Genomic DNA, 115,343 nt, shown 5'->3' on the forward strand with positions numbered 1-115,343 from the left:
CCAGAGATTATGTCTTGGGACGAGTATGCCTTTACCAAGGGAAAGATGAGTTTTATCGCACAAGATTTTGATCAGCTCAATATCATTACTGTTCTTGAGGGAAGAACACAAGCTATCATCCGCAATCACTTTCTTCGCTACGATAGAGCAGTCCGATGTCGAGTGAAAATCATTACTATGGATATGTTTAGTCCTTACTATGCCTTAGCTAAACAGCTTTTTCCATGTGCTAAAATCGTTCTAGATCGTTTTCACATTGTTCAACATCTTAGCCGAGCTATGAGTCGGGTTCGTGTCCAAATCATGAATCAATTTGATCGAAAATCTCATAAATACAAGGCCATCAAGCGCTATTGGAAACTCATCCAACAAGATAGTCGTAAACTCAGCGATAAACGATTTTATCGCCCTACTTTTCGCATGCACTTAACGAATAAAGAAATTCTAGACAAGCTTTTGAGCTATTCCGAAGACTTGAAACACCACTATAATCTCTATCAGCTCTTGCTTTTTCACTTTCAGAATAAAGAGCCTGACAAATTTTTCGGACTTATTGAGGAAAATCTAAAGCAGGTTCATCCTCTTTTTCAGACTGTCTTGAAAACCTTCCTCAAGGTTAAAGAAAAGATTGTCAACGCCCTTCAATTACCTTATTCCAACGCCAAATTGGAAGCAACCAATAATCTCATTAAACTCATCAAACGAAATGCTTTTGGTTTTAGGAACTTTGATAACTTTAAGAAACGAATTTTCATCGCTCTGAATATAAAAATGGAGAGGACAATCGTTGTCCTCTCCAGATGTTAGCTTTTTATTCAACCCACTACAGTTGACAAAGAGCCATAAAAAGAGGCTGATGTTCAATTCAGCCTCTTTTGTCTTACCTAGAAAGTAAATATTTCTGCTGCTTTCTTGAGAAGCAAGTCCGTATATTCAGGATCTTCCTGAGCGGTCTCAAGCTCTTTTTTAATTCTTTCTAGATCATCTGTTATCATACCATCAACTCCCAAGCGTAGGGACTTATCAAAGGATTCCGAACTATTGATTGTCCATACATAGAGTTTTTGTTTTGTATTCCAAAGCTTGGTTACAAAATATTCATCTAAGGTAGAATATTCCATGGTATAGCCTGTTGCATTCGTTCTTGGAAAAACGGAATTGTAGGGCAGAATGAAATAGACCGGAATTTCCTTATCATACTGAGTTACTTTTTCAATAACATGATAATCCAAAGATTGCATCTGATGCCCATAGACTTTGATCTTTGCCCCATATTGATCTAGAAAATGATCCATCATTTGAGCACTATCTTTTCGACTTGTTTTTATTTCGATCAGCAATTTCTGATGAAGGTCATTGGCACGATTTATATAATCATCAAAGCTAGATATTTTGGTCTGATAACCATTTTCATAAATATCTAATTGCTTCAACTCATCTAAAGTTAAGTCTTGCGGTGTTACATTTAATCCTGCTAAACTTTTTAGGTTAGCATCATGCATCATGACAAACTGACCATCCTTGGTTTCCTGCACATCCATCTCAACTAAATCTGGTTTTAACTGAGCTGTTTTTTCTAAGGATTCAACTGTATTTTGGACACCATTCCCATTAGAAACTCCTCTGTGAGAGATAACAAGTGGAGGATTGACTACAGGTGCTTCTAAATAAACATAACCCTCAATCGCAAAGAAGACACTGGCGCACCCCATTACACCCCATCTCATGATATGATCTTTCTTTCGTCTTGGCATAATATCCAACTCCTCACCAGTTAAAAAGGAGGTAAACTTAACCAAGAAGTAAGTCAAAGCCATATAGTGGATATTTTTAATCAATATATAGTTCGAAATAGCAAGAATTAAAGATTCTCGATGTGTAAGACCATCCACTAAAGACTGTATCAACAATAGAGGGATTAAAAGCAAATAGAAGAATAGATTCGTTTTAACAAGAATTAGAAAAAGATGCCAAGCGTAAAACCAAAAATGATTCCTGGTTTTTTCTAGACTGTAGACCACAGCATCCTTAACTGTCATCTTGTCATAAAAAATTTTCGGAAGGGCAAACATCACTCTTACAGAGATGTAGAGAAATAGGATGGTTATGATAAAAATAGATAACCACCACATCCAGTACTTGTCTTCCATATAAGTTTGAATAAACTCAGGTATCACTATTTTATTAAAATAATAAATTTTAAAAATCTTCCTGATAAACGGAAAAATCATAGCAATATATACGAAGATAAACAAGGCCTTGGAAAGAGTCAGACGTTTCATGAAGGCTATACTTTCACGAAAGACCTTGCGACTATACTCAATCAAGGTTCGTTTTTCATGATAGAGAAGATGTCGAGCCCCAATGAAGAGGAGACTAATTTGAAAATAAGCCACTAAAAGGTTAATGGCTATTAAGATTAAAAAACCAAAGCTTACTAAAGGCGCATGTTTTAAAATTTCAAAAATATTGTTATAGGAAATAAACAAATAGCCCGTCTGATTTAGTAAAAAACCAGCTATCAATGAGTTCAGTGGCAACCAAATATAATCTACCAGCATGAAGATTAGAAAAAATAGAAAGAGGATTTTATCCAGATTCAGGTAAATCTTTTTAAATCCCAATTTTTTAGGTTTTTCAGGTTTCATAAAACCTCCTAATCAAACAGCTGTGATAAATCTAAACCACCGAAAGGATTAGAGTTTAGACTACTCTTGGAGTCCAGTAAGATTCTACTTTCATCAGATTCTAGGAAAGCTTCATAAACACGCGCAGTCATTCGCGCATCCTCTAAACTGTTATGAGATTGGCCCTTGAATCCTAGAAATTCAGCCACAGTCTGTAACTTGAGATTGGCAATACCATGAAGATCAGAACTACGTCGCTCAAAAGCTTCATCATAGAGATCGACTAGATATTGGCTACTATAATCCAAACCATGTTCCAACAAAATCGGTAAATCACTCTTGGCTGCATTATAACCAACAAGGGGTAACTCACCCACAAAGTCTTGAAAATTCTTAAGAACTTCCTCCACCATCGGAGCATCTTTCAAGGTTTCAGAAGTGATACCCGTTAAACCATTGATAAAACTTTTCAATGGTACATCTGTATGAACATAAGAGTCAAAAGCTCCAATTTCTTCACCATCTTTAAAACGGACAGCAGATACCTGAATCAAGTGAGTTTTATCTTGGTGTTCATTAAATTCCAAATCAAATGAAATGTAATCTCTTAATTTTTCCATCTTATCCATTCCTTACTGTATGTGTAAAAAGAAACTACTTGGTTATACCTAGAAACCAAGCAGTTTTTTCTTATCCTCCAAATAAGCGAGCAAAGAAGCCTTTCTTCGTTGCTTGTACTTCTTGCTTAGCCTGATCCAACTCCAACTGAAGGTTTTCTTGGTCCTTCATGGCTTGTAGGGTTAACTGTTGTTGTTGATCCAATTGCTTATCTTTTTCTGCGATTTGACGGTCTTTGACACGCATCTGTTCATCTTTTTCAGCTAACTGTTTGTCTTTGGCTTTTAATTGCTCATAAAGACGGATGATTTCAGCGTTCTTTTCATCAACAAGAATCTCCATCAACTCACGTTGCTTCACATCATCACTAACAGGTTCATCTTCAAAAATAGTTTTTTTGTAGATTTCTTCAAGCTTAATCAAGCCACTGCGAGTTACCACAGTGACTCCTTTATCATTTTTAGTCGTATCTTCTTCAGGTAATTCCTTGACACGGTTATTGATTGCTTGGCGGGACAAGCCCAAGACCTCAGCAATCTCACTAACAGTCATCTCAATACTCATAATATCCTCTGAAAGTTTTCTAGCTTTTCTTTATTTAAATATTATCATAAGCAAGCAAAACTGTCAAATATCACCGTGTTTTCAACCCTTTTTCAAAACAATTTTTCTTCAAAACTAGACTGTCTATCAGCTTTTTTAAACTAAACATCAGTTTGCAATTTTTCCACCAGCTCTAATCAATAGAAAACCTTTCTTGGTTTATAAAGATGATCTCGTTTCTCTAAAATGGCTAATAATTTATCACCTTCAAAGCCAGCAAATTCCTTCTCAGTTTGTTCCAATTCAATAAAGCGACCAAAACGCACTTCTTCTGCCTGTTCTGGGGTCAAATACACCTTAACTAAGTCACCTGTACCAATCTCTAAGGGATGAAGAAAGTCTAACTCACCAGCTTGAACCTTTTCCTCAATTTCATTCAAGGTCAAAGCATCATCTAACTGCAAGCCTGCAGCGCTTGTTCGTGTTAAATGAGACATATGAGCTGCATAGCCAAGTTTTTCTCCCAAGTCAACTGACAAGGTACGGATATAAGTCCCCTTGCTGCATTTTACACGAAAAGTAAATCTCGCAAGTTTATCCTCATAAGAAATCGGGCTGGTTCTTTCGAACTTATAAATCGTCACCTGACGTTCTGGACGCTCCACTTCCTGACTAGCACGCGCATATTCATAGAGTTTGCGACCATTGACCTTGACAGCAGAGTACATAGGTGGAATCTGAGTGATAGGACCTGTCAGACTAGCGATTGCTTGATCAACAATCTTTTCATCTAAGGGAGACAATACTGGTGTCTCTGCAACAACTTCACCGCTAGCGTCTTCAGTTGTTGTAGAATATCCAAGAGTTATTTCTCCTTCATAGACTTTACCCTCGTCCTGCATAAACTCGACCATGCGGGTTGCCTTACCGACGGCAATCGGCAAAACACCGACAACATCAGGGTCTAAAGTCCCTCCATGACCAATCTTCTTAGTTCCTAAAATCCTACGCAGCTTGAAAACTGCATCATGCGAGGTCATCCCCGCCTCTTTTTTTAAGTTGATAATACCGTTCATTTATTAACTTTCTAAAAATACTAAAACTCTTTTTTGGAAATCCTTATTCTGTTCATAGAGTGCATGTCCACACCCTGGTAATATAATCAGTTGACTACCTCTGATATGATGATGCAATCCAAACGAACCATCTACGCCAAGAACATCATCTTTTTCTGCTCCAATGATTAACGTAGGGCAGTTGATTTTTTCCAAAAAATCTAGACTATCATGTTTCAAACAAGATACAGACTGAATATCAATACGTTGTTTATCTTTAATATGACCAAAAATTCCCATTATTCGATAAAGGTATTTAAATTTTCCAAAGGATTTAGTCGTGTAAGAATGACGAGCGATATCAATCATCAGATCTTTATAATTTCCTATTTGACTCAGGTTCAGCCAGCGACTAATTCTCTCCCTGCCTAGATTACTTAGTTTTGCAGTGGTCACGGCTAAAATGAGCTTTTGAACCTTTTCAGGGAAATTCGCCACCAACCATTGGGCAATCATTCCACCTTGCGAAATCCCCATAACATAGGCACTGGTAATATTCAATACCACCATTGCTTCTGCAACATCTGCTGCCATATCCCGGGTGGTATAACCCTGCCTCAACTCATTGATTCGAGAAAAAACATAAATTTTGTAACGTTCGGCAAGTATACGGTATGTGATTGAAAAAGACATAGCCATACCTTTAACCGTTTGTAGTCCATCGCCCAATCCTGGTATAATTACCAGAGGTTGATTCCCTTTTCCAAAGGTCACATAATCCATGCTCTTATCGTTAAAATATAATGTTTTCCCTTTTGTTGAAGACATTACTTCGTTCCCTCTACTATTTTTTCATGATTTATTTATGTTGAGTTTTTAAATGCAAGGCAAAGCCGGCAGTCACTTTTTCAAATCCAACTGCCTGATAAAACTGATGTGCAGCATTTCGTTCAGCGGTTAATCCACTATTTAGAGCCAGTGCCTTAACTCCTTCTTTTACTGCTTGTTTTTTCAATTCATCAATTAGCCTACTAGCAATTCCTTGTCGTCTTGTTTCTTTTGCAACTGACAAAGCTAAAATACGATAATAAGATCCATCTGTTTCAAAAAAGAAGAGCTTTGCATAACCTAAGAAACCTAAAATTTCTCCGTTTCTTTCAGCTAGAAGACAGCCATAATGTGGTTGAGAAAGAATCATTTCTAAACGTCGAGACAGATTAGAAGCGGTCGTTGGATAGCCCAAGTCTTCGTATAAAGACAGTAGGGCTTCAGCATCTTTCATGGTTGCTTTTCGTATCTGCATAGGATCCTCCTAGTCTTCCTTCAAGGCTTCAAATTTTGCTTTCATAGTCGGATTCTTCCGAGTCAATTTTTTAACGGAAACATCATCCAATTTGTTGTTAGCAAGGCGGAGTTGGTTTTCTGATGTTGTTAGGAATTTCTTGACTTCTTCCATGCGTTTGATAGCCTTGTCAATTTCGTCAATGGCCTTACCAAAGTTAACAGAAGCTGAATTATAGTTCTTTGCAAAGGCTACCTTAAAGGCATCCAAATCTTCCTCGAAATGCGTAATGTCAATATTTTGCTCGCGAACCAAAGCCAATTCCTGTTTGTATTTGAGAGAATTCAGTGCAGCATTGCGCAAGAGTCCAATCAAATGGATAAAGAACTGGGGACGAATGACATACATCTTCTCATATTCGTGACTAACATCGACAATCCCAGTATTGAAGTAGTCGTTATCAGCCTCAAGCATACTTACCAAAACTGCATACTCACAGTTTTTCTCACGACGATCCTTATCCAACTCTTTATAGAAGTCTGCATTTTTATGTTTCTTCTCTGTCCCGTCTGCTTCATTTTTCATCTCAAACATGATGGAAATGAATTCTAGTCCATTTTCATCAAAATCACGGAAGATAAAATCGCCCTTAGAACCACGTGCTGAAACCTTGTTGTCCTTCTCAAAGTAGGCATTTGGAAAGGCAAAGCTACGAACCTTGTTGAACTCACTATCTGCATATTGTTCCAAACTTTCACCGATTGCCTTGGTTGATTGTTGCGCCTTGAAATTCTTGTAGAACTCAACCTGCTCACTGGCTGCCTTTAGCTGGGCTTCATAATTTTGTTTTACAGAGGCTAGAGACAACTCATTTTCTTTTTCTTGTAAAAGGAGCTGGTTTTTTACCTGATCACGTTCTTTCTCTAAATCAGATAGTGTTTTTTGTAGTTGATTTTCATGCTCTAAGCGCAAGGTAGCCAATTGATTTTCGAGAGCTTGGACTTCTTTTTCTTTCTCTAGCAAGCTTTGACTTGCACTTTGCTCCACTTCTTTCTTAGCCAATTCTTTTTCTGTATCAAAGTTGTTAATTTGACTTTGAAGCTGGGCAATTTCTTGATCTTTTTGAGCCAATTTTGCCTGTTGTTCATTTAAGGCTTTTTGTTCCACCAATGTCAATTCTTGTTTGATTCGTTCATGCAATTCCTTATCAAACTCTGCAGTGCGAACTTGAGAAAGTAGTTCTGCATATTGACTTTCATTGACTGTAAATACTTCGCCACAGTTTGGACATTTAATCTCGTTCATGTTATTCCTCTAAATTTATCTATTCTACTTTCATTATAGCATGGATAAACAAAAAGAAAAAGTTGGAATGAATCCAACTTTTAATCTACGTATGTATCTTCGTTTTTATTTAAGAAGGCGTAAGGTAATCCCATGAGTAGACCACCACCGATAAAGTTACCGATGAAGGTTACACCCCAGTGACGAAGAATATTTCCAATACCGAAGTTTGCGATTGAATCAGCAGCAACACTGAATTTCACAATAGCAAATGATGCAAAGTTTGCGGCGATGTGTTCATTTGTTAAGAATACAAACATGTAAATAGCTGAAAGAACTAACCAAAGTTTAGCTCCCCCATCTTTGACTAAAACAAATGAAAGAATTGCGATATTTACAAAGACATTAGCCAAGATAGCTTCAAGCAAGACTAGTTCATTTGAACGGCCCAACTTCATTTCCACAACTCCAGAAATAAAGCTATCATGTGTTAGGTTTGCATAAGCCGCTGAATGGGCAAAGCCCCATCCTGCTATAAGAGCACCGATCAAATTAAAGAGTGTACAATATAGAAGGATTTCAGCTGTTTTTCTCCAGCTAATCTTTTTCAAAAAGCTACCAGCTGTCAAGAACATCATGTTAGATGTTACCAATTCAGCATTTAAGAAGACAATGTAAGCCAATCCCCAAGCGAAAACAAATGGGAAGAGGAAACGTCCACTACCTGGAGCAATCTTATTAATCAAGTCAGCTCCAACTGCACCAGCTGCTGTACTAAATGTTAAGAATGCACCAGCAAACATTGAACGAATAGCATACTTGAATTTACTTTGACTGTAAAGACTTTCCTTTTTCTTACAAGCAAACTCAATTTTTGAGATAAATTCTGAAGAAACCATATAAACTCCTAAAACTTTTATTTGTGAATATTATAACATAAAATCGAAATTATGGGAAGGCTTTCTTAATTCTATTTACAATATTTTTATAACTTTTAGCAATCGTTTCCATTTGCTTTGTATCAGCATCTTTAATGTTTTCAACTCTTTATTTTTAAATCTATTATTCCATATATTCAATATATATTTTATTTTTGTTCTATATTGAATTTACAAAAAAGTTTCTTTATTTTTCAGCAAAAGTCCATGCACTAATAATTTGTTTGAATTTATAGACAGAGAAAATAACGTTTTGATCAAAAAGTTCTTTGGAAAAAAATCGAGGTCTGGAATTTTAGTCCCGACCTCCTCTATTATTGATTTTCATTTTATTTAGCAAGAGCTAAGTGCTAATCAACATAAGTCTCTTCATTTTTATTAAGATAAGCGTATGGTAAACCTATCAAGAATCCTCCACCAATCAAGTTAGCAATGAAGGTAACACTCCAATGACGGAGGATATTTGGAATATCAAAGTTAGCAATTTGGTCAGAAACAATGCTGAATTTAATAATACTAAAAGACGAAAAATTGGCTGCAATATGCTCGTTAGATAAGAAGACAAACATAGAAATAGCTGACAAGATAATCCAGAGTTTGGCATTGCTATCCTTAACCAAAATTGAAGACAGAATGGCAATATTTACGAACATATTTGCCAAAATCCCTTCCAACAAGACCAACTCACTAGGTCGTGCCAACTTCTTGGCTACAATCTTTGGAAGATAACTGTCGTGTGTCAGGTGTGAAAAAGCCGATGAATTAGCAAAACACCAACCTGCTAACAGAGCACCAACTAAGTTGAAAATGGCACAATAAAGTAAAATGATAAAGGCTTTTTTCCAATCAATCTTCTTCAAAAATGTTCCAGCTGTCAAGTACATCATATTTGAGGTAACCAATTCGGCATTTAAGAAAACGATATAGGCAAGTCCCCATGCAAATACAAAGGGAAATAGGAAATAACCAGCACTTGGAACGATGCTATTGAGTAGATCAGCACCTATGGCCCCAGCGGCTGTACTAAAGGTTAAGAAAGCACCTGCAAACATTGAGCGAATGGCATATTTAAACTTACTTTTGTCAAATAGACTTTCTTTCTTATGACAATAATAATCAATCTTTGAAATAAATTCTGACGAACTCATATAAACTCCTTAAAAAATCATTGTTAATATTATAACATAAAATATTTTAAGTGGAAATAAATTTTTGTCCTTTACATTTGATTGTTTTTAGTGCTAGCAAAAGCTTCAATTTCTTCTGCAGTCAACCCTACCAGCTCTGAAACCCACAAGCCGACAATATCTGACAAAACAGAATCGCAGACATATTCATTCTCACCATGACCATATTTACAAGTAAATAGTGGAGTTCTTATCGCTGATTGATAAAAATTGAAGGCTAACTCTTGCAGTTTTTCTGGCTGAAATTCAAGTCCCAACTCTTGTGCAAGTAGAGTTCTCACTTTGTCCCACTTTTCGCCTTTTGACTGGTAATTTTGTCGTGCTTTGTTGATAAATCCCTGACAGAATTTTGCCAACAAATCCTTGTTTTGGTAGAGTAACCGACAAGAAAAGTCTGAGATAGAACCAGCATGAATTAAGAAAGTAAGCAAGTCATCAAGGCTTTCTGCTACCCGACCAACTTGGCCTTCACTCCCTATAAAGCCGATACTCTGATCTTCAAGAATTACATATTCTCCCCCGCTGCCGTCTTTAGCAAAGGCTATGGGCGAAAAAGAATAAACTTCATTGTTCTGAGAAAATTCAACCTCTTTCAACTGGTCATAAAAGAGAATATCGCATTCTTGCATCAATAAAATTCTTAGTTGTTTATCTTCTCTTATTACTTGTAGTTGAAGCATATTAGCTACTCTCCTGGCTTTGACAATTGTCACAAGTGACAACAATTCAATTTTAGCAATCGACTCTTAATAATAATAATAGATTTTAATATGGCACTTCTTGGCCACATTGGCAAGATTTTTCACTAACTCCTCGTTTCTTTTGCTTTTCCCAAAATGAAAAGTAAAAGATTTTCCATCTTTCCTTGTAAAATACAGATGATACCTGTCCCCATTCATTCTTCTCCCTCGAATGTAATCAATATCAATCTGTCTAATTTCAGCTAGAGGAACAATCCTTTTTCTAAAAAGAATAATCGTGTGAATGTATAATCTTCCCTTTGCAATATGAAAAGGATCCAACATACTCCCACCACTTTTTAAGGATGTCTTAACTCTTTGGAAAAAAAGATAGAAATAAAATAGTGCTAAAAAAATTAACAAAAATCTAATGACCTGATTTTTCCAAAGGACTTCAAAAACTGAAATACGATAACCATACATATTAAAATAATCCCTTTTTTCTTTATTATACCACTTTTGTTGAGCTTCTAGGTTCATGGATAAAGAAAAAGACTGAACAATGTTCAGCCATTTTCAATAATATTTCATGTGATATCTTTATCTGGTCAAATCAAGACGTTTACCGATTTTACCGATAAGAATAGCACCAACAATGAGTGAAGCGAATTCCCCGATAGCAGTTGTAAACCAAGTTAAGAAGAAAGGTGCTTCTGCTACGATGTTCAATTCAGCAGCAATGGTGATCATTGAAATCGAAAAAAGAATTGAAAAGAAGAAATGATCTTTTCGAATCAATCCATTAAAAAGATAGTCTTTTTTATATTTGCTAAACAACCATACACCTAAACTTAGGAAGACAAGAGTTGATCCTCCACCAACTGCGACATCGATGATTCCAAAACTGAAGAAATTTGCTATCATACAGCCAAGAGTAACACCGATAATGTACTTAGGATTGTAAAAGGCAAGAAAATTCATCATTTCAGAAATACGGAACTGATAAGCACCGTAACTGATAGCATTAAGGGGTGGTGTGATTGTCAAAACCACATAAATTGCTGCGACAATGGCAATATCTGCCAAATCACGGACAGTAAGTTTTTTCATCTATTATTCTCCTTTAGCGATTAACCCGCGTATAATATGCTTGGTGAAAGAAGCTAAGCACCAAGGGTTGAACAAGTCAACCTTTCAAGTATAGCACATTTATGTCCTTTATGCTATACTATTTTTATGAAAACATGCATAAAAAATTTTTTCGATAATGAAATCCTCTCCTACTTATTTTTTGGAGTTGCAACGACACTTGTTTCTATCATTGTTCGTATCACTATTTTTTACTTTTTCCAACAAGAATTATGGGCGACTGCGCTGGGAAATATAGCTGGAATTCTGTTTGCTTTTTTCACCAATGATACCATTGTTTTTAAACAAAAACGAAAACATTGGTTCAAGCGCCTGATAAAGTTTACGACTGCAAGATTCATAACCTTCCTATTAGACCTACTTCTGACCTTTATTTTTGTGACTAGTTTCCCCCATATTATAGGTCAATTCGTAGGTGATAATTTCAATACTATCAATTCAATTGAGACTATTTTTGCACAGGTCACCATCATAGTCCTCAATTACATCTTCAGTAAAGTTTTTGTTTTTAAAAAACAATAAGCATACTTCTTGCATTCTAATAACTATTATACTATAATTAAGACTGTTAAATTACGAAAGGAAAAAGAAAATGTTAAAAGATCTTAAAGAATTTTTGCTCCGCGGTAACGTTGTAGACCTTGCTGTCGGTGTGATCATTGCATCTGCTTTTGGTGCTATCGTAACTTCATTTGTTAATGATATCATCACTCCACTTCTATTGAACCCTGCTTTGAAAGCAGCGAAAATCGAACGTATTGCTGAACTTTCATGGAATGGGGTTGCTTACGGTAACTTCTTGAGTGCTGTTATCAACTTCCTTGTAGTTGGTACTGTTCTATTCTTTGTGATTAAAGCAATGGAAAAAGCTCAAAACCTTCGCAAAAAAGAAGAGGTTGCTGAAGAAGCACCTGCTGGTCCAACTGAGTTGGAAGTTCTTCAAGAAATCAAAGCTCTTCTTGAGAAAAAATAATCATCTAGAGGATTCGGTTCAATACTGAATCCTTTTTTACTTCCCCTTTTGCTGAGTTTAGAAAAAACTTGAGTTCAGCTCTCTTTTTTGATATAATAATTAAAGTTTCCACCCTTAGTGTAATGGATATCACGTAAGATTCCGGTTCTTGAGATGGGGGTTCGATTCCCTCAGGGTGGATAGATGTAAACAAAAAAGCAACGGCGCCGTTGCTTTTTTTCTGTGTTACCCTTGTCTTTGAATATAGAACATTGATACTAAAGAAAGAAAAATAACTCCAAGACCGATAATTAAAAAGGAAGCTAAATGAACACTTGGTAGAAAGGTCATTAACCCCTTCGCAATCGGCATAAAGAGAATGGCCAGTGTAAAAATGGTACTCAATACCCTCCCCAGATAGTCTCCGTCAACCTTGGTCTGTACTTGTGTAAAGAAGTGAATATTAAAAATTGTCATAAAGAGTTCACAAACTAGATTTCCTGAAAAAGTGAGAAAATTAGGTAGTGGCAATCCCATCATGAAAACTCCTACTCCTGTGAGGATTATTAAGAACAAAAGTGTATTCATACTGGATTTAAATTTATTTGCAATCAATGCTCCGATGATTGAGCCAATTGCACCCATGGTTAAGATAGTTGCATAGGCTCCTTCTACACCATAGAGTTTATTTGAAAAAGGGAGCAAAAACTCAAAAGCTGCAAAAAAGAAATTCACACTGGAAGCCACTAACAAGAGAAAGAAAATTTCTTTTTGATGCCAGATATAGTGCAAGCCATCTTTGATGTCCGCAAAAATATCTTTCCCTGTAAAACTCTTCTGCTCTTGAACCTTTGGTTCTTCTTTGGGAAGTAAAGCCACTAGGGCAAAAGCGATGAAAAAGGTCAAAGCATCTAGTAAGAGCGTCAGATGAAGACTTGCAAATTGTAAAACAAGGAAAGAAAGCACCGGAGAACTGACTCCTACAACCTGTAAAACTAACTCCAAGCGAGAGTTATAGGTCACTATCTCGTCCTTTGCTACCACCTCTGTGATAATAGCTTTATTGGCAGGCCGAGAAAAAGCAAAGGCAATGGCCTGGACAATATTAGCAAAGATCAAAGCTCCAATCATCCAGTTATCATTTCTGATAAAAGAAATGACCAGACAGAGAATCCCACAAACCAAGTCTGTTGTCATCAAAATCTTGCGACGCGAAAAACGGTCTGAAATCACACCTCCAAAGGGATTAGCTAGTATAGCTGTCACCAACTCAGAAATTTGATAAATCCCTAATACCGTCTTTCCTATATTGCCCATTGAGGCCAGCCAAACACTATTCCCATAATCATAGAGCATATTTCCTAGTTTGTTAATAGCTCCACGACTAATCAACTGTACTGCATATCGATTCATAAAAACTCCTCTCAAATTTTGAAACTATTGTATCAAAACTTGAAGGAGTTTCTCATTTTTCCCTTATTTGGGAAATTAATCTTTTACAAATTTATCGTAATGTTCCTGATAGTAAGCTACTTGCTCCGGAAGACCTAGCACTTCAAAAATATGCATGGCTTCCTGCATTTGTTTACAACCTTCTTCTTTTTGCCCCTTCTGATAAAGAGCAAATCCTTTAAGAAAGTGGAAAACATTACGCTCATAGAGTTTGATGCTCTTACCTATGATCTTCTCTATATAAGCTTCAAAGTAGCTGGCATTTTCAAAAGCAAGATGTTCTAAACAATGCTGGTAACAGTTAAGAGCTAAAATCAAGACCAGTTTTCGATGGCGACCAATTTCTTTATAGAAATCTTCACGCTCCATCACTTCTCTACCAAGGCGAGCAACATAGTCCACATCATAAAAGCTATAGAGATTGCCAAAGAGAATCAACTCATACATGGTCCATTCATCTGTTTGGAAAAGATAATCTGCCACCTTATCCAGATCACCTTGCTTCATAGTGAAGCTAGCATCTCTTTGACAAATCAGACCTTGTAACAAAATCCAGTTCAGCTCAAAATAGAGGGGATTTGTTGAACTCTTAGCTTTTTCAAGTTGTTCTTCTTGAAGCTTTTGAAAACCTGCAATATCATTTGAGTAGTAAAGCGGAATAATCTGAGCCATCAAGCTCACATGCTCATGATGTTGAAAATTTCTAGTCTTATCCATAAAATTCTCAATCGTCACATGAATATTATCTAATATTTCAAAGAAACGAGATGCAGCTAGATCCGACTCCCCCAATTCAAAGCGGGATAATTGAGAGGTCGAACAGGCCTCTCCTGCAGCTTCTTTTAGAGAGTAATTTTTACTGATTCGAAATTCACGAAAGACTTTTCCAAGATTTTCCATCTTACACCTGCTCCGACAATTCTTCCCACTCCAGCATAGCTTCTTCCTGACGATGGCTAATTTTATCCAGTTCTGCTTGTAATTGCATGAGTTCATCTGCATCATTGGTGGTATGCATTTGTTCAGAGATAGCTTGGGCTTGAGTTTCCAGTTCTTCGATTTCTGTCTCAAGACTTTCAATTTGTCTCATCAATTTACGAAGTTCTTTTTGACTTTCCTTTTGAGCTTGGTAGTCATTAACTGGAGAAAATTCTTTTTCTTGGTTAACAGCTGCCGCTTCTTCCGCTTGACTAGCTACTAGCTCTGCTTTTTTATCAACATAATAGTCATAATCACCTAGATAAAGAGTTGAGCCATTTTCAGATAATTCTAGAACATGAGTGGCTACACGATTAATAAAGTAACGGTCATGGCTGACAAATAGAAGAGTCCCATCAAAGTCAATCAGGGCATTTTCCAAGACTTCCTTGCTATCGATGTCTAAGTGGTTAGTCGGCTCATCGAGAATCAAGAAGTTGTTGTTTTCCATGGAAAGTTTTGCCAGAAGCAAACGAGCTCGCTCACCACCTGACAGCATTCCAACAGATTTCTTAACATCGTCACCAGAGAAAAGGAAGGCACCTAAGCGATTACGGATTTCTACTTCTGGCGTCAATTTAAAATCATTCCAGAGTTCGTCTAAGACCGTATTGCTCGGTGTCAGTTTGCTCTGAGTCTGGTCATAGTAACCAACCTCAACATTAGCACCAAAGCGCTTTTCACCCTTGATAAAGGGAATCTGGTCCACAATAGACTTAATAAAGGTTGACTTACCAATGCCATTTGGACCAACAATGGCAATAGCGTCCATCTTACGAAGATCAAGGTTGATTGGTTCTGATAAGATTTCACCATCATAGCCAATGGCAGCATTTTCAACTGTCAAAACGACATTACCAGATACTCTATCAGAATGGAAGGTCATATTAGCTGATTTCTTGCCAGCTTCAGGCTTGTCCAAGCGCTCCATTTTCTCCAGTTGCTTGCGTCGGGATTGCGCTCGTTTGGTTGTCGATGCTCGAACAAGATTTCGATTGACAAAGTCTTCTAAGGCAGCAATTTCCTTCTGTTGTTTTTCATAGTTCTTAGCTTCAGTTGCGAGCTTCTGCTCCTTCTGCTCCACAAAGCTCGAGTAGTTTCCTACATATCTGTCCAAAGAATGTTTGGTTAAGTCGAGTGTTATGGTCGCAACCTTATCGAGGAAATAACGGTCATGACTGACGATAATCAAGGCACCACTATAATTAACTAAATAGTTTTCTAACCAGGCAATGGTTTCAATATCTAGGTGGTTAGTCGGCTCATCCAAAACCAAGAGATTAGGCTTTTCAAGGAGCATTTTGGCAAGGGCTAAACGGGTATTTTGCCCACCAGAAAGCTCAGCAATTCGCATCTGCCACATAGACTCATCAAACTTAAAACCATTTAAGATAGCACGGATATCAGCTTCATAAGTAAAGCCTCCAGCCTGACGGAAATTTTCTGATAGGCGATCATAGTCAGACATGAGTTTATCTAGTTCTTCACCAGTCTTTTCCCCCATCTCCAACTCCATCTGGCGAAGTTGTCTTTCAGTACGACGCAAGTCATCAAATACATGTAGCATTTCATCGTAAATGGTGTTCTCAGACTCAAAGCGACTATCCTGTGCTAGATATGAGAGGGAAATATCTTTTTTCTTATTGATTTCACCAGTGGTTGGCTCCTCTTCTCCAACCAATATCTTGAGCAAAGTAGACTTCCCAGCACCATTTTTTCCAACGAGGGCAATACGGTCTCTTTCATCTACTTGTAGGTTTATATTATCAAAAAGAACCTCTCCTGCAAAAGAACGTTCAATTTTATTAGCTTGTAAAATAATCATACAGTTAGTATAGCATGTTTCGGTAAGCCGTTCAAGACTTGTGGTTTAGCTCTATTCATAACTTTTCAGAAACTCATGCTAACGTTTTACTAAAACTTCAAATCGTGGTATAATGTAAGCGATTAGATTATATATTAAAGGAGATTTCCTATGGCTTACCAAGAAAACTACCAAAAATGGGTTGATTTCGCAGAACTTCCAGATTACCTTCGTCAAGATTTGGAAAACATGGACGAGAAAACTAAAGAAGACGCATTCTATACCAATCTTGAGTTTGGTACTGCAGGTATGCGTGGACTGATTGGTGCTGGTACTAACCGCATTAACATCTACGTTGTTCGTCAAGCAACTGAAGGTTTGGCTCGTTTGATTGAGTCAAAAGGTGGAAACGAAAAAGAACGTGGTGTAGCCATTGCTTACGATAGCCGTCACTTCTCTCCAGAATTTGCCTTTGAATCTGCAGCAGTTCTTGCTAAACACGGTATTAAATCCTATGTCTTTGAAAGTCTCCGTCCCACTCCAGAACTTTCATTTGCTGTTCGTCACCTCAACTGCTTCGCAGGTATCATGATTACTGCTAGCCACAACCCTGCTCCATTCAATGGTTACAAGGTTTACGGAGAAGATGGTGGTCAAATGCCTCCACACGATGCTGATGCTTTGACAACTTACATCCGTGCTATTGAAAATCCATTTGCTGTTGAAGTTGCTGATGTAGAAGCTGAAAAAGCTTCTGGTTTGATTGAAGTTATTGGCGAAGCAGTCGATACCGAATACCTCAAAGAAGTTAAAGATGTGAACATCAACCCAGCTTTGATTGAAGAGTTTGGTAAGGACATGAAGATTGTCTACACTCCACTTCATGGTACAGGTGAAATGTTGGCTCGTCGTGCTCTTGCGCAAGCAGGATTCGACTCAGTTCAAGTCGTAGAAGCTCAAGCAACTCCAGACCCTGACTTCTCAACTGTTAAATCTCCAAACCCAGAAAGTCAAGCAGCCTTTGCTCTTGCAGAAGAACTTGGTCGCCAAGTAGGAGCTGATGTTCTTGTTGCAACTGACCCTGACGCTGACCGTGTCGGTGTTGAAGTCCTTCAAAAAGACGGTAGCTACCTCAACCTTTCAGGAAACCAAATCGGTGCCATCATGGCTAAGTACATCTTGGAAGCTCACAAAAATGCTGGGACACTTCCAGAGAATGCAGCTCTTTGCAAATCTATCGTATCAACTGACTTGGTAACTAAGATTGCTGAAAGCTACGGCGCAACTATGTTCAACGTCTTGACCGGTTTCAAATTTATCGCTGAAAAAATCCAAGAATTCGAAGAAAAACACAATCACACTTACATGATGGGATTTGAAGAAAGCTTCGGTTACTTGATTAAACCATTCGTGCGTGATAAAGACGCTATCCAAGCTGTTCTTGTTGTTGCTGAACTTGCTGCCTATTACCGCTCTCGTGGTTTGACTCTTGCAGATGGTATCGAAGAAATCTACAAAGAGTACGGCTACTATGCTGAAAAGACAATCTCTGTTACCCTCTCTGGTGTTGACGGTGCTGAGCAAATCAAAGCAATTATGGCTAAATTCCGTGAAAATGGTCCAAAAGAATTTAACGCAACAGCAGTTTCAATTACTGAAGACTTTAAAGCACAAACATCTACTGCCGCTGATGGCACTGTAACAGCCTTAACTACTCCTCCAAGTGATGTATTGAAATACACACTTGCTGATGGATCATGGATTGCAGTTCGCCCTTCAGGTACTGAACCAAAAATCAAGTTCTACATTGCAGTTGTTGGTGAAAGTAACGAAGATTCACAAGCTAAGATTGCTAACATCGAAGCTGAAATCAATGCCTTTGTAAAATAAAAAACTATTTAAAGGTCGGGAAAAATCCTGACCTTTATTTTTGATTTTAAAGTAAAAACTGACTGTAATTTATGTCTTCTTCTATCTCTTTTAACCTGAACTATAGTTTCTATATCTTTAAGGATACAAGAATAAAGGACTAGAAAATCAGACTTAGTCTACTGCTTTCTGCACCACCATCTATTCTCGTATCAAAACTGAGCAATTTTAGAAACTTTATGGCATACTAGACATATCAATGAAAGCGAGGTAATCTCATGGAACAATTTTTAGAAAACATCAAAGATCTTGAAGTTACAACTGTAGCGCGTGCTCAAGAAGCACTTGACAAGCAAGAAACAGCAACTTTCTTCATCGGACGCAAAACTTGTCCTTATTGCCGTAAATTTGCTGGTACATTGGCTGGTGTAGTAGCTGAAACCAAAGCGCACATCTACTTCATCAATAGTGAAGAACCAAGTCAACTTGAAGCTTTACAAGACTTCCGCTCACGCTATGAAATCCCTACTGTACCAGGATTCGTCCATGTTGCAAATGGACAAATCAAGGTCCGTTGCGACTCTTCAATGTCAGCTCAAGAAATCAAAGAATTTGCTGGGTTGTAAGAAACTTAGTTTAAATTGAATTTTAGGAGATAATCCAATAATTTTTTTCATGTTAAAACGCATAATATCAAGGTTTATGAACACCTGATATTATGCGTTTTTTGATTTTATAGACTGTTGAAGAACTATTTGTTTGCTAACTTTTTTTCAGCAATTCTTTAACCATCTGATTCAGCTCCTCAAGCTTTTTATCTTGTGATTCTATTAATTGTCTTTGATTCTCAATTTCCTTATAAAGTTTATCAAGATTTATTTGAGTTTTAGATTCATCCTTAACAAAAAAATTAGTTAAAGAACTTGTTAGCATTCCTATTGTTCCAATTCCAACTAGCATCAATAATACAGCTAGCCATTTTCCAAATAGGCTACTCGGTACAATATCTCCATATCCAACAGTTGTAACTGTAACAAGTGACCACCATACACTATCAGAAAATGACTTCTCTTCAACAACCGATAAGATTGAACTACCAACTAGAACGATAAAAAAATTGACATACAGAATGTAAATTAATCCATTTGTTCTTAGAAAAATTTTTTAGCTTTTTCTCTAATTTGCCAGTAAGACCTATAATTCTTAATAACCGACTTAGTTTTACTAACTTTGTTAAGCGTGCAAGACGGAAGATCCTCCCCAAACGAAAAACTGTAAAAATAGCATTCAAAGGCAGAATTGCAAGCAAGTCAAAAATGTTGTTTATAATAAATGACCATTTACTTTTGGAAATACTAAATCTCCAAATATAATCGACAAGAAAAACAAACCATATGACTAAGTCTATAATACTGTATGGAGGTTTCTCAAGATCAATTAAATCTGTAAAACCAAGTATTACTAAAACAACTGATATTAAAGCTAATATTATAATACTAGTATCGTAATAGGCTTTTATCTTCCACTTGTTCTGCAATCTGTAAACTCCTCTTGTTATAAAAAGTAAATAAAATAGTTTAATGGGAATTCTAATAAATATCTCTACGATGACCAACTTCCAGAGTAGAGACTATCAGTTCATCATCTACAATTTGCACAATAACTCGATAATTACCAATCCGGTACCTCCATTGACCACCTCGATTCCCCACCAAAGCTTTCCCATGACGTCTTGGATCCTCTAAAACGTTATTTTCTAGATACTTTGTAATTAATATTTGTGTATAACGATCTAATTTCCTTAGTTGTTTAATAAATCGTCTTGTTGGAACTAGCTTATACAAGTTAATCTTCCTCCAGACCTAGATCATGCATCATTTCTTCCCAAGTAATGGGTTTAAGCCCTTTTTCCAAATCTTCTAAATACTCTTGATAAGCTAAATCTGCTACACGAGCATCATATTCATCCTCTAAAGCTTCTAAAGTTTTTGTCCGTATCAACTCTGATAGAGAAACTCCTTCAAACTTAGCCATGGCTTTCATAAATGTTTTATCTGCTTCGGAAACTTTTAATGTAATAGTCGGCATGTTTATTCTCCTAGAATTATTGGTAATACCATTGTATTACTTTTTAAGAACCCAGTCAAAATAAAAAGAACACCTCTCGGCGTTCCTTTCTATATCTCCGTCAATGGTGTTGCGGTGTCTGGTGAAGTATCGTAAACTTGAAAGTCTACTCCCACTCCCAGATCTGCTTGAGCTAACTGATTGACCATGGTCATGTGGGCCAGTTCCTTGATATTATTCTCCTTAGACAAATGGCCTAGGTAAATCTTCTTGGTACGATTACCTAGTGTACGAATCATGGCGTCTGCTCCATCCTCGTTTGAGAGGTGACCAAGGTCGGACAGGATGCGTTGTTTGAGTCGCCATGCGTAAGATCCTGCTCGCAGGATTTCAACATCATGATTTGACTCGATCAGATAGCCATCTGCGTTCTCGACAATGCCAGCCATACGGTCACTAACATAGCCCGTATCCGTCAGCATAACAAAGCTCTTATCATCCTTCATAAAACGATAAAACTGGGGCGCCACTGCATCATGACTCACACCGAAACTCTCGATATCGATGTCGCCAAAGGTTTTAGTTTTTCCCATCTCGAATATATGCTTTTGAGATGAGTCAACCTTACCAAGATACTTACTATTTTCCATAGCCTGCCAAGTTTTCTCATTGGCATAAAGATCCATACCGTACTTGCGAGCCAGAACGCCCACACCGTGGATATGGTCTGAATGTTCATGCGTAATCAAGATAGCGTCTAAATCCTCTGGTTTACGATTGATTTCACTCAAGAGGCTTGTAATTTTTTTGCCTGATAGTCCCGCATCTACTAAAATTTTCTTTTTTGGTGTTTCCAAGTAAAATGAATTTCCACTGGAACCCGATGCTAAAATACTATATTTAAAACCGATATCACTCATTCTAGTCTTCTAGTTCATCCTCCCAAATCTCTTCTTTCACGGCATCCTTATCGTATGGAAGTACGATAGTAAAGGTAGATCCCTTGCCATATTCACTCTTAGCCCAGATAAAGCCCTTATGTTGCTTGATGATTTCCTTGGCGATAGCCAATCCTAGTCCTGTTCCCCCTTGGGCACGACTTCTTGCTCTATCAACTCGATAGAAGCGGTCAAAAATCTTCGGTAAATCTTGCTTTGGAATCCCTAGACCTTGGTCGGAGATGGACAAAATCATCTGATCATCTGTAGTCTTCATGCTTACAGTGATTTTTCCACCATCTGGTGAATACTTGATAGCGTTATTCAGGATATTGTCAATCACCTGGGTCATCTTATCTGTATCAATCTCAATCCAAACAGAGTTAATCGGATAATCTCTCACCAACTCGTACTTCTTCTCCTCATCCTGACTTTTCATTTTATCAAAACGATTGAGAATAAAGGTGATAAAGGCAGTAAAGTTAATCAATTCAACATCCAAGTGACTGGTCTCATTGTCGATCCGTGAGAGGTGCAAGAGGTCCGTCACCATCCGCATCATACGATTGGTTTCATCCAGAGAAACCTTGATAAAATATGGAGCAACTGGTTCTGTTAGGGCTCCTTCGTCCAAGGCCTCAAGATAGGATTTTACACTGGTCAAAGGTGTACGCAACTCATGACTAACGTTCGAAACGAAAAGCCTTCTCTCACGTTCTTCCTTCTCTTGTTCAGTCGTATCATGTAGAACTGCTACTAAACCAGAGATAAAGCCAGACTCTCTACGAATCAAGGCAAAACGCACACGCAAGCTGATATACTCCCCATTCACATTTTGCGAATAAATCATCAATTCAGGACTTTGGGTAATGAGATCTCTCAGCTCATACTCTTCTTCAATCTTGAGTAACTCTAAGATATTTTGATTAAGAGCATCATCCCTTTCAACTCCAAGTTGTCTCTTAGCCATGTCATTAATCATGATAATCTGACCACGACGATTGGTCGCAAGTACTCCGTCTGTCATGTAGGACAAGATACTATTCAACCTTTTACTCTCTTGTTCCAGATTTTCTTGAGTCAAACGGATTACTTCTGACAAATCATTAAGATTGTTAGTGATATTAGTTATCTCTGAGCTTCCCTGCATATCCAAAACCTGAGAATAATCACCAGCAATCAAATCCTTAACCTTCTGGTTTAGCTGTCTAAGGCGAATATTATCACGACGGCTCTCAAGCAAAAGAAAAGTCACCAGCATAATAAAGCCAATTAGGATGAGGATAAAGATAAAGTCACTCGTCAAAATTGTTTGTTTAATTACTTCAATCATTATTTCTCATATAATATCCTACTCCACGACGAGTTAGGATGTATTCAGGTCTACTTGGTGTGTCTTCAATCTTCTCGCGCAAACGTCTAATTGTTACATCAACTGTACGGACATCTCCAAAATAGTCATATCCCCAAACAGTTTCAAGAAGATGTTCTCGGGTAATAACTTGACCAAGATGAGAAGCTAAATGATGTAAGAGTTCGAATTCTCGGTGGGTTAGGTCTAACTCTTCACCATATTTCTTAGCCACGTAAGCATCGGGTAAAATCTCCAAATCGCCAATCTGCAGACTTTGTAATTTCGTTTCAGGTTCTTGGTTATCAACTGAGACAATATCTGTACGACGGAGAAGAGCTTTAACACGGGCCTGTAGTTCACGATTTGAAAATGGCTTGGTTACATAGTCATCCGCTCCAAGTTCAAGCCCAATAACCTTATCAAACTCGCTGTCCTTTGCTGAAAGCATGATAATAGGAACACTACTTGTCTTACGAATAATTTTTGCAACTTCAAGTCCATCAATCTCTGGAAGCATCAAATCCAAGATAATAATATCTGGTTGCTCAGCTTCAAATTGTTCAAGAGCTTCACGACCATTAAAAGCAGTTACAACTTCATAACCTTCCTTGGTCATATTAAATTTTATAATATCTGAGATGGGTTTTTCATCATCTACAATTAGTATTTTTTTCATTTAGTCACCTTTTTCCTTATCTCATTATACCAAAAAAATGTAAAGAAGACACGAAAGACCGATACTAGCAGCTTCTTTTCAAGTAGGCTTGCCAAATCTTTTGCTGAGGTTTAGCTAGGGGATAATTGATAAATTCTTCCGGACTTAACCAAAGGACTTCTCTATCTGCATATTCCTGTGTTTCAGTAACTCGGCCTGCAATTATCTGGATATGCCATTTACGATGGCTAAAAATGTGCTTGACCTCTTCAAATCGTAGATCTTGCCAATCAACTTCAAGATCATAGTCCTGTTCAAAACTCTCCTGTGGAGATGGTCCCAGTTCTAGAATTGGCTCCGCTACTTGACTAAAAAGGTCCAAGTCCTGAGTCTGGTCTGAGAATTCATCAACTTCAATCAAGGGAAAATGCCAAAATCCAGCCAAGAGTTTTTCACTCTCATTCTTCTCTAATAGAAACTGCCCCTGATTATTTTGCACTACAAGAGCCTTTAGATAAATAGGGATTGGCTTTTTCTTGGGAGCCTTAATGGGATAGCGATCCATGGTCCCATGTTGGTAAGCAGCACTGAACTCCTTAACAGGACTCTCCTCCGGTCTTGGATTAACAGGAGCCTCAATATCTGAACCTAAATCCATCAAAGCCTGATTGAAATCACCTGGACGATCAGGATCTATCAGAACTTCCATCATCGCTTGAAATATTTTTCGATTGCTAGGATTTCCAATATCATGATTGACTTCAAACAAACGTGCCAAAACACGCATGACATTGCCATCTACTGCAGGCTGCGGAAGGTTAAAGGCAATACTAGAAATAGCGCCAGCAGTATAAGGACCTATCCCTTTCAAGCTTGAAATACCTTCATAAGTAGACGGGAACTTGCCTTCAAATTCGCTCATAATCTGTTGAGCGGCTGTTTGCATATTGCGGACACGAGAATAATAGCCAAGTCCTTCCCAGGCTTTTAATAAGCGCTCCTCAGGAGCATTTGCTAAGCTTTCTACGGTCGGAAACCAGTCTAAAAAACGTTCATAATAGGGAATGACGGTATCAACTCGAGTCTGCTGCAACATAATTTCAGATACCCAGATATGATAAGGATTCTTACTCCGTCTCCATGGTAAATCCCGCTTGTTTTCGTCATACCAGGCTAATAATTTTTGACGGAAAGAGAGAATTTTCTCCTCTTCCCACATGGTCACACCATATTTCTCCAAATCTAACATATTTCTAGTATAGCATAACCTTTTAGGATACTCAAAAAATCAAGATAGGGCTTGTTAAAACACTCTCTTAAACTCTGTTAGAATAATAGCAATTTAACCTTTACAAACCAGCTGATTCTATCATTTTCCCTACTTTTTTGATATAATAAATTTAATGATTCTTCAAAGGAGGCATCTATGCGTTTTAATCAATTCAGTTACTATCCTATAAGCCAGCAAGAAGCTTTACAGGAATTATCCAACCTTGGATTCAAGCTTGACCAATCAAATTCTGCGAAAGAACTGTTTGAAGCTTTTGTTAGAACTTGCTTTTTCAATTACAAAAATACGGATTATCCCCTCTCAACTTTAGCGGTTGATAAAGAAACTGATCTGCTCACTTTCTTCAATTCTGATCGTGAATTAACTGCAGAAATTTTCTATACTGTTGCCTTTCAGTTGCTTGGTTTCAGTTACTTGACAGACTTTGAAGATTGTCTTGCTTTTCATAAAGAAACGGCATTCCCTATTGTATACGGAAATTTGATTGACAATCTCTATCAACTCCTTAACACGCGCACTAAAAAGGGAAATACCTTGATCGATCAATTGGTTAGCGATGGTCTTATCCCTGAGGACAATGATTACCACTACTTCAATGGCAAGAGCTTGGCAACCTTCTCTGCAAACAATGTTATTCGTGAAGTTGTTTATGTAGAGAGTCGTATTGATTCTGATAATGATGGCCTACCTGACCTCGTCAAAGTCAACATCATCCGTCCGTCTTACCATGGCAAAATTCCAGCTGTTATGACGGCAAGTCCATACCACCAGGGAACTAATGACAAGGCTAGTGATAAGGCCCTCTACAAAATGGAAGGTGAATTAGCAGTCAAAGAACCTCACGAGATTAGCTTAGAAGAACCAAGTATTAGTTTTGTTGAACCAGTTGGCCAAGCAGAACTCGTTCCAGAAGCTGAAGAAAAACTGACTCATATCAATAGCAGCTACACACTTAACGACTACTTCCTTCCAAGAGGATTTGCCAATATCTACGTATCTGGTCTTGGTACCAAGGATTCTCAAGGTCAGATGACTAATGGTGACTACCGACAAGTTGAAGCCTATAAAAATGTCATTGATTGGCTCAATGGTCGTTGTCGTGCCTTCACAGACCATAGTCGTGAACGTCAGGTCAAGGCTGACTGGTCAAATGGTAAAGTAGCAACTACTGGTCTTTCTTACCTAGGAACAATGTCTAATGGTCTGGCTACTACAGGAGTTGATGGTTTAGAAGTCATTATTGCTGAAGCAGGTATTTCTTCTTGGTACAACTATTATCGTGAAAATGGTCTGGTAACAAGCCCTGGTGGCTATCCAGGGGAGGACTTCGATTCATTAGATGAATTAACTTATTCTCGTAATCTCTTAGCTGGTGACTATATTCGTGGAAATGACGCTCATAAAGCTTCCATAGAAGAACTCAAGAAAAATCTAGACCGTAAAACTGGGGATTATAACCAATTCTGGCATGACAGAAACTACCTACTTAATGCCCACAAGGTCAAAGCTGAGGTTGTTTTTACACACGGTTCACAAGACTGGAATGTAAAACCACTTCATGTCTATCAAATGTTCAATGCTCTTCCAAGCAATATTAAGAAACATCTCTTTTATCATAACGGTGCCCATGTTTATATGAACAACTGGCAGTCTATTGATTTCCGTGAATCCATGAATGCTCTTTTGACGCAGAAATTATTGGGGCATGAAACTGATTACAAACTTCCAAGAGTCGTTTGGCAAGACAATACTGCTCCTCAAACCTGGATGACTCTTGAAGATTTTGGAAATCAAACCAACCACAAAACTTTCACATTAGGTACTGAAGAAGCTGTCATTCAAAACCACTATCAAGGCTCAGACTTTGAACGATTTGGAAAAACTTACCAAACCTTTAACAATGAACTCTATCAAAGGAAAGTCAATCAAGTTACGATTGACCTGCCAGTGATAGAAGAACTTCATCTTAATGGGCGTGTTAAACTAAATCTTCGTCTCAAGTCAAGCACTAATAAAGGACTACTTTCTGTCCAACTTCTCGAACTTGGTCAAAAGAAATACCTTCAACCGTATCCAGGAGTCTTGTCTGCTCGTACTATTGATAATGGCCGTTACCATATGCTAGAAAACCTTTGCGAGCTACCATTTAGCCCAAATGCTCAACGTGTTATCACCAAAGGCTATCTCAATCTTCAAAACCGTTATGATTTATTGAAAATTGAAGAAGTTAAGCCAGATGAATGGTTGGAATTCCAATTTGAACTCCAACCAACTATTTACAAACTAAAAGAAGGCGATACAGTACGTCTCGTTCTTTACACAACAGACTTTGAGATTACTGTACGTGACAATACAGACTATCACTTGACTGTCGACCTTGCACAGTCTAGTCTTGAGATACCTTTTCAAAGGGAGGTAACTGTAGATGAACAAAGCCGAACAAAGACACCAGCTCATCCGAGCCCTAATCACTAAACAAAAAATTCATACCCAAACTGAATTACAAGAACTACTGATTGAAAACGGAGTACAGGTCACACAAGCAACACTTTCAAGAGACATTAACCTGATGAATCTTTCTAAGATTCGTGAAGGTGAACACTCCTATTATTCAATCAACACTGGCTCTACATCCAAGTGGGAAAAACGGCTAGAAGTTTATATGGAGGAAGCCCTCTACATGATGCAACCCGTCCAACACCAAGTTGTTATCAAAACCTATCCAGGTTTGGCACAATCATTCGGATCTATCTTGGACGCCCTAAACTTCCCTGAAATAGTCGCTACTATCTGTGGAAATGATGTCTGTTTGGTTATCTGCGAGGATAAAGAACAAGCTCAATCTTGCTTTGAACGCCTCAAACAATTTGCACCACCTCTATTTTTTGATCGGTAACAAAAACCCGTGATGATAGTCATCACGGGTTAATTTTATGATTTGCTATTTTCAGCTTGCTTTTTAATTCTTGCAAGTCTCAAAGCTCTATTTGGATTGAGGCGATTAAACAGTTCTTCTAACTTCTTCTCATTCCAGACATCTGCTGCAGAAACAAAATTTCCATCAGCATCTCGGAAAGATATCGGTTTATCTCCCATAGCTATCTCCTAGTCTACAAACTCAAACTCAAACTTACCGATACGAACCAGATCTCCATCCTTGGCACCACGGGCACGGAGAGCTTCATCAACTCCCATACCTCGCAACTGACGAGCAAATTTCATGACAGACTCATCACGGTCAAAGTTAGTCATGTTAAAGAGTTTGATGAGTTTTTCACCTGAAAGTACCCAAGTTGCATCATCATCACGACTAATTTCAAATGGTTTTTCTTCTTCATCAAAGCCATAATAAACTTCTTCTTCCATTTCTGACTCATCATAAAGAAGGAATTCTGGGGTCTTATCAAGAAGTTCAGCCGTTGCATCTAGTAAAGGTGCTAAACCTTGTTTGGTCAAACCTGATATTGGGAAGATTGCTGGTAATTCCTCGAACTCATCAAAGTTAGTTGCCAATTTTTTCTTGAATTCTTCGAGATTTTCTTGACTCTCTGGCATATCCATCTTATTAGCAACAATGATTTGGGGACGTTCCATGAGACGAAGGTTGTAAGATTCCAACTCTTTGTTAATAGCTAGATAATCTTCGTAAGGATCGCGACCTTCACTGGCTGACATATCGATGATGTGAAGGATAACGCGAGTACGCTCAATATGGCGAAGGAACTGAGTTCCCAAGCCCACGCCTTGACTAGCACCTTCAATCAATCCAGGTAGGTCTGCCACTGCAAAGGACTCCCCTGATTGGGTACGGACCATACCAAGATTTGGTACAATCGTGGTAAAGTGGTAGGCACCAATTTTAGGTTTTGCAGAGGTAATTACGCTGAGCAGAGTTGATTTTCCAACTGAAGGGAATCCAACCAAACCAACATCAGCAAGAATTTTAAGTTCTAACTGTAATTCACGTTCCTGACCTGGTTCTCCATTTTCTGAGATTTCTGGCGCAGGATTTTTTGGTGTCGCAAAACGGATATTTCCACGGCCACCTCGACCACCGTGAGCAACGATAAACTCTTGGCCGTGCTCAATCAAGTCAGTGATGACTTTTCCAGTCTCAGCATCACGCACAGTTGTCCCTTGAGGTACACGGACAATTAAGTCTTCTGCCCCTCTACCATGCATTCCTTTGGTCATCCCTTTTTCACCCGATTGGGCTTTGAAATGACGATTGTAACGGAAGTCCATCAGGGTACGTAAACCTTCATCTACAACAAAGACAACGTTACCACCACGGCCTCCATCACCTCCCCATGGACCGCCATTAGGGACGTATTTTTCACGGCGAAAGGCAACCATCCCATCGCCACCATTTCCAGCCTTGACCTTGATCTTGGCTGTATCTAAAAACATACTCATATTCTTTTCTCACTCTAAAAAGGGCTGGGAAATCCCAGTCACCAACTATTACTACTTGCTAGAAAATCTAGCATTTTAAAATCTGCTAAATACACCGATGGCTGTAGCAAAGATACCTGCTAGGGTTACAAATAACATAATCAAAACGACAAACATTGTTAGTTTTTCAAAGAAAGTTTTTTTACGTTTCCCATTATCACCAAATGCCATTTTTTCTCCTTTACTATAATAGTCTAATCTTAAAATTCATCTGATACAGGAGCAATTGCCCACAAGATCAAGTAAGCAATAAGTCCAGCACCATAACAGAAAGCTAGAACTCCCCAAATCACACGTACAATTGTAGGGTCAATATCAAAATAATTAGCTAAACCAGCGCAGACACCACCGATTTTTTGATCTCTACCACTTCTCATAAATTTCTTTTTCATTTCTTCATTTCCTTTCTTTGATTCGATTAATCGTTCAAATATTTTCTTAAATGACTCAACTGTTTTCTAGAAGCTTTCAACATACGTCTTGAACCCTTGACCGGCATGGAAACTGCTTGTTGCGGTATATAAAATACCGTCTTTAAAATACGTTTCGTAACAGGTTCATCTGCAGTCAATTCTTTTTCAAAATTATTTGAAATAATAACATCTAGATAGAATTCATGCACTCTCTTAGCAAAATTCTCAGCTGAAATTTCATACAATTTTTCAGCCAAAAGTTTCTCATCCATCTTTGGAGTTGCAATTAAAGCTTCTAAAATAGCCCCTGCTAGATCTCTCTCTTCATAATAAAGCGTTCCAAACATTTTATGATTGATGAGGTTATCAAGATAGGGATTTCCATGAGCTATTACCGGAGTCTTACTTGCAAGACTTTCAAGATAGGTCAAGCCTTGAGTTTCACTAGTTGAAGCTGAGATAAAGAAGTCAGCCGCCTTATAATAGAGCGCTGTCTCACTTGGTGCAATCATACCAGTAAAGATAACAGAATCTTGAATCTGTAAATCTGATGCTTGCTCCTTGAGATTTTCCAGATAAGGACCATCTCCAGCTACGACTAATTTAACATTTTGCTCTTCTTTTAGAACATCTGGAAATGCAGCCAGAACAGCTTGAATATTCTTCTCGTAAGAGACACGTGAAAGGCTAAGAAGCATCTTTTCATCTTCCTTAATACCTAGTTTAACCCGTAAGTCTGCGATATGTTCTGGTCCAATCTCAGGTCGTTCAAATTTGGCTAGCTCAATCCCTGTAGGAATAACTCGTTTTTCAACTTTGACCTTATAATCTGATAGAAGGTCTCGCACAATTTCACTTGGACAGATCACTCCATCAACATCATGAAGGAAGCCTCTCACAAGATACTTGACCATACCTGGACGAATCAACATCCCTTTAGCGATATAGTGAACATAATCCTCGTACTGGGTATGATAGGTATGTATAACAGGGATTTTCAACTCACGCGCTATCCAAATCCCTAATAAACCAAGAGAAAATTCAGTCTGTGTATGAATAATATCCAGCTTGTATTGTTTTGCTATCTCAAGAGCTTTCGTAAATCCACGATAGGCGAAACGACGATCTTTAAAGGCAAAGAAAGGAACACTAGGGATACGAATAATCTGCCAGTCTTCATAACGATTAACATCCTTGTCTGTTGTTGTAAAGATAAAGACGGCATGTCCTTGCTTTTCAAGTTCTGTTTTTAAGGTTCGAATACTGGTCGCAACACCCGAGACCTGCGGGAAATAAGTATCTGTAAATAATCCAATTCGCATATACTACCTCATTTTTTTCCTAAAGCTGCTTGCTCCCGATAGAATTTTAGCCAGATTTCAAGAAGATGCTCTTCTGAATATTCTCTTGAAATGGCCTTAGCCTTTTCTTTTAATTCTTTTAGTGCTTCTGGATGCTCGCGATATTCCAAGATAGCCTCTTTCATCTCTTCTACATCACTTGTTGGTCTGTAATTTCCTTCAAGAATGACCTTGTAAAGATCTAGATCACGAAGCATAATGGGTGCTTCACAACTCGCAGCTTCTAGAATAGTCATTGGAAAGAGCTCGTTATAACTTGGAAGCAAGAAAAGATCAGCCAAGGCATAGAGTTCTCTCATCCGTTCTGGATCAACAATCCCTGGGAAAATTAGATTTTCAGGAGGATTATCCATAATCTTTTTATAGCGCTCATAACCATCGGTTATTCCCCCAAAAGAGAATCCACCAGCCCAAATAAAAGTGATATCAGGTAATTCCTCAGCTAGAGTGATAAAGTCATCGATTCCTTTACGCTTCTGAACCTGACCTGCACCAACGACTACAAACTGATTCTCATCAATCCCCATATCTTTACGAAGTTGTTCAACTTGCTCTATAGAAAGTGGATGCCATTTTTCTTTGTTGACAAAGTTAGGAATATAGGTCACTTTTTCACGTGGAATTCCAGCAGCAACCAAATCCTCAATGAAGGTAGGATTGACCACAACCAGATGCTCCATACGGTCATAAAAAGAAAATACATAGCGTTTGACAATCCCCTTTAAGAAGAATGGAATCTTCAAACTACCTTCCAAAGTATCCGGTAAGAAGTGAACATAGCCAATCTTACGTCCAGAACGTTTTTTCTGAAAGGTCGAGAGATAATAAGGAAAATCAATCGTATGAAAATGAGTAACATCCGCTTCGATTGGAAGATTTTCTGTTACGATCAGTTGGTCTTTCGCATCTCGTTTTAAAAGCTGCACCAGTTCACGGTATGCACCAGACACACCTTGGCCCGCCACTTTTTCACTTGAACTTAGCATGTTGATGCGTAATTTGTCTTTTTCCATAGTAACCATTATACCATTTTCTTCAAATAAAATCAGCAAATAAAAAGAGAGATAGCATAAAAGCTGGGAATTCCTGGCGTCTACACTATTTCTCTTTTCATAATATACTTACTTGATACCTAAAGCGATACGAGCGTAACGGCTCATTTTTTCAACTGTCCAAGCTGGATACCATACTAATTTGACTTCAACGTTAGTAACTTCTGGAACATCTGTCATAGCATCATAGATTTGGTCAGTTAAAAGATCTGCCAAGGGACACCCCATGGTTGTCAAGGTCATATCAATTTCAGTCTCACCTGTATCGCCATCAAAACGAATCTCGTAGATCAAGCCTAGATTGACAATATCAATCCCCAATTCTGGGTCAATCACTTCTTCTAGTGCTGTCAAAATACGTGTTTTGATATTTTCGATTTGTTCTTCTGTATAAGCCATCTTCACTCTCCCTCAACTTAATCTTCAATGAAATCACGAAGTGGTTTGCTTCGACTTGGCTGGCGAAGTTTTCTCAAAGCTTTTGCCTCAATCTGACGGATACGCTCACGAGTCACGTTGAAGACTTTACCAACATCCTCCAAGGTACGCATTTTCCCATCATCAAGACCAAAACGAAGTCGAAGAACATTTTCTTCACGATCTGTAAGAGTATCCAAAACTTCATCCAATTGTTCGCGCAAAACGATACGAGTTGTATAGTCCACTGGATTTTCAATCACTTCATCCTCGATAAAGTCACCAAGATGGCTATCATCCTCTTCACCGATTGGTGTTTCAAGAGAAACCGGCTCTTGGGCAATCTTGAGGATTTCACGGACCTTGTCTGGTGTCATATCCATGCGTTCGGCGATTTGTTCAGGAGTTGGATCTTGTCCTAGCTCTTGAAGAAGATTACGTTGTTCACGAACAAGCTTGTTAATGGTTTCCACCATGTGAACTGGGATACGGATGGTACGAGCTTGATCAGCAATGGCACGAGTAATGGCTTGACGAATCCACCAAGTCGCATAAGTTGAGAATTTGAACCCTTTAGAGTAGTCAAATTTATCTACGGCCTTCATCAAGCCCATGTTTCCTTCTTGGATCAAGTCAAGGAACTGCATTCCACGTCCAACATAACGTTTAGCGATAGATACTACCAAACGAAGATTAGCTTCTGCAAGGCGTTGTTTAGCTTCGATATCACCCGCTTCAACAGCAAGAGCTAATTCTTTTTCCTCTTCATTTGTAAGAAGAGGTACAACCCCGATTTCTTTCAAATACATACGGACTGGGTCATTGACCTTAGCTGAGGTTGAACCAATCAAATCTTCATCAGTCAACTCTGGTTCTTCCTCAGTGCTCAAAACACGCGCACTTGGATTTCCTTCGTTGTCCGTAATTGAGATACCAGCATCTTGAATGCGTTGCAAAAGATTCTCAATACCTTCCACATCTAAAGTGAAGGGAATTACGAGGGCGTTATTGATTTCATCATCTGTAGCCGTACCAGTTTTTTTATGATTGCGAATAAATTCCGCTACTTGGACGTCAAAGGTTGTTACTTCTTTTTGTTTTGTTGCCATTCTTACTCCATTCTTCTTTTTTGGGCAATTAAGCGTTCTAGCTCTTCTAATGCGGTGTCTGTATCACCGACATGGCTAGCTTCCTGAACTTTCTTTTTAATTTGCAGATTTTCCTGATTCAAGAGAGCTCTTTTTCGAGACTCTTCCACTTCAGCTAACTCGTGAGGGGACATCTCAGGTGGCAAATCTAAGGCTAGGACTTGATACCAAGCACTCTCCACTTCTCTAGTCTGATGAGCCAAATCCTCAGACGAGATACTTCCATTATCAATCAAGAGTCCATACAAGGTCTGAAACTCTGGAGTTTCAAAGATAAAGTCATCTCTTAAGCGGTAGTCATTGAGCACCAAGGGATGTTCCATCATTCGGTAGAGAATATGGGCCTCCGCTCTCATCACTGCTGTCAGTTGCTTGGTGACAGACATAGTGATAGGACTAGGACTATAGGTCTCCTTGACCTTCTCCTTTCTCTGTCTAACACGACTTTCATTGACAATATGTTCGACTTGCTGATAGTCAAAAGATGGCAAGTGATCCGTCAAAATGTGAATGTAGGAATTCTGAGCTGTGATAGAGGGTTCCTTGGCGATTAAGGGAGCAATTTTCTCTATGAATTCAATTTGAGCTTGTAGATTTTCACTGTTTTCCGGTCTGAAATGATGGATGTAAAACTCAACAGGACTAATGCGTGTATTGGTTAAGAGATAAGCCAAGTCTTGAGGAGAGTTTTTCTGCAAATATTCATCCGGATCCATCGCGTCAGGAATCTGGACTACTTGGACAGGTATATCTTTAAGCTCGTCCAAGGCTTTAGCCGTCGCAGCTTGCCCAGCCTTATCTCCGTCATAGGTGACGATCACTTTTTTGGTAAAGCGTTTCAGATGCTCCACATGTTCACTCGTCAGTGCGGTACCCATAGAAGCGACTGCATTTTCAATACCAGCACGATAAGCCGCAATGACATCCATAAATCCTTCCATTAGATAGATTTCAGGTGCCTTACCCGATCCTTTTTTTACCCTCTCCAAATGATATAATTCGTAACTTTTGTTAAAAATTGCCGTCGCTCGACTATTTTTATACTTTCCAGTTTGAGAATCAGTCTCTTGCCATACACGACCAGAAAAGGCAATCACCTTTCCTTGATCATTTGAAAGAGGAAACATAATGCGATTATGAAAGGTATCAAAGAATTGGTTACTCTCAGATAGATAAAACAAACCCGAATCCAGCAAGTCCTTCTCACTATAATCATCTGCTAAACGCTGATATAGATAAGAGCGTTCTGCTGGAGCTAAACCAATCATAAAATGCTTGAGAACATCATCTGTTAAGCCACGTTTATAGAGATAGTTTCTCGCCTCTTCACCCATCTTAGTCGTCATGAGAATAGCATGATAAAAACGAGCGGCTTTCTCATGCATATCGTAGAGATTTTGATGGGGCGACCTAGGCTGTACAGAACCTTGAACAGGCGCTGCCATCTGAATCCCAAGTCTCTCAGCTAATATCCCCACTGCATCCGCAAAGGTTACCTGCTGATACTCCTCAATAAACTTAAAAACATCTCCAGAACGACCACATCCAAAGCAGTGGTAAAACTGCTTATCTTCGACCACGTTAAAGGAAGGGGTCTTTTCACCATGAAAAGGACAGAGCCCTAAAAAGTTCCGTCCAGATTTTTGTAAAGAAATCACTTCTCCTATGATTTCGACAATATTGGTATTGTTTTTGATCTCTTCGATGAGTCTCTTGTCAACCATAGACAATACCTCCATTTTATCACAGTTTACTCTAACTAGTATAGCTTATTTCTGAAAAAAAGTAAACCATTTCATACACTTTACATGAGACTATTTCATAAGTTTCCAGCTATCATGAAAAACTTAATCTTCTGAGCAAATCATTCTAATATTTGAAAGAAAAACAAAAGAAATAAAATCCTATTTCACTTGATCTTCGAGATTATTTTTCAATATTCTGCTAATATACTGACCATCTTTTCTACTGATACAAGCTGTTGCATAAGTCAATGGTGCTTTGTATACCACTCCTCTATAGGATGGATCAGTCAATACAGGCATAGAATAATAGGCGTTCTTTTTATTTTTAAGGTCAATAAACCATTTTCCTCCTAGGTGTTTGCGAAAGGTTTCACCGATATAAACGGTCAAATAATCCAACATCTTGCGGTCTGCTATCAAAGCATGGTGGTCTTCGTAGTGAGCCAAGATCCAAGCCTCCAAATCATCCAAAGACTGCATGCTATAGTCTAAATTTAGCCCTTCTTTCTCCGCAAACTCCCTTGTAAAATAATCCATCTTAAATCCAATCTGAAAAATCCATTCCTGAAAATCTTCTTGTGTGTATGCCATGTTTTTATCTCCTTACTATTATCAAAGTTTAAGATTCTTAGATTGATTCTATTATAAAGGAAAACAGACGAAAATAGAAATATAAATAATATTTAAAAACAACTAAAAAACTTAGAAGCAAAAGCCTACTTCTAAGTTTTTTATCTCAATTATTTAAAATCATCTACTCAAAAAGTTGATAGTAATCGGAAATTTTCATCTTGGCTTTTTCATCCTTATTCAAATCTTGGATGATTCGCCCTTCTTTCATGACAATGAGGCGATTTCCATACTTGAGAGCATCTTCCATATGGTGGGTAATCATCAGAGCAGTCAGATGGTCCTTGCTGACAAAGTCATCAGTTAACTCCATTAAGGCGACACTTGTTTTAGGGTCAAGAGCAGCTGTGTGTTCATCCAGTAAAAGGAGCTCTGGACGTTTCAAGGTTGCCATCAAGAGGCTCAAGGCCTGTCTTTGTCCACCTGACAAGAATTCAATCGGTGTATCCAAGTGTTTCTCGAGCCCATTGCCAACCTTCTCAATGGTTGCTTGAAATTCTTTCTTGTAAGCTGAGAGTCTTCTTGGAAAAAGACCACGTTTTTCTCCACGGAACTTAGCAATCAAAAGATTTTCTGCAACTGTCATACGAGGGGCAGTTCCCATCTTAGGATCTTGGAAAACACGAGAGAGATACTTAGCACGTTTTTCAGGGCTGAAATGAGTCACATCCTCGCCCATGATGCGAATGCTACCACTGGTTAAAGGTAAAGTTCCCGCAATGCTATTAAAGAGGGTTGATTTCCCTGCACCATTTCCACCCAAAATTGTGATAAAGTCGTGTTCATAAATATCAAGCGAAACATCATTTAGGATAATCTTTTCTTCGTCAAAGCCATTTGTCACAATTTTTGTGGCATTTCTTAATTCTACAATTGCTGTCATTTGCTTAACTTGACTCCTTTCAAGTATTTATCCTTAAGAGTTGGAATGACTAGACAAGTTGCTAGGATAAGGGCACTGTATAGACGGAGGTAGCTAGTATTAAAGCCGAGAGCAATGACTCCCCATACCAAGAATTGATAGCTGATGGAACCAACTACAATAGTAACCAAGCGTTCTGCTAAGGTAAGACTCTTAAAGAGAACCTCACCGATAATCAAGCTGGCAAGACCAACAACGATAACACCGATACCACGAGAGACATCCGCATAACCTTCTTGTTGAGCGATAAGTGCGCCAGCAAGTGCGATTACACCATTTGACAAGACCAAGCCCATAAGCTCCATACGTCCTGTATTGATACCAAAACTACGAGCCATATCTGGATTATCCCCTGTAGCGATATAGGCCTGTCCAAGTTTGGTATCTAGGAAGAAAAGCATGAGAAGAATAACCAAAGTCACAAAAATTAAACCTGTCAGTAATTGATTAACCTCTGATGAAAATGGAAGAACATCTTGGATTTGCTTGGTATTTAAAAGCCCAAGGTTTGCTCGTCCCATAATCATGAGCATGATAGAATGACAAGAAGTCATGACTAAAATTCCTGATAAAAGAGTTGGAATTTTCCCTTTGGTATATAATAACCCCGCTGCTAAACCAGCAAGACAACCTACTCCTACAGCCGCTAAAGTCGCAAGAAAAGGATTAACTCCTTGCGTAATCAGAGTCACTGCTACAGCTCCTCCCAAGGGGAAAGAGCCCTCAGTTGTCATATCTGGAAAGTTCAGGATACGAAAGGTCATAAAGATTCCTAAACCTAGGATAGCCCAGACCAATCCCTGTGAAATAATAGATATTAGCATGTTTGATTCATTTCCTTTATTTTAAAAATTGGAGGAGATGTCTCCAACTCCTCCTTCATTCTTATTCGATTACTTGACCTGCTTCTTTGAGAACTGATTCAGGAATAGTGATTCCAAGTTCTTGAGCAACTTTTTTGTTGATCACTGATTTACCAGTTGAGAAGACATTAACTGGTGTATCTGCAGGTTTTTCACCCTTCAAGACTTTAGCAATCATTTTACCAGTAGCAACACCAAGATCGTGTTGGTCCACAACGACTGATGCCAAACCTCCAGCTTCTACCATGGCAGTCGCACTTGGGTAGATTGGTTTTTTAGCTGTTTGGTTACTTGATACTACAGTTGAGAATGCAGATGCGATTGTGTTATCGATTGGAACCCAGATTGCATCTACTTTGCCAGTCATAACATTAACTGTTGAAGCAATTTCGTTAGTTGATGGAACTGCGAATGTTTCTACTTTCAAACCAGCTTTTTCAGCGTAGGCTTTGAATTCTTCTACTTGTGATTTAGAGTTATCTTCACTACTTGAGTAAAGAGCCCCAACCGTCTTGACATCAGGTGTCAAAGTTTTGATCAATTCAACCTGTTGTTCAGCAGGGTTGTGGTCAGATACCCCTGTGATGTTCCCACCTGGTTTTTCCAAGTTTTGTACAAGGTTAGCACCAATTGGGTCTGTGATAGCTGCCATGATAACAGGAAGGTCTTTTGTTGCACTTGCAAGACCTTGAGCTGCTGGTGTTGCAATACCAACAACTACATCATTTCCGTTTGCCACCAATTGTTTACTCATTGTCGCAACCTTACTTTGGTCACCTTCTGAGTTCATAAAGTCGATTTTAACTTGGTCACCTTTATAGCCTTCTTCAGCAAGTCCATCTTGGATACCTCGGTAGATCAAGTCAAGCGATGGGTGGCTTACAAACTGAAGAACACCAACTTTAGCTGTTTTATTAGCTGTCTCAGTTTTAGTTTCTTGTTTCGTTAAGCTAGAATATACCAAGCTTCCTCCAACTACAAGTGCTAATGCTACGATAATACCGAGTAGACGTTTGTTTTTCATAATTTTCTCCTAATTTCTTCTTAACTTATTATTTTTTTATTCAATCACTTATTCAAGCGACGCCATCGTTTGATTTCCATAATTTTTTCCTCCCCATAGAAAAAGTCCTCACACAAAAAACTTGTGTGAGGACGTCGATGCGCGGTGCCACCTCAATTATAGGAACTAGTCCTATCGCTCTTACTCGCTAAAACGAGTTGCACTGTAAGGTGTGCTCACCGAATTCTTATGATTTCAAATTCTTAATAACATTCAGCCCAATTTTCATCACTTCCACCTATCTGTTTCCACCAACCACAGACTCTCTAAAAAATTTCAATGATTACTTTCTGAATGCTTAAATTATATCATTTTACTAAAACTTGTCAAGGGTTTTCATAAAATATTTTAAAAATTAACAAAAATCCCCACGTTTTTTATAAAATCTAACTTGTATCAGCCTGAATTACGTAATCCTGTAGCAATTCCGTTGATAGTTGTATGGATTAATCTTTCTTCATCTGAAGATAGCTCACCACGACGTTGACGCTTAATCAATTCCAACTGAATATAGTTAAGGATATTGAAATAAGGCATGCGGTAGTTGAGACTGTCTTTCAAATAAGTATTTTCTGCCAAGAGTTCCTCATAGCCTTCAATAGCCAAGATAACGTCCTTAGTCAACTGCCATTCATCCAAGATAGTATAGTAGATTGCTTGTATTTCTTCACTTTCACAAAGTTTAGCGTACTCAAAGGCGATATTCATATTTGATTTAGATAATACCATGTCTACGTTAGATAGGAGTGACTGGAAGAATGGCCAATTTTGATACATATCACGAAGATATTCGATATTTTTTGGATCTTGATCGATGAATTCTTTGAAGCTTGAACCCACTCCATACCAACCTGGGAACATAACACGACTTTGTGACCATGAGAATACCCAAGGAATCGCACGTAAACCACCAATTTCAGTGATTGTTTTACGAGCCGCTGGACGAGAACCAATATTGAAACTTGAGATCGCCTTGATCGGACTAGATTCAAAGAAATAATCATAGAAATGTTCATTTCCAAATACGAGCTCACGGTAGATATCGTAACTACGTTCTACTACTTGGTCCATGATTGCTTCATAGCGATTTGACGTATTGGTATCACTCTTCTTCTTGGTAATCATACGGTTGATAGCTGCTGAAACCAACATTTCAAGGTTATAGTAAGCTGCATCCTTGTTACCGTATTTGTTGCCGATAACTTCCCCTTGCTCTGTCAAACGGATACGATCTTTGATGGACTTGAGTGGTTGAGAAGCAATGGCATCATAAGTAGGGCCACCACCACGGCCAACGGTACCACCACGACCATGGAAGAAGGTTACTTTGACTCCAAATTCATCACCAATAGCAGTCAATTGTTGTTGGGCCTTATAGAGTGTCCAACAAGATGATAGATAACCGCCATCCTTATTACTATCAGAGTAGCCAAGCATGATTTCTTGGTAATTGTTTTTAGAAGCAATCCATTTCTTAGCAAGTGGTAGAGAGAAATACTTTCTCATTGTTTCTTCAGAATGGTCCAAGTCTTCAATCGTCTCAAAGAGTGGAACAATCTGAACACGCGCTTTTTCAGCATCTACCAGACCAACTTCTTTAAGCATGATAGCCAACTCAAGCATATCTGACACGCTTGTTGCATGTGAGATAATCGTTTGACGAATGACATCTTCTCCTAAACGATCTTTTAATTCACGTGCTGTTTGGAAAATAGCCAGTTCTTTTTCGAGAAGTTCAGACTTCTCAGCATGAGTTGCAGACAAGATTCGAGGATCTTCTAATAATTCATGCAAAAGCAAGTCACATTTTTCATCTTCTGATAAATCACTATAGTGGTCATTGATTCCAGAAGATGCCAACAATTCTGCTACACAGGCTTCGTGGACGCTTGAATCTTGACGCATGTCGATGGAAGCCAAGAAGAAACCAAAGACTTCTACAGCTTCTAAAAGTTCTGCAAATTCACCTGTGAGTAAGGCCTCTGCCTTGTTTTCAAGTAATGAGTCCTTAATAATGTATAGATCTTGCTTAAACTCTTCGACTGTTTCGTAAAATGGTGGACGATCTTCAGCCAGCTCTTGAATAGCTCCTGAAAGTCGATTGCTAATATAGTCTGTAATCACTCCTTGTTGATGCCTTTGCGTACCGAGAAGACGTTCAACAGGATGACGTTCATCAGCTGACGAGCCAACAACAGACCATTCTTTTAAATTCAAGAGAGTTTGAATCAATTTGGACTGAATCAAATGAAAGGCACGACGATAGGGTTCTTTCTCACGAAAGACTGATGTATCTCCAGACTGAGCAGCCATTTCTTCAACAGCTTTGCTAGTTTTTGATAAATTCGTTGAAAGAGAGAAGGTACGATACAGACTAGAAATCTTACTGATATAATAGTTCAAAACCACTTCACTTTGAATGGTAGCAGAACGCAGAAGTGTCTCAGCAGTTACAAATGGATTTCCATCACGGTCTCCACCGATCCACATTCCCATAGTAATAGGTTTGGCTTGTTTAAGATCAATTCCTTGCTCTTTTGCTAGACGTTTGTACTCTAACATCAAGTTAGGGACAGCCTGTAGGAAGGAACTATTGTAGTACTCCATCACATTGGTGATTTCGTTGGTTACTTTTAGTTTCTTCTCACGAATCATATCTGTCTGCATGATAATCTCAATATAGCGACGAAGATCATTATGCCATTTTTCTTTGTTGATGAGTCCCATTCTCACGTCACGATATTTACGCAAAAGGGTATGGATATGAGTGGTCAAATCTAACATACTCTTACGTTGAACCTGAGTTGGGTGGGCCGTCAAAACTGGTACCACATTCAAGTGTTCAAGAATCTCAGCAGCGTTTTCTTTTTCAGCCACCATTTTGATCGTTGTTGACAATTTACCCAGATAGTCTTGATCGACATTATTTAGATGGTTAATCTCATAAGCCAAGTCAACATCTTCTGAGATGTTAATTAAAAGAGGCAAAATAGAGAAGTATCTAGAAATGTAGACCATCTCATCATTTGAAAGACCTGTTACTACTTTATCTAGCCCTTGATAGTCAAGTTTTGACGAAAGTTCCTTCAAGTGCATAATCTTATCAAAAGTTTCAGCAGGAAGCATATTTTTTGTGATATCTTCCAGCATATCTGTCAAGATTTGAACTTCTTCTTGTACGACCGTTTTGTTACTATAATTTTCTAACTTTTGAAGAGACATTTTTTTCTCCTTGTTATCTATGTCTTAAAGCTGTGCTTCGTATTCACTAAAAAGTCGCGCACGCTTCTCACTGGCATCAATATTTAATACAAATGCTATGGCTACCGAAAGAACCAAGAGGCTATTCCCCCCTTGCGAAAGGAAAGGGAAGGTTACCCCTGTTGAAGGAATCAAGCCTGAAATACCTCCAATGTTAACAAAAACCTGTATTAGAATCATACCACCAATACCGATTGCTACCATTGAGTTGAAAGGATCCCTTGCTCGAATACCTACCAAAATGATTCGTAGAATTAAGAAGAATAGGAGAGCGAGAATAAGACTTGCTCCTACAAATCCAAACTCTTCAATGACAATCGAAAAGACAAAGTCAGTATGGGCTTCTGGCAGATACCCTCGTTTTTCAATAGAATTTCCTAATCCCAGACCAAACCATCCTCCATTAACCATGGCATAGTAGGAATTGGCCAACTGGTGTCCAGCTCCAGCCAAGTCATTAAATGGGTTGAAAAAAGCACTGAACCGCTTGGCAACATAACCAAATACGGGAATTTTAGAGAATTTCTCAACACCGATTATCCGAATGGCTGTTAAGGAAATCATAGAGACACCAGCTAGTAAGCCCAGAATAGTTGTGAACCACCGATAAGCTATCCCACTAATGGTATACATGAGCAAGGATACCAAAATCAAGATGGTAGCATTCCCAAGGTCTGGGAAAATCGCCAAACTACCAATCATAACCAGTAGAACAAAACGCCAATCATTGAATGCTCGAGGAAGCCACTGATTAAGGGTTAAAACTTGGAAGTCGTATATAGCTATTTCATCCTGTTGTTTTGAAAAACGCTGTGCTAGATACCAGACAATAATAATTTTCAAATACTCTGCTGGTTGAATCGTGATGGGACCAACCTTAATCCAGCCATAGGCACCGTTGACAGGAATCCCAATTAAACGTGCTAGTGCTAGCAGTATCAGCTCAACAAACATGACGATAAAGAGTAATCGCTCATTTCGTAGAAATCCTAATTTCAATTTATAAATCAAGGCAATTAAAAACAAACTGGCTATCCAGAAAATTCCTTGATTTCGAACCAGTTGTAAGGTGCTTTTTCCCTCTTGGATAAGAGTTGCACTCGTTGTCGAATAAACTACTATCAATCCTAAAACGGATAACAGTAAATAAGGAATCAAAATGGAATAATTCAGCAGGTGCCTCTTACTTATTTTCATATGTCACCTATCTTTCGGAAAAATATTTTTATTTTCCCATATTATTTCTAGTTTTACATGCTATTATACCATTTTTTAGCCTAGAAAAAAACTCTTACAGTATAAACATTCGAATTTTACTCAAAACAGACTCTGGACTAGAATGTCTTGAGTGATCCCCTTATCCGACATATCGATTGTTTTTAGTTACTAGGACTTATAAAACTATAATCTTGATATTTTATAAAGTTAAAAACTACCTTCCAGACAGAGGAAGGTAGTTCATTACTATCTTAGTTTGAGGCACTACTGCTGCTGTCAGAAGTTGTTTCGCCTTTGATGTATTGTGTAAAGATATTTTGGAAGGCCGGATCTTTAACTTTAATGTTGGCATCTTGCAATTCTTTACTAATAACACCTTGAACAAAGGTTGCATCATTTTGTTTTTGAGTCAAAATGATTGTTTTAAGTTTTTCTTTATAATCATCCAAGTTAGAAGATTTTTCTGATTTCTTCGTCAACTTAACAATGTAGAAACTACTTGTATAAGCTTGAGTTCCTGGAGCAGTGATAACATCTGAAATTCCGTTGACATCAAGCGCAAAAGCGGCTTTCTTAACTACGTCTGGTAATTCTGTTGATGCAGAGTCAAAGGTGATTTCTCCACCATTTTCTTTAGTCTTTTCGTCTGTAGAATTGTCTTTTGCAAGTTGTGCAAAGTCAGCTCCAGATTCTTTTGCTTTGGCAAGAACTTCCTTAGCCTTATCTTCACTATCAAGTTTAATAATTTGAGCCGTTACTTCTGGAGTATACTCTTCAAAAGCTTTTTTGTAGTTTTCATCTGTTAATTCAGCTTCAGCGGCTTTCTTAACAGCATACTCAACTAATTTACTTGTACGAATTTGAGCTTTACGGCTTTCTGCAGTCATACCTGAACGGGCGAGAATCGTTTGATAGCTATCACCGTATTTCTTTTGTTCTTCTGCAACTGCATCATCTACTTCTTTATCACTTACTTCTGAACCATATTGTTTTTCAAAAACTTTTTGAATGGTCATATTCAGCAAGACTTGTTGAGCAGTCGCATTATTTTTGACTTCTTCAAAGAATTGATGCTCAGTGATAACATCGCCTTTCATGCTAATCAAGTCAGTTCCTTCAGAACTGTTTGAACAAGCAGCCAAAGTAGCTACTGACAACAATGTGATGGCTCCTGCCATTAGTTTTTTCTTCATGTTTACTCCTTTTGTATACTAAATAAAGGTTTACCTTATCTATTTTACCAAATTGTCTTAAAAATATCTGAAATCAATCAATATCAGGCAGTTCTACTTCTGCTTGATTCTTTCTTAGCATGAGAATCCCATCTCCAAGTGGAACCAAGCTAGCGGTTAAGCCAGGATTGTCTAAGGTTGCATCAAATAGTCTTTGCAAGCCACGATAAATCGTCCGTTGTCCACGTCGGACTTCCATAATATCCCTCGCAATATCTCCTCCTTGGAAAATATCATCCAAGACAACGACTCCACCTACTTCGAGGTGTTTGAGGATTTCTGGTAGAAAGACGATGTATTTGGACTTGGCAGAATCCATAAATACAAAATCATAGGTCTCAGTCAACGTTGACAAGACATCTACCGCATCACCTTCTAAGAGAGTGATTTGTTTGCGGCTATCAAATTTTGCAAAATTTTCTTTGGCAAAACCAATCATCTCAGGATTTCGGTCAATAGTGGTGATTTTTGACTTAGGTGAATGCTCTGCCATCAAAAGGGCAGAAAAGCCAATAGCCGTCCCGATTTCCAAAATGTTTTTTGGTTGAATGGTTTCCATAAGAAAACGAAAATAAGCGACGGTTTCATGAGGAATAATAGGAATATTCTCCTTGCGAGCAAAGTTTTCTAGTTCTTTTAGGGAACCCGTCACCTGCTTTTGTCTGTGGCGCATGAACTCGACAATCTCATGCTTGACAACAGGACGTCGCATGTTATGATTGGCATTTTTACTATAAGACTTTACCATCTGCCTTATGCCAATCCTAATTTTTCAACAAGGGCTTCAAACTCATCCAAACGGCGTTCAAAGACTGCAAATGCATCGTTGAGGTAATCTTCTTTTTCCATATCAACACCAGCTTTACGCATGATATTGAGTGGATAGTCTGACTTCCCTGCTTTGAGGTAGTCGATATAGCGATCACGATCATCTTGGCTACCATGAACAATCTTTTCAGCCAAGGCTGAAGCAGCTGCAAAGCCTGTTGAATACTGATATACATAATAGTTATAGTAGAAATGAGGAATTCGAGCCCATTCGTACTGGATTTGAGGATTATCTTCCTTACTCAAGCCATAATATTCTTGGTTCAAGTCAGCATAGAGATTGTTGAGGAACTCACTTGTCAAGACTTCACCATTTTGATCGGCTTGGTGGATAGCATGTTCAAATTCAGCAAATTGAGTTTGGCGGAATACTGTTCCACGGAAACCATCCAAGAAGTTGTTGAGAATCGCAAAGCGTGTTGCATCATCTTGAACTTCTTGTAATAATTTTTCTGTTAGGATGTTTTCATTAGTAGTTGAAGCAATTTCTGCCAAGAAGATTGAGTAATCTCCGTATACATAAGGTTGTGTTTCACGCGTATAGCTTGAATGCATACTGTGACCTGTCTCATGTACGAGAGTGAAGAGATTATCTAGGTTATCTTGCCAGTTAAGAAGCATAAAAGCATTGGTATCATAAGAACCACCAGAGTATGCACCTGAACGCTTGCCTTGATTTTCATACACATCAATCCAACGTTCGCTGAAGGCACGTTTAACTCGGCTCATGTAATCCTCACCAAGAACTGCCAAAGCTTCTTCTGCCTTCTTCAAGGCTTCCTCATAAGTAAAGCTGTATTCCACTGAAGACAATGGGGTATAAACATCGTACATCTTGAGGTCAGGAATACCAAGGATTTTTGAACGAAGAGCCAAATAACGATGCAAGAGTGGCAAGTGTTTGCGAACTGCTGACACTAGATTGTCATAGACACTTTCTGGTACAAAGTTAGCCGCAAGAGCAGCCTGACGAGCACTCTCATAATTGCGCACTTTAGCACGGTAGTTTTGAACTTTAACATTGGTCTGCAAAGTTTTAGCGTAAGTGTGCTGGTATTGTTCATAGGTAGAGTAAAGAGCTTCATAAGCTCCACGACGAACCTCACGATTCTTAGATTCTACCAAGCGCATATAAACGCCGTGTGACAATTGAACTTCATTTCCATCTTCATCTTTAACAAATGGAAAGACGATATCTGCATTATCTAAAATAGCAAAGGTTTCACTAGCAGCACCGAAGATTTCACCAGCACCTGCAAGCAACTCTTCTTCACGTTGTGAAAGGACATGGTCCTTATTTTGCAATAGTTTATCAAAGAAGTGTTTATAAGGCTGGAGTTTTGGTTCTTCTGCTAAAAAGTTTTGATACTGGTCTTCTGTGATAGCCATAAATTCAGGCTCATAGAAAGAGAAGACTTGATCAAGTTGACTATAAAGAGTCATTGCTTTTGCATAGTATTCTTGATACTTAGCAACTCGTGTGTCTTGGTCGTTTTTCATATGTGCATAGACATAAAGTTTTTCAAGACGACGACTCAAGTCCAGATAACACTCTGTAATATCAAGAAGGCTTTCTGCACTATCCAAGAGATGTCCTTCAAGACTAGCTGCTTGTTTTGTATCTTCCGTTAAAAGGGCGAGTTCTTCTTCCCATTTCTGGTCAGTTTCAAAGATCGTTGATAGATCCCATGTATCTTTTTCATTGATTTCATTTCGTTGTAATACCATAAGTTTCCTCCATCCTTTCTATTTTACCATATTTTTTAAGAAATATTGCTGATAAAAGGCAGGTGGATAGAGCTTTTGTAACTCTGTTTGAGGATTTTTTTGATAATAAATTCGAAAGTTGCGATAATAATCACTAATATCCTGTTTTATTTGACAAAAAGAATCATTTTCTATCGGCCTTACTTGAGGATACCAGTCCTGTTTCTTCAGATTCAAAAGGTTCTCCCCTCTCAAGTAGGCCTTGGCTTGTTGCTTCATCCAATAGGGATTTTGATAGTAGAGTTGTTTTTGAATGTAACGACAAATGTTCTTATCTTGTTCAACCGAAAAAGTGATAAGATCTTGTTGCTGATAAGGAGTCCGTAATATTTCTAGAAGATTTCCTTTGTCATAAGAAAATTCCTTGACTTGATAATGGAGTTTCCCTTTCAAATCTTGGTGGAGTAGGTACTTAAGTCTCAAAACTTGTCTTTTATGGTCTAACTCCCAAAGATAAAAACCCATATTATTACTGAAATAAAGAAAACCTCTCTGAAGTTGAGTTAGTCGCTCTTTTATCCATAGTTTTTCTCCAAGTAACCACAAAACTTGAATCCCGAGACTTCGATAACCATTGCTTCTCTCCCTTAAAAGTTCACAAGAAATGGGACTACACTGAATTTCTAAAGCTATTTTCTTATTGATAAAGATATCTGAGATTTGCTTCAGTTCAGGTATGGGATATTCCATCTCAACTTCATCATTCTTCTTCACCCAATAAAACAGTCTTTTCTTGTTTTCCAGATGCTCTGGTCCTTCATTTTCATGGAAAAAATCACATTTTTTGAGACTTTCATGGGCAAAATGCCTTCTCACATTTTTCCCTTTCCTCATGCGGACACTTGTTCCACAAGCCGGACAATAATAAGCTTGCTTCTTTACTTCATCCTCCAAGGCATTGACTAGGCGCCCGTTTTCATCTCTAGCTAAAAACATAAAACCTCCTTTTCTACTTTATTCGAAATGGATAAGAAAAAGGCTGAGAAATTCAGCCTTTCCATTATATTTTGAGGATAATCCTGTTCATATTTTATGCTTTTTGATCTGTTTTTGTAACATGGGAATCAGATTTGAAATTTGATCTTGTTTAATCACCAACACACCATACTCTTGACAACGATGGTTATATACGGGATTGATTTTTCCAGAGCAAACAATTAATTTCAAACAAGTTTCACCAGCAAAATGATTAGCATATACCTCTAGTTCATTAATAGCTTCCACAGACAAGTCTGTCATTTTACAAGATATAAAAATAATGGAATGACCTTTACGGAGGACAACATCAATTTCATTTTGTACATTATCAACTTCAGGGAAAATACCATTCCAGTCAATTTCTGCCCCTATCATACATTCATCAAAATACTCTGATTCTATCGCTAAAAGATAGAGATATAATTCTAAAATATGACCTTTAGTGCGACAGAGTAATTGTGCCTCGGGGCTGGAAAAAGTGTAACTAATATGTTCGGAACTTTTCTCATCAATATGAATCAAGTTTGCTTCTGTTAGTAGTGGAATCATAGATTCTGGATAAGGGTACCTTTTCCCGTTACTTTCCAAAACTTTTGCTGTTTCAGCGTGAAAATCAGCTGTTTTTGCTAATGCAAAGAATTGAGTGATTTGATACCATTCTTCTGGGTTTAAAATTGCATAGTTTGCTAGTTTTTTAATGGCAGTAATTTGTTTCGGACTGTATTTAGGTTGTTTCGATTTGATGAGTTTACCACCCCTTAAGGCCATCAACTGTTCAATGGTTAGATTAGGAATCACTAACTCTTCCTTCTCCACTTTACCCATTTTCCATTTAAATTGTTTTCCTTGCTCAATATCTATTGCAATAATCGGTAATTGCTTTTCCAAACCATATTGATACAGGAAAATAGCTAATATCGAATCTCCTCCAAAAACATCTAAGGTCACTGAATCATAGTTAGTCAAGAAAAGATTCAAATCATCCGTAATCTTATCTAGACTTATTTGCCTAAAATGCACTTGCTTTACATGGGAAACTTGATCCAACAAAAAATGTTTCAAGGCCAATCTTTCATCTTCTGTAATTTTTTTCAGGGAGAGAAATAAAACCTCATCACAATCACAAATAAAAGTCTGATAAACATTTTTCTCGATAGTGTGATGATCAAAAAGTTCGACTAAAAGACTAGGCATGTCGCCACCTCCCTATTAAAAATTTGCTAGTTGTATGGAAAATTTAAAATTACTTAGAATAAACTTCATAGAAATATGGGTTAAGAGATTGTCTTTAGCATTTTCTACACATCTAGTATAGCATAATTCAGTTGATTGGCCCTCAAGTCTTTATATAAAAAAACGAATAGAAATGGATAGCTATTCGTTTTAAGATTTTTATTTTACTTTTTTAGCCAACATTGTTGCAAAGCGTAGTTGGATACGATTGCCATTTTCGTCACGACGATGTAAATGACCTGGATTTTCATTGTACTTGATCAATTCCCAGTCCTGGTAGTAATTGGCCAATTCCCCTTCTTTAAAGGTGAATGGGAAGTTCACTGAGCAAGGATAATCCTCCGTGTCCATGGCACAAACGATAAGATTGTAACCACCGATAGAGGTTTGTTCCTGCATGTTTTGGATAATAGCAGGAATACGTTCTGCTTGTAAAAACATGAGCACAACCGTTGATACGATAAAATCGTAAGTTTGTCCAATGCTAGCTGAATTAATATCGTAGAGACCTACAGGCATTTCTAAATCTTCTTGCTCTACGATACTTTGCAAAATTTCAAGGGATAGCTCATTTTGGTCCACTGCTGTGACATCGAATCCATGTTGAGCGAGAAAGAGGGCGTTTCTTCCTTGACCACATCCTAGGTCCAGTACCTTACATGGCTTGACCGTCTGCATAGCTTCTAAAACCTCCGAATGAACTGGATTGGTATTGTATTTCTTTGGGAAATAATCCTCTGGTTTACAATAAAATTCCAGATACCATTCTACATCATCTGTGGCAGCTTCGACTCTGTGCCAAGCCTGGGGTTGCGCCATAGGATTATCAGCACCTGCTTCAAAGAGGTGCTCAGCTATAACTTCCCCCTCCTCAGTCAATTCAATAAACTTAAGAGCCCCTTTTAATACGGTAATCTTGCCCCAGGTTCCGACCTTGGTATTGTGTTTTCTTTGAACAGCTTCAGGCATGGTGTCTTTATTCCAGACAGGCATGCGTTTATAGGCAACTAGTTTTTCCATATTCTTCACTCTTTCTATCGATGGTTGACAGCTTTCATAACACGCGCAATATCACGATCTTGCTCACGACGTTTGATAGACTCCCGTTTGTCATAGTCGTGTTTCCCTTTTGCAAGTCCTAAGAGTAGCTTGGCGTAGCCATCTTTGATGTAGACTTTAAGTGGAACCAGAGTCATCCCTGTTCCTTTTGTTTCCTGCTCTAACTTCTGGATTTGCTTTTTATGAAGGAGAAGTTTACGACGACGTTCTGGTTCCTGATTCCAGATGTTGCCTTCCTCATAAGGAGCGATATGGACATTGCTCAGCCAAACTTCCCCATTCTTAACCTGAGCAAACCCATCTTTCAGATTGATGCGGGCTGCTCGAACACTCTTGATTTCTGTACCAGTTAGAACCATTCCTGCTTCTAGCGTATCTACGATAGTATAGTCGTGGTGCGCTTTTTTATTTTGCGCGACGACCTTTCCCTCGCCCTTTGCCATGCTTAGCTCCTTTCTTTGCTACTTCTTTGTAAAAAGGTTTCTTGCTTTTTTTCTTCTTGTCCTTCGAAGAATGCTTACGCTTATCATTTGAGCGGCTAGTTTTTCTCTTGTCTTCTTTCTTATCCGAACGACGACCTCTATCCTTACGGCCAGACTGTTTCAACCCCTTCTCAATCACATCAAATTCACTTGGAATAAAGGAGAAATCAATCTCACCAGTCATCTTATCGGCACTTTCGACACGAATGCGTATCTGTTGTCCCACACGGAAGGTTGTCCCTGATTTCTCCCCACGAAGAGTCAAATCACGTTCGTTAAAATGATAGAACTCAGGTAAATTAGTAATGTGAATCAAGCCCTCAACTGTATTTGGCAATTCAACAAAAAGACCGAATTTAACAATACTGGAAACAACAGCATCATACTCTTCGCCCACAAATACCTCCATATACTCAGCTTTTTTCATAGCTTCAACTTCACGCTCAGCTTCGATAGCCCGGCGCTCACGATTGGATGATTGAGTCGCAATCTCTGGAATGACCTGTTCAAAATGCTCTGCAACTTCTTTAGAACGTCCATAGTCACGAATCATACGGTGAACCAAGAGGTCCGGATAACGGCGGATTGGACTAGTAAAGTGAGTGTAATAGTCCGCTGCCAGACCATAGTGCCCATGGTTATGCTCAGAATAACGAGCCTGTTGCATAGAACGCAGAAGCATCATAGAGAGAACATCCGCGTAAGGTTCTCCCTCAACAGCACGCATGATGTCTTGGAGGGCTTCTTGACTAATTTCACTGGCAGTCCCATAGATTCGCAAGCCAAAACTAGAGGCGTAATCAATAAACTTCTGAACTTTTTCAGCTTTAGGTTCCTCATGGATACGATAGATGAAAGGTAAATCAAGCTTGCTAAAATGCTCTGCAACTGTTTCGTTTGCCATCAACATAAAGGACTCAATCATACGTTCTGCAGTACCGCGATGACGAAGAACAATATCTACTGGTTTCCCTTGCTTGTCAACCAAGATTTTAGCTTCATTGGTATCAAAATTGAGAGCTCCACGCTTAATCCGCATACCTTCAAGAATTTCATGGAGCTTAGCCATGAGTTCAATGCTAGGAACAATTTTCTTATACTCTTGTCTCTTCTCCTCATCACCTGCTAGGATATCATTCACATCACTATAAGTCATACGGAAACTTGTCTTGATAACTGTCTGCGTAATGGTGTAATTACGAACCCGACCATATTTATCAATTTCCATGATAGCTGATTGGGTCAAACGATCTACTTGAGGATTGAGGGAACAAATACCATTTGAAAGGCGTTCTGGTAGCATTGGAACTACACGGTCTGTCACATAGACAGAGGTCGCACGATTGAGGGCTTCTTTATCAAGAGCAGACCCCTCTGTCACATAGTAAGAGACATCAGCGATATGAACTCCAAGTTCAAAATTTCCATTCTTCAAAGGCTTGATGTGAACTGCGTCGTCCAAGTCCTTAGCATCTGCTCCATCTATGGTAAATGTAATTTCATCTCTCAGGTCCAGACGTCCTTCTATATCCTTCTCTGATGGAGCATCAGGTACACTTTCAGCTTCGTTGAGAACTACCTCTGGAAACTCTGAGACAATATCCATAGACTCTAGGACTTCAAGAACGTCAATTCCTGCATCTGTTGAATGTCCAACCACATCTAGGACACTCGCCACAAAGAAGTCGTGTTTCTTACTTGGGTACTTGTCAATAAAAACCTTGAGAACTTCTGTCCCTTCTAGCTTGAGAGATGGCTTTTTTACATAAATCGGTTGACTAATCTTTTGATTTTTAGAACGAATATAACCCGCATACTTTGGTTTCTCTTCATCAAGAATAATTTGCCCGACAACTGTCGTGAGACTGTGTTCTAAAATATCGATAATCTTTGCTTCTGCTGCGGTTCCTTTGTTACGGTCAGCAACTTTCTTGATGACAACTTCAACAGTATCACCATCAATGGCATAGTTAACATCACTTTTTCCAACAAAAAGATCGTCTTCTTCGCCTTCAAGACTTACAAAACCGAACCCATTTTTATGGGCATGGAAAATTCCTTTTAGGGTAATCTCATGTTTTTTCTTCTGTTCTAGGGTTAAACTACCATCTTCTTCAAAGCGAATCTGATGCTTACGTTCCATCAAGGAAAGAGTTTTGATTAACTCACGGAAGTCCTTTGAACCATCCTTCCCGAGAGCACTGGCCAAGTCATTAACTGTGACACTCCCCTTCTCTTGTAAATATTCTTTTATTTTATCTTTCATGTTTACTTTCTAGATTTATAATATTTTCTTTTTGGTGTAAAACCTTATTTCTTTTAAAAATAAAAATAGGCAAAGACCTAGTCCCGCCCATTATTTTCTTATCTACTTGATAATACCGTCAATGCTAAGGCAATGGCTAGCCAGAAAAAGACTAAAATTCCTGTCAAACGTTGCATCACAGCTTCAAAACCGCGCGCTTTGCTTCGTTCAAACAAATCACCTGCACTGGCATCAAATACATTGCTAGATTGGTTTTTAGTTGGTTGCATAAAAATTGCAATCACAATCACAACAGATAATACTAATAGAATGGTTAATAATAGGTTATACATATCAAACTCCTTAAAATCCCTATTATTCTACCATAATTTCTACTTAGATTCAAGATGTAGAGTCACTTTTCTTTCTTTAGGGCAATACTTTAAGACCTCAATCTTGTCTGGATGGGTTTTGGAGTTCTTACTGGTTAGATAATTGATGCTGCCACAAGAGGAGCATTTGAGATTGATTTTTACTCGCACTAGATTTCCTTCACTTTTAATAATGTTCTAAATTGGATAAGGTTAAATAAACAACTGAGAGCTACACAAAGAGCTGTTGCATAAAATACTGAGTGATAGCCAAATTGTCCCGCTACTGCTGATCCTGCTAAGGGACCTATCACTCCTCCTAGATAAAAGAAGACTTGATTAAAGGCAAATACCCTTGAAATGCCTGCTTTAGGAGTCATTTTGCTTAGGAGAGAATTGACACCAGGGATCAGAGCTCCTGTTCCCAGACCAAATAGAAAACGATAGAAGCCTAATTGGAATGGGCTAGTCACATTTGCACATAATAGATATATGAAAACTGAATATACCTGAGCTACGACAAGTAGTCGATGATTGCCCACTTTATCACCTAATTTACCCATGATACCTGCACTCATCATACTTGAAAATCCCATGCTGGATACAATCAAACCAGAGACAAAAAGAAGGTTCTCTTTCTGTCCCAGATCTCGTACATACAGGGCAAGGATGGGACCAATAGATTGGGCAGCAAACTGAATTACAAAACTGGTTAGAAATAGATTTATCAAGAGAAAAGGATATTTAACAGAAGTAAAGAGCTCTTTTGTAGGGAGTGCTTTTTCTTTTGGCACTGGTTGAAAGTTTTCTTTGATAAAAAGAATGGTTAAGATAGCTGCCAAGAACAGGAAACTACCAACCAATAAAAAGACATTCCGAATGCCAAAAATTTCAGCAATGAAACCACCTACAAATGGACCAGTCAAAGTTCCAGCGACAACACCAGTTGATAAAGTCCCTAGAGCGTATCCTGACCTATCTTTGGGGACTTGACTAGCAATTAAAGCTGTCGCATTGGGTACAAATCCTGTAAAAACTCCATTAAGAAATCGTAAGAACAAGAGCCAGAAAACATTTGGAACAAAAGCCAGACCACCCATAGTAATAGTCATGGCTAGCCCTGCACGAATCATCATGGGTTTTCGACCATACTTGTCTGCTAAGATACCCCAAATTGGTGATACAAAGGCTGCAGAAATGGCTGAGACTGATATAGCTAAACCTGAATAAAAGGCAACTTGATCTCCTTCAATTCCTAACTGTTCGACAAAAATAGGCATGAAAGGAACAACGAGAGAAATGCTGGCTCCTGTTAAAAAACAACCAAACCAAGCAATACGAAGATTATCCTTCCAACTAATCTCTTGCATGGGCATTGCCTCCTTCAAGTAAGGTCACTACTTGACTCAAAAGCTGCTCTCGACTACCATTATTGTCTAATATATAAGTAGCAAATTTCTTCTTTTCTTCTAAAGGCCACTGTGAAGCTAAACGAGTTTCAGCTGACTCTTTGGATAACTGATCACGGTTCATTAAGCGATCCAGCTGGGTATCTCGCCTTACATAAACTAGCCAAGTTTCATCGAACCATGAAGCATAGTCCTGTTCAAAAAGCAATGGAATATCCATGAAAAATACGTCCTCAGTTTTAGCTAACTTGTCTCTCAAAGAGCCCAATTCTTCACGGATGATTTGTCCTTGAGTTTCTTTAGACCATTCTCTCTCCTCAGAGTTAGAAAAGATCAGACTGGCAAGTAATGGTCGATTCAATTTCCCATCTTCTAGAAGGACTTTTTCACCGAAATGCTCTACTAAAATCTGATAAAGGCGACCATCAGGTTTTTGAAGTTGGTGAACAAGCGCATCCGCATCTACCACTTCAAACCCTTTTTGTCTTAGAAAATTTGTGACGGTGGACTTCCCGGATGCAATACCACCAGTGATTCCAATAATTTTTCCCATCACTTTCTCCTTTGACATTTTGGGCAAAAATGGGTTCCACGACCACCGAGTTGAATTTTTTCGATAATGGATCCACAACGTGAACAAGCTTGTCCAGCTTTATCATAGACTTGATGAAAGTCTTGCATGGTCCCATCTTCGCCAAATGCATTGGTATAGGTGCGAATGGTTGAACCGCCTTTCTCAACAGCCTGCCCCAAAACTTCAATGGTTTGATCATGAATAGCTGTTGCTTCTGCTCTTGTCAAACTTTTTGAAGGTCTAGTTGGATGAACCTGAGCTCTCCAGAGAACTTCATCCACGTAGATATTTCCCAATCCAGCAACCAAAGTCTGGTCGAGAAGATACGATTTGATAGGCTTCTTAGATTTCTTCAAGGCACCTCTAAAAATCTCTAAGTCAAAATCCTGTTCAGTAGGTTCTGGTCCAAGCTTTTTAGATACAAAGTAAGCATCTAAGAGTTCAGGAGCAAGCAATTCCATAGTTCCAAACTTGCGTACATCCTCATAAACTAAAGTGCCACCGTCTTCAAACTGGAAGAAAACATGGGCATGCTTACGTTCAGGAACCTGGTCTGGATAGTAAAAATACTTGCCTTCCATCCGTAGATGAGAAATCAAGACCTTATCTGTCAGGAAGAAAAGTAAATACTTACCACGACGTCCCATTGACTTGATAATCTGACCAGGTAATTCTTTCTGAAACTGATCCAAATCTGTCTTAATCATCTTAGGATAGCGAATTTCTACACTCGAAATCTTCTTACCCAGAATCAGTTTTTCAAGACCTCGTCGAACCGTTTCGACTTCAGGTAATTCAGGCATAATTCCTCCTTCTGTAAAAACAAGAAGCAGGCATGAGCCCACCTCTACTTAATATTCTTTTTCATTATAGCCAAAGTCAGCCAAATCTAGCTTTTTATCGCGCCAGTTCTTCTTGACCTTGACCCAGGTTTCTAGGAAAACTTTGTCCCCTAGCATAAGCTCGATATCACGACGGGCCATAGTCCCAATTTTCTTGAGCATGGCACCACCTTTACCGATGACAATCCCTTTTTGGCTGTCACGTTCAACCATGATAGTTGCTCGGATATGAACCTTGTCTGTATCCTCGTCTCGTTTCATAGAGTCCACCACTACTGCAACTGAGTGTGGAATTTCTTCACGAGTTAGGTGCAAGACCTTTTCACGAATCATCTCAGAAACTAAGAATCGTTCTGGATGGTCTGTGATTTGATCCGCAGGGAAATATTGGAAACCTTCCTCAAGATTTTCACTTAGAATATCGACTAGACGAGAAACGTTATTTCCCTGAAGTGCTGAAATCGGAACAATTTCCTTGAAATCCATCTGATTACGGAAATCATCAATTTGAGCCAAAAGTTGATCAGGGTGTACCTTATCAATTTTGTTGACCACAAGAATAACCGGAACCTTAGCAGCCTTGAGTCGTTCGATAATCATGTCATCACCCTTCCCACGTGGCTCGTCTGCAGGAACCATAAAAAGAACAGTATCTACTTCACGAAGGGTGCTATAGGCTGACTCTACCATGAAATCTCCAAGAGCTGTCTTAGGCTTGTGAATACCAGGAGTATCGATAAAGACGATTTGCTCCTTATCAGTGGTGTAAATCCCCATGATTTTATTGCGCGTTGTCTGCGCCTTATCACTCATGATGGCGATTTTTTGCCCCATGACATGATTCAAAAAAGTTGACTTCCCTACATTTGGACGTCCTAAAATGGCTACAAAGCCTGATTTAAATGTCATAATTTCCTCTTACTGTTTAAAATAATAAATCCCAAATCCGTGGGAGAAAGATGAGTGCACCTGTCAAAGCGGCAAAAAGAGAGACCACAAGCACGGCACCAGCTGCCATGTCTTTAGCTTTTTTTGCCAACATAGAAAAGTGATAGTGACTAGCCAAATCTACTACATTTTCAATAGCTGAATTAATAATCTCAAAAGCTACTACCATGAAAATGCTCAAAAGTAGAAATAACCATTCGATTCGTGACACCTGAAAAACAAAACCTGCAAGGACAACTATTAGAGCCGTCACTGCATGCTTTCTCATGTTACGTTCTTCCTTAATCGCAGTAAAAATCCCTGTAATGGCAAATTCTAAACTGGAGATTAGGTCACGATTTTTCCATTTTCGTTTATTGTCTTGTGAGTCCATAGGCTGTCAAAATTTCTTCTTGTAAACCGAACATCTCCGCTTCTTCCTCGGGAGTGTAGTGATCATAGCCGTTAATGTGTAAAAAGCCGTGCACTGCCAAGAAGCCCATTTCACGCTCAAAACTATGACCGTACTCCTCAGCTTGCTCATGTGCCTTATCAATGGAAATGAAAAGCTCACCGATATAAGCATCAAATTCTGACATCATATCTGCCAAGTCGGGATCATTTTCCAGATCTTCCTCATCAAAGGCAATCTCTAACTCCGGCTTATATTCAAGACTGATAACATCTGTTGGACGATCGGTATCACGAAACTCTAGATTGAGTTCATGGCTTCGTTCGTTGGTCACAAATGTGACCGCCATTTCCTTGTCTTCTTTTCCAATTTTTTTTGCAGCAAATTCTAAAATTTCCTGTGTTTGTTCTAAAATTTCTTTTGAAACTTGTCCAGTTTCATCTACCATTTCAATATACATGTGCTTCTCGATTCTCTTTACTTGGCTTTATTATATCACATTTCTATGATTTTATTCTACCTTTTTGATATAATACTATGGAATACATTCACGAGGAGAGAACCATGTCATTTGATGGATTTTTTTTACACCACATGGTTGAGGAATTGCGAACTGAACTACTAAATGGTCGCATCCAAAAGATTAATCAACCCTTTGACCAAGAATTGGTCCTGCAAATCCGTAGCAATCGTAAAAGTCATCGTTTGCTCCTGTCTGCCCATCCAGTTTTTGGACGCATCCAGTTAACAGAGTCCACCTTTGAAAACCCTGCTCAGCCATCTACTTTTATTATGGTATTGAGAAAGTATCTTCAAGGAGCAGTTATTGAGTCAATCGAGCAAATTGAAAACGATCGTATCGTGGAAATCACGGTTTCCAATAAAAACGAGATTGGGGACCATATCCAAGCCACGCTTATTATTGAGATTATGGGCAAACACAGCAATATTCTCCTTGTAGATAAGTCTAGTCACAAAATCCTTGAAGTTATCAAGCATATCGGTTTCTCTCAAAATAGCTACCGTACCTTATTACCAGGTGCTACTTATATCGCTCCTCCAAGTACAGAGGCGCTCAATCCTTTTATGGTCAAGGACGAAAAACTCTTTGAGATTCTACAAACCCAAGAGTTAACTGCTAAAAACCTTCAAAACCTCTTTCAAGGTTTGGGAAGAGATACAGCAACCGAGTTAGAAAGACAACTGCTTAATGATAAACTAGCCAATTTCCGGAACTTCTTTGGACAAGAAACAAAACCTTGCCTAACAGATAAATCCTTTTCTTGTGTGCCTTTTTCTAGTAAAACAGAGGAGAATTTTGACAGTCTTTCACAATTACTTGATATCTATTATAAGGATAAAGCCGAACGTGACCGTGTGAAACAACAGGCTAGCGAACTCATACGTCGCGTCGAAAACGAACTACAAAAGAATCGTCAAAAACTAAAGAAACAGGAAAAAGAACTTCTGGCTACCGAAAATGCAGAAGAATTTCGTCAAAAAGGTGAGTTACTAACCACTTTCCTTCATCAAGTTCCCAATGACCAAGATCAGGTCATTTTGGAAAACTACTACACCAACCAGCCTATCACGATTGCACTTGATAAGGCATTAACGCCAAACCAAAATGCTCAACGCTACTTCAAACGCTATCAGAAATTAAAAGAAGCTGTCAAATACTTGACTGACCTGATTGAAGAAACCAAGGCAACCATTCTCTATCTAGAAAGTGTCGAAACGGTACTCAATCAAGCCGGACTCGATGAAATTGCTGAAATTAGAGAAGAATTAATCCAAACAGGATTTATCCGTCGAAGACAAAGGGAAAAAATCCAGAAACGACAGAAACCTGAGCAGTATCTAGCTAGTGATGGAAAAACGATCATCTACGTGGGGCGCAATAACCTACAAAACGAGGAATTGACCTTTAAAATGGCCCGTAAAGAAGAACTCTGGTTTCACGCTAAGGATATTCCTGGAAGTCACGTTGTTATCTCTGGCAATCTCAATCCTACTGATGAGGTTAAAACAGACGCTGCAGAACTTGCAGCCTACTACTCTAAGGGACGTCTCTCAAATCTCGTTCAGGTGGATATGATTGAAGTTAAAAAACTCAACAAACCAACTGGTGGAAAACCTGGTTTTGTCACCTATACTGGGCAAAAGACCCTCCGTGTTACACCCGACCCTGAAAAAATTCAGTCCATGAAAATCAAATAAAGTCTTGTATACTTGTGGGCTGTTACTGCTATAGACTCAAATAAAAATGGGAGGTGCGTTCAATGCTACGGCATATCAAATCTATTTTAACCATAATATTCGGAGCTGCCATTTATGCCTTCGGACTCACGTATTTTGTTGTTCCCCACCACTTATTCGAAGGTGGAGCAACGGGAATCACCTTGATTACCTATTATCTCTTTAACATCCCTATCTCCGTGATGAACCTCATCATCAATATCCCATTATTCATTCTAGCCTGGAAAATATTTGGTGCGAAGACCCTGTACAGCAGCCTGCTTGGTACTATTTCCTTATCTATTTGGCTGGCAATCTTTGAGAAGATTCCTCTCAGCTTTAATCTTGAGGGAGATCTAGTCATCGTTGCTTTAGTTGCGGGTGTTCTTTTGGGACTTGGTCTAGGTATTATCTTCAATGCTGGTGGTACCACTGGAGGAACAGATATCGTCGCTCGAATCCTGAACAAGTACACCAATATCTCCGTGGGGAAATTACTCTTTGCACTAGACTTCCTCATCTTAATGCTCATTTTAATAATCTTCCAAGACCTTCGTCTCGTTACTTATACACTTCTATTTGACTTCATCGTCTCAAGAGTTATTGACTTGATTGGTGAAGGCGGATATGCTGGAAAAGGTTTTATGATTATCACTCAAAAGCCTATGGAAGTGGCAGATAAAATCAATGAAGATTTAGGTCGTGGTGTCACCTTCATATCTGGGCAAGGTTACTACAGTCAAAAAGATTTAAAAATTATCTACTGTATCGTAGCAAGAAATGAAATGATTAAGATGAAAGAACTGATTCATACGATCGATCCTAAAGCCTTTATCACCATCACTGAAGCTCACGAAATTCTAGGAGAAGGTTTCACCTTTGTAAAAGAAGAAACTTCCTAATACATAGACAACAAAAATAGTAACTTCGAGTTTGAAGTTACTATTTTTTGATGATAAAAACGGAAGAAGCAACTCTTCCGTTTTACAAGTCATTATTTTTCAGCTGTAAGTGCAGCCATTGTGATGTAGTTGTATGGTTTGTTGAAGTGTGGCAAGAAGAATAGGTCAGTCAATGCCAATTTTTCAATTGTAACATGTTCTTGGATAGCCAATGAGAACATGTGAATTCCCATGCTGATTGCTGAATCACGAGATACCATTTGAGCACCAAGGATTTCACGGCTATCTTTATCAAAGACAATCTTGATTGCTACTTCATAGTTGTCATGTTTCATAAATTCTGGTTTTTGAAGATCGTTGAAGCCTGTTTCAACAGCATTGTAGCCTGCAGCTTTAGCTTTTTCAAGAGTCAAACCAGTTGAAACCATGTGAAGACCATAGATTGAGATACCGTTTGATCCTTGAACACCGATTCCTTCAAGTTCATGACCACAAGCATTGTAAGCACCTACGATACCAGTACGTACAGCATTTGATGCAAGAGCGATGTAGCTAGTGTCTTTACGAGCGTTGTCATAAACAGTTGCACAGTCACCCACAGCGAATACACCTGGGATAGATGTTTCTTGTTTTTTGTTAACAAGGAAAGCACCGTTGCGGAAGAGTTCAATCTTACCATCAGCAAGAGCTGTGTTAGGACGGAAACCAACTGCAAGGATAACCATATCAACGTCAAAGCTTTCTTTGTCAGTGATCAAGCGTTCAACTTTACCGTCACCTTCAATAGCTTTAACAGTTTGACCAAGTGCCAAACGGATGTTGTGGTCTTCCAAGTTTTTAGCCATCATTTGTGTGAAGTCTTTGTCATAGTATCCGTTCAATACAGTGTCAACGATATCAACAAGTACAACTTCTTTTCCAAGACGTTCGAATGCTTCAGCAAGCTCAACACCGATGTATCCACCACCAACAACAGCGATACGCTCAAGATGTTTGCTCTTGTCAGCAAGTTTGTTGATAACCTCTTCTGCGTTTTGGTACAATTTAACGAATTGTACATTTTCAAGAGTTGCTTTGAATTCGCGGTTACCCTTAACAATTTCAACACCTTCGATTGGTGGCAAGATTGGAGTTGAACCTGTAGCAAAGATCAATTTTTCGTATGATTCTTTGTGTTCTTTTCCATCAACTTCAGCAGTTACAACTTTGTTATCATAGTCAATTGAAAGAACTGGTGAGTTCATATAAACTTTAGCACCTTTTGCTTCCAATTTTTCTTTATCTGAGTAGAAGAGACCTTCTGGACCATCGATTTGCTCACCAATCCAAAGAGCCATTCCACATCCTAGGAATGAAATGTTTGAGTTTTGGTCAAAGACAACGATTTCATTTTCACTTCCAAAATTGTCCAACATAGTGTTGATACAAGCAGTTCCAGCGTGGTTAGCACCCACGACTACGATTTTACTCATAAGATAATTCCTACCTTTAATTTTTTATTTACCTTTCTAGTATATCATTATCTGTGAGCGTTTACAAGCTTTTTGACTAGTTTGCTGTTTTTTTGAAATTTTTTTGAAATATATATTAATTTATTTTCAACTTTTTCAAAGTTTTTTGCACTTTTTTTATTTATCCAAGCATATTTCTTGACTTTTTGTAAAAAATAATTTGTGAAAACGCTGACTTTATGATATTCTATTTATATGGAAATGAAATTTAAATCTTCAGATTGCTTTCATATCTGGATTTACAACTATTTCCAATTGATTTGAAGGGAGTTGATTCTTTGCCTCTCAGTTCATTATCTGAACGGTTAATGGGAACTACGATTACTATTTCCTTGGTACATGAACAAGCGGACAATCTTCTCCGTCAAGCTTTTGATTTGCTAAAGGAACTTGAATTCCGATTCAATGCGAATAGCACCGAATCGGAATTAATGGAAGTTAACTATCAGGCAGGAATTGCCCCAGTTAAGGTCCACCCTGATCTGTTTGAACTGATTTCTTTAGGATTAGAACACAGTCTAGCTCCTGGAAGTCATCTCAATATCAGCATTGGTCCCTTGGTACAAACCTGGCGTATTGGTTTTTCCGATGCAAAAGTTGCTAGTCCTGAAGAAATTTCTTCGGTTTTACCATTGATAGATCCCCGTTTTATCAAACTTGATTCAATTGCTTCTACTGTTTTCTTAGAAAAGAAAGGAATGAAAATTGATTTAGGTTGTTTAGCCAAGGGCTATAGCGCAGATAAGGTTGCTACTTTCTTAAAAGAAAATGGTGTCACTTCTGCTCTTATCAATCTCGGGGGAAATATCCTTACTATTGGTAATAACCAAGCCAGAAATGGACAACCTTGGCAAATTGGTATTCAAGACCCTAATCATCCACGTGGTAATCATCTGATGACCTTATCTATCACTGGAAAATCTGTTGTTACTTCTGGAATTTATGAACGGCATCTTGAAATCGATGGAAAGGATTATCATCACATTTTCGATAGTGAAACTGGCTATCCTATTGAGACGGATTTGGCTAGTTTAACGATTATATCTGACCGCTCAGTTGATGGTGAGATATGGACCACACGATTGTTTGGTGAACGTAGCGCTTCTATCATGTGGCAAATCGAAAATATCGATGGAATTGAAGCCATCCTTATTGATAAAGATGGACATATCGCTTGTTCATCCGGTATCCAAAGATAAATAATAAATAATGCAAAAAGAGAAAGGAAAGCTCATGCTAAAACTTATTGCTATTGTAGGAACTAACTCTAAACGTTCCACAAACCGCCAACTGCTTCAATATATGCAAAAACACTTTGCTGATAAAGCAGAAATCGAATTGGTAGAAATTAAAGACCTACCAGTATTCAACAAACCTGCAGATAAACTTATTCCTGCAGAAGCCTTAGAAATTGTTGCAAAAATTGAAGCAGCTGATGGTGTGATTATCGGTACTCCTGAATACGATCACTCAATTCCTGCTGTTCTTATGAGCGCTCTTGCTTGGATTTCTTATGGAGTATTTCCACTCCTTAACAAACCAGTGATGATCACAGGAGCTTCATACGGTACACTCGGTTCATCACGTGCTCAATTGCAACTCCGTCAAATCTTGAATGCTCCAGAAATTAAAGCAAATGTTCTTCCAGATGAGTTCTTGCTCTCTCATTCTCTTCAAGCATTCGATAAGAATGGTGACTTGGTAGATCTTGATGTCATCAAGAAATTGGATGCCATCTTTGATGACTTCCGTATCTTTGTCAAGATTACTGAAAAATTGCGTAATGCACAAGAACTTCTTCGTAAAGATGCAGAAGAATTTGACTGGGAAAATTTGTAAGATAGGAGATCGAAAGAATGAAATTTGTTGGACTTGTTGGATCAAACTACGACCAATCATATAACCGCAAACTCTTGGAATTCATCCGTCGTAACTTCAAACTGAAATTTGAATTAGAAGTTCTTGAAATCGATGAAGTTCCAATGTTTAACCAAGACGAAAAATGGGACGAAAGCTTCCAATTACGCCTTCTTTACAATAAAATTACTCGTGCTGATGGTGTGATTATTGCTACTCCTGAGCACAACCATACAATTTCTGCTTCACTCAAGTCAGTTCTTGAATGGCTTTCATATGAAGTACATCCATTCGAAAACAAACCAGTGATTATCGTGGGTGCTTCTTACTACGACCAAGGAACTTCTCGTGCACAAGTTCACCTTCGTAAGATTCTTGACGCTCCAGGTGTAAATGCCTATACTCTTCCAGGTAATGAATTCCTTCTTGGAAAAGCTAAAGAAGCTTTTGATGCTAACGGAAATATTATCAACGAAGGAACTGTTAAATTCCTTGAAACTTGCTTAGATAACTTTGTCAAATACGTAGGAGTCGTTTCTAAATTGAAAAAACCAAAACCAATTGAACCAGAAGACTTGGATTGTGGAAAACCAATCGCTACAACTATTACAGAAGTTGATCCTGACGATCCAAACTGGGTAGAAAAAGTCGCAGAAATCACAGGTGCTGTTTCAGGTGATACATATGTTAAACTTGACCATGGTATCTTGACTGTTAACCAAATTGATATGTTCTTGAAAGCTATGCCTTTTGAATTGACATACGCTGACGATAACAACCAATTCCTCTACTACAACAATGCTCACCAAGATCCTGATACAATGTTTGCAAAACGTGTACCATCTCAATCTGGTAGCCGTATGTCAACCGTTCACGGTTCACTTCCACCAGCACGTATGAAAAATGTTGAGTGGGTTATCGGAACACTTCGCAATGGTAACCAAGAATACGTACGTACAATCGTTCCTGGTTCTCCTGCCGGTGTTATCAACACTCACAACTACCAAGCTATGTACTATCCTGACGGATCATATGCTGGTATCAATGAAATTGTCTTTAACTTCCAACCATGGCTTGACTGGTACTTGAAAGAAACAGGTCAACGCTTGGTAGGAGGCAGCGGACCTTTTGCTCCTGCTGCTGGAGGTCATGGCGACGCAGATGCTACTTCTGGCGCTTCTGACTCAGCTGATGGTGGCCATGGAGATGCAGACGCTACTTCTGGTGCAAGTAACTAGTCATCAAGGAACCATTCTTGGTTCCTTTTTTAAAACAAAAACTCGGTTAGCGAAATCTAACCGAGTTTTCTATATCTCAAAATTATGAATTTGGATCGTCAAGACTACGACCATGCAAGCCTTTTTCACGTTGTACCTGACGAAGTTTTTCAGGAGTCACATCATTTCCATCTTCATCTACGATTTTGATTCCTTCAATGTGATGACGAATAGAACGACGATAGCCTTCGATATATTCCTCACGAAGTTTAGCTTGTTCTACTTTTTCTTCTGCAGTCAAGCCTTCAGTTTTTTTCTTTTTCGCAAGCTCATTAATACGAGCGATTTTTTCTGGTGTCATATTTGAACCTCCAATCTACTTTTTAATTTCTATTTTGTATTAAGAAGATTAAAAGCAGCGACAGTTTTTGCTTTATTCACAAGTTCAGTTAGAATAGCTAGGCGATTATTCTTAACATCAACATCCTCTGCCATAACCATTGTATTGTCAAAGAATGCATCAATAACAGGACTAAGAGCAAATAACTGCGTTAATTTATCACTAGCTGAACCTTTCAATTCTAGATTTTCTACTGCTTGAGCTAGTTCTTTTTCCTGTTCATTTTCAAAGAGACTAGTATCAACTTTGACTGAACCTTCTGCTTTTTCCGCTAGGTTAAAGGCACGAGATAAGGATTCAACAGCTGGTTTGTAGTCACTATTTAGAGATGCTTCTTTCAGTGCTTCTGCTGCTTCAATCATATCTGCAACAACAAAGTTTGAGCTTGCTAGAACAGCTTCCTTAATATCTTTTGCAGTAGAACCCATCATCTTATCAACACGAGCTTTGATGAAGTTAAGTACTTCTTCTTGATTATCGTAAGTTAGGCTATCAAATGATAAAGCATAAAGGCTAGCAATCAATTCGTCCATTGGAATATTCCAGCCAAAGTCTTCCAAGATACGGACAATCCCTTGTGTTGCACGACGAAGAGCATAAGGGTCATTTGAACCAGATGGAATCAAACCAACAGAGAAGAAGGACAAGAGAGTATCCAATTTATCAGCTAGTGCAAGGATAGCTCCGACTTTAGACTCAGGAAGAGCACCATCTGCAGAATCTGGAAGGTAGTGTTCACGAATAGCTTGTGCTACTGCTGCATTTTCACCAGCGAGAAGGGCATATTTCTCACCCATGATCCCTTGAAGCTCATCAAATTCACCAACCATACCAGTCAAGAGGTCAAACTTATAAATGGCTGCAGCACGAGCAAGGTCAACAGTTTCATCAACTGATAAACCTGCTTTTTCTGCCAAAAGGATAGCAATTTGCCCTGTACGAATCATGTGCTCACGAAGTGAACCAATCTTTTCATGGAAGGTTACGTGTGATAATTTAGCTACAAGATCTTCAATCTTGAGTTTTTGGTCTTCGCGCCAGAAGAATTCACCATCTTCCAGACGTGCCACCAAGACTTTCTCATTTCCTCGGATGACATTATCCAGATACTCTGCATTTCCGTTACGAACAGAAATAAAGTTTGGTTTTAGATTTCCGTCAAGGTCACGTACTACAAAGTAGCGTTGGTGAGTTTCCATTGAAGTGACCAAGACTTCTTCTGGAACCTCTAGGTACTTAGGATCAAAATTCCCCATAAAGGCAGTTGGATATTCAACCAAATTCAGAACTTCATTCAAGAGTCCTTCATCAATTTGTACCTGAACACCTTCTGCAGCTTCGATAGCCTTAATTTGCTCACGAATCATATTTTCGCGTTCAATGCTATCTGCAATAACATAAACTTTGCGCAGGTCTTCTTCATAGCTGTCAGCATGCTGAATTTCTACTTCGTGACCAAGGAAACGATGTCCACGGCTAACTCTTCCTGAATGAATATCTAAGAAATCCATATCGAGTGCCACATCATCCAAAAGAACTGTCAACGTATGGACTGGACGGATATATTCAAAGGTATTGTTTGCCCAGTGCATACTTACCGGGAAGCTTAAGCTAGCCAATACTTCTGGAATTCCAGCCAAAACTTCCTCAGCTGGTTTTCCAGCTTCATGCTTAGTTACGTAGACATATTCTTCACCTTTGATTTCACGGAATTCAATATCATCTACAGTCAATCCTTTACCACGGACAAACCCTTGCGCTGCTTTAGAGAAATTTCCTTCTGCATCCAAAGCAATTTTTTTAGAAGGTCCTTTAAAATCTTCAGTCAAATCCGTTTGTTGGTCTGCCAAGCCAAGTACGCGAACAGCCAAACGACGTGGAGTTGAAAAAGTTTGAATTCCTTCGTATGAAAGGCGGTTATTATCCAAAAAGGCTGCCATTTTTTCACCTAGTTGTTTTTCACTCGGTGTAACAACGTAGGCTGGTAACTCTTCAAGTCCTAGTTCTACTAATAAGTTTTTTGCCATGTTTTTTCCTTTACAAAATTTCTTCTTTTTGATAGGCACCTTAGGTACTGGGGACGTTGCTAACTAACTTTGTGAGTCTATGGGGAAATCTTCTGTCTTCTTGACAAAGATTTCCAACAGTCTCATCAAAGTGGATTTAGCCAACTGATTTTTGAACCTAAAGTTTCAAAAATCCCCAGATAGCAGTACAGCGGTGCCTATCCCTTTAGCAAGTCTTCGACTTGCCTCTGGGTGCCATACGGGCTCACTTTGTTCGCCCTTTTTCTATTCTTGTAACTTTTTTATTCTTCCTCTTCTGCTAGGAGTTTGGCGCGTGTTGCCTCGTCGAGAAGTGGGTAGCCAAGTTTCTTACGTTCTGCGACGAAGGTTTTGGCTACGACACGGGCTAAGTTACGAATACGAGCGATATAACCAGCACGTTCTGTTACGGATACTGCTCCACGAGCATCAAGCAAGTTGAAAGTGTGTGAACATTTCAAAACGTAGTCATAGGCAGGGTGAACTAGGCCCAATTCCAAAGCACGTCCTGCTTCTTTTTCAAACTTTTCAAAGTTTTCAAGAAGCATATCTTGGTCAGAAACTTCAAAGCTGTATTTTGAATGCTCGTATTCTGGTTGAAGGAAGATTTCTCCATATTTAACACCTGGAGCCCACTCAATATCGTAAACAGAATCTACTTCTTGGATGTAAGAAGCTAAACGCTCTAAACCATAAGTAACTTCAGCGGTAACAGGTCCAGTTGCCAAACCACCGACTTGTTGGAAGTAAGTAAATTGAGTGATTTCCATACCATCAAGCCAAACTTCCCAACCAAGACCTGCTGATCCAGTTGATGGGTTTTCCCAATTATCTTCAACGAAACGAATATCGTGTTCCAAAGGATTGATTCCCAATTTTTCCAATGACTCAAGGTAGAGCTCTTGGATGTTTGAAGGTGATGGTTTCATGACCACTTGGAATTGATGGTGTTGGTAAAGACGGTTTGGATTTTCCCCGTAACGACCGTCTGCTGGACGACGTGATGGCTCTACATAAGCCGCATTCCATGGCTCAGGACCAATAGCACGAAGGAAAGTATAAGGGCTCATAGTTCCCGCACCCTTTTCATTATCATAAGCCTGCATGAGCATACAACCCTGATCATTCCAGTATTGTTGCAAAGTCAAGATAATCTCTTGGAAGGTTAGTTTTTTAGACATTATTAACTCCTTTTTCTATAATTTCTTGCGACCTAGAATACAAAAAGAACCGTGTCTTTGCTCCTAAGTCAAGTGACCTAGGGGCGTCAGAAACGCGGTTCCACCCTAATTTATTACTTCATTATTTTTTAAAATTTACCAAAAGCGCCACACTCATCTCTCAATCACCTGACTCTCACTACCACAGGCTCGCTTGGGATTTACTGATAAGATATTCTTTCTTGTCGTCTATTATAACAAAAAGGAATGAAAAAGTAAAATTATTTTATCACTAATCCTATATATTTCTCAGTCAAATTAATTTAACTGCCCTTTTTTGCCCCTTCTCGAACAAAAAGAAAAACCGCTAATCCTAAGACTAGCGGTTTAATCATGTTTTTAAGCTACGAATGTAGTTTCTCTATTATTTAAGAGTAACTGAAGCTCCAGCTTCTTCCAATTTAGCTTTGATTTCTTCAGCTTCTGCAGCTGCAACGCCTTCTTTGATGACACCTGGTGCACCATCAACAAGTTCTTTAGCTTCTTTAAGACCAAGACCTGTGATTTCACGCACAACTTTGATAACGCCGACTTTCTTGTCGCCAGCAGCTGTCAATTCAACGTCAAATGAATCTTTAGCAGCTTCTTCAGCACCACCAGCAGCAGCTACAGCTACAGGAGCAGCTGCAGTTACACCAAATTCTTCTTCGATAGCTTTTACAAGGTCGTTCAATTCAAGGATTGAAGCTTCTTTAATTTCAGCAATAATGTTTTCAATGTTCAATGCCATTGTTATTTCCTCCAAATAAGTTTATATTTTATGTTTATATTTTTGTAGCTAGGCTACGCTGCGTAGCTTAAGATTAAGCTGCGTCTTCTTTGTTGTCTGCAACCGCTTTGACTGCAAGAGCAACGTTGCGCACTGGCGCTTGAAGTACAGAAAGGAGCATAGAAAGAAGTCCTTCGCGGTTTGGAAGAGTTGCAAGAGCAACGATTTCTTCTTTTGATGCGACAGCGCCTTCGATTGCACCACCTTTGATTTCAAGTGCATCAGCGTTTTTAGCAAAGTCGTTCAAGATTTTCGCTGGAGCGATAACATCTTCGTTAGAAAATGCTACAGCAGATGGTCCAACAAATACAGATGCAAGTTCTGCAAGGCCAGCTTTTTCAGCTGCACGACGTAAGATTGAGTTTTTAATAACTTTATACTCAACTTCGCTTCCACGAAGCTCACGACGAAGAACTGTATCTTGTTCAACTGTCAAACCACGAGCGTCAACAACGACGATTGATGCAGCAGCTTTCATTTTTTCAGCTACTACGTCAACTAGTTCCGCTTTTTTAGCAATAATTGCTTCACTCATTAGTGTGTTCACCTCCGTAATTATTTTGCTTGGGGAATTTTTCCAAAAGAAAAACGCGCCCAAACCTAGACACGAAAGTACAATACGCTTCTTTTTACATGATACGTTTTGTCCTCGGTAGGATACTTATGAGTCGAGCTCCCCTACTGTCTTAGGCAGTTTTTTCAAACCGTTATTAAGTATAACATACTACTTTGATTAGTGCAAGAGTTTTTTTCTTATTTTTTAAAAAATTTATTTATTTTTTAACCTTATTTCAAGATAATCTCATCAAAAATCAATTTTAGTTCTTGACTTGTTTGATTTTTTATTGTACTATACAACTGTATATACAGATAAAAAGGAGTTATTATGAATACACAAAAGAAAACACAATTCATGACCTTAACCGCATTGCTAACAGCTATCGCTATTTTGATTCCTTTGGTGATGCCCTTTAAAATTGTCATTCCTCCCGCTTCCTACACTTTAGGAAGTCACGTTGCTATTTTTATCGCCATGTTTCTCTCGCCATGGATGGCTATCTTTGTTATTATAGCTTCTAGTTTAGGATTTCTCATGGCTGGGTATCCGATTGTCATTGTACTTCGCGCCTTTTCCCACATATTCTTTGGAAGTCTGGGTGCTTTCTATCTTCAAAAACATCCTCAAACCTTGGACAATAAGAAATCTTCATTGATTTTTAACTTTGTACTTGGTTTGGTTCATGCTATTGCTGAAGTTTTGGCTTGTATGATCTTTTATGCTAGTACTGGAACTGACTTAAAAAATATGTTCTATGTCTTGTTTGTATTAGTTGGATTTGGTACTATTATCCATAGTATGGTAGACTATTACTTAGCCTTGGCTGTTTATAAAGCATTGAGAAAACGCCGTTAAGCGTTAAGAGAGAAGAATATGACAAAAAATCGAAAAGAAGCCCTTCTACAACTCTTAGAAAAAGCTCAAAAACCTCTAAACGGAAAAAGCTTAGCAGAACATTTTCATGTCACTCGCCAGATTATCGTTCAGGACATTGCAGTTCTTCGTGCAGACGGTGCTCCGATCTTATCAACCAATCGTGGCTATATCTATAAAGAGAATAAAACCAATCCTTATGTTCACAGACTGTTTAAAGTTAAGCACGAGATGGAAGAAATAGGTCAAGAACTTCTAGCTATCGTCGATAATGGGGGACGTGTTCAAAATACCTTGATTGATCATCCTGTCTACGGAGAAATTGAAACCTTGCTCAAACTCTCTTGTCGTCGTGACGTTCAGCATTTTTTAGAGCAAGTCGAAAGGTCTGACTTTAGACCACTTTCTGAATTAACAGATGGCGTCCATTATCACCTAGTCGAAGCTGAAAATGAACAAGACCTCCTCTATATCGAGAAGGCCTTGGATAAGTTAGGTTATTTAGTAAAGGATTAGAAGGTTTTCTTTTCCCATCCATCTTCTGTACGGTGACGGTAAAAAAATTCTGATTTATCAGGAGCTTCCATCATCTCCATCAAAGGTAACATATCATAGGCCAGATCCAAATTTGGAATCTGGTCTTTTTGTACCCAGGACACTTCTCCTTCATCCGAAGAACGAAGCCTTCCAGAAAACTCAGTCGCCTTATAACAAAAGACAATATAGCGTTCACCCGAATCTAAAGGCCAATTTTTAATGCCGACAAGTTGAGGATTTTGAATCGTCAGACCTGTTTCCTCGTAAATTTCACGAATAACAGATTCAGCGAATGCTTCTCCATTTTCAACATGACCTCCTGGAAAGGCATAGCCAGACCAGCGGTTGGTTTCAGGCGATCGATACTGCATAACCACGCGCTGATTTTCAAGGTCTTCTATTAGACAAATATTAGTTAGAATGGTTAATTGTGCTCGAGACATACATAGACTCACTTTCTAATGTTTAATTTTTTTCTACATACTTAACTTTAGACTTCATAATCAAAGGATTAACTAAGTCATGATATTCATGAATTTCATGGAGTAAGAATCCTCTGATGATTCTTATTTCATTTTTTTCCCTAATCACATAGTAGTCTAAATTGATAGGCATAGATGAATCTGGAACCGTGGAGAAAAATAAAAATATCATAAACCAGATTATGAGAGCAACGAATCCACTGAGAGCTTGAAAAATCAGATGATGCCATTGAAAGATTCTAGATTTATAAAAGATAGTCCACGGATGGATAAATAGGGTTAAACAAAGACCAAAGAACCAGAAATTCCACAAGACCGGTGTAAAGGCTAAACCAAAAAGCCCTAAGATAAAATGAAGCAGTACAAATACCAGGCACAAAAGATAAATAAACCTAAATACAGTTAGATGTTTCATCATGATTGACTCCTTTTCTTTTCAATATATTTCATTACTAGAGTTATAATAGATGCCAAACTGAAAAAGATCAGATAAGTTGCAATAGGAAACCAGATGTAGCGGTGATCTAGGGATAAGAGGGGAGGTAAAATTCCTTTACTATTTTTCCCGCCAATACCAATAAAGAGATGAACTATTAAACCAATACTATTAAGATAGATAAATAAATCTGCATATCTTTTTATTGTCATCCTTGTCTTAGACAAGTCTAGGAACCAATAGTCAAATAATCGATACACCAGACAAAAAAGATTTATATATATTGGAAAACTATAGTTGATATCTCGGTATGGAGACGGAATAGGAAGAAGTTTAAAAACAAGGGTAACACCTAGTCCTATTCCTAAGATGAGAGCAAGGATCAGGAAAAAACCTATAATTTTATGAGAATCTAGCCAAAGCTGAAAACTTTCTTTTCTTGGGTGATTCTTTTTTGTATTTGACTTTCTTTTGTTACTTTGATTTGATTGTATTTTTCCCATTTTCTTCTTTTCTCTTTTTCTTTTCAATATACTTGGAAATTATAATTGTCACAATAGGCACTAGAAAGAAAATGAAATAAGTAAGAGTGGAAACCAGATGTAGCGATAGTCTAATGCCCATATCGGAAGTAATCTTGTTCCTCTTTTAGAGGTCATCCCAATCGTTAACTGGAATACACAAGCAATTCCGTTAGGATATAAAAACACTTCTGCAAAATTTCGCAAGGAAATCCAGTCTTTCCTAAAGGTACGAAGAAAAGAATGATAAGATGCATTCACCAATACAAAAAGATTTAAAAAAGTGGAAAACTATAATGCAGTTCCCGATAGGGACTTGAAATAAGGGTTGTTCCGTACAATAGATATAATATTCCTAGAGCAGAAAAGAACAGAACGCTTGCATCAAGGATCCAGGCAATTGTTGAATGTTGCACAAACCACAGATTCATGCGGTCTAGTAGACCAATCTTTCGCTTTGATTTCTGGTGTTTTTTTAATGTTTTCTGTCTCTTACTTTTTTGTTTCATGATAGTTTTTTAACTTCTTCTGCTACTTTTTGGAGATGCTTTTCACGCATACTTGTTGTATTCACATCCCGTCCAACTTCACCTAGTACGCACACGCGCTTAGTTTTAATTCCACAGTGATTCAAGACCGCATTTTTCAAAACAGAGATGCCATAGCTATCTGGAATGTTGATAGGACCCGAAAAGATTTTATACCACCAAGTGGGCGCCATGGAGGTTGCGTAAATACTGGCTGTTTTCCCTTTTAATAACTTTTTAAACTGCTTGCCTCTTAGATAATTCCAGATAAAACTTCCCTGGTCATTGGCAGAGTAGGCAATCCCAGGTGTGAAGACACGATCAATCCAGCCTTTCATGAGGCTAGGCATACTACTCCACCAGATAGGATAAATAAAGATGAAATGATCTGCCCATTGGATTAATTGCTGAGAATGAAGGATAAAAGAATCTTCTTCCATACGTTTTCGATAACCATAACGTAAAACAGGATCAAAATCTTCTTCATTAAGACTGATGACTTCAAGTTCATGGTGACTTAAATCAATATTATCTACAATGGTTTGAAAAATGGCTTGACAGTAACTTTCCTTATCCGGGTGTCCATTGATGACTAGAATTTTCATTCGTCTACTCCTTCATCTCTTTGTTTCATTCTATCTATTTCACATTTTATACTTGATTAGTTAATAATGGTTCAAAGATTGATAGATACGTCCTTTAGGAATTTTTATTTGAAGAACACATCATCCTCAATTCCTTAACAGGTTTTCCAAGGTCAAGTATTTTTTCTTGGCCATCAAAAGTAAAACCCATTTTTTGATAGAAAGCAATGGCTCGCTTATTATCTTTCAATACCCATAAATAAACTTCAGAGAAATGATCGAGAGCAACAAATGCAGCATGCATTAACTGTTCACTCACACCTTTTCCATAGTAATCTTTTAAAACATATAAGGCAATGACTTCACCAGCTTGAATAGTCTCATCACGAAAATTTCCATAGCTGATAAATCCAACGACCTGCTTTCCATCCATAGCAATCAAGGTATTTTCTGGATATTTTTGACTAAAGAATCGACATCTTTCTAATGTCATCGTCTCCTGAAATTCCGCGGGTAAAAGATCGTCATAAGCCTCTCTCCACGTTTGCCAGTGAACGAGGGACTTACCTTCTATCTCTTCAGGAGTTTCCATTGTTTTAATGATAATCTTCATTCGCTTTATCCCATCTAATCCAAAGCCTTGACTTCCAACATCATGTCACGGATTTGAGCAGCTAACTCGAAATCAAGCACTTCGACGGCTTCTTGCATTTGTTTTTCCAGTTTCTTGACTAGTTCTTTGCGTTCTTGTTTATTGAGGCTATTGATATCAACTTCCTTGTCCTCTTCTTTAGCCACAGTTTTTGTGACAGAGATAAGGTCACGGATTTCCTTCTTAATAGTTTGTGGGACAATGCCGTGTTCTTCATTATAAGCCATCTGGATTTTACGACGGCGAGCTGTTTCATCAATGGCTTTTTGCATAGATTGAGTCATAGTATCAGCATACATAATAACATGACCTTCACTATTACGGGCAGCACGACCGATGGTTTGGATCAGGCCACGTTCATTACGGAGGAAACCTTCCTTGTCAGCATCAAGAATGGCAACCAAACTTACCTCTGGTACGTCAATCCCTTCGCGAAGGAGGTTGATTCCAACCAAGACATCAAAGACTCCTAATCGTAAATCTCTAATAATCTCTGTCCGCTCTAAAGTCTTGATATCCGAGTGCATGTACTTGACTTTGATGCCCATTTCTTTGAAATAGTCAGTCAAGTCTTCTGCCATTTTCTTGGTCAAAGTAGTAATAAAGGTACGTTCATTCTTTTCAACACGGGCATTGATTTCACCCAAAAGATCATCAATCTGTCCCATTGTTGGGCGAACTTCCACTTCTGGGTCCAAAAGACCAGTGGGACGGATAATCTGCTCAATCACGGTGTCCGTTTGTTCCATCTCGTAATCACCTGGCGTCGCTGAAACATAGACAATCTGGTGGACATGACTTTCAAACTCTTCACGACGAAGGGGACGGTTGTCCAAAGCAGACGGCAAACGGAACCCGTAGTTAACCAACATTTCCTTACGTGAACGGTCACCATTATACATTCCTTTGATTTGCCCCATGGTCATATGGCTCTCGTCAATCATAATCAGAAAATCATCAGGGAAAAAGTCAAGAAGGGTGTACGGAGGCTCCCCTTCGCTTCGTCCATCCATGTGACGTGAGTAGTTTTCGACACCATTGGTATAACCCATCTCACGTAGCATCTCAATATCGTACTCTGTCCGTTGTTTCAAGCGTTGCGCTTCGAGGAGTTTACCTTCTTTTTCAAAGATAGCTAACTGCTCCTCCAATTCAGCCTGAATCTTAGCAATAGCTACTTCCATGTGGTCATCATTGGTCACAAAGTGAGTCGCTGGGAAAATCGCTAAATGATCCACTTCACCAAGAACCTGACCGGTCAAAGCTTCAACTTCACGGATACGATCAATTTCGTCTCCGAAAAATTCTACTCGAAAAGCATGTTCATCTCGGGAAGCTGGAAAAATCTCTACCACATCCCCACGCACACGAAATCTTCCGCGTTGGAAATCAATATCATTGCGTTCAAACTGGATATCCACCAAGTCATTAAGAAGTTTATCACGGGAAATTTCAAGACCTGGACGCAGACTCACGACACTATCAGCGTATTCCTTGGGCGAACCCAGACCGTAAATACAAGAGACGGAAGCTACGACAATAACATCATTACGCTCCAGAAGGGCTGAAGTCGCAGAGTGGCGAAGCTTGTCAATCTCATCATTAACAGAACTATCTTTTTCTATATAGGTATCGCTCGATGGAACATAAGCTTCAGGCTGGTAATAGTCATAGTAAGATACAAAATACTCGACTGCATTCTCTGGGAAAAATTCCTTAAATTCTCCATAGAGCTGACCTGCAAGAGTTTTGTTATGGGCGATGACCAAGGTTGGTTTATTGACTTGAGCAATCACTTGACTCATGGTATAGGTCTTCCCTGTACCAGTCGCCCCCATCAGGATTTGGGCCTTTTCTCCACCTTCGATATTATCCACCAACTGCTCGATAGCTTGAGGTTGATCTCCTGATGGTTGGTATTTGGATACCAGTTTAAATTTGTTGTCTGTAATTCGATTTATCATAAAAGCCTCATACACATATTCTATCCTTCTATTTTACCATAAAAAAGTAAGACTTACTGCTTCTCAACTTTTGAACAGCCCTAAAACGATGTCACATCTTCTTACATCAAAACACTAAATATTTGCCAACTTTTTTATTTTCTGCTATAATGGGTAAATATTCTAAAAAGGAGACTAAACATGAAGAAAAAAATCCTTGCATTTTTATTATTTTTATTTCCCTTATTCTCTTTAGGCTATGTTAATGCGGACACTATCAAGATTGTTAGTGATACTGCTTATGCACCCTTTGAGTTTAAAGATACAGACCAGACTTATAAAGGAATTGATGTCGACATCATCAATAAAGTCGCTAAGATAAAAGGATGGAATATCCAAATGTCTTATCCAGGATTTGATGCTGCTGTCAATGCGGTCCAAGCAGGGCAAGCAGATGCAATCATGGCTGGTATGACAAAAACCAAAGAACGTGAAAACGTCTTTACCATGTCTGATACATACTATGATACAAAAGTTGTCATCGCAACGACTAAGTCTAACAAAATCACTAAGTATGAAGAACTCAGTGGTAAAACTGTTGGTGTTAAAAACGGTACTGCCGCACAACGTTTCCTAGAAAGTATCAAAGATAAATATGGTTTCACTATCAAAACCTTTGATACTGGTGATTTGATGAATAACAGTCTCAGTACAGGTGCTGTAAATGCCATCATGGATGACAAACCAGTTATCGAGTACGCTATTAACCAAGGGCAAGATCTCAGTATCAACATGGACGGAGAAGCCGTTGGAAGCTTTGCTTTTGGAGTTAAAAAAGATAGCAAGTACGAATACCTAGTTACAGAATTTAACGAAGCTTTAGCACAGATGAAAAAAGATGGTAGCTTGGACAAAATTATCAATAAATGGACAAGTTCTTCTAAAACTAGTTCACAAGTAACTTCTCTCACTTCTACTACAAGCGCAGGTCAAAAAGCTACTCCAGTCAAATCAAAATACGTTATCGCAAGTGATTCTTCATTTGCACCATTCGTTTTCCAAAACTCAAGCAACCAGTACACTGGTATTGATATGGACTTAATCAAAGCTATTGCCGAAGACCAAGGTTTTGAAATTGAAATCACCAACCCAGGTTTTGACGCTGCTATTAACGCAGTTCAATCTGGTCAAGCTGATGGTATGATTGCTGGTATGTCTGTTACAGACGCTCGTAAAGAAACCTTTGATTTCTCTGATTCTTACTATACAGCTAATACTATTCTTGGAGTTAAGGAATCAAGTACCATTTCTTCTTATGAAGATTTGAATGGTAAAACCGTTGGTGTAAAAAACGGTACTGCTTCTCAAACCTTCCTAACTGAAAATCAAAGCAAATATGGTTATAAAATTAAAACCTTTGCAGACGGTTCATCTATGTATGACAGCTTGAACACAGGTTCAATTGACGCTGTGATGGATGACGAACCAGTTCTTAAATACTCTATCAGCCAAGGTCAAAAATTAAAAACACCAATCGAAGGTACTCCAATCGGTGAAACTGCTTTTGCAGTCAAAAAGGGAAGCAATCCTGAATTGATTGAAATGTTCAACAACGGTCTTGCAAATCTTAAAGCAAGCGGTGAGTTCCAAAAGATTCTTGATAAATACCTTGCAACTGATTCAACAAGTGAATCATCAACTGTTGACGAAACTACTATCTTGGGCTTGTTGAAAAATAACTACAAACAACTTCTAAGTGGACTTGGAATTACCCTTTCTCTAGCTTTGATTTCCTTTGCAATTGCGATTGTTATCGGAATTATCTTTGGTATGTTTAGCGTTAGTCCTTATAAATCACTTCGTCTTATTTCAGAAATCTTTGTCGATGTGATTCGTGGTATTCCATTGATGATTCTTGCTGCCTTTATCTTCTGGGGAGTTCCTAACTTTATTGAATCTCTTACAGGCCAACAGAGTCCAATCAATGACTTTGTCGCTGGTACAATCGCCCTCTCCCTAAACTCAGCCGCTTATATCGCTGAAATTGTACGTGGTGGTATTAAGGCTGTTCCTATCGGACAAATGGAAGCTAGTCGAAGCCTTGGTATCTCTTACAGTAAAACCATGCGTAAGATTGTCTTGCCACAAGCAACCAAACTTATGCTTCCAAACTTCGTCAACCAATTTGTCATCGCTTTGAAAGATACAACTATCGTATCTGCAATCGGTTTGGTCGAACTCTTCCAGACTGGTAAGATTATCATTGCTCGTAACTACCAAAGTTTCAAAATGTATGCAATTCTCGCAGTCTTCTATCTTGTGATTATCACTCTTCTTACTAGACTTGCAAAACGCTTAGAAAAGAGGATTCAATAATGGCTAAATTAAAAATCGATGTCGATAATTTACATAAACAATATGGTAAAAACAAAGTCCTTAAAGGGATTTCAGCAAAATTCTATGAAGGAGATGTTGTTTGTATCATTGGACCTTCTGGTTCAGGTAAATCAACTTTCTTGCGTAGCTTGAATCTCCTTGAGGAAGGTACAAAAGGTCATATCACAGTTAATGGTTATGACTTGACGGATAAAGCAACCAACGTGGACCACGTTCGTGAAAATATCGGAATGGTGTTCCAGCACTTCAATCTTTTCCCACACATGACGGTATTGGAAAATATCACTTTCGCACCAGTAGAGCATAAGTTGATGACTAAGGCCGAAGCTGAAAAATTGGGAATGGAACTCCTTGAAAAAGTTGGATTGGCTGATAAGGCTAATGCTAATCCTGAAAGCCTATCAGGTGGTCAAAAACAGCGTGTGGCCATCGCTCGCGGCCTAGCCATGAACCCTGATATCATGCTCTTTGACGAACCAACTTCTGCCCTTGACCCTGAGATGGTCGGCGACGTTCTTAACGTTATGAAGGAATTGGCCGAACAAGGCATGACCATGATCATCGTAACCCACGAAATGGGATTCGCCCGCAAGGTTGCCAATCGAGTTATCTTTACTGCAGATGGTGAATTCCTTGAGGACGGTACACCTGACCAAATCTTTGATAACCCACAACATCCGCGTCTTAAAGAATTTTTAGACAAGGTTCTAAACACCTAGAAGAAGTTAGGCAAAAAGTCTTTATAATCAAAAAAACGCATTGTATCAGGTATTAAAAACTTGATATTATGCGTTTTATTGTGGAAAGATTTACTTCGGTTTCTCCTAATACTCAATGAAAATCAAAGAGCAAACTAGGAAGCTACCGCAGGTTGCTCAAAGCACTGCTTTGAGGTTGTAGATAGAATTGATGAAGTCAGCTCAAAGCACTGCTTTGAGGTTGTAGATAGAACTGATGAAGTCAGCTCAAAACACTGTTTTAAGGTTGTAGATGGAACTGATGAAGTCAGCTCAAAACACTGTTTTGAGGTTGTAAATAGAACTGACGAAGTCAGTAACATATATACGGTAAGGCGACGCTGACGTGGTTTGAAGAGATTTTCGAAGAGTATGAAATTAAGTTTATGCCCAGACTCTTAATATAGACGTATTGGATTTTTGGATTTTTTAGAAAATTATGATAAAATAAGGGATATGAAAAATGGGGATTCCTCATGCCTAGTTTAACTAGGAAACAAAATAGAAATTAGGTAGCTAGATGTCATCAAAAGTTATTGTTACAATTTTCGGTGCAAGTGGGGATTTGGCCAAACGTAAGCTCTACCCTTCACTTTTTAGACTTTATAAATCAGGTAATCTTTCTGATCATTTTGCTGTTATTGGAACTGCTCGTAGACCTTGGAGTAAGGAGTATTTCGAATCTGTCGTTGTCGAATCAATTCTGGACTTGGCAGACAGTGTGGAAGAAGCTCAAGCATTTGCGAGTCATTTTTACTATCAAAGTCACGATGTTAATGACACTGAGCACTACATCGAATTACGCAAACTTCAGGCTGAATTAAACGAAAAATATCAGACTGAGCACAACAAACTCTTCTTCCTCTCAATGGCACCTCAGTTCTTTGGTACCATCGCCAAACACCTCAAATCAGAGCAGATTGTTGATGGTAAAGGCTTTGAACGTTTGATCGTTGAGAAACCTTTTGGAACAGACTATGAGACTGCAAGCAAACTAAACGAAGAACTCCTAGCTACTTTTAACGAAGAGCAAATCTATCGTATCGACCACTATCTCGGTAAGGAAATGATTCAAAGTATTTTTGCCATTCGCTTTGCCAATATGATTTTTGAAAATGTTTGGAATCGTGAGCACATCGATAACGTACAGATTACCTTTGCAGAGCGTCTAGGTGTTGAAGAACGTGGTGGCTACTATGATGAATCTGGTGCCCTTCGAGACATGGTTCAAAACCACACACTTCAGCTTCTGTCACTCCTCGCCATGGACAAGCCAGCAAGCTTTACAAAGGATGACATTCGTGCAGAGAAAATCAAAGTCTTTAAAAATCTTTACCACCCTACAGATGAGGAACTCAAAGAACAATTCATCCGTGGTCAATATCGTTCTGGTAAAGTCGATGGCATGAAATACATCTCTTACCGTAGCGAACCAAATGTCAACCCTGAATCTATGACAGAAACCTTTGCTTCAGGTGCCTTCTTTGTAAATACTGATCGCTTCCGTGATGTACCTTTCTTCTTCCGTACAGGGAAACGCCTCACTGAAAAAGGAACACACGTGAACATTGTCTTCAAGCAAATGGATTCCATTTTCGGAGAGCCTCTAGCACCAAACGTGCTTACCATCTATATCCAACCAACTGAAGGATTCTCTCTCAGTCTTAACGGTAAAAAGGTCGGTGAAGAGTTTAGCCTTGCGCCAAATTCTCTTGACTATCGAACAGATGCAACTGCAACAGGTGCTTCGCCAGATCCATATGAAAAACTCATCTATGATGTTTTGAACAATAATTCAACTAACTTTAGCCACTGGGATGAAGTGAGTGCCTCATGGAAATTGATTGACCGTATTGAAAAGCTTTGGGCTGAAAACGGTGCTCCACTCCATGACTACAAGGCTGGTACTATGGGGCCTCAAGCTAGCTTTGAACTCCTTGAAAAATACGGTGCTGAGTGGACTTGGCAACCAGATATCGCCTATCGTAAAGATGGTCGCTTAGAATAGAAAAAATATCCTGCAAGAATTCTTGCAGGATTTTCTTTTATATCAAACCTTCTAGAAGGCCCTTCATAAAGTTTTCAGAGTTAAACTCACCGATATCATCGATTTTTTCACCAAATCCAATCAACTTAACAGGAATATTGAGTTCTTCACGGATAGCCAGAACAACACCACCTCGGGCAGTTCCATCAATCTTGGTTAAGACTATTCCTGTAACAGGCGTAATTTTTGAAAACTCTTTGGCTTGTACAAGAGCGTTTTGTCCTGTTGAGGCATCCAGAGCTAGGAAGGTTTCATGCGGAGCTTCTGGAACGACACGTTTGATGATACGACCAATCTTTTCCAACTCAGCCATTAAGTTTTCCTTGTTCTGTAAACGGCCAGCTGTATCAATCATGAGAATATCAACACCTTCTGCTACTGCTCGTTCCATCCCGTCAAAGACAACACTGGCTGGATCAGCTTTTTCTGGTCCTGTAACCACTGGAACATCCACACGACGTCCCCATTCAGCTAATTGGGCAACTGCACCAGCACGGAAGGTATCCGCAGCAACAAGCATGACCTTCTTGCCAGCTTGCTTGTAGCGATGAGCTAATTTACCGATAGAGGTTGTTTTCCCTACACCATTAACACCTACAAAGAGCATAACTGTCAAACCATCTTGGAAGTTAATGCTTTCATTGTATTGTCCATCTTTTTCGTAGAGCTCTACCAATTTTTCAATGATGACACGACGGAGGGCATCTGGTTTCTTGGCGTTTTCAAGCTTAGCTTCGTAACGTAGCTCTTCTGTTAAGTTTGATGCTACCTGTACACCAACGTCACTCATGATTAAGAGTTCTTCTAGTTCTTCGAAGAATTCTTCATCAACAGAGCGGAAGTTAGCAAAGAAGGCATTCAAACGAGCACCAAATCCCGTACGAGTTTTCTTGAGACTACGGTCATATTTTTCCTGTACAGTCTCTTGGACTTGAGAAGTTTCTTCGATTATTGGATCTTCATCCACTTCTTCAGAAGTATCTGACTCCATCTCGTCTGGTTGAACTTGATCAGCTTCTTCATCGTCGCTATCACTTGAAGGTACTTCTTCAACTGGTGACTCAGGTTCTTCTGCAACAAACTCTGCTACCTCTTGAACTCTTTCTTCAGTTTCTTCAACTTTTGTTGACTCTTCCTGACAACAATGGCATTCAGTTTCTTCTTCAAGCTGAATTTCTTCCTGAGGAGTTGCTTTTGGTTCAACTGTTTCTGTAGTAGTTTCTGCTAGTGGTTCTTCCGACTCACTAGCTTCTTTAGAATAAGTTTCCTCAACTTCTGAACTTTGGTCGATTTCTTCAGTATTTTTCACTTCAACTTCTTCAGTTTCAAGTGCTTCAACTTCGTCGCCAGGTTCTGTCAGATCCAAGTTTTCCAAAGCTTCTTTAACAACTTCTTCGATTTTTGGTTCTTCTTTTCTACCAAATAAACGGTCAAATAATCCCATACTTTAGTTCTCCTTCAGTACATATTTTTCAATGGCCCAGGCAACAGCTTCCTCGTCATTGGTCATAGGGGTGACTACATTTGCAACTTCCTTGACCTCAGGCACAGCATTTTGCATAGCAACACCTAGTCCTGCCCATTCTATCATAGAAAGGTCATTGGCCTCATCTCCACATGCCATCACCTGACTTTGGTCAATTCCTAGGTGGTCAATCAATTTAGCTAATCCAGTAGCCTTATGAACGATCTTTGGTGACCATTCCAAAAGCATGTCGCGAGATTTAAAAATTTCATAATTGTTGAACAAGTCTGATGAAATGTTAGCAATTGCTGCATCCAGCGGTTCTTGGGCAAAGGCTGTCACACATTTATTATAAGTCATTTGACTAGACAAATCTTCAAAGTCAATTGGAACGAAAGTCAGAGCAGGATTAAATTTAGCATACAGACTCTCTTGATCTGATTGGATTTGGTAAACGGTTCCTTCTGAAATAGCATCTAAAGGAATACCTAGTTTTTCAGTTTCCTCATAAATGCGTGTCACATCATCGATTGAAAAAACTGTTTTATCGAGAATTTCACCCGTATTTTTCTGAACCAATCCACCATTAAAGGTAATGGTATATTCATCATCATGACCGTCTGTCCCTAGCTCTTTGAGGAAGAAATCCATAGCCTTGAGGGGACGTCCAGTTGTCAGTACCACTTTGACTCCCTGATCACGCGCAGCCTTTAAAGTTGCCTTGGTACGATCAGTTAATTTCTTGTCTGTCGTCAGCAAGGTTCCATCTAAGTCCAAAGCAATTAATTTAATATCTGCCATTACAATTCCTCCATATAAGCAATAACTGATTGGTCCTTGTGGTGTCCAATAATTGTTTCAGCAAGTTCTAAAATCTCTGGACGAGCATTTTCAGGTGCCACTGGGTGCCCAACCACTTGCATCATGTGAAGATCATTTAGATTATCACCAAAGGCCATCACTTGATCCATATCCAGATTTAATTTCTTAGCCAATTCGACAATGGCGACTCCCTTGTCAACATGGTCTAAAACGATGTCAATGGATTCAAAGCCAGTCGTCATAGCCTTGACCCCAGGAACATGTTCATTGACCCAAGATTCTCCAGCGTCAACCGTTTCTTCAGTGAAGTTAGTTGTGAATTTGAAAATCTCATCGGTAATATCTTCAAGACTGGCTACTTTTTTGATATTTTCATTGTAATGATGGCTAAACATAAGATAGGTTTCATCTACTGTATCTAAGACATAGCAAGCCTCTTTACCAGTCAAGAGCATCTTCTTCTCATCAAAATAAGGTGAAGTCTTTAGCTTTTCAAATGTTGATAAGTAAAAATCACGAGGCATGGTTGCTTCATAGAGGTCCTCACCATGGAAACGAACGAGACTCCCATTTTCAGCAATGAAAATAATCTCATCTTTAACATCCGCAAAATGCTTTTCAAGTGACAAAAGCCCACGACCTGAGGCAACAGCAAAGTAGATTCCTTTTTCTTGATAAGAATGGAGCAACTTTTTCAGACGCTCCATATCAAATTGACCGGCACCATCCAAAAAAGTACCGTCCATATCCGTTGCTACTAATTTAATCATAAATTCTTCATACTCCAATTAATAAATCTACCTTCTATTATACCATAGAAAAAGTAAAAAAAGACGTGCTGAATTGACACATCCTTGTCTTCTATAAATCAATCCATATGCCATTTTTAAGGCCAGTCTGATTTGCTTACTTTCTTTTATATCCAACCTCTCAACACTTTTCTTCCAAAGCTCTTTACTGAAGTCTATTCTGAGAGTTAATCAGCTATTGCGTAAAAATCATCAATCTTTGACTGAGATACATTTGTCACAATCATAAATAGCATATAGTTCTTGACATATAATCTTGCATATGAAAAAATACTTGTTGGAGGTTGATAATATGACTGAAAAAATCAAAAACTGGGTTAATATTTGTGTTTTGAAAAATCAAGAAATTTTATTACTTAATAGACAGCACGATAATTTTCCTGGCTGGATTCCACCGGGGGGAAAAGTTGAATTTCCTGAAAGTTTTTTTGAAGCTGCATTACGGGAACTTAAGGAAGAGACTGGACTCACTGCATTAAATCTTGAATTAAAGGGAATTTCAGGCTTTACTAATTCAATTGGTAATGAGAGATTTGTCTTCTATGACTTTTTATGTACTCAGTTTGCTGGTGAACTAAGCACATCTGCTGAAGGTGAGCCAAAATGGTGGAATCTAAAAGATATTGATAAAATACCAATGCAAGATGAAATTAGAAAAAGGCTACCGCTTTATTTCAGAAAAGGAAGCTTTGAAAGCATTAACTATTGGGATGATAATAAGAAATGCATTAGTGAAAACAAAACAATTTTATTTGACTAATATCCTCTACAGTATAATCAAATGCAAAAGTCTTAATCCATTAGTAATTTTTGTATAATTCAATACTCAACACAATCTGTCTTAAATAACATATAGTGTAACGTTATACAAAACAAGAGTATCCAAATAAAAATCATCTACTCTAGCAATTTTTTCATTCTATCTATAGATAGCTAAAAAGCCTTGGAAACATTCCAAGGCTTTCTCTATATTCTATTGTATCAATTTCCTTATTCCGATTTCAGTTGTGACAAGTTAAATCATATATATTTCCATTTTCCAGTTAAGAATCTATCTTCTATTGGGCCAATTGTTATTAAAAATATAAGCCCTTTTCCACACTTTCCTGAATTAACTCTTCCGTCAGTTTCCATAATTCTTCTGATTCACTTTTTATGAACTTTTTCTTTTCTAATACCATGTCTGCACTGATATTATCAGGATTATAATTGAATTCTGACACTTCCAAGTGATTTATCAGCGGTACCAAGGCGTCGATAACTCTTGCATATCTTGCTTCAGAACTCTGCCCTTTTTCAAATTCCAACCACGAATTTTTCATTTGTAAATATTTTTCTTCTGGAAGGATACTCATTGTTTTTTCTAAAGATGCTAGTTCTCTGTCATGAGAATGAAGCTTTTTTTCATCATCAAACACCCAAGTATCTCCGGCATAAATCTCACCTAAATCATGAATCAATAACATAGAAGTGACTTTTTCCATATCCAATTTTTCAGGATAATAATCTTGAAGAACCATCGCAGCTATGGCACCCTGCCAAGAATGTTCAGCACTATTTTCAAATCTGCCATCAAGAGTTCTATTAAATCTTCTTACTGACTTTAACTTCTCTATTTCTTTAATAAAATCAACTGAATGTTTCAAATTACTCATTGCTATTCCTACCTTATTCGAAATTACAAATATAATAGCAAAAATTAATCTTTACATCATTAATTTCCCTTATTTGCAAAAAAATAACGCCTAATCCACATGAGATTAGACGCTGATAAAATAACTCTCGCTTATTCATCAATTCAAGGTTCTCTTATCCATATTTGGCAAAGAGAGCTTGAACTTAATAATACAAAGTCGAATCACAAAGCCAACTATCGAGAGAATGATAAAGGCAGTAATTCTTGGAAAGTGAAGGACAAATGCTAGCCAGTAATAAATAACTCCAATTACGAAAGATAGAAGGGCATAGATATCTTCTTTTAGAACACTTGGAACTTCATTTATAAGGAGATCTCGGATAATACCTCCACCGGCTCCTGTTAGACAAGCCAAAATCCCTGCAGACATTAGATTTAGCTTACTATCCACCAAGGCTGTCGCTCCAATCAAGGAGAAGATAATCAACCCAATGGAGTCAAAGATGAGATAGGCTTCTCTCAACCACTTATAGAACTTTTTATCATGACTGGCATTGGCCTGTTTTGAAGTCACAAAGACATACATGATAACAGCTACTAGGATAGAGACATAAATGGGGCTAGGATCTGCTAGAGAAGCTGGAAAGCGACTAATAATGGAATCTCTTAGGATTCCTCCGCCTACTGCAGTTACAATTGCCAATAAACTGATTCCAAAAATATCTAAACGTTTACCAAATCCTTTGATGGCTCCTGAAGCAGCAAAGGCTATAGTTCCAATATAATTACAGATCATTAGGAATAGATCAAAATCCATATAAGCTCCTCAAATTATTTTGTAACCCTTCCGACTTCTTGAAGGTCATTTAAATGCTTAGATAAAAAATTTGTAATGAGCACTAACTAAGCATCCATATTCTCTAAATCTTTTAGTTTTACAGAGACAATCTTAGATACACCAGATTCTTGCATGGTCACCCCATAGATAGAGTCTGCAGCTGCCATTGTACCCTTACGGTGAGTAACGACGATAAACTGGCTGTCTTTATCAAATCGATTGAGATAATCACCAAAACGCTTAACGTTAGCCTCATCGAGTGCGGCCTCTACCTCATCTAGGATTACAAATGGAATGGTCTTAACACGGATGATTGAGAAAAGCAAAGCTAGAGCTGACAGGGCCTTCTCTCCACCACTCATGAGGTTGAGGGATTGGATTTTCTTACCTGGTGGTTGCACAGAGATTTCGACACCCGCTGTCAATAAATCTCCTTCTGTCAGGATTAGGTCTGCTTGACCACCACCAAACATCTGCTTGAAGGTCACCTTAAAGGACTCACGAATAGCTTCAAACGTAGACTTGAAGCGCTCTTTCACTTCGTCATTCATCTCTGTAATGGTCTCAAGAAGTAAGTTTTTAGCAGAAAGAATATCGTCACGCTGACTATTCAAGAACTCTAAGCGTTCGTGTACTTCGTCAAACTGTTCAATGGCATCCAAATTAACAGGACCAAGTGAACGAATGGATTTTTCCAAATCCTTAACCTTTTGTTCAGCGACAGCCAAGTCTTCCAATTGGTTGGCTTGTTCTAATGCTTCTGTATAACTAATCTGGTATTCTTCAGTCAGTTGACCTTGAAGATAGCGAAGGCGGTCTGTAATCTTCTCTTTAGTCGCTTCCGCTCGGGTTTGCTTTCGAATCCATTCTTCATTTTGCTGACGAGCTTGTTCTAAATGACTAGCAATATCATCCAATTGACCTTCAATATCATCTAGTTCAAACTGCTTACGAATGAGTCCTTGTTGAATTTCTTCCTTTTGACTCTTAGCTTCTGCTTCCTGCTTGGCCAAAAGTTCTGTATCAACTTTTTCAAGATTGTCTACTTTTTCTTGCAAAAGACGTTCAATCTCTTCTTGTTCAATATTGAGGTTCTCAAGTTCTTTATTGATCCGTTCAATATCAGCAACTTCATATCGCTTCTGTCCAAGCATTTCTGTTTTGAGCAGACGCTCTTGAGAAAGTTTTTCCTGTAAGTTTTGATAGCGTTCCTGAATAGCATTTTTATTGGACTTGATTTCTTCAATCTCAGATTCCAGCTTTTGCTTTTCGGTTGCAATAACTGCGAGACGTTCTTGGCATTTTTCTTTTTCAGCTTGCCAATCTCCACCTCTGAGATTAGTTAATTCTTGCTCCTGAAGTTTCAAGAGTGTCTCAAGTTCTTCGACTTGCTGGCATGTTTGTTGATAAGCAAGATACAAGCCTTGTTCCTGAATACGAGCCTGCTCTCCTTGGGATTTAATGGTCTCCAAAGTTTGAGTGAGAGTATTCAAAGCTTCTTGAACTAACTTCAAATTTTCTTCCTCTTGACGAAGGAGCTTCTCTTCTTGAGCGATTTCTTTTTGCAATTGCTCCAATTCAGGCTTGATGAAAATACTGTTATTTTGACGATTGGCACCTCCAGCATAAGAACCACCTGTTCGCAATTCTGTACCATCTAGCGTTACCATTCGAACCTGATAACGTACCTTACGAGCTGCATCACGCGCATGCTCCACTGTATCAAAGATTGCTGTTGTAGCAAGCAAGTTTTTAAAAATAGCTTCAAGCTTAGCATCAAAGGTAACCAATTCATCTGCCATGCCAAGAAAACCTGGACTTGAGGCAATCACATCTTGATTCTGCCCAGAAATGCTACGTGCCTTAATGGTTGTCAAAGGTAGGAAGGTAGCGCGACCAGCTCGGTTTCTCTTAAGAAAATCGATGGCCTTTGTTGCTGCCTGTTCATCTTCAACGATAATGTGTTGGCTACTTGCACCAAGAGCAATTTCAAGTGCTGTCTGATAACGAACATCAAAGGTTAAATGTTCACTAACAGCTCCAACAATACCTCCTAGGCGATTTTTTTCTTGTAAAACACTCTTAACACCTGCATAAAAATTACTATGGTTTTTAAGAATGTTTTCCAAACTTTGTGCCTTGGCCTGCTTGTTTTTCAAACTATCTAAACGGTCAAAGAGTTGATTTTGCTGACTTTGATAAGCCTGCTTTTGTGCTTCTTCTTGCTTGGCATTGGTTTGATAGTCAGCGAGTAAGTTCTGTACTTCTTCTTTAGCTGATTTAAGGGCAGCTTCTTTCTCAGCAGCCTTGGACTTGGCAGAAGCCAATTGCTCCTTCAAGGATTCTAATTGTTCTTCTTGCTTTTGAGTTTGTTGGCGACTATTTTCAAGGTCATTTTCAATGCGTGTCAGCTGGTTAGACACATCAGCTTCTTCCTGCAGAAAGGCAACGAAGCGTTCACGCAGCTGCTCAATCATTTGGTCTGGATCATCAGAAAAAGCTAATAATTCTGCTTCTAGCTGATTGAGTTCCTTCGTATTGACCGCTAAATTTTCTTCTAACTGATTTAGATTGGCTTCTTTTTCTTCCTTCTCTTGAATGAGAGCCTTTCTCTTTTCATCTAAACCAGCCAAACGTGCTTGAGCTTCTTGTTGATTGAGGGCAACTTGCTCAGTTTCTAGTTTAGACAAAGCTAACTTACGTTCTAGATCACTGATTAAACTAGTCAAATCCATCAAGCTTGACTGATCTTTTGCCATCTCAGCCTGTAAATCATGACGTTTCTTTTTGAGAACTTGATTTTCTTCTTCTAAGTCTTGACGTTTTTGATAATAACCGGTTAAAAGTTCTTGGACTTGGTTTAATTCTTCTTCTGTTAGATCCAATTCAGCCTTATTGGCTTGAATCTGAGCAACCAAAACGTCCAAGTAGATCGCTTTACGCTGACCGTCCAACTCCATAAATTTACGAGCTGTAGCTGCTTGCTTCTCCAAAGGCTTGATTTGATTGTCCAGCTCATAGATGATGTCTTCCAAACGATCCAAGTTGTCTTGAGTTTGTTGAAGCTTACTTTCCGTCTCTTTACGACGAGTTTTATACTTCAAAACTCCAGCCGCTTCTTCAAAGATAGCGCGACGTTCCTCAGGTTTAGAGTTAAAAATTTCTTCAACCTTCCCTTGGGAAATAATGGAGAAGGAATCACGTCCAAGTCCAGTATCCAAGAAAAGGTCATGGATATCACGGAGACGGACTTTTTTCCCGTCAATCTTGTACTCACTATCTCCACTTCGATAGATGTGACGTTCAACTTTGATTTCCTGGCCTGCATCCTTGATAAAGCCATCTTGGTTATTCAAAGTAACAATAACAGAAGCGTAGTTTAGAGGCTTCCGACTTTCTGTTCCTGCAAAGATGACATCAGGCATCTTCCCACCACGCAGACTCTTGACACTAGATTCACCAAGTGCCCAACGGAGGCTTTCAGTGATATTTGATTTCCCAGAGCCATTTGGTCCTACAACTGCCGTCACCCCTTGGTCAAAAACAACCTTGGTCTTGTCAGCAAAGGACTTAAACCCTTGGATCTCAATTTCCTTTAAATACATGAATCCAGCCCTTTCTCAACTGCATTTTTAGCGGCTTCCTGCTCGGCCAATTTTTTAGAGCGTCCTTTACCTGAACCTAGACTTTGTCCCTCAACAAGGACTTCAACCTCAAACATCTTATCATGGGCTGGCCCAATCTCTGAAATCACCTGATAACGAATATCAACATCTCCATTAACTTGGAGCAATTCTTGCAGATGAGTCTTATAATCCTTGATCATCTCAAAATCGCCAGCTTCAACCTTAGGAATCATGACTTGGTAGATAAAGGTTTTTACAGTCTTTATATCCTTGTCTAAAAGCAGAGCACCCAAAAAGGCTTCAAAGGCGTCGCCCAAGATCGTGTCTCGGTTACGACCACCAGACTTTTCCTCCCCCTTACCAAGCTTGATAAACTGGTCAAACTGACAATCACGGGCAAAACCAGCCAAACTCTCCTCACGGACAATCATAGCTCGTAGTTTTGACAGGTCCCCTTCTGGTTTTTTAGGGTATTTTTTAAACAGATATTCTGAAATTAATAATTGCAGAACAGCGTCTCCTAAAAATTCCAAGCGTTCGTTGTGTGAAATTTTTAAGAGGCGGTGCTCATTGGCATAACTGGTATGGGTAAAAGCTGTTTCAAGTAAGCTTTTATCTGTAAAAACAAGCTCAAAACGGTCTTGTAACACTGATTCTAATTCTTTCATAACTACCTCTTTCTAAATCATTATAATCCTATCCATTATATCAAAAAAAGGCTTCATAGTCAGAAAAGAACAGTGAAAAGCTTATTTTCTAACTTCTAGCTAAAATCAGCCCCCAGCTAGCGGATTGGGCTTTTTTTTGGTATAATAAATCTTATGGAAATTGAAAAAACCAATCGAATGAATGCTCTGTTTGAATTTTATGCAGCCCTTTTGACTGATAAGCAGATGAACTATATCGAACTATACTATGCTGATGACTATAGTTTAGCTGAAATCGCTGAAGAATTCGGTGTCAGTCGCCAGGCCGTTTATGATAATATCAAACGAACTGAAAAGATTCTGGAAGACTATGAGATGAAACTCCATATGTACTCTGACTACATTGTTCGCAGTCAGATTTTTGATCAGATTTTGGAGCGTTATCCAGAGGATACTTTTCTGCAAGAGCAAATTGAGATTTTGACCAGTATTGATAATAGGGAGTAATCATGGAAAATCTTGTCGTCTATAAAGGAATACCCTGTAAATTATTAGCTGCAGAGGAACCATTTCCTAGACGACTACAGATTATCTCGCCCAATGATATATCCAAAGCTATGCAAATAGGTTTTAGCTGTTGGGGATATCCAAATGAAATCATGAAAGAAGTCACAACCGAAGAACTAGAGAGTTTGCAACATTTCGGACGATTTCCACTGAATTGAAAAAATAGGAGAAAAATATGGCATTTGAAAATTTAACAGAACGTTTGCAGAACGTTTTTAAAAACCTACGTAAAAAAGGAAAAATTACAGAGAGCGATATCCAGGAAGCGACCAAGGAAATTCGTCTGGCACTTTTAGAAGCCGACGTTGCTCTGCCAGTTGTTAAGGACTTTATCAAAAAAGTTCGCGAACGTGCGATCGGGCATGAAGTCATTGATACCCTCAATCCAGCTCAACAAATCATTAAGATTGTCAATGAAGAATTAACAGAAATCCTTGGTTCAGACACAGCTGAGATTATCAAGTCACCAAAAATCCCAACCATTATCATGATGGTCGGTTTGCAGGGGGCCGGTAAAACAACTTTTGCAGGTAAACTTGCTAATAAACTCAAAAAGGAAGAGGATGCTCGTCCTTTAATGATTGCAGCCGATATCTATCGTCCTGCTGCTATTGACCAGTTGAAAACACTGGGACAACAAATTGATGTTCCCGTCTTTGCTCTTGGTACAGAAGTTCCTGCAGTTGAGATTGTTCGCCAAGGTTTGGAGCAAGCCAAAGCCAACCATAACGACTATGTCTTGATTGATACGGCCGGTCGTTTGCAAATTGATGAACTTCTCATGAATGAGCTCCGTGATGTTAAAGCACTTGCTCAACCAAATGAGATTCTCTTGGTCATCGATGCCATGATTGGTCAGGAAGCTGCAAACGTTGCGCGTGAATTTAACGCTCAGTTGGAAGTGACTGGTGTCATCCTTACAAAGATTGATGGTGATACTCGTGGTGGTGCTGCCCTTTCTGTTCGTCACATCACTGGAAAACCAATCAAGTTCACGGGTACTGGTGAAAAGATTACCGATATCGAAACCTTCCACCCAGACCGTATGGCTAGCCGTATTCTCGGTATGGGGGATATGCTGACTCTGATTGAGAAAGCTTCCCAAGAATACGATGAACAAAAAGCCATTGAAATGGCTGAAAAGATGCGAGAAAACACCTTTGATTTCAACGATTTCATCGATCAGTTGGATCAGGTGCAAAATATGGGACCAATGGAAGATTTGCTCAAGATGATTCCAGGAATGGCCAACAATCCTGCCCTTCAAAATATGAAGGTGGATGAAAAACAAATTGCTCGCAAACGTGCCATCGTCTCTTCTATGACTCCTGAAGAACGTGAAAACCCAGACTTGCTTACTCCAAGTCGCCGTCGTCGTATCGCTGCCGGTTCTGGTAATACCTTTATCGAAGTCAACAAGTTCATCAAGGACTTCAACCAAGCTAAACAACTCATGCAAGGTGTCATGTCGGGTGACATGAACAAGATGATGAAACAGATGGGCATCAACCCTAACAACCTTCCTAAAAATATGCCTGGAGGTATGGATATGTCAGCCCTTGAAGGTATGATGGGACAAGGTGGTATGCCTGACTTGTCAGCTCTTGGAGGAGCAGGAATGCCTGATATGAGCCAGATGTTCGGTGGAGGTCTCAAGGGCAAAATCGGTGAATTTGCTATGAAGCAATCCATGAAACGCATGGCCAATAAAATGAAAAAAGCTAAGAAAAAACGCAAATAAAAGGGACTCGCTTGAGTCCTTTTTTTAGTTATTTCGAAGTTTTTCCAGAGTCTCTTTAAAGATATCTGGGATTTCGGAAGTAAATTCCATGGTTTTCCCTGTTCTTGGATGGGTAAATCCAAGTGTCTTGGCATGGAGAAATTGTCCATGCCCCTTCAGAGTTTTACGAGGACCATAAACCTCATCCCCAGCGACAGGATGACCGATGTAAGCCATGTGTACACGGATTTGGTGAGTTCTTCCAGTTTCCAGTTGCAATTCCAGCAAGGTATAATCACCAAAGCGCTCCAAGACTTGGAAACGTGTCACTGCTGGTTTACCTTTGGCAGTCACAGCTTGTTTCTTGCGGTCTTTTTCACTTCGTCCGATTGGTGCTTCAATCACACCACGGTCATTTGGAAGATTTCCATGAACAATAGCCCAATATTTGCGAAGAGACTTCTTATCCTTCAATTCTTGAGCCAGTGCTAAATGGGCATCATCGTTTTTAGCAATCATCAAGAGTCCAGATGTATCTTTATCAATACGATGGACAATCCCTGGACGCAAGACACCATTGATGCCTGATAGGTCCTTGATGTGGTACATAAGGGCGTTAACCAAGGTACCACTGGTATGTCCAGCACTTGGATGAACAACCATCCCTTGAGGTTTATTGACTACTGCTACATCCTCATCTTGATAAATGATTTCTAGAGGAATATCTTCAGCTACATACTCCAAAACTTCTGGTTCTGGCACCTGATAAGTAACGACATCGCCCTCTTGAACCGTATACTTGGCTTTTTTGACCTGACCATTAACCAAGACTTGACCTGATTTGATTTGTTCATTGGCGAGACTTCGCGACAGTTCTGTTAAATCTGACAAAGCCTTATCTAAGCGTAGTCCACCTGTTTCAATTTTAATTTCCATTCATTTCCTCTTTTAGCATTGCAAGCAATAATACAATCACTCCGACCGTCAGATAGCTATCAGCCACATTGAATATGGCAAAATTAACAAAGTCTAAGTGAAACATATCCACGACAAAGCCTTGACTGACGCGATCAATAAAGTTTCCAAGACCACCTGCAATAATCAAAACCAATCCAAAGACTGTCCAGAAGGAATCTTCCATATGCTTGAGCAGATACCAGATTGCCCCTGCCATAACTACTAGAGTTATCACGGCAAAAAACCACTGTTGATCTTGAAGTATTGAAAAGGCTGCTCCCCTATTTTGCAGATATGTTAGACTGACGATATTTGGGATCCATGACTTGATTTCACCAAGAGCAATATTTTGAACGACGTACGCCTTTACCAATTGATCTAAGACAATCAAGGCTGTTATAATCCCTGCTACTATTCCTCTTTTTTTCATGCTTTCCTCTTCTGATCAAAATACTCTTGCATAACCTCTACAAATAAAGTCCCTGCTTGGCTCAAGTCTACTTCCTCACGTTTCACATAAACCATGCGATTATTGAGATTATCATTTAGCGGAATAACGGTGATCCCGTTCACACTATCGCTATCTAAGAATCCAGATCCAGTCGCATAAGCATTTGTTCTTTCAAGAATCCCATTTAAGGTAGCGCGGTCAGTTACGTTAAACATTTGAGAGCTAGCACTTGTATCTACAAAGTTCTCTGAGTAATAAAGATACTCATCCTTTTCTTGAGTGAAACGAACTGTTGGCAAATCAACTAAATCTTCCATGACCAACTCTTTTTTCTTAGCTAAGGGGTGACCTTCACGTAGATAAATGTGCGTTTGGAAAGGAATCAACTCAATCACTTCAAGGCCTAACTTTTCAACCCGTTGCATGATTCCTTTTTGGTTTTGATTGTTGAGGTAGATAATTCCAATCTCACTATGTCCTTGAGCTACTTCATCTAAAATCTGAACAGTTGTAGATTCAAAGATACGGAAATTTTTATAGTCAGGATATTGTTGCGAAAAAGCTGTAATGGTTGGTGGTAAGAAATCATAGTGCTGGCTGGCTATTGAAAACTCATCTTTTTCCTCTTCGGGATTAGCATACTGATTTTGGAAAACATCAAATCCTTTAACCAGCTCTTGTGCCTTTTCATAAAATTCCATCCCTCGACGTGTAAGAAAAGTTCCTGAACTTGTTCTACGAAAAATCTTGAAGCCAAGCTCTTTTTCCAAGTCTCTTACAGAAATAGATAGACTGGGTTGGCTAACGTACATTTTCTCAGCCGCTTCACGAAAAGTACCACTATTAGCAATAGCTACAACGTAGCGTAATTGTTGAATATTCATGATTTCTCCTTCGATTTCTATCTTATCATTATACCATAAATCAAGCCTATCTAACAAAGGAAAATCATAAGACAGTTACTTCTAAGAAAAGCAAACAAAAAACACCTTTTAAGGTAGATGAAATTCTAACCAAAAGGTGTTATGTTCAATATTATTTAGCTGCTGCGTAGAGTTCGTCTACTTTATTCCAGTTAATAACTGAGAAGAAAGCTTTGATATAGTCAGGACGAACGTTACGGTATTTCACGTAGTAAGCATGTTCCCAAACATCCAAGCCCAAGATTGGTTTTTTGCCTTCTGAGATTGGTGTGTCTTGGTTTGCTGTTGAAGTTACTTCAAGCTTACCTTCTTTGTTAACAACCAACCATGCCCATCCAGAACCAAAACGAGTTGTTGCTGCTGCAGTGAAGGCTGCTTGGAATTCTTCGAATGAACCGAAAGTTTCATCGATTGCTGCTGCAAGTTCTGCTGAAGGAGCTGTTTTTTCAGGAGTCATCAATTCCCAGAAAAGAGCGTGGTTCAAGTGTCCACCACCGTTGTTGATAAGCGCTTGACGGATATCAGCTGGGATAGATTCTACGTCAGCAAGCAAAGCTTCAAGGTCTTCACCGATTTCAGGGTGTTTTTCAAGAGCTGCATTTGCATTGTTAACGTAAGTTTGGTGGTGTTTGTCATGGTGCAAGTGCATTGTTTCAGCATCGATGTATGGTTCTAATGCATCGTAAGCGTATGGAAGATCTGGTAAGATAATAGCCATCTGTAATACCTCTTTTTCTTTCTATATAAAGATGATAACGCAATCATCCTATTTTTTCAAGTTATTTGCTCAATTTGACTGGCTAGCAATCTGCAATAGGGCCTTCTCAAACAGGTAGCCTTTCTCATAAACTCCTGTCTTAATTTGGTAATCAGCTTGGATGAGATGACGAATAGAATTCTGGAGAAAATCAAGGGATAGTCTTCGAGAATCACGAAGGGCAAACTTGATTTGGTAGGGATTCGGATTGCGACCAAGATAGTGACCTAAACTGCTGACCATCTGGGACTCTGTCTGACCTGACTCTTGCAAAATTTTCACTTGTGTATAAAGTCTGAACTGACCCAACATAATGGCAATCAGTTTAATCTCATCTTCTCCCTGCAAGGTCAAATCTTTGACTAAATCACGTGCCTGATCAATTTTCTTAGTCAATATTAACTGAGTTAAATCAAAGATATTATCCTGCAAAGTCTTTGGTATGGCCTCAACAATGTCTTCTTCGGTAATTCGGTCATCATCCTTATAAGACTGTAAGAAGAGTAGATTTTTCTGAATTTCACTGAATTGAAAACCTGATTTGATAAGCAACTGTTCAAAAGCTTTCCCCTCAAAGGAAAGTCCTTGTTCCTGAGCCCACTTTTGAAAATAAGCACGCATCTCTTGTTCTTTTGGCTCAAAGGCTTCAAAAATCTTGGCATCCCTCTTTAGAATTTTAACTAGACGTCTCTTGCTGTCTAGTTTACCTTCAGCAAAAATAACTAATTTACTCGTCGGAGATGGATTTTCCAAATATTCTTCAAAAGCCTTAAGTTCGTCATCAGATAGATAGCGCTTTTTAGCTGTTGTTATATCGAGAAAATGATCTAAAATAACAATTTTTTCATCCGCAAAGAAAGGAAGACTGACCAGCTCTAGTTCCAAGCTTTTGTAGTCTACTTCTTTCATATCAAAATAAGCAAAGTTCAAATCAGCAGAATCGTAGCCGATTTGCTTTAGCACCTGAGTTTTCATGACTTCATACTGTCCTTGATCAGCGCCTGTAAACAAGGTCAAACTAGGTAAATTTGATAAAGATAGCTTTTGGCTTTCTTCTATTGCTAGCATCATTTCTCCTTTCTTTTTAGTTTCGCTTTTATTTAATCAATATAATTCAATTTACCACGGAAATCTTCAAGGCTTTCATAACCTTTTTCCGCCATAATTTCTTTGAGTTCCTTAGTAATACGTCCAAAAGCACCCACACCTTCTTTATGTAGGGTAGTTCCTACCTGCACCATGCTGGCACCACATAGGATATGTTCAAAAGCATCACGTCCTGTTAATACTCCACCAGTTCCAATGATTTGAATTTCTGGATTCAAGCGTTGATAGAAAGCATGAACATTTGCAAGGGCTGTTGGTTTGATGTATTCTCCACCAATCCCACCAAAGCCATTCTTAGGACGAATCACGACTGACTCATCTTCAATATAAAGACCATTACCAATCGAGTTGACACAATTGACAAACTTGAGCGGATATTTGTTAAAGATCGCTGCAGCTTGATCAAAATGAACAATATCAAAATAAGGTGGAAGCTTAATTCCTAATGGTTTTGTAAAATACTCAAAGACTTCTGATAAGATACGATCTGTAGTTTCAAAGTCATAGGCAATCTGTGGCTTACCTGGAACATTTGGGCATGAGAGATTGAGTTCAGTTAGACCACGAAAATCACTCTCTTGAACTTTTTTCAAGATGGTATGAGTTTCCTCTGGAGACATTCCAACTAATGATAAAAAGAAGGTACGGTTTGGTTCCTTGTCTTGCAATTCCAATAGATAGTTTAAGTAATAGTCTAAACCATTATTTGGTAGACCCATAGAGTTGATTGAACCGAGTGGAACATCTTGATAACGTGGTTCAGGATTCCCCTGACGAAATTCCAAGGTTGCTGTCTTAGTGACAAAGGTTCCTGCTGCCGAGTTTTTGACACCTTCCAACTCCTCAACCGTCATACAAGCAACTCCTGCCGCATTCATCAAGCAATTGTCAAACTCAAAACCAGCAATCTGTGTTTTAGTTGATACCATGATTCTGTTCCTCCAGATTCCTTTTTATATCTATTATTATACCATACTTTAACTTTTGCTTTTCAATAAAACCATTTCCATAGAAAAGGTTCGTTTTTTAGCAAGTTTTGAATCAGTTGTATCAAATTGAAAGAATTTTTAGAAAATTTGTGTTTTTTTCTTTACACTGAAAAAATTTTCTGCTATAATGACTCATGTAATAAAATATGACAACAAAAAGGAGAACGATATGACATCTGCTAAAGAATATATCCAAAGCGTGTTTGAAACTGTAAAAGCTCGTAACGGGCATGAGGCTGAATTTCTCCAGGCGGTTGAAGAATTCTTCAGCACTTTGGAGCCTGTCTTTGAAAAACACCCTGAGTATATTGAAGAAAATATCTTGGCACGTATCACTGAGCCAGAGCGCGTAATTTCTTTCCGTGTTCCTTGGGTTGACCGTGATGGAAAAGTTCAAGTTAACCGTGGTTACCGTGTTCAATTCAACTCAGCTGTTGGACCATATAAAGGCGGACTTCGTTTCCACCCAACTGTAAACCAAGGGATCTTGAAATTCCTCGGATTCGAACAAATCTTTAAAAACGTTTTGACTGGACTTCCAATCGGTGGAGGTAAAGGTGGATCAGACTTTGATCCTAAAGGTAAAACTGATGCTGAAGTGATGCGCTTCTGCCAAAGCTTCATGACTGAGTTGCAAAAATACATCGGACCATCTCTTGACGTACCTGCTGGTGATATCGGTGTTGGTGGACGTGAGATTGGTTACCTTTACGGACAATACAAACGCCTCAACCAATTTGATGCTGGTGTCTTGACTGGTAAACCTCTTGGATTTGGTGGTAGCTTGATTCGTCCAGAAGCAACTGGTTACGGTTTGGTTTACTACACTGAAGAAATGCTTAAAGCAAACGGCAATAGCTTTGCTGGTAAGAAAGTTGTGATTTCAGGTTCTGGTAACGTAGCTCAATACGCTCTTCAAAAAGCAACTGAACTTGGTGCAACTGTTATCTCAGTATCTGACTCAAATGGTTATGTTATCGATGAAAATGGTATCGACTTCGACCTTCTTACAGACGTTAAAGAAAAACGCCGTGCTCGTTTGACTGAGTACGCTGCAGAAAAACCAACTGCTACTTACTACGAAGGTTCCGTATGGACTTACACTGGTAACTATGACATCGCTCTTCCATGTGCGACTCAAAACGAGATCAACGGTGAAGCTGCGAAACGCTTGGTTGCTCAAGGAGTTATCTGTGTATCTGAAGGTGCTAACATGCCTAGCGACCTTGAAGCTATCAAAGTTTACAAGGAAAATGGAATCCTTTACGGACCTGCCAAAGCTGCCAATGCTGGTGGTGTAGCTGTATCTGCTCTCGAAATGAGCCAAAATAGCCTTCGTCTTTCATGGACACGTGAAGAAGTTGACGGTCGTTTGAAAGATATCATGACTAACATCTTCAACACTGCTAAAACAACTGCAGAAACTTACGGTCTTGGAACTGACTACCTTGCAGGTGCAAATATCGCTGCCTTTGAAAACGTAGCAAACGCTATGATTGCACAAGGGATTGTTTAATTCCTAGTAACTACATAACTCCTCACATCTCCTGTGAGGAGTTTTTTCTTATACATAAAAAAAGACCTACCCTACTGGATAGATCTTTACTTTCTTACAATTTACCTGCTACTGCATCCAACAATTCTTGGATTCTCGCTTGGTTGCTTCCTCCTGCCATGGCCATGTCTGGTTTACCACCACCACGTCCATCAACGATTGGAGCTAATTCTTTAATCACATTACCTGCATGCACCTCTTTTGTCTTGCTGGCTACAAGGACATTGACCTTATCACCGATAGCTGCGACAAGAACAAGAACATCAGAGTAATCTTTTTGTTTCCAGTTATCCGCAAAGGTACGAAGGGCACCTGCATCTGATACAGATACTTGGCTGGCAATGTAACGGTGGCCGTTTGCTTCTTGAACATTCTTGAAGACATCACCTGCCGCCGCTGCTGCTGCTTTTTCCTTCAATTCTGCATTTTCTTTTTGCAATTGACGGAGTTGCTCTTGAAGTCCTTCCACCTTGTGAGGTACTTCTTTGAGTTGAGGAGCTTTCAAGGTTGCTGCGACTGCTTTCAGTGCATCTTCTTGGTCACGATAAGCTTCAAAGGCCTCTTTACCAGTCACTGCCAAGATACGACGAGTTCCTGATCCGATCCCTTCTTCTTTGACAATCTTGAAGAGACCGATTTCAGAAGTATTGCCAACGTGAGTACCACCACAAAGCTCTACTGAATAGTCCCCGATAGTGACTACGCGAACTTCCTTACCATATTTCTCACCAAAGAGGGCCATAGCTCCCATTTCTTTAGCTGTGTCAATATCAGTCTCAACTGTTTCCACTGCGATGGCTTCCCAAATCTTCTCATTGACTTGTTGCTCAATAGCACGCAATTCTTCAGGAGTCACGGCTTGGAAGTGAGTGAAGTCAAAGCGAAGGAATTCTACTTCATTAAGTGAACCTGCTTGAGTAGCATGGTGGCCAAGGATATTATGAAGAGCTGCATGGAGCAAGTGAGTGGCTGTGTGGTTCTTCATGACACGATGACGACGATTGCTATCGATAGCCAAAGTGTATTCTTGGTTCAAAGCAAGAGGAGCAAGAACTTCAACGGTGTGCAATGCTTGTCCGTTTGGTGCTTTTTGAACGTCTGTTACAATCGCTACGACATTTCCTGCAGCATCCAAGATTTGACCATGGTCCGCAACTTGTCCACCCATTTCAGCGTAGAATGGAGTTTCTGCAAAGATAAGTGACGCAGTTCCTTCTGATACAGCTTCTACTTCAGCATTATCAGCTACGATAGCAACCAACTTAGAAGACAATTGACTAGCATTGTAGTTGAAGACACTTTCTACAGTGATGTTTTGAAGGGTTTCGTTTTGCATACCCATAGATCCACCTTTGACTGCAGAGGCACGCGCACGTTCTTGTTGTTCCTTCATGGCTGCTTCGAAGCCTTCACGGTCTACAGTCATACCAGCTTCTTCAGCGATTTCTTCTGTCAATTCCACTGGGAATCCGTATGTATCATAGAGTTTAAAGACATCTTGACCAGCAATGACAGATTGTCCTTTTTCTTTCAAGTCTGCTACGATGCCTTGAGCAAAGTGTTGACCTGAGTGAAGAGTACGAGCAAATGACTCTTCTTCGCTCTTAACGATTTTTTCGATAAAGTCACGTTTTTCAAGAACTTCTGGGTAGTAGCTTTCCATGATTTTTCCAACAGTTGGAACGAGTTTGTAAAGGAAAGGCTCATTGATACCCAATTTTTGACCATGCATAGAGGCACGACGAAGGAGACGACGAAGGACATAACCACGACCTTCATTTCCAGGAAGGGCACCATCACCAATCGCAAATGAAAGAGAACGGATGTGGTCGGCAATGACCTTGAAGCTCATGTTGTCGCCATCTTGGTCGTAAACCTTACCAGATAATTTCTCAACTTCACGGATAATTGGCATGAAGAGGTCTGTTTCAAAGTTGGTCTTAGCACCTTGGATCACTGCTACCAAACGCTCTAAACCAGCGCCCGTATCAATATTTTTGTGTGGCAATTCCTTGTACTCGCTACGAGGAACAGCAGGGTCTGCGTTAAATTGTGATAATACAATGTTCCAGATTTCGATATAACGGTCGTTTTCGATATCTTCTGCAAGAAGACGAAGACCGATGTTTTCTGGGTCAAAGGCTTCTCCACGGTCAAAGAAGATTTCTGTATCAGGTCCAGAAGGTCCCGCACCGATTTCCCAGAAGTTGTCTTCGATTGGGATCAAATGACTTGGATCTACTCCCACTTCAATCCAGCGGTTGTATGAATCCTTGTCATCTGGATAATAAGTCATGTAAAGTTTGTCTTTCGGGAAGTCAAACCACTCAGGACTTGTCAAAAGCTCATATGCCCATGTAATTGCTTCGTCACGGAAGTAATCCCCGATTGAGAAGTTCCCCAACATTTCAAACATAGTATGGTGACGTGCAGTCTTCCCTACGTTTTCGATATCGTTGGTACGGATAGCCTTTTGCGCATTGGTAATACGTGGGTTTTCAGGAATGATGGTTCCATCAAAGTATTTTTTAAGAGTGGCAACCCCTGAGTTGATCCACAAAAGTGTTGGGTCGTTTACTGGAACCAAGCTAACGGATGGTTCTACTGAGTGACCTTTGGTTGCCCAGAAATCAAGCCACATTTGGCGTACTTGTGCACTAGATAATTGTTTCATATGTATCTCCTTTTTACTAATTTGATTGGCTTTCTAGCATTTCCACATAGTCAATAGCGACACAGAGGGAAATGACTAGGTCTGCATAAGATTCGTCATAGACGGTTACGGTATAGGTAGAGGTTAAATGGAAAAGTTCCTTGGTAATCTCAGCAATCACTTGGTCACGATCGTCCAGCAATTTAAAATTCAAATCCCAGACATTTCCTTCGATGCGAAGACCGAGATTATCAAACTCATACTTATCCTTCCAGAAAGTCAACTTCTTTCGGATATAAAAATGATCTCCATTACTGAGTTGAATCTCAAAACGAGGTAGGAAAGTTAAGACTTCCTTACTAATCTCACTGACCTGTTCACCAGCAACATCATAGATGGTAAAGGTTTTAGGAATCTTAAAAAATGAACCTTCAACCTGATAGGCGACATTGCCCATTTCATCCTTGATATCAAAGCGTTCACCACCTAGGCGAAATTTTTGTTTGACAAGAAATGTTCTCATAAACACCTCCAAAAATAAAAGACAAATCCATATCACGAAGGGCGAAAAACCGCGGTACCACCTTCATTCAATGAACTTGTCATTCTTTGATTCTTATGCAATTGTTGGATTGAGTAGCATGATTTTCTATCTTAGATGGCTCGCAGCACCGCCAATTCTCTGAACTAAGATGGAGAGAAAATCAATTCTCAACTTTCTTATTATATCGTTTTTTTAAGTCTGCGTCAACTGGAAATAATCCTCATTTAAATAACCAACTCCCTAAATCTCTGGTTACTTTTTCAGAATATATTTTTTCTTACTGCCATTTTTCTTTTTATCCCAACTTTTATTCCAAGCTTTCGAATTGCTATACATAAATACAAAAATATTTGCAAATATAAAGTAACCTATCACCAAATGTATGGAATCAGTTGTTAGGTATTGTCGATCCAAGCCATCCTTTAAATGGAATAGTATAATTGTTTCGTTAACAATCAAAAAGGTTGGCCAATAACTTTTTTTGAAAAAAGTAGACATTTTCATGATTTGTTACCGCTTTCTATTATTATAAACTTAGTATACTACTAGGCTATAAAATAAGCAAATAGGATAGTAAAAATATAAAGCTATACAACTATTCAAAAAACGAACCAGATTGACTGATTCGTTTCGTGACTGCTAACTTCTACTTTCGATACATCTTAAATTGTAGGAAGAGGTCGCTGTAGATTCCTGTCCATTTATGGTCAAATTTCTCATAGACCTCTAGGTGTTTCATAGTGTCTGCATCAGGATAGAAGGACTTGTCTTCTTTGGTCTCCTCAGGGAGCATTTCCTTAGCAGGATTGTTTGGTGTTGAATAGCCGACATACTCTGCATTTTTAAGAGCATTTTCGGGTTTCAACATGAAGTTGATGAAGGCATAGGCTGCATCCTGGTTCTTGACTGTTTTGGGAATAACCATATTGTCAAACCAAAGGTTGCTGGCCTCTGTCGGAACGACATAGCGAAGATTTTCATTTTTCTCTAGCATCTGACTAGCTTCACCAGAGAAGGTCACACCGATGGCAGCATTATTCTGAATCATGTAACCCTTCATCTCATCGGCAACAATAGCCTTGATATTCGGTGTTAGCTTATAGAGCTTATCTACCGTTTCTTCCAACTGCTGTGGATCTTTAGAGTTGAGGCTATAGCCTAGTGAGTTAAGACCTAAACCAAGTACTTCACGCGCCCCATCAAAAAGCATAATGGAGTTCTTATACTCTGGCTTCCAAAGGTCGTCCCAATGTTCAGGCGCTTCTTCCACCATAGTTTCATTGTAGACAATTCCCAAGGTCCCCCAGAAGTATGGGATAGAGTACTGGTTGTTGGGATCAAAGGACTGATTGAGAAACTCTGGACCGATATTCTCAATGCCCTCAATCTTACTATAATCCAGTGGAACTAGAAGGTCTTCGTCCTTCATTTTGTTAATCATGTACTCACTTGGGATGGCAATATCATAAGTCGTTCCACCCTGCTTGATTTTCGTGTACATGGCTTCGTTGGAGTCAAAGGTCTCATACTGGACTTGGATTCCTGTTTCTTCTGTAAATTTTTCCAGAAGTTCAGGGGCGATATAGTCTCCCCAGTTGTAGATAACCAATTTTTGACTATCACGGCTATTGATTTTACTGTCAAGATGATAAGAAATTCCCCATAAGACAAGGATAATCGCTAAAATTCCTGCTAAAAATGAATAGAGTCGTTTCATGCTTGCTCCTCCTTCTCACGTGAAATGAAGTAATATCCGACAACCAGGATAATACTAAAGAGGAAGACCAAGGCTGAAAGAGCATTGATTTCCAGCGAAATTCCCTTACGAGCTCGAGAGTAGATCTCAACTGAGAGAGTTGAAAAACCATTCCCTGTTACAAAGAAGGTCACAGCAAAGTCATCTAATGAATAAGTGAATGCCATGAAGTATCCTGCAATGATAGACGGCGTTAGGTAAGGAAGCATAATTTCCTTGAACATCTGGAACTGACTAGCTCCAAGATCATAGGCTGCATGGATCATATCTCCATTCATCTCTTTTAATCGAGGCAAGACCATAAGAACTACGATTGGAATGGAAAAAGCCACATGACTAGACAGAACTGTCAAAAATCCAAGTGAAAACTTGAGTTGGGTAAAGAGAATCAAGAAGCTGGCACCAATCATAACGTCTGGGGCAACCATCAAAATGTTATTGAGTGATAGGAAGGCTTCTTGATATTTTTTGCGTGATTGGTAGATGTAAATGGCACCGAAAGTCCCAATAACAGTCGCAATCAAGGCTGATAGGAAGGCTAGTAAAAAGGTCTGAACCAAGATTAGCATGAGTCTTCCATCGCCAAACATGGTTTCAAAGTGAGACAAACTAAAGCCTGTAAAACTATTCATATCATCCCCAGCATTGAAGGCATAACCAATCAAGTAAAAGATTGGCAGATAGAGGACGATAAAGACAAAGGCTAGGTAAAGATTCGATAATTTTTTCATCGCTCTCTCCTTTCCTTAGTCACCCACATAGTGATGAACATGGTCAGGATAAGAACAACACCAATAGTTGAACCCATACCGTAATTATCGTTTGTCAGGAAGTTCTGCTCGATGGCAGTCCCCAAGGTGATCACTCGGTTCCCTCCAATCAAACGGGTCAACATAAAGAGACTTAAACTCGGGATAAAGACAGATTGGACACCACTTCGTACTCCATTCATAGAAAGAGGGAAGATGACATGGCGGAAAGTCTCCCATTTGGTCGCACCGAGGTCATAGCTGGCATTAATGAGATTATTATCCATATCATCTAAAACATTGAAGATAGGCAAAATCATAAATGGAAGCTCGATATAGCTTGCGACAAAAATAAATGAGAAATCCGTAAAGAGCAACTGCTGAGAACCGATTCCGATAAATTCTAAGAATTGGTTGATAGAGCCATTTTGCCCAAAAATCCCGATAAAGGCATAGGCCTTAAGCAATAGGTTGATCCAAGTTGGCAAAATGATCAGCATAAGCCATAGTTGACGGTGCTTGAGACGAGTCAAGAAGAGAGCTGTTGGATAGCTGATAAGTAGCGTCACTAGAGTTACAATCCCAGCATAGAGAACTGAGTTAAAGCTCATTTTGAGATAGGTCAAGTTTTGTGACGCAAAATAGGATTTATAGTTTTCTAAACTGAACTGGCCTTCGATGTTGAAAAAGGATTGTCCAAAAATCAAGACCAAGGGTGCCAATACAAAGAGTGCAATCCAAAGCATGTAGGGCACTACAAAGAGTTTAGAGGTTGTTTTCTTCATCTCTTTCCTCCTCGATAGCGTTGATCAAACCTGCTTCTTGCTCTTCGATTTCTACGTACTCTTCGATACGAGCATCGAACTCTTCTTCTGTTTCATTGAGACGCATGATGTGGATGTCTTCTGGTTCAAAGTCCAGACCGATTTCTTCACCAACAATGGCCTTACGAGTTGAGTGAATCATCCATTCATTGCCGAGTTCATCATAGGCGATAATCTCATAGTGAACCCCACGAAAGAGCTGAGTATCGACCTTCACTTGAAGTTTTCCTTCTTCTGGAAGGGTAATGCGCAAGTCTTCTGGACGAATCACGACTTCAACCGGTTCATTTGGCTTCATCCCACCATCGACCGCTTCAAAGCGTTTGCCGTTAAATTCGACCAAGTAATCCTCAATCATGGTTCCTGGCAAGATGTTTGATTCACCGATAAAGGTTGCAACAAAGTGGTTGATTGGCTCATCGTAGATGTCAACTGGTGTTCCTGACTGAACAATTTCACCGTCATTCATAACGAAAATCCAGTCACTCATAGCTAAGGCTTCTTCTTGATCATGGGTAACAAAAACAAAGGTAATGCCCAATCGCTGTTGCAATTCACGCAGTTCGTACTGCATATCTGTTCGCAATTTCAAGTCCAAGGCTGACAAAGGTTCATCCAAGAGGACCACTCGTGGTTGGTTGATAATCGCACGCGCAATTGCTACACGCTGGCGTTGTCCTCCAGAAAGTTTACGGATGGAACGTTTTTCGAAACCTTCCAACTGTACCATCTTGAGAACTTCTAATACACGTTGTTCGATTTCTTTTTTATCGACCTTACGCAAACGCAATGGAAAGGCAACATTTTCGAAGACATTCATATGCGGAAACAAGGCGTAAGATTGGAAGACTGTATGAACATCGCGCTTATTGGTCGGGATATCATTGATTCGCACGCCATCCAGTAAAATATCTCCAGTCGTTGCGTCTAGCAAACCGGCGATGATATTGAGAATGGTTGATTTACCTGAACCAGATGCACCTAGCAGTGTATAAAATTTCCCTTCTTCCAACTCAAAATTAATATCTTTGAGAACCTTTGTGTTGCTATCTTCAAAAACTTTAGAAACGTTTTTGAATTCGATAATTGGTTTTTTCAATTGGCATAAATTCCTTCTTTTTCATAGATTAACAGATCAGGGCTCTGTCAGGCCACCACTACCTCTTGCAGGGAGTTAGGCCTCCTGCATGCATCTTCGCTACCGATAGGCTTTTACCCCCTCTACATTCTTGTTAGTAGCAGCAAAGCTATTTATAGTATTTACTCATGTTCACCCAAGATACGAACTTCTCGCTCGAGAGTAACACCTGAGTGTTCTTTAACCTTTTCAATGACAGACTCAATCAAGTCTTCATAATCTCTGGCAGTTCCATCAGCTATGTTGACCATAAAGCCTGCATGCTTTTCTGAAACTTCGACGCCACCGATACGATAACCCTTCAAACCAGCTTCTGCAATCAATTGTCCAGCAAAATGACCCACTGGACGTTTAAAGACTGAACCACAAGAAGGATACTCTAAAGGTTGCTTGAGTTCACGAAGGTGGGTCAATCGATCCATTTCTTGTTTGATAACTTGGTGATTACCTGGAGCTAAGGCAAACTTAGCAGATAGGACAACTGCTCCTGATGCTTGAATGGCTGAATGACGATAACCAAAGGCCAAGTCTTTAGCAGACAAGGTTTCGATTTCACCTTCCTTAGTCAAGATTTGACAAGACTGGAGAACATGAGCAATCTCACCACCATAGGCGCCAGCATTCATAAAGACTGCACCACCGACGCTTCCTGGAATTCCACAAGCAAACTCAAAACCAGTCAAGCTATGACGGAGTGCAATACGAGTGGTTTCAATCAAGTTAGCTCCAGCTTCTGCCTCGATGGTATAGCCATCAACAGAAACGTTATTAAGCTTGTCACACATGATTACAAAACCACGTACTCCACCTTCACGGACGATAATGTTACTTGCATTTCCAAGAACCATCCAAGGAATGTTTTCCTGATTGGCAAATTTTACCACACGAGCCATCTCGTAGCGATTACGAGGAAATACTAAATAATCTGCCTTCCCTCCAACTTTAGTATAGGTATAAGTTTTTAGCGGTTCATCGAATCGAATATCGATTCCTTCTAAGGTTTCTTTTAGTTTATCTAATACGGTCATTTTTCTAATCCTTTTATAAAATTCATTCCATTATACCATTTTTAGCTCTATTTTTCGATGATTTGGTTAGCTTTTTCAAATGATTGATGTGAATAAAAACACCCCAAGAATTAGATGTATACTGTCTAACTTTTGGGATGCAGTTTAAAAAAAGATTTTTTATATTGAATCTATCTGAATTTGAAGAAATCAATAAGACTATCCTAAATAGAATGTATTCTAATCAGTTGGATGATTTTCCCAGCCTTGACGATAAAATTTAGGACTTATAGAGAAAAAATTCTTAAAAGCCTTTGAAAAGACTAGCTGATCCTGATATCCAACTTCCATGGTAATTTCTTTTATAGACAAATCTGTATCAGTTAGGAGAGTTCTTGCCTTTAGCAGACGGGTTTCAAGGAGAAATTGCTGAGGAGATTTATGGTAATGTTTCTTAAATTGACGAAACAAGGTGCTACGACTGAGTCCGACTTGGGATGCCAAGTCCTGAATAGAGATATCTTGTGCATACTGCTGTAACAAAATTTGTGCAGCTTTCTCGACAGGGAGTTGAATAATGCTCAGTGGCATTTCAGCTGGAAATTCTTCCTGCAGATAGTAGAGGAAGGTAAAAACTTGCATCCGGTACCAGCTTTCCTTTTGCTTATTTTCTGCCGTTTTGTGACAAATGTCTTCAATGATTCTCCTACTTTGAAAATGACTACAAAAATGACAAACAGGCTCAGAAAAGACTCGTGTGTTGTGGAGGTATTCGGTCAGTTTTTCACCAGAAAATCCCAACCAATAGGTTGTCCAAGGATCTTCTTGATTAGCCCAATAGCGCACTTTTTGTCCTTTTTTTAGGATAAAACCATCATTTTTCTCCAAAGAATAGGTTTGACCATCAACTTCCAAGTAACCTTTCCCTTCGCAAATCCAGTGAATGACAAAATCCTGAAAAACAGTATAATCGTAAAACGGAAAGTTAGAATAATCATCAATTCCACATTCTTCTAAATAAAATTCCTTGGATGATTCTTTAAAATAGTTCCAAAGTTTCATAAATACTTTCTCCTTGCAACATAAGTGCATATTTCTTCATCATTAACTTCTAGAAAAGCGATAAACGTTGGTTTATAATGGGCCAAGAAAGGAGAACGTATGAAAAAATCGTATAAATCTAGTATAGTAGGGCTCAGCCTCAGTAATCAAATTATCTCTATCACCATCACAGGTGACTTCATGATTCTTTTTATGAGTCAGATTTTAGGGTTTAGTGATTTGCAAAATAGCTGGCTGATTACCATGCTGCCCATTATTGCCCTTGTCCGCATTCCCTTGTCTTATCTGATGCGAAGGAAAAATCTCCTTGACTTAATGCGGTGGAGTGTACTGTCTAAGCTGTGTTTGATAGCAATATTAGTGGTAATTCCCTATGAAAGAGTGACTTTTTCTATCTACACTGTTTTTCTAGTTCTGTATCAGATAACCGTGGAGCTAGGCTTTGGACTGGCTTGGAATCCTTTGATACTATTGGTAACAGAAGAAAAATCCCGTGCAAAATTTCTCAGTCACTTAGGTTTATTTCAGCTGGTAACTAGCTTTTATACTCTCCTTATTTCCTTTTGTATCGGAAAGGAGCTGACTTCATTCCATTATCGTTGCCTACTGGGAATTGCACTTGTTAGTCTAATCTTGCAGTTTATCCTTTTGAAACAGTTACAGACTGACTATCATTTGTTTCAAAATCACCAAGAAACAGGGCGGATGGATTGGCAAGTTTTGAAAAAACAAATCTGGTACCATCTACGTATCCTACTTTTGGATAGCTTGATTTTATATATAACCTTAACCATGAATGTCCTCTATATGGTACAAGTATTGCACCTATCCGCAAACCTTGTATCTTTGTATTCAAGTATGAGCCTGTTGGGAAATGTACTGGCCCTTGCTCTTGCAGGTCCTTGTTTTGAGAAAAGACGTTCTTTGTTTTTCACAATCTTGTTAGTGATGACGGGATGCGAGATTCTTTTGATATTCTTTCTTCCCCATGATGCTGCATCCTATACAGTTTTTTGGAGCATCGGTTGGGGCGTGTTAAATGGAGCTGTCGGAGCTCTATGGGGACTCTACATTTCCCTAGTCAAACACCAGGCAGCTAGCCCCAGTCCCTTTACTATTTGGAATATTTATCAGGGAATTGCCTATCTTGTTAGTGTACTAGTCTTTTATCTCTCTGGCAACTTGGTACACCTATCTAGTTCTAGCTCAGAGTTTGATCCTTATCGTCTGGTTTTAATTGCCTGCCTAAGCATCTGCATCCTAGTTTGTTTACGGATGCTGTATAAAAGAAAAATAGGTCTCAAGTGACGGTTGTCGCTTTAGCCTATTTTATCATCGTATGATAAACTCCGATTGTAGGATAATGGTCCGTTTTTCGTCCGAGAGTGCTTGTTTGAAACTTTCCTGACCGAGTTGGTAGGATTTGTTATCAATGGTAGGAATGCCAAGCACTTCTCCTGTTAATTGCTTCTCTTGGCCAATCAACAAGGGTAATTCAAGATTTTTCTCCTGATAGTAACGAACTACACCAGTTGCTACATCATCTCCATTGCTAAAAATACAGTCTAAATCATGCTTAATCAAGCTGTCTCCTTGTTCATAAGCATCCTCTCCTGTGGAAATTCCGTCCAAAATCAGAGGTTCCTCTTTCTCACCAAAGACTTCCTTATAAGCTTCCATGGTTAGACGATAAGTAGAACTTTTTAAGTCTTTTCGGGTAAATAGCAAAGCAATCTTGCTTTTCCCCTGGTCTTTAATCCAGTTGAAGGCTGTCTTGCAGGCATGGGTCCTGTTCACATAGACGCTGCTCAGATTGGGTTCCTGCACTTCTTCACAGCAGACAATGTTGCCATACTTAGCGTAAGAAGCAATGGTTTCTATGTCAACACTGCGAGAGGTGAAAATCAGACTGTCGAAGGCCCGTCCTCGAAGTTGCTCCAGGTAATTTTTTTCCAAATCTATATCATATCGCGAAGGTAGGATGAGCAGGGTGTGGTTATGAGCCAAGGCTGCATCCAAAAGCCCATTCAGTAACTGACTGAAATATGGATGGAGTGTCGTGTAGGGAATAACCACACCAACCCTACGAGTCGAACCCGAACTTAATTCCTGAGCTAGGATGTTGGGACGATAGTCCAATTCCTCCATAATTTGCAAAATTTTCTGGCGAGCTTCCTCTGAAACATGAGGATGGTTATTAATAACCCGTGATACGCTAGAAACAGAATAGCCACTCAGTTTGGCAATTTTTCGAATATTTGTCATTGTTTTCTTTCTATGGGAGGATTGAAGCCCTCCAAACACGTGATTAGTTCAATTTTTTAAGATACTTACGTATACCATAGCCGACACCGTGATCATCATTGCTACGCGTAACCTTATAAGCTAGCTCTTTGATGTCAGGAAATGCATTGTCCATGACGATAGGAAATCCCACCATTTCGAACATTGGGATGTCATTATGCCCATCACCAAAGGCAGCAGTCTGGCTCTTGTCAAGCCCCTCTTTTTTGAGAATATAGGCAATCCCTTTTGATTTTTTAGCAGTTTTGCTAGTAATTTCCAGATGATACTGACCAGATCGAAGAATGCTGACCTCACCTAAATCTAAAGATTGTAAATATTTCTCCAAAGCTAATAGTTTGTCATTCTCTAGGGCAATCATCATAATCTTGAAAGTATTATCCTTGGCAGTAAGAAACTCAGCCTCGATTTGTAGTGTTGGTTTTTGGCGCGTGATTCTGTGTTCTAGACGAATTCCTTCATCTATTGTATCACAATACCAGTGCGTCATATCATAATAGCTGATACTAATGTGTGGAAAATGCTTGCGCACTGCCTGTAAAATAGTCTGTGCTGTCTTTCTAGGAAGGATATCTGTATGAAGGGGTTTGACTTTCCCCTCCACAAGTTGATAAATCAAACCGCCGTTAAAGGCAACTTGAGGTCCAGTCAACTGGAGTTCCTCTATAGCCTCTCGCATTTCCATGGGAGCTCGAGCAGAAACTAGAGTTAAAGGAATTTGGGCATCACGGATAGCCTTGCTATTCTCGCTAGAAACGCGGCCCTCAGAATTTAGAAGGGTGCCGTCCATATCTGAAAAAATACGTTTGATGGTCATAATTTTGTCCTCTTTTCTTCTTTATCCGCTAGCGTGTGATAGGTCGGTTTAAATGCGCATTCCCAACCTTTGATACCATTTTACATTCTGGAACGCGTTCCATGTCAAGAGGAAAATGAAATAAATTTTATTTTTTTTGTAGTCTTTGACAGAGTTGATGTTGAGGTGGTAAATAGTATATCTTCCATTAAGCAGCTTGTCCAAGCACAGTTTGTAAAAACTAATTCCTATCTGCTTGCAGTAGTCACTACTTTAAATTTTAGGTAAGCGAAAAAAATTACAAAGAGCTAATAAACAGACAAATAACAGAGATAACAGAGAACAATAAAAAGAGGTTTCCCTCTTTTTATGATGATTTTTTCCAAAATGTAGATTTTGTCAGCCAGACAAAAGCCAGAAGTTCTACAAGAAGAATAACCTCCACTAGAAGTGGATTTGACAACCAACCAACTTGAGATAGGCTCGGAGCCAAATCAAATAGGGCGTGTAAACCATAAGCAGCTACTAGGTAAATCCATTTCTTTTGGCGAACTGCTTGATAAACCCAGAAGGTCAAGCCGACTTGAAGAAGCAAGGCTAGGATTCTCTCTAGTCCCAAAAGGTAAATCTGCCATGCTGCTAGATTGTTAATCGTAGCAAGCGTGCTTTCAGGCAAGAGTTGCATGATGTTTGGATTTTGAGATTCTACGGCTGAAAAGAGGATGAAGAGATTGAGTAAACTTGCAATCCCGATATAGATCAACTCTAAACCACCATGCCCCAATCCATAAGCAAGAGCATCTGAATCTTCCAAAGTTCTTTTCTTCTCCAACCATTTAAAGAAAATAAGTCGAGCTGTTTCTTCAAACAAAGCAGCCATACAAATCCCGTAAATCACATAGAGAAGAGGATTTCCCGTCATGAGTGGAACTGTCCCATCCTTTTGTGGGTGGAGAACCAAGAGATGAACGATTTTTTCCAAGACTTGAGAAGAAGCAAAAAATGCAACTGCCCCAAGTCCCAAAACTGCAAAATTAATCTTATATTGCTTTCTTGCATACCAAACTGCTGCAATGAGGATGGCAAATAAAGCCAGCATCGTTATTATTACATGAATTTTCATATTTGACTCCTTTTATTCTGCCTGTTCGATATCTTTTTTCATCTCGTCAACATTAAACTTAGCAAATAGATACTGACGGTCTTGAACAGGAAAACGTTGATCCAACTGGTCAACAGCTCCCACCTCTACAATCCCTTCCTTGATGACAAAGTCCATCACGTGGCCACCAAAGGTTAGATCATCTGAGATAAAGTGCAAATGATAACCAGCAACGCTAACTCCATGGAAAATTTCAGGTGTCCAAAAACCAACGATAGTTCCTGAGACATTGTCACAGCTATATTCAGGCTGATGCGTCGCAACCTCAGCAAACTTCGTTTCAGTTGTTGATTTTGGAATCATACGAACATGCATATGCTTAAAATCACCATGAATCTTAATCGAACGAAATAGATTTTCTCCATCATAATAGGACTCAATACGTTTTTCAAGTT

At 39.0% G+C, this 115,343-nt stretch carries 113 protein-coding genes, 1 tRNA gene, 1 pseudogene, 1 riboswitch and 2 other annotated features (1 of these 118 running past the window's edge); of the genes and pseudogenes, 24 read left to right on the top strand and 91 right to left on the bottom strand.

Annotation, left to right across the window (positions count from 1 at the left end):
- Positions 1-807, top strand: an 807-nt coding sequence (locus TZ96_RS05715) for an ISL3 family transposase (protein WP_045762798.1), incomplete at its 5' end; no start/stop codon positions are given.
- Positions 808-884: 77 nt separating this feature from the next.
- Here the strand turns inward: TZ96_RS05715 and TZ96_RS05720 are convergent.
- The 12 genes from TZ96_RS05720 to TZ96_RS05775 all read right to left on the bottom strand — a co-directional run bounded on the left by TZ96_RS05720 (position 885) and on the right by TZ96_RS05775 (position 11,324).
- Complete coding sequence (locus TZ96_RS05720; RefSeq protein ID WP_045763269.1) at positions 885-2,648, bottom strand: glycerophosphoryl diester phosphodiesterase membrane domain-containing protein; 1,764 nt, start codon at positions 2,646-2,648, stop codon at positions 885-887.
- 8 nt (positions 2,649-2,656) lie between these two features.
- Positions 2,657-3,247, bottom strand: a complete 591-nt coding sequence (locus TZ96_RS05725) for a 3'-5' exonuclease (protein ID WP_045763270.1) — start codon at positions 3,245-3,247, stop codon at positions 2,657-2,659.
- Between the two features lie 70 nt (positions 3,248-3,317).
- Positions 3,318-3,809, bottom strand: a complete 492-nt coding sequence (rocS, locus tag TZ96_RS05730) for a chromosome segregation protein RocS (RefSeq protein WP_000021254.1) — start codon at positions 3,807-3,809, stop codon at positions 3,318-3,320.
- Positions 3,810-3,985: 176 nt separating this feature from the next.
- Entirely contained in the window at positions 3,986-4,864 is an 879-nt protein-coding gene (gene truB / locus TZ96_RS05735) for a tRNA pseudouridine(55) synthase TruB (protein ID WP_045763271.1), read from the bottom strand.
- Positions 4,865-4,867: 3 nt separating this feature from the next.
- A complete protein-coding gene (locus TZ96_RS05740; RefSeq protein WP_045763272.1) occupies positions 4,868-5,671 on the bottom strand; it encodes an alpha/beta fold hydrolase in 804 nt (267 codons plus the stop codon).
- Between the two features lie 31 nt (positions 5,672-5,702).
- Complete coding sequence (locus tag TZ96_RS05745) at positions 5,703-6,146, bottom strand: GNAT family N-acetyltransferase (protein ID WP_045763273.1); 444 nt, start codon at positions 6,144-6,146, stop codon at positions 5,703-5,705.
- A 9-nt stretch (positions 6,147-6,155) separates the two neighbouring features.
- Positions 6,156-7,430: a DUF2130 domain-containing protein gene (locus TZ96_RS05750; RefSeq protein WP_045763274.1), complete on the bottom strand. Its 1,275-nt coding sequence runs from the start codon at positions 7,428-7,430 to the stop codon at positions 6,156-6,158.
- An 80-nt stretch (positions 7,431-7,510) separates the two neighbouring features.
- A complete protein-coding gene (locus tag TZ96_RS05755; protein WP_000254784.1) occupies positions 7,511-8,308 on the bottom strand; it encodes a formate/nitrite transporter family protein in 798 nt (265 codons plus the stop codon).
- A 389-nt stretch (positions 8,309-8,697) separates the two neighbouring features.
- Positions 8,698-9,495 (bottom strand): formate/nitrite transporter family protein, encoded by a 798-nt coding sequence (locus tag TZ96_RS05760; protein ID WP_045763275.1) that lies wholly within the window; start codon positions 9,493-9,495, stop codon positions 8,698-8,700.
- A gap of 71 nt (positions 9,496-9,566) precedes the next feature.
- Positions 9,567-10,214 (bottom strand): hypothetical protein, encoded by a 648-nt coding sequence (locus tag TZ96_RS05765; protein ID WP_045763276.1) that lies wholly within the window; start codon positions 10,212-10,214, stop codon positions 9,567-9,569.
- A gap of 66 nt (positions 10,215-10,280) precedes the next feature.
- Positions 10,281-10,754 (bottom strand): hypothetical protein, encoded by a 474-nt coding sequence (locus tag TZ96_RS05770; protein ID WP_001047144.1) that lies wholly within the window; start codon positions 10,752-10,754, stop codon positions 10,281-10,283.
- 60 nt (positions 10,755-10,814) lie between these two features.
- Complete coding sequence (locus tag TZ96_RS05775; RefSeq protein WP_045763277.1) at positions 10,815-11,324, bottom strand: QueT transporter family protein; 510 nt, start codon at positions 11,322-11,324, stop codon at positions 10,815-10,817.
- Positions 11,325-11,422, bottom strand: a riboswitch (PreQ1 riboswitch). It abuts the gene before it with no gap.
- 28 nt (positions 11,423-11,450) lie between these two features.
- Here TZ96_RS05775 and TZ96_RS05780 point away from each other — a divergent pair.
- From TZ96_RS05780 to TZ96_RS05790, 3 genes are all read left to right on the top strand, one after another.
- Positions 11,451-11,885: a GtrA family protein gene (locus TZ96_RS05780; RefSeq protein WP_045763278.1), complete on the top strand. Its 435-nt coding sequence runs from the start codon at positions 11,451-11,453 to the stop codon at positions 11,883-11,885.
- Positions 11,886-11,955: 70 nt separating this feature from the next.
- Positions 11,956-12,336, top strand: a complete 381-nt coding sequence (gene mscL / locus TZ96_RS05785) for a large conductance mechanosensitive channel protein MscL (RefSeq protein ID WP_045763279.1) — start codon at positions 11,956-11,958, stop codon at positions 12,334-12,336.
- Between the two features lie 108 nt (positions 12,337-12,444).
- Positions 12,445-12,516: transfer RNA gene (locus TZ96_RS05790), tRNA-Arg, on the top strand.
- Between the two features lie 45 nt (positions 12,517-12,561).
- On the opposite strand, the gene TZ96_RS05795 is transcribed toward TZ96_RS05790, so the two are convergent.
- The 3 genes from TZ96_RS05795 to TZ96_RS05805 all read right to left on the bottom strand — a co-directional run bounded on the left by TZ96_RS05795 (position 12,562) and on the right by TZ96_RS05805 (position 16,570).
- Complete coding sequence (locus TZ96_RS05795) at positions 12,562-13,728, bottom strand: MFS transporter (RefSeq protein ID WP_045763280.1); 1,167 nt, start codon at positions 13,726-13,728, stop codon at positions 12,562-12,564.
- A 75-nt stretch (positions 13,729-13,803) separates the two neighbouring features.
- Positions 13,804-14,667 carry an XRE/MutR family transcriptional regulator gene (locus TZ96_RS05800; RefSeq protein WP_045763281.1) on the bottom strand — a complete coding sequence of 288 codons (864 nt, stop codon included), beginning with the start codon at positions 14,665-14,667 and terminating at the stop codon, positions 13,804-13,806.
- A gap of 1 nt (position 14,668) precedes the next feature.
- The gene (locus tag TZ96_RS05805) at positions 14,669-16,570 is read right to left on the bottom strand and encodes an ABC-F family ATP-binding cassette domain-containing protein (protein ID WP_045763282.1); all 1,902 of its coding nucleotides are present in this window, start codon (positions 16,568-16,570) and stop codon (positions 14,669-14,671) included.
- A 150-nt stretch (positions 16,571-16,720) separates the two neighbouring features.
- Between TZ96_RS05805 and TZ96_RS05810 the strand changes: the two genes are divergently transcribed.
- Entirely contained in the window at positions 16,721-18,439 is a 1,719-nt protein-coding gene (locus TZ96_RS05810; RefSeq protein WP_045763283.1) for a phospho-sugar mutase, read from the top strand.
- Between the two features lie 257 nt (positions 18,440-18,696).
- Positions 18,697-19,044 (top strand): thiol reductase thioredoxin, encoded by a 348-nt coding sequence (locus TZ96_RS05815; protein ID WP_045763284.1) that lies wholly within the window; start codon positions 18,697-18,699, stop codon positions 19,042-19,044.
- Between the two features lie 136 nt (positions 19,045-19,180).
- On the opposite strand, the pseudogene TZ96_RS05820 reads toward TZ96_RS05815, so the two are convergent.
- From TZ96_RS05820 to mutY, 7 genes and pseudogenes are all read right to left on the bottom strand, one after another.
- A pseudogene (locus TZ96_RS05820) lies at positions 19,181-19,955 on the bottom strand (potassium channel family protein).
- Positions 19,956-20,007: 52 nt separating this feature from the next.
- A complete protein-coding gene (locus TZ96_RS05825) occupies positions 20,008-20,262 on the bottom strand; it encodes a type II toxin-antitoxin system RelE family toxin (RefSeq protein WP_045763285.1) in 255 nt (84 codons plus the stop codon).
- A gap of 1 nt (position 20,263) precedes the next feature.
- Positions 20,264-20,506 carry a type II toxin-antitoxin system RelB family antitoxin gene (relB, locus tag TZ96_RS05830; protein ID WP_045763286.1) on the bottom strand — a complete coding sequence of 81 codons (243 nt, stop codon included), beginning with the start codon at positions 20,504-20,506 and terminating at the stop codon, positions 20,264-20,266.
- Positions 20,507-20,595: 89 nt separating this feature from the next.
- Complete coding sequence (locus TZ96_RS05835) at positions 20,596-21,405, bottom strand: MBL fold metallo-hydrolase (RefSeq protein ID WP_045763287.1); 810 nt, start codon at positions 21,403-21,405, stop codon at positions 20,596-20,598.
- 1 nt (position 21,406) lies between these two features.
- Positions 21,407-22,756 (bottom strand): cell wall metabolism sensor histidine kinase VicK, encoded by a 1,350-nt coding sequence (gene vicK, locus TZ96_RS05840; protein WP_045763288.1) that lies wholly within the window; start codon positions 22,754-22,756, stop codon positions 21,407-21,409.
- Complete coding sequence (gene yycF, locus TZ96_RS05845) at positions 22,749-23,453, bottom strand: response regulator YycF (protein ID WP_045763289.1); 705 nt, start codon at positions 23,451-23,453, stop codon at positions 22,749-22,751. The genes vicK and yycF overlap by 8 nt, the downstream gene beginning before the upstream one ends.
- A 64-nt stretch (positions 23,454-23,517) precedes the next feature.
- Positions 23,518-24,681 (bottom strand): A/G-specific adenine glycosylase, encoded by a 1,164-nt coding sequence (gene mutY / locus TZ96_RS05850; protein ID WP_045763290.1) that lies wholly within the window; start codon positions 24,679-24,681, stop codon positions 23,518-23,520.
- 177 nt (positions 24,682-24,858) lie between these two features.
- On the opposite strand from mutY, the gene TZ96_RS05855 reads away from it, so the two are divergent.
- A complete protein-coding gene (locus tag TZ96_RS05855; RefSeq protein ID WP_045763291.1) occupies positions 24,859-27,198 on the top strand; it encodes a Xaa-Pro dipeptidyl-peptidase in 2,340 nt (779 codons plus the stop codon).
- Positions 27,149-27,619: an arginine repressor gene (locus TZ96_RS05860; protein ID WP_001030117.1), complete on the top strand. Its 471-nt coding sequence runs from the start codon at positions 27,149-27,151 to the stop codon at positions 27,617-27,619. Before TZ96_RS05855 ends, TZ96_RS05860 begins: the two co-directional genes overlap by 50 nt.
- A 35-nt stretch (positions 27,620-27,654) precedes the next feature.
- Here the strand turns inward: TZ96_RS05860 and TZ96_RS10670 are convergent, their stop codons facing one another.
- The 31 genes from TZ96_RS10670 to ybeY form a co-directional block, all read right to left on the bottom strand.
- Positions 27,655-27,819 carry a hypothetical protein gene (locus TZ96_RS10670; RefSeq protein WP_045763292.1) on the bottom strand — a complete coding sequence of 55 codons (165 nt, stop codon included), beginning with the start codon at positions 27,817-27,819 and terminating at the stop codon, positions 27,655-27,657.
- A 9-nt stretch (positions 27,820-27,828) separates the two neighbouring features.
- The gene (obgE, locus tag TZ96_RS05870) at positions 27,829-29,139 is read right to left on the bottom strand and encodes a GTPase ObgE (RefSeq protein ID WP_045763293.1); all 1,311 of its coding nucleotides are present in this window, start codon (positions 29,137-29,139) and stop codon (positions 27,829-27,831) included.
- Between the two features lie 75 nt (positions 29,140-29,214).
- Positions 29,215-29,349, bottom strand: coding sequence for a DUF4044 domain-containing protein (locus TZ96_RS05875; protein WP_000863850.1), 135 nt, complete (start codon positions 29,347-29,349; stop codon positions 29,215-29,217).
- 29 nt (positions 29,350-29,378) lie between these two features.
- Complete coding sequence (locus TZ96_RS05880; protein ID WP_000726417.1) at positions 29,379-29,570, bottom strand: PspC domain-containing protein; 192 nt, start codon at positions 29,568-29,570, stop codon at positions 29,379-29,381.
- Between the two features lie 26 nt (positions 29,571-29,596).
- Positions 29,597-30,913 carry a glycosyltransferase family 4 protein gene (locus TZ96_RS05885; protein WP_045763294.1) on the bottom strand — a complete coding sequence of 439 codons (1,317 nt, stop codon included), beginning with the start codon at positions 30,911-30,913 and terminating at the stop codon, positions 29,597-29,599.
- 8 nt (positions 30,914-30,921) lie between these two features.
- A complete protein-coding gene (locus TZ96_RS05890; RefSeq protein WP_075230469.1) occupies positions 30,922-31,974 on the bottom strand; it encodes a glycosyltransferase family 4 protein in 1,053 nt (350 codons plus the stop codon).
- Positions 31,975-32,073: 99 nt separating this feature from the next.
- On the bottom strand, positions 32,074-32,403 hold the full coding sequence (locus tag TZ96_RS05895; protein WP_000331926.1) for a metal-sulfur cluster assembly factor: 330 nt from the start codon (positions 32,401-32,403) through the stop codon (positions 32,074-32,076).
- Between the two features lie 17 nt (positions 32,404-32,420).
- Positions 32,421-33,530, bottom strand: a complete 1,110-nt coding sequence (gene rpoD / locus TZ96_RS05900; protein ID WP_000201894.1) for an RNA polymerase sigma factor RpoD — start codon at positions 33,528-33,530, stop codon at positions 32,421-32,423.
- A 2-nt stretch (positions 33,531-33,532) separates the two neighbouring features.
- A complete protein-coding gene (gene dnaG / locus TZ96_RS05905) occupies positions 33,533-35,293 on the bottom strand; it encodes a DNA primase (RefSeq protein WP_045763295.1) in 1,761 nt (586 codons plus the stop codon).
- A 180-nt stretch (positions 35,294-35,473) separates the two neighbouring features.
- Positions 35,474-35,905 (bottom strand): hypothetical protein, encoded by a 432-nt coding sequence (locus tag TZ96_RS05910; RefSeq protein WP_045763296.1) that lies wholly within the window; start codon positions 35,903-35,905, stop codon positions 35,474-35,476.
- 163 nt (positions 35,906-36,068) lie between these two features.
- Positions 36,069-36,827: an ABC transporter ATP-binding protein gene (locus TZ96_RS05915; protein ID WP_045763297.1), complete on the bottom strand. Its 759-nt coding sequence runs from the start codon at positions 36,825-36,827 to the stop codon at positions 36,069-36,071.
- A complete protein-coding gene (locus TZ96_RS05920) occupies positions 36,824-37,690 on the bottom strand; it encodes an ABC transporter permease (protein WP_045763298.1) in 867 nt (288 codons plus the stop codon). The genes TZ96_RS05915 and TZ96_RS05920 overlap by 4 nt, the downstream gene beginning before the upstream one ends.
- A gap of 61 nt (positions 37,691-37,751) precedes the next feature.
- The gene (trpX, locus tag TZ96_RS05925) at positions 37,752-38,753 is read right to left on the bottom strand and encodes a tryptophan ABC transporter substrate-binding protein (protein ID WP_045763299.1); all 1,002 of its coding nucleotides are present in this window, start codon (positions 38,751-38,753) and stop codon (positions 37,752-37,754) included.
- 124 nt (positions 38,754-38,877) lie between these two features.
- Positions 38,878-39,094: a binding site (T-box leader), on the bottom strand.
- A gap of 94 nt (positions 39,095-39,188) precedes the next feature.
- Positions 39,189-42,014, bottom strand: a complete 2,826-nt coding sequence (ppc, locus tag TZ96_RS05930; RefSeq protein ID WP_045763300.1) for a phosphoenolpyruvate carboxylase — start codon at positions 42,012-42,014, stop codon at positions 39,189-39,191.
- A 24-nt stretch (positions 42,015-42,038) separates the two neighbouring features.
- Positions 42,039-43,250, bottom strand: a complete 1,212-nt coding sequence (ftsW, locus tag TZ96_RS05935) for a cell division peptidoglycan polymerase FtsW (protein WP_045763301.1) — start codon at positions 43,248-43,250, stop codon at positions 42,039-42,041.
- A 272-nt stretch (positions 43,251-43,522) separates the two neighbouring features.
- Positions 43,523-44,464, bottom strand: a complete 942-nt coding sequence (gene prsA / locus TZ96_RS05940; protein WP_045763302.1) for a peptidylprolyl isomerase PrsA — start codon at positions 44,462-44,464, stop codon at positions 43,523-43,525.
- A 73-nt stretch (positions 44,465-44,537) separates the two neighbouring features.
- A complete protein-coding gene (locus tag TZ96_RS05945; RefSeq protein WP_075230470.1) occupies positions 44,538-45,251 on the bottom strand; it encodes an O-methyltransferase in 714 nt (237 codons plus the stop codon).
- 5 nt (positions 45,252-45,256) lie between these two features.
- A complete protein-coding gene (pepF, locus tag TZ96_RS05950) occupies positions 45,257-47,059 on the bottom strand; it encodes an oligoendopeptidase F (protein ID WP_045763303.1) in 1,803 nt (600 codons plus the stop codon).
- Positions 47,060-47,077: 18 nt separating this feature from the next.
- Positions 47,078-48,034 (bottom strand): competence protein CoiA, encoded by a 957-nt coding sequence (locus tag TZ96_RS05955; protein ID WP_045763304.1) that lies wholly within the window; start codon positions 48,032-48,034, stop codon positions 47,078-47,080.
- Positions 48,035-48,121: 87 nt separating this feature from the next.
- The gene (locus TZ96_RS05960) at positions 48,122-49,270 is read right to left on the bottom strand and encodes a DUF1887 family protein (RefSeq protein ID WP_045763305.1); all 1,149 of its coding nucleotides are present in this window, start codon (positions 49,268-49,270) and stop codon (positions 48,122-48,124) included.
- A gap of 198 nt (positions 49,271-49,468) precedes the next feature.
- Entirely contained in the window at positions 49,469-50,329 is an 861-nt protein-coding gene (gene tehB / locus TZ96_RS05965) for an SAM-dependent methyltransferase TehB (RefSeq protein WP_045763306.1), read from the bottom strand.
- A 14-nt stretch (positions 50,330-50,343) separates the two neighbouring features.
- Entirely contained in the window at positions 50,344-50,811 is a 468-nt protein-coding gene (smpB, locus tag TZ96_RS05970) for an SsrA-binding protein SmpB (RefSeq protein ID WP_001051741.1), read from the bottom strand.
- Complete coding sequence (rnr, locus tag TZ96_RS05975) at positions 50,774-53,116, bottom strand: ribonuclease R (protein ID WP_045763307.1); 2,343 nt, start codon at positions 53,114-53,116, stop codon at positions 50,774-50,776. The genes smpB and rnr overlap by 38 nt, the downstream gene beginning before the upstream one ends.
- A 98-nt stretch (positions 53,117-53,214) precedes the next feature.
- Positions 53,215-53,448: a preprotein translocase subunit SecG gene (gene secG / locus TZ96_RS05980; RefSeq protein ID WP_000282514.1), complete on the bottom strand. Its 234-nt coding sequence runs from the start codon at positions 53,446-53,448 to the stop codon at positions 53,215-53,217.
- 39 nt (positions 53,449-53,487) lie between these two features.
- Entirely contained in the window at positions 53,488-53,637 is a 150-nt protein-coding gene (gene rpmG, locus TZ96_RS05985; protein WP_001809104.1) for a 50S ribosomal protein L33, read from the bottom strand.
- Complete coding sequence (locus TZ96_RS05990; RefSeq protein WP_045763308.1) at positions 53,637-54,836, bottom strand: multidrug efflux MFS transporter; 1,200 nt, start codon at positions 54,834-54,836, stop codon at positions 53,637-53,639. The genes rpmG and TZ96_RS05990 overlap by 1 nt, the downstream gene beginning before the upstream one ends.
- Positions 54,823-55,428, bottom strand: a complete 606-nt coding sequence (gene coaE, locus TZ96_RS05995; RefSeq protein ID WP_045763309.1) for a dephospho-CoA kinase — start codon at positions 55,426-55,428, stop codon at positions 54,823-54,825. The genes TZ96_RS05990 and coaE overlap by 14 nt, the downstream gene beginning before the upstream one ends.
- Positions 55,428-56,252 (bottom strand): DNA-formamidopyrimidine glycosylase, encoded by an 825-nt coding sequence (mutM, locus tag TZ96_RS06000; protein ID WP_045763310.1) that lies wholly within the window; start codon positions 56,250-56,252, stop codon positions 55,428-55,430. The genes coaE and mutM overlap by 1 nt, the downstream gene beginning before the upstream one ends.
- A gap of 48 nt (positions 56,253-56,300) precedes the next feature.
- Complete coding sequence (gene era / locus TZ96_RS06005; RefSeq protein ID WP_045763311.1) at positions 56,301-57,200, bottom strand: GTPase Era; 900 nt, start codon at positions 57,198-57,200, stop codon at positions 56,301-56,303.
- 16 nt (positions 57,201-57,216) lie between these two features.
- Complete coding sequence (locus TZ96_RS06010; protein WP_000378151.1) at positions 57,217-57,612, bottom strand: diacylglycerol kinase family protein; 396 nt, start codon at positions 57,610-57,612, stop codon at positions 57,217-57,219.
- Entirely contained in the window at positions 57,593-58,090 is a 498-nt protein-coding gene (ybeY, locus tag TZ96_RS06015) for an rRNA maturation RNase YbeY (protein WP_000275150.1), read from the bottom strand. Before ybeY ends, TZ96_RS06010 begins: the two co-directional genes overlap by 20 nt.
- Positions 58,091-58,194: 104 nt before the next feature.
- Here ybeY and TZ96_RS06020 point away from each other — a divergent pair, with 104 nt between their 5' ends.
- Both TZ96_RS06020 and TZ96_RS06025 read left to right on the top strand, forming a co-directional pair.
- Positions 58,195-59,850 (top strand): Rqc2 family fibronectin-binding protein, encoded by a 1,656-nt coding sequence (locus tag TZ96_RS06020; RefSeq protein ID WP_045763312.1) that lies wholly within the window; start codon positions 58,195-58,197, stop codon positions 59,848-59,850.
- Positions 59,851-59,912: 62 nt separating this feature from the next.
- Positions 59,913-60,770, top strand: coding sequence for a YitT family protein (locus TZ96_RS06025; protein WP_045763313.1), 858 nt, complete (start codon positions 59,913-59,915; stop codon positions 60,768-60,770).
- A gap of 92 nt (positions 60,771-60,862) precedes the next feature.
- Here TZ96_RS06025 and nox read toward each other — a convergent pair whose 3' ends face one another.
- Positions 60,863-62,242, bottom strand: coding sequence for a H2O-forming NADH oxidase (gene nox, locus TZ96_RS06030; RefSeq protein WP_045763314.1), 1,380 nt, complete (start codon positions 62,240-62,242; stop codon positions 60,863-60,865).
- A 317-nt stretch (positions 62,243-62,559) separates the two neighbouring features.
- On the opposite strand from nox, the gene TZ96_RS06035 reads away from it, so the two are divergent.
- From TZ96_RS06035 to TZ96_RS06045, 3 genes are read left to right on the top strand one after another with little or no spacing between them, the layout of a single operon-like run.
- On the top strand, positions 62,560-63,480 hold the full coding sequence (locus tag TZ96_RS06035; protein ID WP_045763315.1) for an FAD:protein FMN transferase: 921 nt from the start codon (positions 62,560-62,562) through the stop codon (positions 63,478-63,480).
- A 34-nt stretch (positions 63,481-63,514) separates the two neighbouring features.
- Positions 63,515-64,120: an NADPH-dependent FMN reductase gene (locus TZ96_RS06040; RefSeq protein WP_000915942.1), complete on the top strand. Its 606-nt coding sequence runs from the start codon at positions 63,515-63,517 to the stop codon at positions 64,118-64,120.
- A gap of 17 nt (positions 64,121-64,137) precedes the next feature.
- The gene (locus TZ96_RS06045; RefSeq protein ID WP_045763316.1) at positions 64,138-65,376 is read left to right on the top strand and encodes an NAD(P)H-dependent oxidoreductase; all 1,239 of its coding nucleotides are present in this window, start codon (positions 64,138-64,140) and stop codon (positions 65,374-65,376) included.
- Positions 65,377-65,458: 82 nt separating this feature from the next.
- Here the strand turns inward: TZ96_RS06045 and TZ96_RS06050 are convergent, their stop codons facing one another.
- The 5 genes from TZ96_RS06050 to rplJ form a co-directional block, all read right to left on the bottom strand.
- Entirely contained in the window at positions 65,459-65,716 is a 258-nt protein-coding gene (locus tag TZ96_RS06050) for a DUF896 family protein (RefSeq protein ID WP_045763317.1), read from the bottom strand.
- Between the two features lie 29 nt (positions 65,717-65,745).
- Positions 65,746-67,782, bottom strand: coding sequence for a glycine--tRNA ligase subunit beta (gene glyS, locus TZ96_RS06055; RefSeq protein ID WP_045763318.1), 2,037 nt, complete (start codon positions 67,780-67,782; stop codon positions 65,746-65,748).
- A gap of 281 nt (positions 67,783-68,063) precedes the next feature.
- Complete coding sequence (gene glyQ / locus TZ96_RS06060) at positions 68,064-68,981, bottom strand: glycine--tRNA ligase subunit alpha (RefSeq protein WP_000038760.1); 918 nt, start codon at positions 68,979-68,981, stop codon at positions 68,064-68,066.
- A 403-nt stretch (positions 68,982-69,384) separates the two neighbouring features.
- The gene (rplL, locus tag TZ96_RS06065; protein WP_001196968.1) at positions 69,385-69,750 is read right to left on the bottom strand and encodes a 50S ribosomal protein L7/L12; all 366 of its coding nucleotides are present in this window, start codon (positions 69,748-69,750) and stop codon (positions 69,385-69,387) included.
- A gap of 73 nt (positions 69,751-69,823) precedes the next feature.
- A complete protein-coding gene (rplJ, locus tag TZ96_RS06070; RefSeq protein ID WP_001287269.1) occupies positions 69,824-70,324 on the bottom strand; it encodes a 50S ribosomal protein L10 in 501 nt (166 codons plus the stop codon).
- Between the two features lie 38 nt (positions 70,325-70,362).
- Positions 70,363-70,498: a sequence feature (ribosomal protein L10 leader region), on the bottom strand.
- 177 nt (positions 70,499-70,675) lie between these two features.
- Between rplJ and TZ96_RS06075 the strand changes: the two genes are divergently transcribed.
- Both TZ96_RS06075 and TZ96_RS06080 read left to right on the top strand, forming a co-directional pair.
- Complete coding sequence (locus TZ96_RS06075; protein WP_001095969.1) at positions 70,676-71,203, top strand: ECF transporter S component; 528 nt, start codon at positions 70,676-70,678, stop codon at positions 71,201-71,203.
- Between the two features lie 18 nt (positions 71,204-71,221).
- A complete protein-coding gene (locus tag TZ96_RS06080; RefSeq protein WP_045763319.1) occupies positions 71,222-71,737 on the top strand; it encodes a transcription repressor NadR in 516 nt (171 codons plus the stop codon).
- On the opposite strand, the gene TZ96_RS06085 is transcribed toward TZ96_RS06080, so the two are convergent.
- From TZ96_RS06085 to uvrB, 6 genes are all read right to left on the bottom strand, one after another.
- A complete protein-coding gene (locus TZ96_RS06085; RefSeq protein WP_045763320.1) occupies positions 71,734-72,201 on the bottom strand; it encodes an 8-oxo-dGTP diphosphatase in 468 nt (155 codons plus the stop codon). The two genes, TZ96_RS06080 and TZ96_RS06085, sit on opposite strands and share 4 nt — an antisense overlap.
- A gap of 22 nt (positions 72,202-72,223) precedes the next feature.
- Entirely contained in the window at positions 72,224-72,658 is a 435-nt protein-coding gene (locus TZ96_RS06090; protein ID WP_045763321.1) for a hypothetical protein, read from the bottom strand.
- Positions 72,655-73,179, bottom strand: a complete 525-nt coding sequence (locus TZ96_RS11000) for a hypothetical protein (protein WP_241768492.1) — start codon at positions 73,177-73,179, stop codon at positions 72,655-72,657. Before TZ96_RS11000 ends, TZ96_RS06090 begins: the two co-directional genes overlap by 4 nt.
- A gap of 523 nt (positions 73,180-73,702) precedes the next feature.
- Entirely contained in the window at positions 73,703-74,329 is a 627-nt protein-coding gene (locus TZ96_RS06105; RefSeq protein WP_045763323.1) for an NAD(P)H-dependent oxidoreductase, read from the bottom strand.
- Positions 74,330-74,423: 94 nt separating this feature from the next.
- Positions 74,424-74,921 carry a GNAT family N-acetyltransferase gene (locus TZ96_RS06110; protein ID WP_045763324.1) on the bottom strand — a complete coding sequence of 166 codons (498 nt, stop codon included), beginning with the start codon at positions 74,919-74,921 and terminating at the stop codon, positions 74,424-74,426.
- 14 nt (positions 74,922-74,935) lie between these two features.
- A complete protein-coding gene (gene uvrB / locus TZ96_RS06115) occupies positions 74,936-76,924 on the bottom strand; it encodes an excinuclease ABC subunit UvrB (protein ID WP_045763325.1) in 1,989 nt (662 codons plus the stop codon).
- Positions 76,925-77,104: 180 nt separating this feature from the next.
- Here uvrB and TZ96_RS06120 point away from each other — a divergent pair, with 180 nt between their 5' ends.
- The 3 genes from TZ96_RS06120 (at position 77,105) to zwf (ending at position 82,045) form a co-directional block, all read left to right on the top strand.
- Positions 77,105-79,279 carry an ABC transporter substrate-binding protein/permease gene (locus TZ96_RS06120; RefSeq protein ID WP_045763326.1) on the top strand — a complete coding sequence of 725 codons (2,175 nt, stop codon included), beginning with the start codon at positions 77,105-77,107 and terminating at the stop codon, positions 79,277-79,279.
- Entirely contained in the window at positions 79,279-80,019 is a 741-nt protein-coding gene (locus tag TZ96_RS06125; RefSeq protein WP_045763327.1) for an amino acid ABC transporter ATP-binding protein, read from the top strand. The genes TZ96_RS06120 and TZ96_RS06125 overlap by 1 nt, the downstream gene beginning before the upstream one ends.
- Positions 80,020-80,557: 538 nt before the next feature.
- A complete protein-coding gene (zwf, locus tag TZ96_RS06135) occupies positions 80,558-82,045 on the top strand; it encodes a glucose-6-phosphate dehydrogenase (protein WP_045763328.1) in 1,488 nt (495 codons plus the stop codon).
- A 37-nt stretch (positions 82,046-82,082) separates the two neighbouring features.
- On the opposite strand, the gene ftsY is transcribed toward zwf, so the two are convergent.
- Genes ftsY through TZ96_RS06150 form a run of 3 tightly spaced genes read right to left on the bottom strand, consistent with a single transcriptional unit; the run spans position 82,083 to position 85,141 of the window.
- A complete protein-coding gene (ftsY, locus tag TZ96_RS06140; protein ID WP_045763329.1) occupies positions 82,083-83,528 on the bottom strand; it encodes a signal recognition particle-docking protein FtsY in 1,446 nt (481 codons plus the stop codon).
- Positions 83,529-83,531: 3 nt separating this feature from the next.
- Positions 83,532-84,350 (bottom strand): Cof-type HAD-IIB family hydrolase, encoded by an 819-nt coding sequence (locus tag TZ96_RS06145; protein WP_045763330.1) that lies wholly within the window; start codon positions 84,348-84,350, stop codon positions 83,532-83,534.
- Positions 84,350-85,141, bottom strand: coding sequence for a Cof-type HAD-IIB family hydrolase (locus TZ96_RS06150; protein WP_045763331.1), 792 nt, complete (start codon positions 85,139-85,141; stop codon positions 84,350-84,352). The genes TZ96_RS06145 and TZ96_RS06150 overlap by 1 nt, the downstream gene beginning before the upstream one ends.
- A 331-nt stretch (positions 85,142-85,472) precedes the next feature.
- Between TZ96_RS06150 and TZ96_RS06155 the strand changes: the two genes are divergently transcribed.
- Positions 85,473-85,940, top strand: coding sequence for an 8-oxo-dGTP diphosphatase (locus TZ96_RS06155; protein ID WP_045763332.1), 468 nt, complete (start codon positions 85,473-85,475; stop codon positions 85,938-85,940).
- 316 nt (positions 85,941-86,256) lie between these two features.
- Here TZ96_RS06155 and TZ96_RS06160 read toward each other — a convergent pair whose 3' ends face one another.
- The 4 genes from TZ96_RS06160 to rnc all read right to left on the bottom strand — a co-directional run bounded on the left by TZ96_RS06160 (position 86,257) and on the right by rnc (position 91,948).
- Complete coding sequence (locus TZ96_RS06160; protein ID WP_045763333.1) at positions 86,257-86,835, bottom strand: HD domain-containing protein; 579 nt, start codon at positions 86,833-86,835, stop codon at positions 86,257-86,259.
- A gap of 138 nt (positions 86,836-86,973) precedes the next feature.
- Entirely contained in the window at positions 86,974-87,633 is a 660-nt protein-coding gene (locus tag TZ96_RS06165; protein ID WP_000344917.1) for a trimeric intracellular cation channel family protein, read from the bottom strand.
- Positions 87,634-87,719: 86 nt separating this feature from the next.
- Complete coding sequence (gene smc, locus TZ96_RS06170) at positions 87,720-91,259, bottom strand: chromosome segregation protein SMC (protein ID WP_045763334.1); 3,540 nt, start codon at positions 91,257-91,259, stop codon at positions 87,720-87,722.
- Positions 91,250-91,948, bottom strand: coding sequence for a ribonuclease III (gene rnc / locus TZ96_RS06175; RefSeq protein WP_000661075.1), 699 nt, complete (start codon positions 91,946-91,948; stop codon positions 91,250-91,252). Before rnc ends, smc begins: the two co-directional genes overlap by 10 nt.
- Positions 91,949-92,101: 153 nt before the next feature.
- On the opposite strand from rnc, the gene TZ96_RS06180 reads away from it, so the two are divergent.
- From TZ96_RS06180 to ffh, 3 genes are read left to right on the top strand one after another with little or no spacing between them, the layout of a single operon-like run.
- Positions 92,102-92,434, top strand: coding sequence for a putative DNA-binding protein (locus tag TZ96_RS06180; RefSeq protein WP_000402065.1), 333 nt, complete (start codon positions 92,102-92,104; stop codon positions 92,432-92,434).
- Positions 92,435-92,436: 2 nt separating this feature from the next.
- Positions 92,437-92,652: a hypothetical protein gene (locus TZ96_RS11005; protein WP_045763335.1), complete on the top strand. Its 216-nt coding sequence runs from the start codon at positions 92,437-92,439 to the stop codon at positions 92,650-92,652.
- Positions 92,653-92,669: 17 nt separating this feature from the next.
- Positions 92,670-94,235 carry a signal recognition particle protein gene (gene ffh, locus TZ96_RS06190; protein ID WP_045763336.1) on the top strand — a complete coding sequence of 522 codons (1,566 nt, stop codon included), beginning with the start codon at positions 92,670-92,672 and terminating at the stop codon, positions 94,233-94,235.
- A 24-nt stretch (positions 94,236-94,259) separates the two neighbouring features.
- Here the strand turns inward: ffh and TZ96_RS06195 are convergent, their stop codons facing one another.
- The 6 genes from TZ96_RS06195 to TZ96_RS06220 all read right to left on the bottom strand — a co-directional run bounded on the left by TZ96_RS06195 (position 94,260) and on the right by TZ96_RS06220 (position 99,338).
- On the bottom strand, positions 94,260-95,150 hold the full coding sequence (locus TZ96_RS06195; RefSeq protein ID WP_045763337.1) for an RluA family pseudouridine synthase: 891 nt from the start codon (positions 95,148-95,150) through the stop codon (positions 94,260-94,262).
- Positions 95,140-95,601, bottom strand: a complete 462-nt coding sequence (lspA, locus tag TZ96_RS06200; RefSeq protein ID WP_045763338.1) for a signal peptidase II — start codon at positions 95,599-95,601, stop codon at positions 95,140-95,142. The genes TZ96_RS06195 and lspA overlap by 11 nt, the downstream gene beginning before the upstream one ends.
- Positions 95,598-96,506, bottom strand: coding sequence for a LysR family transcriptional regulator (locus TZ96_RS06205; RefSeq protein WP_045763339.1), 909 nt, complete (start codon positions 96,504-96,506; stop codon positions 95,598-95,600). The genes lspA and TZ96_RS06205 overlap by 4 nt, the downstream gene beginning before the upstream one ends.
- A gap of 151 nt (positions 96,507-96,657) precedes the next feature.
- Positions 96,658-97,263, bottom strand: coding sequence for a superoxide dismutase SodA (sodA, locus tag TZ96_RS06210; protein ID WP_006150800.1), 606 nt, complete (start codon positions 97,261-97,263; stop codon positions 96,658-96,660).
- A gap of 69 nt (positions 97,264-97,332) precedes the next feature.
- Positions 97,333-98,370, bottom strand: coding sequence for a DNA polymerase III subunit delta (gene holA / locus TZ96_RS06215; protein WP_045763340.1), 1,038 nt, complete (start codon positions 98,368-98,370; stop codon positions 97,333-97,335).
- A gap of 32 nt (positions 98,371-98,402) precedes the next feature.
- Positions 98,403-99,338 (bottom strand): dihydroorotate oxidase, encoded by a 936-nt coding sequence (locus tag TZ96_RS06220; RefSeq protein ID WP_045763341.1) that lies wholly within the window; start codon positions 99,336-99,338, stop codon positions 98,403-98,405.
- A 229-nt stretch (positions 99,339-99,567) separates the two neighbouring features.
- On the opposite strand from TZ96_RS06220, the gene gdhA reads away from it, so the two are divergent.
- Positions 99,568-100,914, top strand: coding sequence for an NADP-specific glutamate dehydrogenase (gene gdhA / locus TZ96_RS06225; RefSeq protein WP_045763342.1), 1,347 nt, complete (start codon positions 99,568-99,570; stop codon positions 100,912-100,914).
- A gap of 94 nt (positions 100,915-101,008) precedes the next feature.
- Here the strand turns inward: gdhA and alaS are convergent, their stop codons facing one another.
- From alaS to TZ96_RS06270, 9 genes are all read right to left on the bottom strand, one after another.
- Positions 101,009-103,627, bottom strand: a complete 2,619-nt coding sequence (gene alaS / locus TZ96_RS06230) for an alanine--tRNA ligase (protein ID WP_045763343.1) — start codon at positions 103,625-103,627, stop codon at positions 101,009-101,011.
- Positions 103,628-103,643: 16 nt separating this feature from the next.
- Positions 103,644-104,129 (bottom strand): LURP-one-related/scramblase family protein, encoded by a 486-nt coding sequence (locus tag TZ96_RS06235; protein WP_045763344.1) that lies wholly within the window; start codon positions 104,127-104,129, stop codon positions 103,644-103,646.
- A 273-nt stretch (positions 104,130-104,402) separates the two neighbouring features.
- Positions 104,403-104,654, bottom strand: coding sequence for a hypothetical protein (locus tag TZ96_RS06240; RefSeq protein ID WP_045763345.1), 252 nt, complete (start codon positions 104,652-104,654; stop codon positions 104,403-104,405).
- A 142-nt stretch (positions 104,655-104,796) separates the two neighbouring features.
- Positions 104,797-105,867 carry an ABC transporter substrate-binding protein gene (locus tag TZ96_RS06245; protein WP_045763346.1) on the bottom strand — a complete coding sequence of 357 codons (1,071 nt, stop codon included), beginning with the start codon at positions 105,865-105,867 and terminating at the stop codon, positions 104,797-104,799.
- Positions 105,864-106,637 carry an ABC transporter permease gene (locus tag TZ96_RS06250; RefSeq protein ID WP_045763347.1) on the bottom strand — a complete coding sequence of 258 codons (774 nt, stop codon included), beginning with the start codon at positions 106,635-106,637 and terminating at the stop codon, positions 105,864-105,866. The genes TZ96_RS06245 and TZ96_RS06250 overlap by 4 nt, the downstream gene beginning before the upstream one ends.
- Positions 106,634-107,440, bottom strand: coding sequence for an ABC transporter permease (locus TZ96_RS06255; protein ID WP_000754116.1), 807 nt, complete (start codon positions 107,438-107,440; stop codon positions 106,634-106,636). Before TZ96_RS06255 ends, TZ96_RS06250 begins: the two co-directional genes overlap by 4 nt.
- Entirely contained in the window at positions 107,421-108,578 is a 1,158-nt protein-coding gene (locus TZ96_RS06260) for an ABC transporter ATP-binding protein (protein ID WP_045763348.1), read from the bottom strand. Before TZ96_RS06260 ends, TZ96_RS06255 begins: the two co-directional genes overlap by 20 nt.
- Before the next feature lie 161 nt (positions 108,579-108,739).
- Positions 108,740-109,645, bottom strand: a complete 906-nt coding sequence (gene murB, locus TZ96_RS06265) for a UDP-N-acetylmuramate dehydrogenase (RefSeq protein WP_045763349.1) — start codon at positions 109,643-109,645, stop codon at positions 108,740-108,742.
- A 219-nt stretch (positions 109,646-109,864) separates the two neighbouring features.
- Positions 109,865-110,686, bottom strand: a complete 822-nt coding sequence (locus TZ96_RS06270) for an AraC family transcriptional regulator (RefSeq protein WP_045763350.1) — start codon at positions 110,684-110,686, stop codon at positions 109,865-109,867.
- Between the two features lie 99 nt (positions 110,687-110,785).
- Between TZ96_RS06270 and TZ96_RS06275 the strand changes: the two genes are divergently transcribed.
- The gene (locus TZ96_RS06275; protein WP_045763351.1) at positions 110,786-111,994 is read left to right on the top strand and encodes a hypothetical protein; all 1,209 of its coding nucleotides are present in this window, start codon (positions 110,786-110,788) and stop codon (positions 111,992-111,994) included.
- A gap of 24 nt (positions 111,995-112,018) precedes the next feature.
- Here the strand turns inward: TZ96_RS06275 and TZ96_RS06280 are convergent, their stop codons facing one another.
- The 4 genes from TZ96_RS06280 to budA form a co-directional block, all read right to left on the bottom strand.
- Positions 112,019-112,951, bottom strand: a complete 933-nt coding sequence (locus TZ96_RS06280) for a LacI family DNA-binding transcriptional regulator (RefSeq protein ID WP_045763352.1) — start codon at positions 112,949-112,951, stop codon at positions 112,019-112,021.
- 43 nt (positions 112,952-112,994) lie between these two features.
- The gene (locus TZ96_RS06285; RefSeq protein WP_045763353.1) at positions 112,995-113,807 is read right to left on the bottom strand and encodes a Cof-type HAD-IIB family hydrolase; all 813 of its coding nucleotides are present in this window, start codon (positions 113,805-113,807) and stop codon (positions 112,995-112,997) included.
- 346 nt (positions 113,808-114,153) lie between these two features.
- The gene (locus tag TZ96_RS06290; RefSeq protein WP_045763354.1) at positions 114,154-114,909 is read right to left on the bottom strand and encodes a YhfC family intramembrane metalloprotease; all 756 of its coding nucleotides are present in this window, start codon (positions 114,907-114,909) and stop codon (positions 114,154-114,156) included.
- Positions 114,910-114,921: 12 nt separating this feature from the next.
- Positions 114,922-115,343, bottom strand: the 3' portion of a protein-coding gene (budA, locus tag TZ96_RS06295) for an acetolactate decarboxylase (protein ID WP_045763355.1). 307 nt of this gene lie beyond the right edge of the window; the window shows 422 of its 729 coding nt (coding positions 308-729); the start codon falls outside the window, past its right edge; the stop codon is at positions 114,922-114,924.

This window comes from Streptococcus infantis, from assembly GCF_000963255.1.
In the GTDB taxonomy this organism is placed as follows: domain Bacteria; phylum Bacillota; class Bacilli; order Lactobacillales; family Streptococcaceae; genus Streptococcus; species Streptococcus nidrosiense.

Excerpts from the sequence above, each read along its gene's own strand:
- TZ96_RS05720 (WP_045763269.1), bottom strand. The coding sequence starts at position 2,648 with ATGAAACCTGAAAAACCTAAAAAATTGGGATTTAAAAAGATTTACCTG.
- TZ96_RS05725 (WP_045763270.1), bottom strand. The coding sequence starts at position 3,247 with ATGGAAAAATTAAGAGATTACATTTCATTTGATTTGGAATTTAATGAA.
- rocS (WP_000021254.1), bottom strand. The coding sequence starts at position 3,809 with ATGAGTATTGAGATGACTGTTAGTGAGATTGCTGAGGTCTTGGGCTTG.
- truB (WP_045763271.1), bottom strand. The coding sequence starts at position 4,864 with ATGAACGGTATTATCAACTTAAAAAAAGAGGCGGGGATGACCTCGCAT.
- TZ96_RS05740 (WP_045763272.1), bottom strand. The coding sequence starts at position 5,671 with ATGTCTTCAACAAAAGGGAAAACATTATATTTTAACGATAAGAGCATG.
- TZ96_RS05745 (WP_045763273.1), bottom strand. The coding sequence starts at position 6,146 with ATGCAGATACGAAAAGCAACCATGAAAGATGCTGAAGCCCTACTGTCT.
- TZ96_RS05750 (WP_045763274.1), bottom strand. The coding sequence starts at position 7,430 with ATGAACGAGATTAAATGTCCAAACTGTGGCGAAGTATTTACAGTCAAT.
- TZ96_RS05755 (WP_000254784.1), bottom strand. The coding sequence starts at position 8,308 with ATGGTTTCTTCAGAATTTATCTCAAAAATTGAGTTTGCTTGTAAGAAA.
- TZ96_RS05760 (WP_045763275.1), bottom strand. The coding sequence starts at position 9,495 with ATGAGTTCGTCAGAATTTATTTCAAAGATTGATTATTATTGTCATAAG.
- TZ96_RS05765 (WP_045763276.1), bottom strand. The coding sequence starts at position 10,214 with ATGCTTCAACTACAAGTAATAAGAGAAGATAAACAACTAAGAATTTTA.
- TZ96_RS05770 (WP_001047144.1), bottom strand. The coding sequence starts at position 10,754 with ATGAACCTAGAAGCTCAACAAAAGTGGTATAATAAAGAAAAAAGGGAT.
- TZ96_RS05775 (WP_045763277.1), bottom strand. The coding sequence starts at position 11,324 with ATGAAAAAACTTACTGTCCGTGATTTGGCAGATATTGCCATTGTCGCA.
- TZ96_RS05780 (WP_045763278.1), top strand. The coding sequence starts at position 11,451 with ATGAAAACATGCATAAAAAATTTTTTCGATAATGAAATCCTCTCCTAC.
- mscL (WP_045763279.1), top strand. The coding sequence starts at position 11,956 with ATGTTAAAAGATCTTAAAGAATTTTTGCTCCGCGGTAACGTTGTAGAC.
- TZ96_RS05795 (WP_045763280.1), bottom strand. The coding sequence starts at position 13,728 with ATGAATCGATATGCAGTACAGTTGATTAGTCGTGGAGCTATTAACAAA.
- TZ96_RS05800 (WP_045763281.1), bottom strand. The coding sequence starts at position 14,667 with ATGGAAAATCTTGGAAAAGTCTTTCGTGAATTTCGAATCAGTAAAAAT.
- TZ96_RS05805 (WP_045763282.1), bottom strand. The coding sequence starts at position 16,570 with ATGATTATTTTACAAGCTAATAAAATTGAACGTTCTTTTGCAGGAGAG.
- TZ96_RS05810 (WP_045763283.1), top strand. The coding sequence starts at position 16,721 with ATGGCTTACCAAGAAAACTACCAAAAATGGGTTGATTTCGCAGAACTT.
- TZ96_RS05815 (WP_045763284.1), top strand. The coding sequence starts at position 18,697 with ATGGAACAATTTTTAGAAAACATCAAAGATCTTGAAGTTACAACTGTA.
- relB (WP_045763286.1), bottom strand. The coding sequence starts at position 20,506 with ATGCCGACTATTACATTAAAAGTTTCCGAAGCAGATAAAACATTTATG.
- TZ96_RS05835 (WP_045763287.1), bottom strand. The coding sequence starts at position 21,405 with ATGAGTGATATCGGTTTTAAATATAGTATTTTAGCATCGGGTTCCAGT.
- vicK (WP_045763288.1), bottom strand. The coding sequence starts at position 22,756 with ATGATTGAAGTAATTAAACAAACAATTTTGACGAGTGACTTTATCTTT.
- yycF (WP_045763289.1), bottom strand. The coding sequence starts at position 23,453 with ATGAAAAAAATACTAATTGTAGATGATGAAAAACCCATCTCAGATATT.
- mutY (WP_045763290.1), bottom strand. The coding sequence starts at position 24,681 with ATGTTAGATTTGGAGAAATATGGTGTGACCATGTGGGAAGAGGAGAAA.
- TZ96_RS05855 (WP_045763291.1), top strand. The coding sequence starts at position 24,859 with ATGCGTTTTAATCAATTCAGTTACTATCCTATAAGCCAGCAAGAAGCT.
- TZ96_RS05860 (WP_001030117.1), top strand. The coding sequence starts at position 27,149 with ATGAACAAAGCCGAACAAAGACACCAGCTCATCCGAGCCCTAATCACT.
- TZ96_RS10670 (WP_045763292.1), bottom strand. The coding sequence starts at position 27,819 with ATGGGAGATAAACCGATATCTTTCCGAGATGCTGATGGAAATTTTGTT.
- obgE (WP_045763293.1), bottom strand. The coding sequence starts at position 29,139 with ATGAGTATGTTTTTAGATACAGCCAAGATCAAGGTCAAGGCTGGAAAT.
- TZ96_RS05875 (WP_000863850.1), bottom strand. The coding sequence starts at position 29,349 with ATGGCATTTGGTGATAATGGGAAACGTAAAAAAACTTTCTTTGAAAAA.
- TZ96_RS05880 (WP_000726417.1), bottom strand. The coding sequence starts at position 29,570 with ATGAAAAAGAAATTTATGAGAAGTGGTAGAGATCAAAAAATCGGTGGT.
- TZ96_RS05885 (WP_045763294.1), bottom strand. The coding sequence starts at position 30,913 with ATGCGAATTGGATTATTTACAGATACTTATTTCCCGCAGGTCTCGGGT.
- TZ96_RS05890 (WP_075230469.1), bottom strand. The coding sequence starts at position 31,974 with ATGGTTACTATGGAAAAAGACAAATTACGCATCAACATGCTAAGTTCA.
- TZ96_RS05895 (WP_000331926.1), bottom strand. The coding sequence starts at position 32,403 with ATGGCTTATACAGAAGAACAAATCGAAAATATCAAAACACGTATTTTG.
- rpoD (WP_000201894.1), bottom strand. The coding sequence starts at position 33,530 with ATGGCAACAAAACAAAAAGAAGTAACAACCTTTGACGTCCAAGTAGCG.
- dnaG (WP_045763295.1), bottom strand. The coding sequence starts at position 35,293 with ATGGTTGACAAGAGACTCATCGAAGAGATCAAAAACAATACCAATATT.
- TZ96_RS05910 (WP_045763296.1), bottom strand. The coding sequence starts at position 35,905 with ATGGCATACACACAAGAAGATTTTCAGGAATGGATTTTTCAGATTGGA.
- TZ96_RS05915 (WP_045763297.1), bottom strand. The coding sequence starts at position 36,827 with ATGACAGCAATTGTAGAATTAAGAAATGCCACAAAAATTGTGACAAAT.
- TZ96_RS05920 (WP_045763298.1), bottom strand. The coding sequence starts at position 37,690 with ATGCTAATATCTATTATTTCACAGGGATTGGTCTGGGCTATCCTAGGT.
- trpX (WP_045763299.1), bottom strand. The coding sequence starts at position 38,753 with ATGAAAAACAAACGTCTACTCGGTATTATCGTAGCATTAGCACTTGTA.
- ppc (WP_045763300.1), bottom strand. The coding sequence starts at position 42,014 with ATGTCTCTTCAAAAGTTAGAAAATTATAGTAACAAAACGGTCGTACAA.
- ftsW (WP_045763301.1), bottom strand. The coding sequence starts at position 43,250 with ATGAAAATAAGTAAGAGGCACCTGCTGAATTATTCCATTTTGATTCCT.
- prsA (WP_045763302.1), bottom strand. The coding sequence starts at position 44,464 with ATGAAGAAAAAACTAATGGCAGGAGCCATCACATTGTTGTCAGTAGCT.
- TZ96_RS05945 (WP_075230470.1), bottom strand. The coding sequence starts at position 45,251 with ATGGTAAAGTCTTATAGTAAAAATGCCAATCATAACATGCGACGTCCT.
- pepF (WP_045763303.1), bottom strand. The coding sequence starts at position 47,059 with ATGGTATTACAACGAAATGAAATCAATGAAAAAGATACATGGGATCTA.
- TZ96_RS05955 (WP_045763304.1), bottom strand. The coding sequence starts at position 48,034 with ATGTTTTTAGCTAGAGATGAAAACGGGCGCCTAGTCAATGCCTTGGAG.
- TZ96_RS05960 (WP_045763305.1), bottom strand. The coding sequence starts at position 49,270 with ATGCCTAGTCTTTTAGTCGAACTTTTTGATCATCACACTATCGAGAAA.
- tehB (WP_045763306.1), bottom strand. The coding sequence starts at position 50,329 with ATGGAAAAACTAGTTGCCTATAAACGCATGCCTGTCTGGAATAAAGAC.
- smpB (WP_001051741.1), bottom strand. The coding sequence starts at position 50,811 with ATGGCAAAGGGCGAGGGAAAGGTCGTCGCGCAAAATAAAAAAGCGCAC.
- rnr (WP_045763307.1), bottom strand. The coding sequence starts at position 53,116 with ATGAAAGATAAAATAAAAGAATATTTACAAGAGAAGGGGAGTGTCACA.
- secG (WP_000282514.1), bottom strand. The coding sequence starts at position 53,448 with ATGTATAACCTATTATTAACCATTCTATTAGTATTATCTGTTGTGATT.
- TZ96_RS05990 (WP_045763308.1), bottom strand. The coding sequence starts at position 54,836 with ATGCAAGAGATTAGTTGGAAGGATAATCTTCGTATTGCTTGGTTTGGT.
- coaE (WP_045763309.1), bottom strand. The coding sequence starts at position 55,428 with ATGGGAAAAATTATTGGAATCACTGGTGGTATTGCATCCGGGAAGTCC.
- mutM (WP_045763310.1), bottom strand. The coding sequence starts at position 56,252 with ATGCCTGAATTACCTGAAGTCGAAACGGTTCGACGAGGTCTTGAAAAA.
- era (WP_045763311.1), bottom strand. The coding sequence starts at position 57,200 with ATGACATTTAAATCAGGCTTTGTAGCCATTTTAGGACGTCCAAATGTA.
- TZ96_RS06010 (WP_000378151.1), bottom strand. The coding sequence starts at position 57,612 with ATGGACTCACAAGACAATAAACGAAAATGGAAAAATCGTGACCTAATC.
- ybeY (WP_000275150.1), bottom strand. The coding sequence starts at position 58,090 with ATGTATATTGAAATGGTAGATGAAACTGGACAAGTTTCAAAAGAAATT.
- TZ96_RS06020 (WP_045763312.1), top strand. The coding sequence starts at position 58,195 with ATGTCATTTGATGGATTTTTTTTACACCACATGGTTGAGGAATTGCGA.
- TZ96_RS06025 (WP_045763313.1), top strand. The coding sequence starts at position 59,913 with ATGCTACGGCATATCAAATCTATTTTAACCATAATATTCGGAGCTGCC.
- nox (WP_045763314.1), bottom strand. The coding sequence starts at position 62,242 with ATGAGTAAAATCGTAGTCGTGGGTGCTAACCACGCTGGAACTGCTTGT.
- TZ96_RS06040 (WP_000915942.1), top strand. The coding sequence starts at position 63,515 with ATGCTAAAACTTATTGCTATTGTAGGAACTAACTCTAAACGTTCCACA.
- TZ96_RS06045 (WP_045763316.1), top strand. The coding sequence starts at position 64,138 with ATGAAATTTGTTGGACTTGTTGGATCAAACTACGACCAATCATATAAC.
- TZ96_RS06050 (WP_045763317.1), bottom strand. The coding sequence starts at position 65,716 with ATGACACCAGAAAAAATCGCTCGTATTAATGAGCTTGCGAAAAAGAAA.
- glyS (WP_045763318.1), bottom strand. The coding sequence starts at position 67,782 with ATGGCAAAAAACTTATTAGTAGAACTAGGACTTGAAGAGTTACCAGCC.
- glyQ (WP_000038760.1), bottom strand. The coding sequence starts at position 68,981 with ATGTCTAAAAAACTAACCTTCCAAGAGATTATCTTGACTTTGCAACAA.
- rplL (WP_001196968.1), bottom strand. The coding sequence starts at position 69,750 with ATGGCATTGAACATTGAAAACATTATTGCTGAAATTAAAGAAGCTTCA.
- rplJ (WP_001287269.1), bottom strand. The coding sequence starts at position 70,324 with ATGAGTGAAGCAATTATTGCTAAAAAAGCGGAACTAGTTGACGTAGTA.
- TZ96_RS06075 (WP_001095969.1), top strand. The coding sequence starts at position 70,676 with ATGAATACACAAAAGAAAACACAATTCATGACCTTAACCGCATTGCTA.
- TZ96_RS06080 (WP_045763319.1), top strand. The coding sequence starts at position 71,222 with ATGACAAAAAATCGAAAAGAAGCCCTTCTACAACTCTTAGAAAAAGCT.
- TZ96_RS06085 (WP_045763320.1), bottom strand. The coding sequence starts at position 72,201 with ATGTCTCGAGCACAATTAACCATTCTAACTAATATTTGTCTAATAGAA.
- TZ96_RS06090 (WP_045763321.1), bottom strand. The coding sequence starts at position 72,658 with ATGATGAAACATCTAACTGTATTTAGGTTTATTTATCTTTTGTGCCTG.
- TZ96_RS11000 (WP_241768492.1), bottom strand. The coding sequence starts at position 73,179 with ATGGGAAAAATACAATCAAATCAAAGTAACAAAAGAAAGTCAAATACA.
- TZ96_RS06105 (WP_045763323.1), bottom strand. The coding sequence starts at position 74,329 with ATGAAAATTCTAGTCATCAATGGACACCCGGATAAGGAAAGTTACTGT.
- TZ96_RS06110 (WP_045763324.1), bottom strand. The coding sequence starts at position 74,921 with ATGAAGATTATCATTAAAACAATGGAAACTCCTGAAGAGATAGAAGGT.
- uvrB (WP_045763325.1), bottom strand. The coding sequence starts at position 76,924 with ATGATAAATCGAATTACAGACAACAAATTTAAACTGGTATCCAAATAC.
- TZ96_RS06120 (WP_045763326.1), top strand. The coding sequence starts at position 77,105 with ATGAAGAAAAAAATCCTTGCATTTTTATTATTTTTATTTCCCTTATTC.
- TZ96_RS06125 (WP_045763327.1), top strand. The coding sequence starts at position 79,279 with ATGGCTAAATTAAAAATCGATGTCGATAATTTACATAAACAATATGGT.
- zwf (WP_045763328.1), top strand. The coding sequence starts at position 80,558 with ATGTCATCAAAAGTTATTGTTACAATTTTCGGTGCAAGTGGGGATTTG.
- ftsY (WP_045763329.1), bottom strand. The coding sequence starts at position 83,528 with ATGGGATTATTTGACCGTTTATTTGGTAGAAAAGAAGAACCAAAAATC.
- TZ96_RS06145 (WP_045763330.1), bottom strand. The coding sequence starts at position 84,350 with ATGGCAGATATTAAATTAATTGCTTTGGACTTAGATGGAACCTTGCTG.
- TZ96_RS06150 (WP_045763331.1), bottom strand. The coding sequence starts at position 85,141 with ATGATTAAATTAGTAGCAACGGATATGGACGGTACTTTTTTGGATGGT.
- TZ96_RS06155 (WP_045763332.1), top strand. The coding sequence starts at position 85,473 with ATGACTGAAAAAATCAAAAACTGGGTTAATATTTGTGTTTTGAAAAAT.
- TZ96_RS06160 (WP_045763333.1), bottom strand. The coding sequence starts at position 86,835 with ATGAGTAATTTGAAACATTCAGTTGATTTTATTAAAGAAATAGAGAAG.
- TZ96_RS06165 (WP_000344917.1), bottom strand. The coding sequence starts at position 87,633 with ATGGATTTTGATCTATTCCTAATGATCTGTAATTATATTGGAACTATA.
- smc (WP_045763334.1), bottom strand. The coding sequence starts at position 91,259 with ATGTATTTAAAGGAAATTGAGATCCAAGGGTTTAAGTCCTTTGCTGAC.
- rnc (WP_000661075.1), bottom strand. The coding sequence starts at position 91,948 with ATGAAAGAATTAGAATCAGTGTTACAAGACCGTTTTGAGCTTGTTTTT.
- TZ96_RS06180 (WP_000402065.1), top strand. The coding sequence starts at position 92,102 with ATGGAAATTGAAAAAACCAATCGAATGAATGCTCTGTTTGAATTTTAT.
- TZ96_RS11005 (WP_045763335.1), top strand. The coding sequence starts at position 92,437 with ATGGAAAATCTTGTCGTCTATAAAGGAATACCCTGTAAATTATTAGCT.
- ffh (WP_045763336.1), top strand. The coding sequence starts at position 92,670 with ATGGCATTTGAAAATTTAACAGAACGTTTGCAGAACGTTTTTAAAAAC.
- TZ96_RS06195 (WP_045763337.1), bottom strand. The coding sequence starts at position 95,150 with ATGGAAATTAAAATTGAAACAGGTGGACTACGCTTAGATAAGGCTTTG.
- lspA (WP_045763338.1), bottom strand. The coding sequence starts at position 95,601 with ATGAAAAAAAGAGGAATAGTAGCAGGGATTATAACAGCCTTGATTGTC.
- TZ96_RS06205 (WP_045763339.1), bottom strand. The coding sequence starts at position 96,506 with ATGAATATTCAACAATTACGCTACGTTGTAGCTATTGCTAATAGTGGT.
- sodA (WP_006150800.1), bottom strand. The coding sequence starts at position 97,263 with ATGGCTATTATCTTACCAGATCTTCCATACGCTTACGATGCATTAGAA.
- holA (WP_045763340.1), bottom strand. The coding sequence starts at position 98,370 with ATGCTAGCAATAGAAGAAAGCCAAAAGCTATCTTTATCAAATTTACCT.
- TZ96_RS06220 (WP_045763341.1), bottom strand. The coding sequence starts at position 99,338 with ATGGTATCAACTAAAACACAGATTGCTGGTTTTGAGTTTGACAATTGC.
- gdhA (WP_045763342.1), top strand. The coding sequence starts at position 99,568 with ATGACATCTGCTAAAGAATATATCCAAAGCGTGTTTGAAACTGTAAAA.
- alaS (WP_045763343.1), bottom strand. The coding sequence starts at position 103,627 with ATGAAACAATTATCTAGTGCACAAGTACGCCAAATGTGGCTTGATTTC.
- TZ96_RS06235 (WP_045763344.1), bottom strand. The coding sequence starts at position 104,129 with ATGAGAACATTTCTTGTCAAACAAAAATTTCGCCTAGGTGGTGAACGC.
- TZ96_RS06240 (WP_045763345.1), bottom strand. The coding sequence starts at position 104,654 with ATGAAAATGTCTACTTTTTTCAAAAAAAGTTATTGGCCAACCTTTTTG.
- TZ96_RS06245 (WP_045763346.1), bottom strand. The coding sequence starts at position 105,867 with ATGAAACGACTCTATTCATTTTTAGCAGGAATTTTAGCGATTATCCTT.
- TZ96_RS06250 (WP_045763347.1), bottom strand. The coding sequence starts at position 106,637 with ATGAAAAAATTATCGAATCTTTACCTAGCCTTTGTCTTTATCGTCCTC.
- TZ96_RS06255 (WP_000754116.1), bottom strand. The coding sequence starts at position 107,440 with ATGAAGAAAACAACCTCTAAACTCTTTGTAGTGCCCTACATGCTTTGG.
- murB (WP_045763349.1), bottom strand. The coding sequence starts at position 109,645 with ATGACCGTATTAGATAAACTAAAAGAAACCTTAGAAGGAATCGATATT.
- TZ96_RS06270 (WP_045763350.1), bottom strand. The coding sequence starts at position 110,686 with ATGAAACTTTGGAACTATTTTAAAGAATCATCCAAGGAATTTTATTTA.
- TZ96_RS06275 (WP_045763351.1), top strand. The coding sequence starts at position 110,786 with ATGAAAAAATCGTATAAATCTAGTATAGTAGGGCTCAGCCTCAGTAAT.
- TZ96_RS06280 (WP_045763352.1), bottom strand. The coding sequence starts at position 112,951 with ATGACAAATATTCGAAAAATTGCCAAACTGAGTGGCTATTCTGTTTCT.
- TZ96_RS06285 (WP_045763353.1), bottom strand. The coding sequence starts at position 113,807 with ATGACCATCAAACGTATTTTTTCAGATATGGACGGCACCCTTCTAAAT.
- TZ96_RS06290 (WP_045763354.1), bottom strand. The coding sequence starts at position 114,909 with ATGAAAATTCATGTAATAATAACGATGCTGGCTTTATTTGCCATCCTC.